105 protein-coding genes (2 of these 105 only partly in view) are annotated in these 113143 nt (G+C 64.1%); 64 read left to right on the forward strand and 41 right to left on the reverse strand.

Going from position 1 to position 113143, the window contains the following annotated elements; genetic code table 11:
- The 4 genes from ACWYRN_RS11645 to paaX form a co-directional block, all read right to left on the reverse strand.
- Window positions 1-512, reverse strand: partial view of an ATPase domain-containing protein gene (locus ACWYRN_RS11645; RefSeq protein ID WP_488692564.1) — the 5' end (the start) only. Its footprint begins 997 nt before the window's first position; only the first 512 of its 1509 coding nucleotides appear in the window; it begins with the start codon at window positions 510-512; its stop codon lies beyond the left edge, outside the window.
- A 128-nt stretch (window positions 513-640) separates the two neighbouring features.
- Window positions 641-871, reverse strand: coding sequence for a hypothetical protein (locus ACWYRN_RS11650; protein ID WP_488692565.1), 231 nt, complete (start codon window positions 869-871; stop codon window positions 641-643).
- A gap of 80 nt (window positions 872-951) precedes the next feature.
- A complete protein-coding gene (locus ACWYRN_RS11655) occupies window positions 952-2085 on the reverse strand; it encodes a M14 family metallopeptidase (protein ID WP_488692566.1) in 1134 nt (377 codons plus the stop codon).
- Window positions 2086-2294: 209 nt separating this feature from the next.
- Window positions 2295-3275, reverse strand: coding sequence for a phenylacetic acid degradation operon negative regulatory protein PaaX (gene paaX, locus ACWYRN_RS11660; RefSeq protein ID WP_488692567.1), 981 nt, complete (start codon window positions 3273-3275; stop codon window positions 2295-2297).
- A gap of 54 nt (window positions 3276-3329) precedes the next feature.
- On the opposite strand from paaX, the gene paaA reads away from it, so the two are divergent.
- From paaA to ACWYRN_RS11725, 13 genes are all read left to right on the forward strand, one after another.
- Window positions 3330-4319: a 1,2-phenylacetyl-CoA epoxidase subunit PaaA gene (paaA, locus tag ACWYRN_RS11665; RefSeq protein WP_488692568.1), complete on the forward strand. Its 990-nt coding sequence runs from the start codon at window positions 3330-3332 to the stop codon at window positions 4317-4319.
- Window positions 4320-4472: 153 nt separating this feature from the next.
- A complete protein-coding gene (gene paaB / locus ACWYRN_RS11670) occupies window positions 4473-4757 on the forward strand; it encodes a 1,2-phenylacetyl-CoA epoxidase subunit PaaB (protein ID WP_020651929.1) in 285 nt (94 codons plus the stop codon).
- 8 nt (window positions 4758-4765) lie between these two features.
- Complete coding sequence (gene paaC, locus ACWYRN_RS11675) at window positions 4766-5518, forward strand: 1,2-phenylacetyl-CoA epoxidase subunit PaaC (RefSeq protein ID WP_488692569.1); 753 nt, start codon at window positions 4766-4768, stop codon at window positions 5516-5518.
- Window positions 5519-6037 carry a 1,2-phenylacetyl-CoA epoxidase subunit PaaD gene (paaD, locus tag ACWYRN_RS11680; RefSeq protein ID WP_488692570.1) on the forward strand — a complete coding sequence of 173 codons (519 nt, stop codon included), beginning with the start codon at window positions 5519-5521 and terminating at the stop codon, window positions 6035-6037.
- 24 nt (window positions 6038-6061) lie between these two features.
- Window positions 6062-7138 carry a 1,2-phenylacetyl-CoA epoxidase subunit PaaE gene (gene paaE / locus ACWYRN_RS11685; protein ID WP_488692571.1) on the forward strand — a complete coding sequence of 359 codons (1077 nt, stop codon included), beginning with the start codon at window positions 6062-6064 and terminating at the stop codon, window positions 7136-7138.
- Window positions 7139-7161: 23 nt separating this feature from the next.
- Window positions 7162-7953 (forward strand): 2-(1,2-epoxy-1,2-dihydrophenyl)acetyl-CoA isomerase PaaG, encoded by a 792-nt coding sequence (gene paaG, locus ACWYRN_RS11690; RefSeq protein ID WP_488692572.1) that lies wholly within the window; start codon window positions 7162-7164, stop codon window positions 7951-7953.
- A complete protein-coding gene (paaH, locus tag ACWYRN_RS11695; RefSeq protein ID WP_488692806.1) occupies window positions 7953-9515 on the forward strand; it encodes a 3-hydroxyacyl-CoA dehydrogenase PaaH in 1563 nt (520 codons plus the stop codon). Before paaG ends, paaH begins: the two co-directional genes overlap by 1 nt.
- Window positions 9508-9954 (forward strand): hydroxyphenylacetyl-CoA thioesterase PaaI, encoded by a 447-nt coding sequence (gene paaI, locus ACWYRN_RS11700; protein ID WP_488692573.1) that lies wholly within the window; start codon window positions 9508-9510, stop codon window positions 9952-9954. The genes paaH and paaI overlap by 8 nt, the downstream gene beginning before the upstream one ends.
- A 33-nt stretch (window positions 9955-9987) precedes the next feature.
- Complete coding sequence (paaK, locus tag ACWYRN_RS11705; RefSeq protein WP_488692574.1) at window positions 9988-11304, forward strand: phenylacetate--CoA ligase PaaK; 1317 nt, start codon at window positions 9988-9990, stop codon at window positions 11302-11304.
- A gap of 19 nt (window positions 11305-11323) precedes the next feature.
- Window positions 11324-12529, forward strand: coding sequence for a 3-oxoadipyl-CoA thiolase (gene pcaF / locus ACWYRN_RS11710; protein ID WP_488692575.1), 1206 nt, complete (start codon window positions 11324-11326; stop codon window positions 12527-12529).
- Window positions 12530-12532: 3 nt separating this feature from the next.
- Entirely contained in the window at window positions 12533-13132 is a 600-nt protein-coding gene (locus ACWYRN_RS11715) for a phenylacetic acid degradation protein PaaY (protein ID WP_488692576.1), read from the forward strand.
- 97 nt (window positions 13133-13229) lie between these two features.
- A complete protein-coding gene (gene paaZ, locus ACWYRN_RS11720) occupies window positions 13230-15281 on the forward strand; it encodes a phenylacetic acid degradation bifunctional protein PaaZ (protein WP_488692577.1) in 2052 nt (683 codons plus the stop codon).
- A gap of 51 nt (window positions 15282-15332) precedes the next feature.
- Window positions 15333-15881: a cupin domain-containing protein gene (locus tag ACWYRN_RS11725; RefSeq protein ID WP_488692578.1), complete on the forward strand. Its 549-nt coding sequence runs from the start codon at window positions 15333-15335 to the stop codon at window positions 15879-15881.
- A 35-nt stretch (window positions 15882-15916) separates the two neighbouring features.
- On the opposite strand, the gene ACWYRN_RS11730 is transcribed toward ACWYRN_RS11725, so the two are convergent.
- The 4 genes from ACWYRN_RS11730 to ACWYRN_RS11745 all read right to left on the reverse strand — a co-directional run bounded on the left by ACWYRN_RS11730 (window position 15917) and on the right by ACWYRN_RS11745 (window position 20666).
- Window positions 15917-18151, reverse strand: a complete 2235-nt coding sequence (locus ACWYRN_RS11730; protein WP_488692579.1) for a putative bifunctional diguanylate cyclase/phosphodiesterase — start codon at window positions 18149-18151, stop codon at window positions 15917-15919.
- Window positions 18152-18433: 282 nt separating this feature from the next.
- Window positions 18434-18982 (reverse strand): hypothetical protein, encoded by a 549-nt coding sequence (locus tag ACWYRN_RS11735; RefSeq protein ID WP_488692580.1) that lies wholly within the window; start codon window positions 18980-18982, stop codon window positions 18434-18436.
- A 68-nt stretch (window positions 18983-19050) separates the two neighbouring features.
- Entirely contained in the window at window positions 19051-19809 is a 759-nt protein-coding gene (locus ACWYRN_RS11740; protein WP_488692581.1) for a hypothetical protein, read from the reverse strand.
- A gap of 155 nt (window positions 19810-19964) precedes the next feature.
- A complete protein-coding gene (locus ACWYRN_RS11745; protein WP_488692582.1) occupies window positions 19965-20666 on the reverse strand; it encodes an alpha/beta fold hydrolase in 702 nt (233 codons plus the stop codon).
- Window positions 20667-20934: 268 nt separating this feature from the next.
- Here ACWYRN_RS11745 and ACWYRN_RS11750 point away from each other — a divergent pair, with 268 nt between their 5' ends.
- The 5 genes from ACWYRN_RS11750 (at window position 20935) to ACWYRN_RS11770 (ending at window position 25197) form a co-directional block, all read left to right on the forward strand.
- Window positions 20935-21198, forward strand: coding sequence for a XapX domain-containing protein (locus tag ACWYRN_RS11750; RefSeq protein ID WP_488692583.1), 264 nt, complete (start codon window positions 20935-20937; stop codon window positions 21196-21198).
- A 59-nt stretch (window positions 21199-21257) separates the two neighbouring features.
- Window positions 21258-21947 carry a hydrolase gene (locus ACWYRN_RS11755; protein ID WP_488692584.1) on the forward strand — a complete coding sequence of 230 codons (690 nt, stop codon included), beginning with the start codon at window positions 21258-21260 and terminating at the stop codon, window positions 21945-21947.
- A 90-nt stretch (window positions 21948-22037) separates the two neighbouring features.
- The gene (locus ACWYRN_RS11760; RefSeq protein WP_488692585.1) at window positions 22038-23918 is read left to right on the forward strand and encodes an amidohydrolase; all 1881 of its coding nucleotides are present in this window, start codon (window positions 22038-22040) and stop codon (window positions 23916-23918) included.
- 2 nt (window positions 23919-23920) lie between these two features.
- Window positions 23921-24613, forward strand: a complete 693-nt coding sequence (locus ACWYRN_RS11765) for a YoaK family protein (protein WP_488692586.1) — start codon at window positions 23921-23923, stop codon at window positions 24611-24613.
- A complete protein-coding gene (locus ACWYRN_RS11770) occupies window positions 24610-25197 on the forward strand; it encodes a TMEM175 family protein (protein WP_488692587.1) in 588 nt (195 codons plus the stop codon). Before ACWYRN_RS11765 ends, ACWYRN_RS11770 begins: the two co-directional genes overlap by 4 nt.
- Here ACWYRN_RS11770 and ACWYRN_RS11775 read toward each other — a convergent pair whose 3' ends face one another.
- The 4 genes from ACWYRN_RS11775 to argH all read right to left on the reverse strand — a co-directional run bounded on the left by ACWYRN_RS11775 (window position 25198) and on the right by argH (window position 28731).
- The gene (locus ACWYRN_RS11775; protein WP_488692588.1) at window positions 25198-25869 is read right to left on the reverse strand and encodes an HAD-IA family hydrolase; all 672 of its coding nucleotides are present in this window, start codon (window positions 25867-25869) and stop codon (window positions 25198-25200) included.
- A 10-nt stretch (window positions 25870-25879) separates the two neighbouring features.
- A complete protein-coding gene (locus tag ACWYRN_RS11780) occupies window positions 25880-26107 on the reverse strand; it encodes a hypothetical protein (protein WP_229437377.1) in 228 nt (75 codons plus the stop codon).
- A 74-nt stretch (window positions 26108-26181) separates the two neighbouring features.
- Window positions 26182-26985, reverse strand: a complete 804-nt coding sequence (locus ACWYRN_RS11785; RefSeq protein WP_229437376.1) for a lipid II flippase Amj family protein — start codon at window positions 26983-26985, stop codon at window positions 26182-26184.
- Window positions 26986-27330: 345 nt separating this feature from the next.
- Complete coding sequence (gene argH / locus ACWYRN_RS11790; protein ID WP_488692589.1) at window positions 27331-28731, reverse strand: argininosuccinate lyase; 1401 nt, start codon at window positions 28729-28731, stop codon at window positions 27331-27333.
- 130 nt (window positions 28732-28861) lie between these two features.
- Here argH and ACWYRN_RS11795 point away from each other — a divergent pair, with 130 nt between their 5' ends.
- From ACWYRN_RS11795 to ACWYRN_RS11840, 10 genes are all read left to right on the forward strand, one after another.
- Window positions 28862-29470 carry a hypothetical protein gene (locus tag ACWYRN_RS11795; protein WP_488692590.1) on the forward strand — a complete coding sequence of 203 codons (609 nt, stop codon included), beginning with the start codon at window positions 28862-28864 and terminating at the stop codon, window positions 29468-29470.
- A gap of 72 nt (window positions 29471-29542) precedes the next feature.
- The gene (locus ACWYRN_RS11800) at window positions 29543-29980 is read left to right on the forward strand and encodes a GNAT family N-acetyltransferase (RefSeq protein ID WP_488692591.1); all 438 of its coding nucleotides are present in this window, start codon (window positions 29543-29545) and stop codon (window positions 29978-29980) included.
- A gap of 69 nt (window positions 29981-30049) precedes the next feature.
- On the forward strand, window positions 30050-31261 hold the full coding sequence (locus ACWYRN_RS11805) for a cyanophycinase (RefSeq protein ID WP_488692592.1): 1212 nt from the start codon (window positions 30050-30052) through the stop codon (window positions 31259-31261).
- A 207-nt stretch (window positions 31262-31468) separates the two neighbouring features.
- Entirely contained in the window at window positions 31469-34210 is a 2742-nt protein-coding gene (locus ACWYRN_RS11810) for a type VI secretion system Vgr family protein (RefSeq protein WP_488692593.1), read from the forward strand.
- Window positions 34211-34221: 11 nt separating this feature from the next.
- Window positions 34222-35970: a T6SS effector phospholipase Tle3 domain-containing protein gene (locus tag ACWYRN_RS11815; RefSeq protein WP_488692594.1), complete on the forward strand. Its 1749-nt coding sequence runs from the start codon at window positions 34222-34224 to the stop codon at window positions 35968-35970.
- A complete protein-coding gene (locus tag ACWYRN_RS11820) occupies window positions 35918-36532 on the forward strand; it encodes an effector protein Tle3 domain-containing protein (protein WP_488692595.1) in 615 nt (204 codons plus the stop codon). The genes ACWYRN_RS11815 and ACWYRN_RS11820 overlap by 53 nt, the downstream gene beginning before the upstream one ends.
- Window positions 36529-38310 carry a type VI lipase adapter Tla3 domain-containing protein gene (locus ACWYRN_RS11825; RefSeq protein WP_488692596.1) on the forward strand — a complete coding sequence of 594 codons (1782 nt, stop codon included), beginning with the start codon at window positions 36529-36531 and terminating at the stop codon, window positions 38308-38310. The genes ACWYRN_RS11820 and ACWYRN_RS11825 overlap by 4 nt, the downstream gene beginning before the upstream one ends.
- Before the next feature lie 12 nt (window positions 38311-38322).
- Entirely contained in the window at window positions 38323-38583 is a 261-nt protein-coding gene (locus tag ACWYRN_RS11830; RefSeq protein WP_488692597.1) for a PAAR domain-containing protein, read from the forward strand.
- 85 nt (window positions 38584-38668) lie between these two features.
- Window positions 38669-40072: an IgA Peptidase M64 gene (locus tag ACWYRN_RS11835; RefSeq protein WP_488692598.1), complete on the forward strand. Its 1404-nt coding sequence runs from the start codon at window positions 38669-38671 to the stop codon at window positions 40070-40072.
- 154 nt (window positions 40073-40226) lie between these two features.
- Entirely contained in the window at window positions 40227-40715 is a 489-nt protein-coding gene (locus ACWYRN_RS11840; RefSeq protein WP_488692599.1) for a hypothetical protein, read from the forward strand.
- Window positions 40716-40804: 89 nt separating this feature from the next.
- On the opposite strand, the gene ACWYRN_RS11845 is transcribed toward ACWYRN_RS11840, so the two are convergent.
- The 5 genes from ACWYRN_RS11845 to ACWYRN_RS11865 form a co-directional block, all read right to left on the reverse strand.
- The gene (locus tag ACWYRN_RS11845) at window positions 40805-41578 is read right to left on the reverse strand and encodes a class I SAM-dependent methyltransferase (RefSeq protein ID WP_488692600.1); all 774 of its coding nucleotides are present in this window, start codon (window positions 41576-41578) and stop codon (window positions 40805-40807) included.
- Between the two features lie 230 nt (window positions 41579-41808).
- Entirely contained in the window at window positions 41809-44136 is a 2328-nt protein-coding gene (gene parC / locus ACWYRN_RS11850) for a DNA topoisomerase IV subunit A (protein WP_488692601.1), read from the reverse strand.
- A gap of 5 nt (window positions 44137-44141) precedes the next feature.
- Window positions 44142-46052 carry a hypothetical protein gene (locus ACWYRN_RS11855; RefSeq protein WP_488692602.1) on the reverse strand — a complete coding sequence of 637 codons (1911 nt, stop codon included), beginning with the start codon at window positions 46050-46052 and terminating at the stop codon, window positions 44142-44144.
- Entirely contained in the window at window positions 46049-47758 is a 1710-nt protein-coding gene (locus ACWYRN_RS11860) for a molecular chaperone HscC (RefSeq protein ID WP_488692603.1), read from the reverse strand. The genes ACWYRN_RS11855 and ACWYRN_RS11860 overlap by 4 nt, the downstream gene beginning before the upstream one ends.
- A gap of 2 nt (window positions 47759-47760) precedes the next feature.
- A complete protein-coding gene (locus ACWYRN_RS11865) occupies window positions 47761-49758 on the reverse strand; it encodes a DNA topoisomerase IV subunit B (protein WP_488692604.1) in 1998 nt (665 codons plus the stop codon).
- A 276-nt stretch (window positions 49759-50034) separates the two neighbouring features.
- On the opposite strand from ACWYRN_RS11865, the gene ACWYRN_RS11870 reads away from it, so the two are divergent.
- The 3 genes from ACWYRN_RS11870 to ACWYRN_RS11880 all read left to right on the forward strand — a co-directional run bounded on the left by ACWYRN_RS11870 (window position 50035) and on the right by ACWYRN_RS11880 (window position 52522).
- On the forward strand, window positions 50035-50850 hold the full coding sequence (locus tag ACWYRN_RS11870) for a response regulator (RefSeq protein WP_488692605.1): 816 nt from the start codon (window positions 50035-50037) through the stop codon (window positions 50848-50850).
- A 78-nt stretch (window positions 50851-50928) separates the two neighbouring features.
- A complete protein-coding gene (locus ACWYRN_RS11875) occupies window positions 50929-51915 on the forward strand; it encodes a gamma-glutamyl-gamma-aminobutyrate hydrolase family protein (RefSeq protein WP_229437364.1) in 987 nt (328 codons plus the stop codon).
- Between the two features lie 271 nt (window positions 51916-52186).
- Window positions 52187-52522 (forward strand): hypothetical protein, encoded by a 336-nt coding sequence (locus tag ACWYRN_RS11880; RefSeq protein WP_229437363.1) that lies wholly within the window; start codon window positions 52187-52189, stop codon window positions 52520-52522.
- Window positions 52523-52667: 145 nt separating this feature from the next.
- Here the strand turns inward: ACWYRN_RS11880 and ACWYRN_RS11885 are convergent, their stop codons facing one another.
- Both ACWYRN_RS11885 and ACWYRN_RS11890 read right to left on the reverse strand, forming a co-directional pair.
- The gene (locus ACWYRN_RS11885) at window positions 52668-53804 is read right to left on the reverse strand and encodes a YbdK family carboxylate-amine ligase (protein WP_488692606.1); all 1137 of its coding nucleotides are present in this window, start codon (window positions 53802-53804) and stop codon (window positions 52668-52670) included.
- Window positions 53794-55008, reverse strand: coding sequence for a cation:proton antiporter (locus ACWYRN_RS11890; protein WP_488692607.1), 1215 nt, complete (start codon window positions 55006-55008; stop codon window positions 53794-53796). Before ACWYRN_RS11890 ends, ACWYRN_RS11885 begins: the two co-directional genes overlap by 11 nt.
- A 289-nt stretch (window positions 55009-55297) precedes the next feature.
- Here ACWYRN_RS11890 and ACWYRN_RS11895 point away from each other — a divergent pair, with 289 nt between their 5' ends.
- Window positions 55298-55894, forward strand: coding sequence for a CPBP family intramembrane glutamic endopeptidase (locus ACWYRN_RS11895; protein WP_488692608.1), 597 nt, complete (start codon window positions 55298-55300; stop codon window positions 55892-55894).
- Between the two features lie 235 nt (window positions 55895-56129).
- Here ACWYRN_RS11895 and ACWYRN_RS11900 read toward each other — a convergent pair whose 3' ends face one another.
- Genes ACWYRN_RS11900 through ACWYRN_RS11910 form a run of 3 tightly spaced genes read right to left on the reverse strand, consistent with a single transcriptional unit; the run spans window position 56130 to window position 58755 of the window.
- Entirely contained in the window at window positions 56130-57302 is a 1173-nt protein-coding gene (locus ACWYRN_RS11900) for a vWA domain-containing protein (RefSeq protein WP_488692609.1), read from the reverse strand.
- Complete coding sequence (locus tag ACWYRN_RS11905) at window positions 57296-57904, reverse strand: GNAT family N-acetyltransferase (protein WP_229437358.1); 609 nt, start codon at window positions 57902-57904, stop codon at window positions 57296-57298. The genes ACWYRN_RS11900 and ACWYRN_RS11905 overlap by 7 nt, the downstream gene beginning before the upstream one ends.
- Window positions 57901-58755: an AAA family ATPase gene (locus ACWYRN_RS11910; RefSeq protein WP_488692610.1), complete on the reverse strand. Its 855-nt coding sequence runs from the start codon at window positions 58753-58755 to the stop codon at window positions 57901-57903. The genes ACWYRN_RS11905 and ACWYRN_RS11910 overlap by 4 nt, the downstream gene beginning before the upstream one ends.
- 220 nt (window positions 58756-58975) lie before the next feature.
- On the opposite strand from ACWYRN_RS11910, the gene ACWYRN_RS11915 reads away from it, so the two are divergent.
- The 3 genes from ACWYRN_RS11915 (at window position 58976) to ACWYRN_RS11925 (ending at window position 61565) form a co-directional block, all read left to right on the forward strand.
- Complete coding sequence (locus ACWYRN_RS11915) at window positions 58976-59311, forward strand: c-type cytochrome (RefSeq protein ID WP_488692611.1); 336 nt, start codon at window positions 58976-58978, stop codon at window positions 59309-59311.
- A gap of 11 nt (window positions 59312-59322) precedes the next feature.
- A complete protein-coding gene (locus ACWYRN_RS11920) occupies window positions 59323-59664 on the forward strand; it encodes a c-type cytochrome (RefSeq protein ID WP_229437355.1) in 342 nt (113 codons plus the stop codon).
- Window positions 59665-60059: 395 nt separating this feature from the next.
- Window positions 60060-61565 carry a SulP family inorganic anion transporter gene (locus ACWYRN_RS11925; RefSeq protein ID WP_488692612.1) on the forward strand — a complete coding sequence of 502 codons (1506 nt, stop codon included), beginning with the start codon at window positions 60060-60062 and terminating at the stop codon, window positions 61563-61565.
- 61 nt (window positions 61566-61626) lie between these two features.
- On the opposite strand, the gene ACWYRN_RS11930 is transcribed toward ACWYRN_RS11925, so the two are convergent.
- From ACWYRN_RS11930 to ACWYRN_RS11950, 5 genes are all read right to left on the reverse strand, one after another.
- Window positions 61627-62055 carry a DUF1841 family protein gene (locus tag ACWYRN_RS11930; RefSeq protein WP_229437353.1) on the reverse strand — a complete coding sequence of 143 codons (429 nt, stop codon included), beginning with the start codon at window positions 62053-62055 and terminating at the stop codon, window positions 61627-61629.
- Between the two features lie 349 nt (window positions 62056-62404).
- Window positions 62405-62761 carry a hypothetical protein gene (locus tag ACWYRN_RS11935; RefSeq protein WP_488692613.1) on the reverse strand — a complete coding sequence of 119 codons (357 nt, stop codon included), beginning with the start codon at window positions 62759-62761 and terminating at the stop codon, window positions 62405-62407.
- The gene (locus tag ACWYRN_RS11940; RefSeq protein WP_488692614.1) at window positions 62758-63687 is read right to left on the reverse strand and encodes a retroviral-like aspartic protease family protein; all 930 of its coding nucleotides are present in this window, start codon (window positions 63685-63687) and stop codon (window positions 62758-62760) included. Before ACWYRN_RS11940 ends, ACWYRN_RS11935 begins: the two co-directional genes overlap by 4 nt.
- A 5-nt stretch (window positions 63688-63692) precedes the next feature.
- A complete protein-coding gene (locus ACWYRN_RS11945; RefSeq protein WP_488692615.1) occupies window positions 63693-64292 on the reverse strand; it encodes a retropepsin-like aspartic protease in 600 nt (199 codons plus the stop codon).
- A gap of 122 nt (window positions 64293-64414) precedes the next feature.
- Window positions 64415-65050 (reverse strand): RNA pyrophosphohydrolase, encoded by a 636-nt coding sequence (locus tag ACWYRN_RS11950; protein WP_488692616.1) that lies wholly within the window; start codon window positions 65048-65050, stop codon window positions 64415-64417.
- Between the two features lie 204 nt (window positions 65051-65254).
- Here ACWYRN_RS11950 and ACWYRN_RS11955 point away from each other — a divergent pair, with 204 nt between their 5' ends.
- The 4 genes from ACWYRN_RS11955 (at window position 65255) to ACWYRN_RS11970 (ending at window position 70792) form a co-directional block, all read left to right on the forward strand.
- Window positions 65255-66985 carry a proline--tRNA ligase gene (locus ACWYRN_RS11955; RefSeq protein WP_488692617.1) on the forward strand — a complete coding sequence of 577 codons (1731 nt, stop codon included), beginning with the start codon at window positions 65255-65257 and terminating at the stop codon, window positions 66983-66985.
- A complete protein-coding gene (locus ACWYRN_RS11960) occupies window positions 66985-67629 on the forward strand; it encodes a lytic transglycosylase domain-containing protein (protein WP_488692618.1) in 645 nt (214 codons plus the stop codon). Before ACWYRN_RS11955 ends, ACWYRN_RS11960 begins: the two co-directional genes overlap by 1 nt.
- Before the next feature lie 317 nt (window positions 67630-67946).
- On the forward strand, window positions 67947-69389 hold the full coding sequence (locus ACWYRN_RS11965; protein ID WP_488692619.1) for an alkaline phosphatase: 1443 nt from the start codon (window positions 67947-67949) through the stop codon (window positions 69387-69389).
- 5 nt (window positions 69390-69394) lie between these two features.
- Window positions 69395-70792: an alkaline phosphatase gene (locus ACWYRN_RS11970; RefSeq protein WP_488692620.1), complete on the forward strand. Its 1398-nt coding sequence runs from the start codon at window positions 69395-69397 to the stop codon at window positions 70790-70792.
- Between the two features lie 403 nt (window positions 70793-71195).
- Here ACWYRN_RS11970 and ACWYRN_RS11975 read toward each other — a convergent pair whose 3' ends face one another.
- Entirely contained in the window at window positions 71196-71591 is a 396-nt protein-coding gene (locus ACWYRN_RS11975; protein WP_229437346.1) for an SWIB/MDM2 domain-containing protein, read from the reverse strand.
- Between the two features lie 253 nt (window positions 71592-71844).
- Complete coding sequence (gene ffh, locus ACWYRN_RS11980) at window positions 71845-73212, reverse strand: signal recognition particle protein (protein WP_290422124.1); 1368 nt, start codon at window positions 73210-73212, stop codon at window positions 71845-71847.
- 266 nt (window positions 73213-73478) lie between these two features.
- Here ffh and ACWYRN_RS11985 point away from each other — a divergent pair, with 266 nt between their 5' ends.
- The 10 genes from ACWYRN_RS11985 to ACWYRN_RS12030 all read left to right on the forward strand — a co-directional run bounded on the left by ACWYRN_RS11985 (window position 73479) and on the right by ACWYRN_RS12030 (window position 85714).
- Window positions 73479-74456 carry an ABC transporter substrate-binding protein gene (locus ACWYRN_RS11985; protein WP_488692621.1) on the forward strand — a complete coding sequence of 326 codons (978 nt, stop codon included), beginning with the start codon at window positions 73479-73481 and terminating at the stop codon, window positions 74454-74456.
- A gap of 25 nt (window positions 74457-74481) precedes the next feature.
- Complete coding sequence (locus ACWYRN_RS11990; protein ID WP_488692622.1) at window positions 74482-75327, forward strand: ABC transporter permease; 846 nt, start codon at window positions 74482-74484, stop codon at window positions 75325-75327.
- The gene (locus ACWYRN_RS11995) at window positions 75328-76122 is read left to right on the forward strand and encodes an ABC transporter ATP-binding protein (RefSeq protein ID WP_488692623.1); all 795 of its coding nucleotides are present in this window, start codon (window positions 75328-75330) and stop codon (window positions 76120-76122) included.
- Window positions 76123-76485: 363 nt separating this feature from the next.
- The gene (locus tag ACWYRN_RS12000) at window positions 76486-77298 is read left to right on the forward strand and encodes a cytochrome C assembly family protein (protein ID WP_488692624.1); all 813 of its coding nucleotides are present in this window, start codon (window positions 76486-76488) and stop codon (window positions 77296-77298) included.
- The gene (locus ACWYRN_RS12005; protein WP_488692625.1) at window positions 77295-77570 is read left to right on the forward strand and encodes a PP0621 family protein; all 276 of its coding nucleotides are present in this window, start codon (window positions 77295-77297) and stop codon (window positions 77568-77570) included. The genes ACWYRN_RS12000 and ACWYRN_RS12005 overlap by 4 nt, the downstream gene beginning before the upstream one ends.
- Window positions 77571-77574: 4 nt before the next feature.
- Complete coding sequence (locus ACWYRN_RS12010; RefSeq protein WP_488692626.1) at window positions 77575-79302, forward strand: sensor histidine kinase; 1728 nt, start codon at window positions 77575-77577, stop codon at window positions 79300-79302.
- Between the two features lie 10 nt (window positions 79303-79312).
- The gene (locus ACWYRN_RS12015; protein ID WP_488692627.1) at window positions 79313-80797 is read left to right on the forward strand and encodes a sigma-54-dependent transcriptional regulator; all 1485 of its coding nucleotides are present in this window, start codon (window positions 79313-79315) and stop codon (window positions 80795-80797) included.
- Between the two features lies 1 nt (window position 80798).
- Window positions 80799-80963, forward strand: coding sequence for a hypothetical protein (locus ACWYRN_RS12020; RefSeq protein WP_488692628.1), 165 nt, complete (start codon window positions 80799-80801; stop codon window positions 80961-80963).
- 638 nt (window positions 80964-81601) lie between these two features.
- Complete coding sequence (locus ACWYRN_RS12025; RefSeq protein ID WP_488692629.1) at window positions 81602-84520, forward strand: ribonucleoside-diphosphate reductase subunit alpha; 2919 nt, start codon at window positions 81602-81604, stop codon at window positions 84518-84520.
- 84 nt (window positions 84521-84604) lie between these two features.
- Window positions 84605-85714: a ribonucleotide-diphosphate reductase subunit beta gene (locus tag ACWYRN_RS12030; RefSeq protein WP_229437335.1), complete on the forward strand. Its 1110-nt coding sequence runs from the start codon at window positions 84605-84607 to the stop codon at window positions 85712-85714.
- A 507-nt stretch (window positions 85715-86221) separates the two neighbouring features.
- Here ACWYRN_RS12030 and ACWYRN_RS12035 read toward each other — a convergent pair.
- Window positions 86222-87235 carry a hypothetical protein gene (locus tag ACWYRN_RS12035; RefSeq protein ID WP_488692630.1) on the reverse strand — a complete coding sequence of 338 codons (1014 nt, stop codon included), beginning with the start codon at window positions 87233-87235 and terminating at the stop codon, window positions 86222-86224.
- A gap of 55 nt (window positions 87236-87290) precedes the next feature.
- On the opposite strand from ACWYRN_RS12035, the gene ACWYRN_RS12040 reads away from it, so the two are divergent.
- Window positions 87291-88115 (forward strand): hypothetical protein, encoded by an 825-nt coding sequence (locus ACWYRN_RS12040; protein ID WP_488692631.1) that lies wholly within the window; start codon window positions 87291-87293, stop codon window positions 88113-88115.
- Window positions 88116-88197: 82 nt separating this feature from the next.
- Complete coding sequence (locus ACWYRN_RS12045) at window positions 88198-88731, forward strand: YggT family protein (RefSeq protein ID WP_229437328.1); 534 nt, start codon at window positions 88198-88200, stop codon at window positions 88729-88731.
- A gap of 233 nt (window positions 88732-88964) precedes the next feature.
- On the opposite strand, the gene ACWYRN_RS12050 is transcribed toward ACWYRN_RS12045, so the two are convergent.
- The 8 genes from ACWYRN_RS12050 to ACWYRN_RS12085 form a co-directional block, all read right to left on the reverse strand.
- On the reverse strand, window positions 88965-89906 hold the full coding sequence (locus tag ACWYRN_RS12050) for a carbohydrate kinase family protein (RefSeq protein ID WP_488692632.1): 942 nt from the start codon (window positions 89904-89906) through the stop codon (window positions 88965-88967).
- A gap of 6 nt (window positions 89907-89912) precedes the next feature.
- Window positions 89913-91535 (reverse strand): zinc-ribbon and DUF3426 domain-containing protein, encoded by a 1623-nt coding sequence (locus ACWYRN_RS12055; protein ID WP_488692633.1) that lies wholly within the window; start codon window positions 91533-91535, stop codon window positions 89913-89915.
- Between the two features lie 13 nt (window positions 91536-91548).
- Window positions 91549-92502 (reverse strand): 50S ribosomal protein L11 methyltransferase, encoded by a 954-nt coding sequence (gene prmA / locus ACWYRN_RS12060; RefSeq protein ID WP_488692634.1) that lies wholly within the window; start codon window positions 92500-92502, stop codon window positions 91549-91551.
- Window positions 92499-93887, reverse strand: coding sequence for an acetyl-CoA carboxylase biotin carboxylase subunit (gene accC / locus ACWYRN_RS12065; protein WP_229437324.1), 1389 nt, complete (start codon window positions 93885-93887; stop codon window positions 92499-92501). The genes prmA and accC overlap by 4 nt, the downstream gene beginning before the upstream one ends.
- 100 nt (window positions 93888-93987) lie before the next feature.
- Complete coding sequence (gene accB, locus ACWYRN_RS12070; protein ID WP_229437323.1) at window positions 93988-94455, reverse strand: acetyl-CoA carboxylase biotin carboxyl carrier protein; 468 nt, start codon at window positions 94453-94455, stop codon at window positions 93988-93990.
- Between the two features lie 97 nt (window positions 94456-94552).
- Window positions 94553-94984 carry a type II 3-dehydroquinate dehydratase gene (gene aroQ, locus ACWYRN_RS12075; RefSeq protein ID WP_229437322.1) on the reverse strand — a complete coding sequence of 144 codons (432 nt, stop codon included), beginning with the start codon at window positions 94982-94984 and terminating at the stop codon, window positions 94553-94555.
- Window positions 94985-95126: 142 nt separating this feature from the next.
- Window positions 95127-95699: a TlpA disulfide reductase family protein gene (locus ACWYRN_RS12080; RefSeq protein WP_229437321.1), complete on the reverse strand. Its 573-nt coding sequence runs from the start codon at window positions 95697-95699 to the stop codon at window positions 95127-95129.
- Window positions 95696-96328, reverse strand: a complete 633-nt coding sequence (locus ACWYRN_RS12085; RefSeq protein ID WP_488692635.1) for a hypothetical protein — start codon at window positions 96326-96328, stop codon at window positions 95696-95698. Before ACWYRN_RS12085 ends, ACWYRN_RS12080 begins: the two co-directional genes overlap by 4 nt.
- A 76-nt stretch (window positions 96329-96404) precedes the next feature.
- Here ACWYRN_RS12085 and mpl point away from each other — a divergent pair, with 76 nt between their 5' ends.
- The 9 genes from mpl to corA all read left to right on the forward strand — a co-directional run bounded on the left by mpl (window position 96405) and on the right by corA (window position 105180).
- The gene (gene mpl / locus ACWYRN_RS12090) at window positions 96405-97775 is read left to right on the forward strand and encodes a UDP-N-acetylmuramate:L-alanyl-gamma-D-glutamyl-meso-diaminopimelate ligase (RefSeq protein ID WP_488692636.1); all 1371 of its coding nucleotides are present in this window, start codon (window positions 96405-96407) and stop codon (window positions 97773-97775) included.
- Entirely contained in the window at window positions 97772-98368 is a 597-nt protein-coding gene (locus tag ACWYRN_RS12095; protein ID WP_488692637.1) for a YqiA/YcfP family alpha/beta fold hydrolase, read from the forward strand. The genes mpl and ACWYRN_RS12095 overlap by 4 nt, the downstream gene beginning before the upstream one ends.
- Before the next feature lie 68 nt (window positions 98369-98436).
- Window positions 98437-98952 carry a chorismate--pyruvate lyase family protein gene (locus ACWYRN_RS12100; protein WP_488692638.1) on the forward strand — a complete coding sequence of 172 codons (516 nt, stop codon included), beginning with the start codon at window positions 98437-98439 and terminating at the stop codon, window positions 98950-98952.
- Window positions 98949-101000, forward strand: coding sequence for a ribonuclease catalytic domain-containing protein (locus ACWYRN_RS12105; RefSeq protein ID WP_488692639.1), 2052 nt, complete (start codon window positions 98949-98951; stop codon window positions 100998-101000). Before ACWYRN_RS12100 ends, ACWYRN_RS12105 begins: the two co-directional genes overlap by 4 nt.
- 27 nt (window positions 101001-101027) lie before the next feature.
- A complete protein-coding gene (locus ACWYRN_RS12110; protein WP_488692640.1) occupies window positions 101028-101297 on the forward strand; it encodes a hypothetical protein in 270 nt (89 codons plus the stop codon).
- A gap of 376 nt (window positions 101298-101673) precedes the next feature.
- Complete coding sequence (locus ACWYRN_RS12115) at window positions 101674-102525, forward strand: energy transducer TonB family protein (protein ID WP_488692807.1); 852 nt, start codon at window positions 101674-101676, stop codon at window positions 102523-102525.
- Window positions 102525-103343: a shikimate dehydrogenase gene (gene aroE / locus ACWYRN_RS12120; protein ID WP_488692808.1), complete on the forward strand. Its 819-nt coding sequence runs from the start codon at window positions 102525-102527 to the stop codon at window positions 103341-103343. Before ACWYRN_RS12115 ends, aroE begins: the two co-directional genes overlap by 1 nt.
- An 8-nt stretch (window positions 103344-103351) precedes the next feature.
- Window positions 103352-104083, forward strand: coding sequence for a monofunctional biosynthetic peptidoglycan transglycosylase (mtgA, locus tag ACWYRN_RS12125; protein WP_488692641.1), 732 nt, complete (start codon window positions 103352-103354; stop codon window positions 104081-104083).
- 122 nt (window positions 104084-104205) lie between these two features.
- Window positions 104206-105180, forward strand: coding sequence for a magnesium/cobalt transporter CorA (gene corA, locus ACWYRN_RS12130; protein WP_229437314.1), 975 nt, complete (start codon window positions 104206-104208; stop codon window positions 105178-105180).
- Between the two features lie 15 nt (window positions 105181-105195).
- Here corA and ACWYRN_RS12135 read toward each other — a convergent pair whose 3' ends face one another.
- Window positions 105196-105867 carry a methyltransferase domain-containing protein gene (locus ACWYRN_RS12135; RefSeq protein ID WP_488692642.1) on the reverse strand — a complete coding sequence of 224 codons (672 nt, stop codon included), beginning with the start codon at window positions 105865-105867 and terminating at the stop codon, window positions 105196-105198.
- A gap of 99 nt (window positions 105868-105966) precedes the next feature.
- On the opposite strand from ACWYRN_RS12135, the gene ACWYRN_RS12140 reads away from it, so the two are divergent.
- From ACWYRN_RS12140 to ACWYRN_RS12150, 3 genes are all read left to right on the forward strand, one after another.
- Entirely contained in the window at window positions 105967-106506 is a 540-nt protein-coding gene (locus ACWYRN_RS12140) for a hypothetical protein (protein ID WP_488692643.1), read from the forward strand.
- A 93-nt stretch (window positions 106507-106599) separates the two neighbouring features.
- Window positions 106600-107400 carry a DUF4349 domain-containing protein gene (locus ACWYRN_RS12145; protein ID WP_488692644.1) on the forward strand — a complete coding sequence of 267 codons (801 nt, stop codon included), beginning with the start codon at window positions 106600-106602 and terminating at the stop codon, window positions 107398-107400.
- A 173-nt stretch (window positions 107401-107573) separates the two neighbouring features.
- Window positions 107574-110000, forward strand: coding sequence for a TonB-dependent receptor domain-containing protein (locus ACWYRN_RS12150; protein WP_488692645.1), 2427 nt, complete (start codon window positions 107574-107576; stop codon window positions 109998-110000).
- Between the two features lie 139 nt (window positions 110001-110139).
- Here the strand turns inward: ACWYRN_RS12150 and ACWYRN_RS12155 are convergent, their stop codons facing one another.
- Entirely contained in the window at window positions 110140-110646 is a 507-nt protein-coding gene (locus ACWYRN_RS12155; RefSeq protein ID WP_488692646.1) for a hypothetical protein, read from the reverse strand.
- A complete protein-coding gene (locus ACWYRN_RS12160) occupies window positions 110615-111355 on the reverse strand; it encodes a glycoside hydrolase family 19 protein (RefSeq protein WP_488692647.1) in 741 nt (246 codons plus the stop codon). The genes ACWYRN_RS12155 and ACWYRN_RS12160 overlap by 32 nt, the downstream gene beginning before the upstream one ends.
- A 350-nt stretch (window positions 111356-111705) precedes the next feature.
- On the opposite strand from ACWYRN_RS12160, the gene ACWYRN_RS12165 reads away from it, so the two are divergent.
- Window positions 111706-113143 carry the 5' portion of a TonB-dependent siderophore receptor gene (locus ACWYRN_RS12165; protein WP_488692648.1) on the forward strand. It continues 770 nt past the right edge of the window, so the window shows 1438 of its 2208 coding nt (coding positions 1-1438); its start codon is at window positions 111706-111708; its stop codon lies beyond the right edge, outside the window.

Here is a 113143-nt window from a genome sequence, read left to right on the forward strand (position 1 = left end):
GTGCAGTTACGGGCCGAGAAGAACTGCTTCAGCGCCAGGATCTGGCGCCGGTAGCGCAGCGGGTTCTGGGCCAGCAGGCGCATTTCCGACATGCTGTCGAAGACCACGCGTACCGGTTTCAACCCGTCGACTTCGTCCATCACCTTGCGCGTGGTTTCGCCGAGCTCCACTTCGGACGGGTGGAATACCGACTGCTGCGAATCGAGGTCGAGCGCTTCGTCGCCGGCCAGTTCGTGGATGGCCAGGGCGTCGAGCGACCAGCCGTGGCTGGCGGCCACCGCCTTCAGCTCGTCCGCGGTTTCCGACAGGGTGATGTACAGGCCGCTCTCGCCGCGTGCCACGCCGTCGAGCAGGAATTGCAGGCCCAGCGTGGTCTTGCCGGTGCCCGGCGTGCCTTCGACCAGGTAGACCCGTTGCGGGGTCAGGCCGCCGCCGAGAATATCGTCGAGGCCCGGGATGCCGGTGGACATACGCGGGGCGGTGGTCAAGGTGCTGGAGGATGCGGAATTCATGAAGCGGCCTATGCTATGACGGGAGGAAGGGCTGGGTGGTACGGCGGTCTTTCCAGCAAAGCATTATAGAGTGCTTTGCAAGCCGCATCCGGGGTCAAGCGTTGCCTAACGGCCACGCCTGATGACCATCAGCCTTCGATGCGGCTCAGGCGCTGGCCGAAGATGCCCCAGCGGGTCGGCGCGCCGTCGACGGTGGCGCACAAAGCCCAGCCGGTGCCGATCTTCTCGACGGTCACTTCGGTTTCGAGTTCCCTGGCTACTTTATCGGCCCAGCCCTGGGCGGCGCCGCGGCCCTTGAAGAGTTCCTGGCCTTCGTAGACCACGGTGGCATCGAAGACGGGAGCAGAAAATACGGACATAAGTGTTCGGTTCGGATGTGGTTGAAAAAATGCCCCGGCGGGCGGGGCATCTTTGGTTTTCGCATGAATCTTACTGCAATTTACTTGAGTGCGCGGATCGCCTGCAGCACCGGCTGCAGCACGGCGGCACCCAGGCGGGCGCTGCGCGCGCCATCCCAGCCCACTTGCGGGTCCGGGTCGTTGGCGTTGTCCTTGAACGGCAGCTCCAGGGTCAGCGACAGGCAGCCGAAGGCGTGGGTGATGTGCGGCGAACCCATGGTCAGGGTCTCTTCGGTGTACGGCGTTGCGCCGTAGCCGTGCACGTCCTGGAAGTCCGGGCTGGCGATCATGAAGTTGTCGCTGAAGCGCTTCTGGGCGGCGGCCTGCTCGGGCGTGAAGTTCGGCAGCGATTCGCTACCGGCCACGAAGACGTAAGGCAGGCCTTCGTCGCCGTGCACGTCGAGGCAGAGGTCGATGCCGGTCTCGTGCATCTTCTGCTTGACCAGGAAGACTTCCGGGCTGCGCTCCATGGTCGGGTTCAGCCACTCGCGGTTCAGGTTGGCGCCGGCGGCATTCGTGCGCAGGTTGCCGCGGACAGAACCGTCCGGATTCATGTTCGGGACCACGTAGAACACGGTTTCCTTCAGCAGCTGGCGGCCGAACGGGTGGGCCGGGTCGAGCAGGGCGTCGAGCATGCCCTCGACGAACCACTCGGCCATGGTTTCGCCCGGGTGCTGGCGGGCGATGACCCAGACCTTCTTCTTGCCTTCGGCGGGTTCGCCGATGACGAGCATGTTCAGGTCGCGGCCGTCGACGGTGGAACCCAGGTCGAGCATGCGCACGTTCTCGCTCATCTGGGCGCGGTCGAGCAGCTCGAGGTGGCGTTCCCACGAATACGGTTCGAAGTAGGCGTAGTAGACGCTGTCCATGCCCGGGGTGTGCTCGATGGTCATCACCTGGCCGTCGTACGAGGTCGGCACGCGGAACCAGTTGATGCGGTCGTAGCTGGCCATCGCGTTGTAGTCTTCCCAGCCGGCCGGATAGGCGGCCTGGCCGGCGTTCAGCAGGCGGATCGTGCACGGTTCGCCCTGCGCGCCCTGCAGGCGGAAGTAGAACCATTGCGTGATGTCGGCGTGCGAATCCTTGCGGATGTTCAGGTCGATGGCGTTCGCGCTCGTGGCGTTCACGACCTCGATGGCGCCAGCGTCGAACTGGCTGCTGATCTTGATAGACATGGTGTGTCCTGGTTGATGGCGTAAAGCCGAGATCATACTCGGTTTCGTTTGTGGTGAGAGGCGCCGATGATCATGCGATGAGACAGCGTGGGCACAGGTGCCCACCCTACAGAAACCCGGATATGCGAATCGCAACAATCATGATCGAAGGGCGTAGGGTGGACCGGGCCGCGCAAGGCACCTGTGTCCACGCGGTATGGTACGGATGCTCAACCCCGCAACCCGCCAAACCGCTGGTAAAACGCTTCATCCGCGCTTGGCGCCGCCTCATCCTCGCGCCGCAACACCGCATTCACATGCACCTCGGCCTGCATTGCAACGCGCACATAAATCGCCCGTGCCACCTCGTACGCGTCCGACCCCGGCCACGGCTGCGGCAACAACTCGACCGGCAACAGCGGATCGTGCAGCTGCAGGCGCCGGTACGCGTGGATCAGCAGCGAGCGCATCGCAAACGCTGCCTCCGGCGCCACCTCGGCCCCATCCTTCAACAACGCCAGGAGCGGCGAAAACTGTGCGATGAAATCCCGGTAACCCTGCGCCACCGCCGTCAGGTTCCACCCTTCATTCACCAATTCCTGCAAGGGCCGCGACCCCACGCCAGGCAGCTCGGTCGCGCTCAGGGCAAACACCTTGCCCGCCGCGCCCGTACGTTCCAAGGCATCGGCCAGCCCTTCGACATCCCCGGCCGGATGCGCCAGCAAGCCCGGCCCCAGTATCGCGAAGCCTTCCCACTGCAGTTCCTTGCGTACCGCCGTGCGCAAATCCCCATCAATGCTGCCGTTCGGCGCCAGCAATAAGGTCCAGCGCCCATCCCAATGCAAACCCGGCGGCGCATAGATGCGGCGGTCGGCGCGCTGGAAGCGGGGCAGGGACTTCGGATCGAACCCATACCGGCTGCGCCGTCCCTCGCGGCCGGCCGTCAGCCAGCCCTCCTGCACCAGGCGAAACACACTGGTGCGCACCAGGCGGTCGGTCACGCCCAGCGGGCCCAGCAGCTCGATCAAACTGCCCAGCCAGGCCGCGCCGCCATGGGGCGCAATCGCGTCGCCCATGACGGTCATGACCAGGGATTTCGAGCGTGGCGGATCGATGGCGAGGAAGTGGGCGATCCACTCGGGGCTGGTCATTTGCTTCATGGAATCGGAAAAACCTTGCTTCTCAATATGATTCAAAATTTTGGTGTACATCTCGTTTTCTGTATCGTATTATGGCTTCACGATGTTTGCAATGGGAGACAGACCATGTACGCACAGATGGTAGAAACGGGCCTGAAAAAGGTCCAGACAGAACAAGACATGAGCGCGGAAGAGCAGGCGTTCCAGGCCCGTATCGACGAAGGCATCAAGATCGAAGCCAAGGACTGGATGCCCGAAGCCTACCGCAAGACCCTGATCCGCCAGATCTCCCAGCACGCGCACTCCGAGATCGTCGGCCAGCTGCCGGAAGGTAACTGGGTCACGCGCGCCCCGACGCTGAAGCGCAAGTCGGTGCTGCTGGCGAAGATCCAGGACGAAGCCGGCCACGGCTTGTACCTGTACAGCGCCGCCGAAACCCTGGGCGTGTCGCGCGACGAACTGCTGGCCGCCCTGCATTCGGGCAAAGCCAAGTATTCGAGCATCTTCAATTATCCCACCCTGAGCTGGGCCGACATGGGCGCGATCGGCTGGCTGGTCGACGGCTCGGCCATCATCAACCAGATTCCGCTCTGCCGCTGCTCGTACGGCCCGTACGCCCGCGCCATGATCCGCGTCTGCAAGGAAGAATCCTTCCACGCACGCCAGGGCTACGACATCATGATGAGCCTCGCCAAGGGCACGCCGGAACAAAAGGCGATGGCCCAGGATGCGCTGAACCGCTGGTGGTGGCCTTCCTTGATGATGTTCGGTCCTTCGGACGCCGAATCGGTGAACAGCGCGCAGTCGAGCAAATGGCGCATCAAATTGTTCTCGAACGACGAACTGCGCCAGCGCATGGTCGACCAGACCGTGCCGCAAGCCGAATACCTGGGCCTGACGATTCCCGACCCCGACCTGAAGTTCAACGAAGAGACGGGTCACTACGAATTCGGCGAGATCGACTGGAGCGAATTCCACAACGTCCTGAAGGGCAACGGCCCCTGCAACCGCGAGCGCCTGCGCACCCGCGTAACGGCCTGGGAAGACGGCGAATGGTTCCGCGACGCCCTCGTCGCCCACGCCGACAAGAAAGCCGCCAAGAAGGCAGCCGCGTAAAAACTGGACGCGGCCCAAAACCGGGCTCGCGGCCTTGACCGTAGGGTGGGCACTCCGTGCCCACGCGGTACGCACGCATCCGGTAATCGATAACGGTGACTCGTCGCCCGCCGGCTTCGAGAGCACCAATAACACAGCATCACGGAGACAACCATGAGCAAAGAATGGCCCCTGTGGGAAGTATTCATCCGCAGCCAGCACGGTCTCGCCCACAAGCACGTCGGCAGCCTGCACGCCCCTGACGCCGAAATGGCAATCAACAACGCGCGCGACGTCTACACGCGCCGCAACGAAGGCGTCTCGATCTGGGTCGTGCGCGCCGCCGACATCGTGGCCAGCAGCCCATCCGACAAGGAAGCCCTGTTCGAGCCCGCCAACAGCAAGGTCTATCGCCACCCCACTTTCTTCCCGATGCCGGAAGAAGTGAAGAACCTGTGAGCCCGGCCATGGACGCCAAGTTCGAATATGTGCTGCGCCAGGGCGACAACGCCCTGATCCTCTCGCAGCAGCTCTCCCAGCTGTGCGGCAAAGGCCCGGCCCTGGAAGAAGACATGGCCCTGACCAACGTCGCCCTCGACCTGCTCGGCCAGACCCGCATGTGGCTCACCTATGCCGGCGAACTCGAAGGCCAAGGCCGCGACGAAGACAAGCTCGCCTTCCACCGCGACGCCCACCAGTACCGCAACGTCCTCCTCGTCGAGCAGCCGAACGCCAGCTACGCCGAAACGATGATGCGCCAGTTCTTCTTCGACACCTGGCACTACTTCCTGATGCAAGGCCTGCTGAAGTCGACCGACAGCCGCATCGCCGAAATCGCCGAAAAGTCGCTGAAGGAAGTGACTTACCACCTGCGCCGCAGCGGCGACCTGGTCGTGCGCCTGGGCGACGGCGCCGACGTTAGCCACGCCAAGATGCAGGCCGCCGCCGAAGAACTGTGGATGTACACCGGCGAAGTGTTCCTCTACGACGACATCGATAACGCCATGGTGGAGCAGGGCATCGCCCCGCCGGTCGAAGGCCTGCGCGCCGCCTTCCTCGAGCACGTGAGCGAAATCTTCGCCGAAGCCACGCTCACCATGCCATCGCCGGAAGCCTACATGCAGCGCGGCGGCAAGCAGGGCCGCCACAGCGAGCGCCTCGGCTACATCCTGGCCGAGATGCAGTTCCTGCAGCGCGCCTATCCCGGAGCGGAGTGGTAAATGCACGCGCAGAGCGTCACGCTGGACCAGGTATGGTCCTGGCTCGGCGAGGTCCCTGATCCCGAGATCCCCGTGATCTCGGTGGTTGACCTCGGCATCGTGCGCAACGTGGAATTCGACGGCGACGAATGCGTCGTCACGATCACGCCCACCTACTCGGGCTGCCCAGCGATGCAGGTGATCTCCGACGCCGTGGGCGAAGCCCTGCGCGCACGGGGTCTCGACAAGCTGCGAATCGTCACCCAGCTCTCGCCCGCCTGGACCACCGACTGGATGAGCGAGACCGGCAAGGCCGCACTCAAGGGCTACGGCATCGCTCCGCCGGTCGAACAAGCCATCGACATCAGCGGCCTGCGCGGCGGCGTGAAACGCGGCGCCTTCAAGGAGCCCGAGGTGGCCTGCCCCAACTGCGGCTCGAGCCACACCCAGCTGACCAGCCAGTTCGGCTCGACGCCATGCAAGGCTTTATACAGATGCCTGGACTGCCGCGAGCCTTTCGATTACTTCAAGTGCCACTAAGCGAATAAAGCGAACAACAGCACCATGAGCAAATTCTATCCACTGACTGTCGCCAAGGTGAAGCACGAAACGCGCGACGCCATCGCCGTCACCTTTGCCGTCCCGCCCGAACTCAAATCTACTTTCGCCTACCAGCAGGGCCAGCACCTGACCCTGCGCGCCATGATCGACGGCGAAGACGTGCGCCGCTCCTATTCGATCTGCTCGGCCGTGCAGGACGAGACCCTGCGCGTGGCCATCAAGCGCACCCCGGGCGGCCTGTTCTCAAGCTGGGCCAACGAGCAGCTGCAAGCTGGCGCCACGCTCGACGTGATGCCGCCGATGGGCCACTTCAACGTGCCGCTCGACGCCGAGAGCGAACGCCACTACCTGGCCTTTGCCGCCGGCAGCGGCATCACGCCCATCCTGTCGATCATCAAGACCACCCTGCTGGCCGAGCCGAAGAGCCGCTTCACCCTCGTCTATGGCAACCGCGCTTCGTCTTCCGTCATCTTCCGCGACGAACTGACCGACCTGAAGGACGTCTACATGGGCCGCCTGAAGCTCGTGTACGTGATGAGCCGCGAGCAGCAGGACATCGAACTGTTCAATGGCCGCATCACCGGCGAGAAGTGCAGCGCCTTCCTCCAGCACTGGATCGACATCGGGGACATCGACGTCGCCTTTGTCTGCGGCCCGGAAGACATGATGCACGGCGTCTCGAAGTCGCTGCAGGATGCCGGCCTGCCGAAGGAACGCATCCGCATCGAGCTGTTCGCCGCCAGCATCCCGAAGCACGAGCACAAGCCGCGTCCTGTGGTGGAAGGAGCACGCCACCAGACCGAAGTCACCGTGATCATGGACGGCAGCGCCGCCAGCTTCACGATGGACAAGGACAAGGAATCGATCCTCGACGCCGGCCTGCGCGCCGGCATCGACATGCGCTACTCGTGCAAGGGCGGTGTCTGCTCGACCTGCCGCTGCAAGGTCGTCGAGGGCAATGTCGAGATGGACGTGAACTACGCTCTCGAGGACTACGAAGTCGCCCGCGGCTTCGTGCTGAGCTGCCAGGCCTTCCCGATCACCGACAAGCTGATCGTCGATTTCGACCAGCACGAATAAAAAATAACTGGAGGAGACACCCCATGAGCTACGAATCGATCCTGTACATGGTGGAAAACGGCGTCGCGGTCCTGACCCTGAACCGCCCCGACCGCCTGAACAGCTTCACGCAAGCGATGCACCTCGAAGTGCGCGACGCCCTCGATAAGCTGCAAGCCGACAAGTCGGTACGCGTGCTGGTGCTGACCGGCGCCGGCCGCGGCTTCTGCGCCGGGCAAGACCTGGCCGACCGTGCGGTGGCTCCCGGCGCGCCTGGCGTCGACCTGGGCGAATCGGTGGAAAAATTCTACGCGCCGTTGGTCATGACCCTGCGTTCGCTGCCGATGCCGGTGATCTGCGCCGTGAACGGCGTGGCGGCCGGCGCCGGCGCCAACCTGGCCCTGGCCTGCGACATCGTCCTGGCCGCCAAATCCGCCAGCTTCATCGAAGCCTTCTGCAAACTCGGCCTGATCCCGGACACCGGCGGCACCTGGCATTTGCCGCGCCTGATCGGCCACGCGCGCGCTACCGGCCTGGCCATGCTGGGCGAAAAGCTCAGCGCCGAAAAGGCAGAAGAGTGGGGCCTGATCTGGCGCTGCGTGCCCGACGAAGCGCTGATGGACGAAGCCCTGGCCATGGCCGACCACTTTGCCAGCGCACCGACCAAGGGCCTGGCGTTCACCAAGAAAGCGCTGCAAGCCAGCTACGCCAACACCCTGCCCGAACAGCTGAAGCTCGAAGGCGAGATGATGCGCGAACTCGGCTACAGCCACGACTACCGCGAAGGCGTTGCCGCCTTTATCGCCAAGCGCCCGGCCCAGTTCAAGGGCGAATGATGGAAGCGCTGGCAAAGGAAAGCGTCGTTGCCGTCATCGGCAGCGGCGCCATGGGTGCGGGCATCGCCCAGATCGCCGCCATCGCCGGCCACCAGGTGCGCCTGTTCGATACGCGTCCGGGCGCCGCAGCCAAGGCCGTTGCCGACATCGGCAAGGTCTTCGACAAGCTGGTCGACAAGGGCCGCATGGGCGCGGCCGAGGCGGATCTGGCGCGCGAACGCCTGCACACCGTGGATGCGCTCGCGCAGGTGAGCGACGCCGCCATCGTCATCGAAGCCATCGTCGAGAACCTTGACGCCAAGCGCACCCTGTTCACCGAGCTGGAAGGCATCGTCAGCGAGCGCTGCATCCTCGCCACGAATACTTCCTCGATTTCGGTAACGGCGATTGCCGCACCGCTGCGCCACCCCGAGCGCCTGGTCGGCATGCACTTCTTTAACCCGGTGCCGCTGATGGCGCTGGTCGAAGTGATCAGCGGTCTCGCAACAGACAGGGCAGTGGCCAAGACCGTCTACGCCACCGCCCAGGCCTGGGGCAAGGACTCGGTGCACGCCAAGTCCACGCCCGGCTTCATCGTCAACCGCGTCGCCCGCCCTTACTACGCCGAAGCCTTGCGCCTGCTGCAGGAAGGCGCCGCCGACCCGGCCACGCTGGACGCCGTGCTGCGCGACTGCGGCGGCTTCCGCATGGGCCCCTTCGAGCTGATGGACCTGATCGGCCACGACGTCAACTTCTCGGTCACGCAATCGGTGCACGCTGCCTATTTCGGCGACCCGCGCTATACGCCATCGGTGGTGCAGCAGGAACTGGTGAACGCCGGTTTCCTCGGCCGCAAATCCGGCCGCGGCTTCTACCGCTATGGCGAGAACGCGGCCAAGCCAATGCCGAAGATCGAAGCCCCCCAGCCGCGCCCGAGCACGGTCGGCATCAGCGTGCGCCGCGAAGTGGTCAACAGCATCCTCAGCCCGATGGAAGCGCGCCTGATCAATGCCGGCTTCACGGTCGGCCACCGCGAACCGCTGCACGGCGCCGAGAAGCACGAGGCGCCGGCCTTCCACTGCAACGGCGCCGCCATCTTCCTGAGCGACGGCCGCAGCGCCACCGAGCGCGCCGCCGCCAATAACCACGCCAACACCGTGGTCTACGACCTGCTGCTCGACCACGCCACCGCCAAGCGCATCGCCCTGGCGCGCGCCGACCAGTGCAGCGACGAAGCCTACTATTCAGTGGTCGGCATGTTCCAGGCCGCCGGCCTCGAAGTCTGCAAACTCGACGACGTGCCGGGCATGGCCGTGATGCGCACCGTCGCCATGCTCGCCAACGAAGCGGCCGACGCCGTCAACCAGGGCGTGTGCAGCGCCAGTGCCGTCGACATCGCCATGCAGAAGGGCGTGAACTACCCGCGCGGTCCGCTGGCCTGGGCCGATGCCGTCGGCATCCATCACATCGTGACCGTGCTGGCGAACCTCGCCGCCACCTATGGCGAAGACCGCTACCGCGTCTCGCCGCTCTTGCGCCGCAAGCTTGCGGCCAACCCGAACGGAGCCCGTTTCCATGCTTGATGATGTCACCAAGGATGCACAAGCCCTGGCCGAACTGGCCGGCAAGACCATGTACGAGCGCGACCCGGCCAGCAAGGGCCTGGGCATGACGCTCGACGAAATCCGCCCCGGCTATGCGCGCATGAGCATGCGCGTGCGCCCCGACATGCTCAACGGCCACGCCAGCTGCCACGGCGGCTTCATCTTCACGCTGGCCGACAGCGCCTTTGCCTTTGCCTGCAATTCGCACAACTTCAACACCGTCGGCGCCGGCTGCACCATCGACTACCTGGCGCCGGGGCGTGAAGGCGATGTGCTCACCGCCGAAGCGCAGGAGCAGGCGCTGGCTGGCAAGACCGGCGTCTACGACGTCACCGTGACGAATGGCGAAGGGAAGACGATCGCGCTTTTCCGCGGCAAGTCGCACCGCGTGAGCGGCACGGTGGTCAACGCCGACTGATACAGAACCACGAGAACGGAAGGAGACAACATCATGGTCCAACGCACCCCTGAACCTGGCGACCTGGAGCCGATCGAACGCGCCAGCCGCGACGAACTGCAGGCCTTGCAACTCGAACGCCTGAAATGGTCGCTGCAGCACGCCTACGACAACGTGCCGCACTACCGCAAGGCCTTCGACGAAGCCGGCGTGCACCCGGGCGACCTGAAGTCGCTGGCCGACCTGGCCAAGTTCCCCTTCACCGACAAGAAGACCCTGCGCGACAACTACCCCTTCGGCATGTTCGCCGTGCCGCGCGACCAGGTGGTGCGCGTGCACGCTTCGTCGGGCACCACCGGCCGCCCGACCGTGGTCGGCTACACGCAAAAGGACATCGACACCTGGGCCGACGTGGTCGCGCGTTCGATCCGCGCCGCCGGTGGGCGTCGTGGCGACATGGTGCACGTGGCCTACGGCTACGGCCTGTTCACCGGCGGCCTGGGCGCCCACTACGGCGCCGAGCGCCTGGGCTGCACCGTGGTGCCGATGTCGGGTGGGCAAACCGAGAAGCAGGTGCAGCTGATCTGCGACTTCCAGCCCTCGATCATCATGGTCACGCCGAGCTACATGCTGAACATCGTCGAGGAATTCAAGCGCCAGGGCCTGGACCCGGCCAAGTCTTCGCTGAAGGTCGGTATCTTCGGGGCCGAACCCTGGACCAATGCGATGCGCGCCACCATCGAGCAGGAAGCCGGCATCGACGCGGTCGACATCTACGGCCTGTCCGAAGTGATGGGGCCGGGGGTGGCCAGCGAATGCATCGAGAGCAAGGACGGCCCGGTGATCTGGGAAGACCATTTCTACCCCGAGATCATCGACCCCGACACCGGCGAAGTACTGCCCGACGGCGAAGAGGGCGAACTGGTGTTCACTTCGCTGAGCAAGGAAGCGCTGCCCATCATCCGCTACCGCACGCGCGACCTCACGCGTTTGCTGCCGCCGACTTCGCGTTCCATGCGCCGCATGGGCCGCATCACCGGCCGCTCGGACGACATGCTGATCATCCGCGGCGTGAACGTGTTCCCGAGCCAGATCGAGGAACTCGTGCTCAAGATGCCGGCGCTGGCGCCGCAATACCAGCTGGTGGTGGCGCGCGACGGCCACCTGGATACGCTGGAAGTCTTCGGCGAACTGCGCGAAGGCGATCATTCGGCCGACAGCGTCGAGGCGCTGTGCAAGGAACTGCAGCACTGCATCAAGACCTATGTGGGCGTCAGCACCAAGGTGACCCTGACGCCGCCGATGGGCATCGAACGCACGCTGACCGGCAAGGCCCGCCGCGTGGTCGACAAGCGCCCGAAGAATACCTAAAAAATACAGGAGACCTGACATGATCGACGCTTACATCTGCGACGCAGTGCGCACCCCCTTCGGCCGCTACGGCGGCGCGCTCGCCTCGGTGCGCGCCGACGACCTGGCCGCGCTGCCGATTGCCGCCCTCATCGAACGTAACAAGAACGTCGACTGGGCCAGCGTCGACGATTTGTACTGGGGCTGCGCCAACCAGGCCGGCGAAGACAACCGCAACGTCGGCCACATGGCCGGTTTGCTGGCCGGCCTGCCGGTCGAGGTGCCGGGCAACACCATCAACCGCCTGTGCGGCTCCAGCCTGGACGCCATCGGCATCGGCGCCCGCGCCATCATCTCGGGCCAGGCCAACCTGATCATCGCCGGCGGCTCGGAGAGCATGACGCGTGCGCCTTTCGTGATGGGCAAGGCCGACAGCGCTTTCTCGCGCGCGGCCAAGATCGAAGACACCACCATCGGCTGGCGCTTCGTCAATCCGCTGATGAAAGCGAAATACGGCATCGACTCGATGCCGGAAACCGCCGAGAACGTGGCCAAGGAATTCAACATCAACCGCGCCGACCAGGACGCCTTTGCCATCCGCAGCCAGCAGCGCTGGGCGCGCGCGAACGCGGCCGGCGTGTTCAAGGACGAAATCGTCCATGTGACCCTGCATTCGAAGAAGGGCGAGTCGCGCGTGTTCGACACCGACGAGCATCCGCGTCCGGACACGACCATCGAAGCGCTGGCCAAGCTGAAAGGTGTGGTTACGCCGGACGGCACCGTCACCGCCGGTAACGCCTCGGGTGTGAACGACGGCGCTTGCGCCGTGCTGATTGCCTCCGCCAGCGCCGCTGAAAAATTTGGCCTGACCCCGCGCGCCCGCATCATCGGCATGGCCACCGCCGGCCTGGCGCCGCGCATCATGGGCTTCGGCCCATCGCCGGCCACGAAGAAGGTGCTGGCCCAGACTGGATTGACCATCGAGCAGATGGACGTGATCGAACTGAACGAAGCATTCGCCTCCCAGGGCCTGGCCGTGCTGCGCGACCTGGGCGTGGCCGACGATGCCGAGCACGTGAACCCGAACGGCGGCGCGATTGCGCTGGGTCATCCGTTGGGCGCATCGGGCGCACGCCTGGTCACGGCCGCTGTCTATCAATTGCAGCGCACCGGCGGCCGCTACGCGCTGTGCACGATGTGCATCGGCGTCGGCCAGGGCATCGCCCTCATCATCGAACGGGTATAAGAAATGGTGAAAGTCTACGAAATCGACGGCGTCCGTCCGGTGGTTCACCCCACGGCCTACGTGCATCCGACGGCGGTGCTGATCGGCGACGTAATCGTCGGCCCGCGCTGCTACATCGGCCCGCTGGCCTCGCTGCGCGGCGACTTCGGCCGCCTGATCCTGGAAGAGGGCGCCAACGTGCAGGACAGCTGCGTGATGCACGGCTTCGAGGACGGCGAAACCGTCATCGAAGTCGACGGCCACATCGGCCACGGCGCCGTGCTGCACGGCTGCCGCGTGGGCCGCAACGCCATGGTCGGCATGAACGCCGTCGTCATGGATGGCGCGGTGGTCGGCGAAGAATCCATCGTCGCCGCGATGAGCTTCGTGAAAGCGAAAATGGTGATCCCGCCGCGCAGCATGGTGATGGGCACCCCGGCCCGCGTGATGCGCGAACTGAAGCCCGAAGAAATCGCCTGGAAAAGCTTCGGCACCCGCCAGTACCACCAGCTGACCGACCGCTCGCGCAACACCATGCGCGAAGTCGAGGCCTACACCGAAATCAAACCTAACCGCCCCGTCTTCGATTTCAGTAATAACGGCGGCCACACCCCCAAAGAATAACCGGCTGCGGGCTGTCCGTAGGGTGGGCTCTCGAGCCCACGCGGATTCCGGCCGATGACCAGCCCGAACGCCTGAAAGAAATCCGAGGAGACATCAAATGCACACCCCAACCACCCTGCAAAGCTGGATCGCCGGCCGCTGGATCGGCAACGAAGCCGCCACCCCCCTGCACAGCGCCCTCGACGGCCAGCTGGTCTACCACACCCACGCCGAAAAGCTCGATTTCGACGAGGCCGTGACCTACGCCCGCAAGCAAGGCGTCCCCGCCCTGATGAAGCTCGACTTCCAGACCCGCGCCCAGCGCCTGAAAGCCCTTGCCCTCTACCTGATGGAGCGGAAAGAAGAGCTGTACGAGATCTCCCACCTGACCGGCGCCACCCGCCCCGACAGCTGGGTCGACGTCGAAGGCGGCATCGGCACCCTGTTCGCCTACGCCAGCATGGGCTCGCGCGAGCTGCCGTCCTCGAACGTCCTGCACGAAGGCCCGGCCCTGAACCTGGGCAAGCGCGGCGGCTTTGCCGGCACCCATATCCTGGTCCCAAAAGGCGGCCTGGCCGTGCACATCAACGCCTTCAACTTCCCGATCTGGGGCCTGCTCGAGAAATTCGCGCCGAGCTTCCTGGCCGCCATGCCCTGCATCGGCAAGCCGGCGACTGCCACCAGCTACCTGACCCACGCGGTCGTGAAAATGATCCACGAATCCGGCCTGCTGCCCGAAGGCGCGCTGCAGTTGGTGATCGGCTCGACCGGCGATTTGCTGGACCGCCTGACGGGTTTTGATGCCGTTACCTTCACCGGCTCAGCCGACACCGCCGCCAAGCTGAAAGCCAACGCCAACCTGATCCGCGAATCGGTCCCGTTCACGGCCGAAGCCGACTCGCTGAACGCCGCCATCCTGGCGCCGGACGTGACGCCGGACGACCCCGAGTTCGACCTCTTCGTAAAAGAAGTCGCACGCGAGATGACCGGCAAGGCCGGCCAGAAGTGCACGGCGATCCGCCGCATCATCGTGCCCGAACAGCATGTGGACGCGTTGGGCGAGCGCCTGCGCGCGCGCCTGGAAAAGACCGTGGTCGGCAATCCGAAGATGGAAGGCGTGCGCATGGGGGCGCTCGCCTCGATGGACCAGCACCGCGACGTCAGCGAACGCGTGGAGATGCTCGCGCGCGGCAACGAAGTCATCTTCGGCGCCCACCATGGCTTCAATCCGGTCGGCGAGAACGCGGCGAATGGCGCCTTTTTCGCGCCGACCCTGCTCCTGTGCCGCAACGCGTCGATCAACACGGCCGTGCACGACATCGAAGCCTTCGGCCCGGTGTCCACCATGATGACCTACCGCGACATCGACGAAGCCCTGCACCTGGCCGCACTGGGCCGCGGCAGCCTGGTGACCACGCTGGCGACCAAGGACCCGATGATCGCCGCGCATGCGGTGCCGATTGCCGCCGCCTCGCACGGCCGCGTGCACATCCTCGACCGTGAATCGGCGGTGGATTCCACCGGCCACGGCTCGCCGCTGCCGCAGCTGAAGCACGGCGGCCCGGGCCGCGCCGGTGGCGGCGAAGAACTGGGCGGCATCCGCGCGGTAAAACACTTCCTGCAGCGCGCGGCGGTGCAGGGTTCGCCGACCATGCTCACCGCCGTCACCGGAGAGTATGTGCGCGGCGGCGCGGTGAAGGAATCGGAGATCCACCCGTTCCGCCGCTGGTTCGAAGACCTGGAGATCGGCCATTCGCTGCTGACCCACCGCCGCACCGTGAGCGAAGCCGACATCGTCAATTTCGGCGGTATCTCGGGCGACTACTTCTACATGCACTTCGACGAGATCGCGGCCAAGGACACGCAGTTCGGCAAGCGCATCGCGCACGGCTACTTCGTGCTGTCGGCGGCGGCCGGGCTGTTCGTCTCGCCGGCGCCGGGCCCGGTGCTGGCCAACTACGGCCTGGATAACCTGCGCTTCGTGGCGCCGGTGGCGATCGGCGACACCATCCGCGCCCGCCTGACCTGCAAGCGCAAGGTCGACCGCAACCGTCTTGATGAGCAGGGACGCGGGCAGGGCGTGGTGGCCTGGGATGTGCAGGTGACTAACCAGAACGACGAACTGGTGGCAAGTTACGATATCCTGACGCTGGTGCAGAAACGCGGCTGATACGCACCTACCGGTCACAGCCGCGGCCCACTCATTCCATAAGGAGCAAGCATGTCGCGGCTAGACCTGAGCAGTATCCCCGTGTTGACCGGCACCGGTTATCCCGAACCCTTCGCCGAGATCGTCAACGGCCGCAGCCGCCAGGCGCTGGGCGAGGCCGGCGGCCTGACCCAGTTCGGCGTCAACCTGGTTGAACTGAAGCCTGGCGCGGCCTCGTCGCAGCGCCACTGGCATACGCATGAAGACGAATTCGTGATGGTGGTGTCGGGCGAACTCACCCTCATCACCGACGAAGGCGAGACCCTGATGCGCGCGGGCGATTGCGCGGCCTTCCCGGCGGGGAAACCGAATGGGCATCATTTGGTGAACCGCAGCTGGGGCAATGCCCTGTTCGTGGCCGTGGGCCCGAGCATTCCGGCGGACCGGGCGAATTATCCGGACATCGACCTGGTGTACGACGGCACCACCGACAGCTATACGCACAGGGATGGCACGCCGTATCCGAAGCGCGACGCTGTGGCGCCGGCCGCTGCAGTGGCTGCGGATACGCCGGCGCTGGAAGAGCAGACCCTCGATCAGCGCGTGTACCGGCACGAGTGAGCAACTCTCAATAAGCGCCTCTCAATGCGCGCCTGTCATGCGGCTTCGGCGGTAGTTTGCAGGCGCGCGATCACGTCGCCAAGCGGCATCGGACGGTGATAGTGGTAGCCCTGCATACAAGCTGACCCATGCTGCCCGAGGTAGCACGCCTGTGCCGCGGTTTCCACGCCTTCCGCCACCACGCGCAGGTCAAGGTGGTTGGCCATCGCCAGGATGGACTGGACGATCGCCGTGCTGTTGTGGTCCTGCGGCGTATCGCGCATGAAGCTCTTGTCGATCTTCAGCTCGTATAGCGGCATTTTCTTCAGGTAGGCCAGGTTCGAGTAGCCGGTCCCGAAATCGTCGACCGAGAAGCGGATGCCCAGGCTGGCCAGTTGGTGCATGCGCGTGATCGTCTGGTCGATGTCCTCGATCAGCAGTCCTTCCGTGACTTCGAAGATGAACTGCTGCGGCGGCACGCCCATCTCGGTGAAGATCCTGTGCACCTGCTCGACGAAGTCCGGCTGGCGGAACTGGAGGGGACTGACGTTGAGCGACAGGGGCAGGGGGCAGCCGGCCCGGTCGAGCGCCAGCCAGGCAGCGCAGGCCTGGCGCAGGGCCCAGTGGCCGAGCGGCACGATCAGGCCGCTCGATTCGGCCACGGGAATGAAGATGTCGGGCCGCTCCATGCTGCCGTCGGCACGGCGCCAGCGCATCAGCAGTTCGGCGCCGACCGGCAGGCCGCGCCCGTCGACCTGCAACTGCAAGTGCATGGCCAGTTCGCCGTTCTCGAGCGCCGCAGCCAGGTCGCGTTCCAGCATGAGTGCGTGCTGCGCGTCCGCCAGCATGGCGTCCTCGAACACCCTCACGCCGTCGCGGCCGGCGGCCTTGGCGTGGTACATGGCAGTGTCGGCTTCGCGCAGCAGGTCGTGCGCACCCGGCCCGCCGGGCCTGGCCAGCGCGATGCCGATGCTGGCCGCGATGTGGTAGGGCTTGCCCTTGAGGTCGAGCGGCGCCGCCAGGGTGTCGCGCACCTGGGCGGCGGCCTCCAGGGCAAGACGTGCGGCGGTATCCGGATGCGGATCGCGGCTGTCGAGCAGGACGACGAATTCGTCGCCGCCGATGCGGGCGACCAGGCCGCTTCCGCATACGGCCTGTTGCAAGCGCGCGGCGGCATGTTCGAGCAGGAGGTCGCCGGTTGCATGACCGCGTTCGTCATTGACGTTCTTGAACTTGTCGATGTCCAGGTACAGCAGCGCGCTGACGGTGTGTTCGGCCTGGCTGCGCGTCACCACGGTGCCCAGGCGATCCATCAGCAGGCGCCGGTTCGGCAGCCCGGTCAGCACATCGTAGAACGCCAGGCGGTGGATGGCGTCCGCCGCCTGGCGGCGTTCCGTGATGTCGCGGCTGACCACGACCCAGTGGCTCGCGCATTCCTCGTCGCGGGTAAACGGCATGACCTCGATTTCCAGCCAAAACGCCGCGCCAGCTTTTGTATGGGCCATGAGCTCGGCCTTGGCCGAACGGTTTTCCTCCATCGCCCCGAACATGCCGGCAAAGGCGGTGTCGTCGGTGTCCGGTCCACGCAGGAGATGCAAGCCCTTGCCGAGGACCTCGTCGCGGACATAGCCCATCCTGTGCAGGAAGGCATCGTTGACGAAAATGATAGGCTGGTCCGGGCCAGGGATGTCGGCAGCCTCGAGGATCAGGACCATGTCGTTCAGGCGCGCCACGGCTGCGGAAGTGAGTTCGAGCTCCTTGAGCGAGCGCGCCAGGCCCTGCAGGAGGGTGCCACAGGTCAGTGACAGCATGACGCCCACCGTGCTGTAGTTAATGGCGGCAACGACCGACGACTTCAGCGGCGCATCGCTCATGCCCGGCACGCCCAATTCGATATGGCCTGTCGCACCGGCCAGAATGAGGGCGGCGACGCCAAGGGCGGTGGCGATCATGGCCGAGCGCAGGTTCAGCAGGATGGCGGCGATCAGGGGCGGGCCGAGCAGGTAGCTCAGGCTGGCGGAACCGACCGACAGCATCAGGACGATGGCCAGCACGTATACCACCGCCAGGAAGTTCAGGACACGGGTGGCATACGAGAGCCGCTTGAGGCGCCAGATGCCGAACATCCAGGCCAACGCCAACCCATCGGCAAGCGCAACCTGCCACATGCCGTTCTGGATCAGGAAGGGAATGACGACGGCGGTGGAAATGACGCCCACAACCAGTACAACTGTCAGCAAAGAGGCAAAGATGCGCTCCCGCCAGCCGGCGATATTGTTGAGGTTGCTCATTGGAGAGGCAGGCACGGGCGTGCAGCCGAAGTGTGGTAAAGGCCCATCATCTTAAATTGCGCTACGGCAACTGTCACGCAATTTCGTCAAATTTTGCAACGGATGTTGCATATTGATGAGATTCGCTGCGTGGATGGCGCGCATGCAGGCGCGTTGGAACCGATCAGCAAGCTTGCTTCGGGTTCGATACCTCGTCTGGATTTCAAGAATGGTATGCCAGTAGAAAAATACGCACCCGCCTGCCGAACATGATCCCTGCACTGCCGGGCGGGCAGTCCGGCATCATCGTTCCACGTGCAATGCTTCGATTGCCCGAATCGATGACTGGAGCAGGGGATTGGGGAGGTCCATCTGGCCAAATGTATGAAGGCAGTACGATTCCTTGCCAAGTACAAGCATGTACATGGTTCCGGTTGTAGGTAGGCCATGGAAATTACCGGTCCATGTTGCGCGAACTGCCGCGTATTGTCCGAGTCGCAGCTTGTCGATCGGTGAGCGTTTCCACTCTTGGACGTTTTGGCTGAAGGTTTGCAGGAAGCCGGTCAGGAAATGTGCTGCTGCTTCCTGTTTTGTCTTTTCATCGACCTCCAGTGGGGCAGCGGGAATCAATACCTGCGTCAGTTGAAGCAGTGTCGGCGGCGACTCCTTTTGCGAATAAAAAACAAGTAGCTCGGTTCCCTTATTTGGGAACAAACGATCCGGGCCATTCAGTCCAGCGGGAATCTTTATTGCGATACGGCCCAGCTGTGAGTTGACCGGCACTCGATCGCGTGCAATCGCCATATTCTGCATCAGCAGGAAAAAGCAGAGTAGTAGCGTTCGAAGGATCATGTGGTATCCAGGTGCTCAGGATAAGCAAAGTGTGTTGGACATGGCGCAGGCTTGCACGGGATATGGTCCTAGTCTGTGATGGACAAATCCACGTCAACAAACTCTTCGTAGACATAGCCTTCAGCGGCATTGCGCAATATCACTCTTACGCGTTTCACCGAGCATGGCTCGCCTACCGCAAAGCCCATCTGAACCGTGCCTTGACCTGTCAGGGGTTCCAACAGGCCGGTAGACGTCACGCTACAGCTTGTGTCAGCAACGGCGCCCGCGAAAAGACCTTCGGTGGTGTTGATGGAATAATCCAGCAAGACCGGGATAAAGGTGCCTTTTTTTACGGTGGCGCGTTTACCGTTCGGGAGTCCCACCTTGGTGATCGTCGAGCCGATGCCGACCTTCTTGAGCGTATCGAGTGAAGGGTCGGCCACAAAGGTATAGTCGACTGGGATATCCTGCCGAAAAATCTCGGTCGATTGGTGATTTTTGAATACCACCGTGAGCCGATCCAGCTTGCCGGGTTCTGTCAGGTAAGCACCACGTGTGATCACGTGTGTTCCAGGCCGCAGGCGTTCCGGCGTGCCGATGTATTGGGATGCAAACGTGTTGTCAAAGATTCTTACCCAGACACCGACGTCGGTAGCGGGTTGGGTAAAGCGGAATTTGATGGTTGCAAGGATGGGCGTTTGTTCAGGCAAGGTACTGCCATCGGCAGGATCGAGTTGGATGGATTCGATCACGATATCGGCAGGCGCTTGCGCTGCCGATTGCGCTGACCGCGCCGACACGAAAAAGATAGCAAAAACACCGATGAGTACTGCTGCGGCTATCATGACGAGCTTCAAGGTAGCGGTCTGGTCCTTGTAAATAAGACAGCAGTGTTAGTCCTTGTTATGTGTTTACGCTACTGCAATATTTATCGATGCTTAATACGACGAGCCGAGAGGCCAGGGTAAATGCTGTCGCTTTTCACTTCGTCGTCCTGGAATCAGCAAGCATTTTCTAACAGACCAAACCAGTTTTTAATCGCAGCGGTGAATGCTGCCGGCTGCTCCAAAGGCACCATGTGCCCGGATTGTTCAATCACTTGCAGTAGTGCTCCGGGAATTGCCCTAGCCAGTTCCTCGGTCTCACGTGCACTGCGCAATGCATCCTGCCCCGCTCCAATCACCAGCGTCGGACACCGCAATTCCGCTGCCGCAATCCCATCGCGCCGCAATCCCGATTGCACCACCATCGCCTCATAACCGAGCCGCCGTCCCATCTCCCTGATCCGCGCGACCAGTTCCCGGTCCCCGCGCCGGTCCGGATGCAGCGACTGCGCAATCGCTCCCATGCTCAAGCCACGGAAAGTGGAGGGATCGAGCGCCCTGATCGCATCCTGCTTCGCCTTGGCCCGCTCCGGTGTATCGGACTCGAGCGAGCTGGCAACCAGCACCAGCGCCGCCACCCGCTCCGGAAACAACTCCGCCACCTTGCGCGCGATATAGCCGCCTAGCGAAAAGCCCACTAGCACAAACCGCTCCGGCGCCGCCCGCGCCACGCTGCGCGCAATCTCGTCCGTCGTCGTGCCCGGCCCCAGCGGCAAACGGTGCACCGGCGCCTTCCACTGCAACAGTGGAACGACCTCATCCCACAGGGTCTCGTCCAGCATGAACCCAGGCAGCAGGACAAGCGGACAGGAAGTCATCGGAATCTTCATCTCATCAACACGGTCAAAGTCTTTTCACTGGCAGCAGCCCAAGCCCGGCCGCCACCCCAAAAACAATCATCGAAAAATTTGATTTTACAACGGCATTTTTCCCGTTTTTCGTTTTCATTTTAGCCACGCATAATGAACTCCATCGCAGCACACACAGGGCGATGCAGCAAAGAAGCAGGCACTACGGGCAGCCGAAGCGTTCGACGATATAACCGAACGTATCGGCATCATCAACGCAGTACAACGAGGAGCGAACATGGTCTACCTGATCTCTTTCGGCGCCGGCATCCTGGCTGGCGTGCTTTACGGTGTGATCAACGTGCGCTCCCCGGCGCCGCCCGCCATCGCCCTGATCGGCTTGCTGGGCATGCTGGCCGGCGAGCAGATCGTGCCGGTGGCCAAGCGTGTGATCGAGGGCATCCCGCTCACCCGCGCCTGGTTCGCCAGCGAATGCCAGACCAAGATTACCGGCGTGCCAGTCAACGCCAGCACCGAAGCCGAAGACACCCGTCAAGGCTGATCGATTTCCAAACCCGCCGCGGCCAGGCCCGGCAAACCACAATACCAAAGGAGCACACCATGAACAACGCCAAACTCGAAGTCCTGACCCCGGAAAACTCGCAGCTGATCATCATCGACCACCAGCCGCAGATGGCCTTCGGCGTGCAGTCGATCGACCGCCAGACCCTGAAGAACAACGTGGTCGGCCTGGCCAAGGCAGCAAAAGCCTTCGGTATCCCGACCACCATCACCACGGTGGAAACCGATTCCTTCTCAGGCAAGACCTACCCGGAAATCCTGGACGTCTTCCCTGGCCAGCCGATCCTGGAGCGCACCTCGATGAATTCCTGGGACGACCAGAAGGTGCGCGACGCGCTGAAGGCTAACGGCCGCAAGAAGGTCATCGTGGCCGGTCTCTGGACCGAAGTCTGTAACACCACCTTCGCCCTGTGCGCCATGCTCGAAGGCGACTACGAAATCTACATGGTGGCCGATGCCTCCGGCGGCACCACGAAGGAAGCCCACGACTTCGCCATGCAGCGCATGGTGCAGGCCGGCGTGGTGCCGGTCACCTGGCAGCAGGTGCTGCTCGAATGGCAGCGCGACTGGGCCCACCGCGACACCTACAACGCCGTGATGGACATCGTGCGCGAGCACTCCGGCGCCTACGGCATGGGTGTCGATTACGCCTACACGATGGTGCACAAGGCCGCGGCCCGCAACCAGGGGCAGAACGAAGTGCTGGCCCCGGTGCCGGCCACCCACTAAGCCTTACCGCAAGCCGACCACAGGTCCGCCGCCAGGACGGACCTTATCCCCACCATCGTGCCGGCCAGCGCCCGGCGACAGGAGCAGCACATGCAAGCACAGTCCAACCGCAGCGCCGCGGCGCCCCTCATCCTCATCAACGGCCGTTTCGCCACCCTCGACCGCGAGCAGCCGCAAGCCACTGCGGTCGCCATGCAGGATGGCCGCTTCCTCGCCGTCGGCGACGTCGAGCACGTGATGCGCTTCCGGCAAGCGGGCAGCCAGGTGCTCGACCTGAACGGCCGCACCGTGGTCCCCGGCCTGAACGATTCGCACCTGCACCTGATCCGCGGTGGACTGAACTACAACCTCGAGCTGCGCTGGGAAGGCGTGCCATCCCTTGGCGACGCGCTGCGCATGCTGAAAGACCAGGCCGACCGCACCCCGCATCCGCAGTGGGTGCGCGTGGTCGGCGGCTGGAGCGAGTTCCAGTTTGCCGAGCGCCGCCTGCCGACCCTGGACGAGATCAACGCCGCCGCACCCGACACGCCGGTCTTCATCCTGCACCTGTACGACCGCGCACTGCTGAACCGCGCCGCCTTGCGCGCCGTCGGCTATACCAAGGACACGCCGAACCCGCCAGGCGGGGAGATCCAGCGCGATGCGGCCGGCAACCCCACCGGCATGCTGATCGCCCGCCCGAACGCGATGATCCTGTACGCCACCCTGGCCAAGGGCCCGACGCTACCGTTCGATTTGCAAGTGAACTCCACGCGCCAGTTCATGCGCGAACTGAACCGCCTCGGCATTACCAGCGCCATCGACGCCGGCGGCGGCTTCCAGAACTTCCCGAACGATTACGCCGTCGTCGAGCAGCTCGACCGAGAGGAACAGCTGACCATCCGCATCGCCTACAACCTGTTCACCCAGAACAAGGGCGGCGAGTTGGAAGACTTCCAGCGCTGGACCGACATGGTGACGCCGGGGCAGGGCAGCGATTACTACCGCCACAACGGCGCCGGCGAGATGCTGGTGTTTTCGGCAGCCGACTTCGAGGACTTTTTGGAGCCGCGCCCGGAACTGGCGGCCGGCATGGAAGACGAACTGGAAAAGGTGGTGCGCCACCTGGTAGCGAGTCGCTGGCCCTTCCGCCTGCATGCGACGTACGAGGAGTCGATCACGCGCATGCTCGACGTCTTCGAAAAGGTGAACCGCGAGATTCCCTTCGACGGCCTGCACTGGATGTTCGACCATTGCGAGACCATCAGCGAACGCAGCATAGAACGCGTACGCGCACTGGGCGGCGGCATCGCCATCCAGCACCGCATGGCCTTCCAGGGCGAATATTTCGTCGACCGCTATGGCAAGGACGCCGCGCGCGCCACGCCGCCGATCAAGCAGATGCTGCAAAGCGGCGTGCCGGTCGGCGCCGGCACCGACGCCACCCGCGTGGCCAGCTACAACCCGTGGACGGCACTGTACTGGCTGGTTACCGGGCGCACTGTCGGCGGCCTGGCCCTGTACGGAGACAATGGCTACCTGCCGCGCGAGACGGCCCTCGAACTCTGGACCGCGGGCAGCGCCTGGTTCTCCAACGAGCAGGGCCGCAAGGGACGCATCCAGGAAGGCATGCTGGCCGACCTCGCGGTGCTGTCGAACGACTTCTTCACCGTGCCGGAAGAGGACATCAAGGCCATCGAGTCGGTGCTGACGGTCGTCGGCGGCAAGGTGGTGTATGGCGCGGCCGAGTTCACGGGCCACGGGCCAGCACCGATTCCGGTGCTGCCGGAATGGTCGCCGGTGCAGAAGGTGCCGGGCCACTGGCGCCGCGCCGCGCCACAGTCACAGGCGAAGATCGCCATGCCGCACCAGTGCAGCGGTCCTTGCGGCGTGCATGCCCACTCGCACGACCGGGCGCGCAAGGCGAACGTGCCGGTGTCGGACTTCGGCGGCTTCTGGGGTGCCTTCGGTTGCAGCTGCTTCGCGTTCTGATCATGACGACCCCACAATTCCAGCGCCTGCAAGGCGCCAGCATGGGCTTCCTGGCCGGCTACGTCGACACCTTCGGCTTCATCGCCCTGTTCGGGCTGTTCACGGCCCACGTGACCGGCAACTTCGTGTTGATCGCGGTGTCGCTGGCCGACCCCACGCAAACGCCGTCGCTGCTGAAACTGCTCGCCTTCCCGGCATTCATTCTCGGCGTGGCGGCCTGCCGGCTGCTGGTGGCAAGTTGCGAGCGGCGCGGCACCGCTGCCACGCGGCCGGTCTATTTGCTGCAGCTGGTGCTGCTGCTCGGCTTCATGGTGTGCGGCATGCTGGCCGAGCCGGTGGGTAAAAGCGTCGGCGCGCTGGCGATGGCGGCGGGGCTGCTCGGCACCGCCGCGATGGGTGCGCACAGCGCGGCCAGCAAGCTGCTGCTGAGCCACCTGGCGCCAACCTCGATGATGACCGGGAACGTGACCCAGCTCGTCATCGACACCGTCGACCGCCTGCGCGGTGCGGCCGATGCCGCCACCGCCGCGCGCTGCGCCAAGTTCTTCTGGCCGGTGCTGGCTTTTGCCCTGGGCTGCGCCGCCGCGGCGTTTGCCTACCTGGCGCTGGGCTTCGTGATGCTGGCGCTGCCGGTGGCGATCCTGACCTTCCACGTATGGCGCCCGGAACCGGCCGGGCAGCTGGTGGCGCCATGAGCACCGTCGTCACAAACACGTCGCGCCGCACCATGAGCAAGGGCCGGCTCGAAGCCTTCAGCGACGGCGTCATCGCCATCATCATCACGATCATGGTGCTGGAGCTGAAGCCGCCGCACGGCACCGAGGTGGCCGACCTGGCCCACGTGCTGCCTGGCTGGCTGCGCTATGCGCTCAGCTTCGTCTACGTGGGCATCTACTGGGTGAATCACCACGCACTGTTCGACCGGATTCAGAAGGTGGACGGCGGCATCCTGTGGGCCAACCTGCACCTGCTGTTCTGGATGTCGCTGATCCCGTATGTGACCGCCTGGGCCGGCGAGAACCCGATGGCGCCGCTGCCGGTGGCGCTGTATGGCGCGGTGCTGCTGCTTTGCTCGATCTCCTTCATGCTGCTGGCCTGGCGGCTCGATGTCAGCGCGGGCGGCCATGCGATGGCCTGGGGCAGCCGCAAGAACCGCGTGTCGATCGGGCTGTACGCTGCGGCGATCCTGGTGTCGCTGTGGTACGCGCCGCTCGGCGCCGTGATCCACGTGGTGCTGGCGGCGTTCTGGCTGATGCCGGCGCCGCAGCAGGAAGGTTGATCAGGCGGCCTTGCGCAGCACGCGCAGCCCGCCGTCGGCATCAAGCTGCGCCTGCAGGTCGGCGTAGTCGAGGATGGCGGGCACGGTGGTTTCCATCGGATGTGCGTGGGTCAGCGTGACGACGATGGCGTCCATGCCCGCCGCTTCGGCCGAGCGCAGGCCGGTTTGCGTGTCTTCGAACACCAGGCAGTCGGCCGGGGCGGCATCGAGCTTGCGTGCGCCGAGCAGGAAAGGGTCGGGCGCGGGCTTGCCGTGCTCGACATCCTCGGCCGCCACCAGCAGGCGGTGCGAGGGCAGGCCGGCCGCGGCCAGGCGTGCCTCGGCCAGCTTGCGCGGCGCCGAGGTGACGATCCCCCAGCGTTCGGGCGGCAGGCTGGAGAGGAAAGCGGCAGCGCCGGTGATGGCTTCGATGTCGGCCACGTCTTCGATCTCAGCGGCCGTGATCCAGGCGGCTTCGGCGATCGGGTCGACGCCGGGCAGTTTCAGTTGGCTGATGGTGTCGTGGGTGCGCTTGCCGTGCAGGGTCGGCAGGAATTTCTCGACGTCGAGCTTGTGGCGCGTGGCCCAGGCGGTCCAGACGCGTTCGGCGGAGCGGATCGAGGTGAGCAGGGTGCCGTCCATGTCGAACAGGAAAACGGCATAGCTGCGGTCGGGCAGGGTGCTGAGTTTCATGGTTACCAATTCAATTCAATTTCTGCGCATAGCGCTCGCGCACGATCTGGCTGATGTAGGTCGAGAGGCCGCTGCCGAGCGTGGCCAGGCGCTGCATTTCGGTGATGTTGTCGGCGCCGGCGCTGTCGTCGGTGTAGAGGTAGCGCTCGCCGCTGCGGAATTCCACGGTGATCGAACGGCGGCCGATGTCGTAGGCGACGACACCGGATTCGCCGCTGATGTTTTTATAGCGATGCATGTGATTCCCCTGCAATATGGCTTGAAAGAGATTCTAGCCAGATGCCGGGGAAGCGTGCGCGGCCTTGCCTTCCTTCAAATGATCCGCGCCACGTAGACGATGACCATGGCGGACGGCACCAGCAGCGCTTGCGCCAGCAAGGTGCCGGCCAGCCGGCTGCCCACCAGCCACACGATACCCTGGCGGAACTCCGCCTCATCGAGCTTGCCTTCCACCACGTCGTCGGTCATGCCGGACAGATGCGGGTCGATGAAGACGGCCATCATGATGGTCGCGCCGCCATTGATGATCGAGGACAGGGTGCTGGAGGTGACGCGCACCGCCGGATCGAGCGCGCCGGCGTACAGGGCGGCGAACACGCCCACGGTCCAGAGCGCGGCGGCGCCGACGTTCAGCAGCAGGATCGACCACGACACGGCGCCGGTCCTGGTCGGCTTGCTCACCTGCGGCGCGGATGGTAGCGTTGCCGAATGCCGGATGTACGACAGCCCGCCCTTGAAGAAGCCGTGCAGGATCAGCTTCGGCACCGAGCGGTGCACCTGGAAGTGCTCGACGGCGCGGCAGAACACGCGCTGGAAGGTCGGGATCAACAGGGCGCCGGCAATCGTCGCCAGCGAGGCGGAGACCAGCAGCCATCGGAAGTCCGACAGCAGGTGCGTGGCCATGGTGCCGGCCAGGTTCGATTCGACCCGCTTGGCGAGGAAGGGGCCGAGGAAGGAATTCGAGGTGCGCGAGACCAGCACCAGGATGCTGAACAGGGCGAACGAGACCGCGATGCGGCGCGTTCGCACGCCGGCGATGCGTACCGAATAGGCCAGGGTGCCGATCAGGTGGATGACGAAGGTGAGGAAACAGATCAGCCAGAGCTGGGCATCCATGCGTGTTCAATATTGTTGGCAAGCATGCATGCTGACATTGAATGGCCGGTGCAGCAACTGGAGATTGCTCATCGTAACGGGGGAGTCGTGCGCATAAGCAAATACGGCTACGGAGCCGTCGAGTCCGTAGGGTGGGCACTCCGTGCCCACGCGGTACGTGCGTTTCCCGTGGACACGTGTCGTGACTGGTCGCTCGCGGTGTGTCCGCTAGTTGCGATCCGATTGGGCGGCGATTGGATCGCGGCACGGTGACGCGATGCGAGCGACATTCGCACGCACGAGTCCGGGAGAGACGCACGTAACCGCGTGGGCACGGAGTGCCCACCCTACGGGATAGGCCGTTGGTCAGTTATCCTTCAGCTGCCCGCGCACGCGTTCAATCGCCTTTTTCACCTGGTTCGGTGCCGTCCCACCCACGTGGTCGCGCGCCGCGACCGAGCCTTCCAGCGTCAGCACTGCGAACACGTCGTCCCCGATCAGTGGCGAGAAGCCCTGCAGCGTCTCCAGCGGCATCTCCGAGAGATCGACGCCGGCCGCATCGCAGGCACGCACCGCATGCGCCACGGCTTCGTGCGCATCGCGGAACGGCAAGCCCTTCTTGACCAGATAATCGGCCAGGTCGGTCGCCGTGGCATAGCCCTGCAGCGCGGCGGCGCGCATGTTCTCGGCCTTCACGGTGATGCCGCCGGCCATGTCGGTGAAGATGCGCAGGGTGTCGAGCACGGTGTCGACGGTGTCGAACAGCGGTTCCTTGTCTTCCTGGTTGTCCTTGTTATAGGCCAGCGGCTGGCCTTTCATCAGGGTCAGCAGCGAGGCCAGGTGGCCATACACGCGGCCGGTCTTGCCGCGCGCCAGTTCCGGCACGTCCGGATTCTTCTTTTGCGGCATGATCGACGAGCCGGTGCAGAAGCGGTCGGCGATGTCGATGAAGCCGATGCGCGGGCTCATCCACATGACCAGCTCTTCCGACATGCGCGACACGTGCATCATGATCAAGGAAGCCGCTGCCGTGAATTCGATCGCGAAGTCGCGGTCGGACACCGCGTCGAGCGAGTTGTGGCACACATCCTCGAAGCCGAGATTGTGCGCCACGCGCAGGCGGTCGATCGGGAAGGTGGTGCCGGCCAGGGCCGCGGCGCCCAGCGGCAGGCGGTTCACGCGGCGGCGCGCATCCTGCATGCGCTCGGCGTCGCGCCCGAACATCTCCACATAGGCCAGCATGTGGTGTCCAAAGGTGATGGGTTGGGCCACCTGCAAGTGGGTAAAGCCCGGCATGATGGTGTCGAAGTGGCGTTCCGCCAGGTCCGTCAGCGCGGTGCGCAGGCCATTCAGCAGGGCCAGCACGTCGTCGATGGCGGCGCGCACGTACAGGCGGATGTCGGTCGCCACCTGGTCGTTGCGCGAGCGGCCGGTGTGCAGGCGCTTGCCGGCGTCGCCGACCAGTTCGGTCAGGCGCTTCTCGATGTTCAGGTGTACATCCTCCAGGTCGAGCAGCCACTCGAAGCTGCCGGCCTCGATCTCGCCGCGGATCTGGGCCATGCCGCGCTCGATCTCGGCACGGTCTTCCTGGCTGATGATGCCTTGGGCGGCCAGCATCTCGGCGTGGGCGAGCGAACCCTGGATATCGAACAGGGCCAGGCGCTTGTCGAAGAACACGGACGCGGTGTAGCGCTTGACGAGGTCGGAGACGGGTTCGGAGAAGCGCGCCGACCAGGCCTCGGCTTTCTTGGAGAATTGTGAAGTCATGGGGAAGGTTCCGGTTGATTTACCGGATTATAAACCGCCACGCAGGGCCGCAGTCCGCGCAAGGCTGGATGACAAGGCGGCAAAAATCCCCGATGATGCGCATGTTAAGTCTGACGCAATGGAGAACAAGATGATGCAACGATGGATCCCTGCTGCCGCGGCGGCCATGCTGGCCGGCGCCGCTGCCCACGCCCAGCCGCAAGCGCAAACGCCGCAGGCACCGGCACAACCGCCGGCCCAGGTCCATACCGCCCCGGCCCAGCCGGTCACCGCCCGGGAAGCCGACGGCGCCTCGGTCGACTCCACCGTCGCCGCCTTGTACGAAGTCATTTCCGGCCCGGCCGGCGCACCGCGCAACTGGAACCGCATGCGCGCGCTGTTCGTGCCCGACGCCAAACTGTCGATGATCGTCCCGCAGAATCACGGCGCGTTTGCCCTGCGCCCGATGACGGTCGAGGACTACATCAGCCGCAACATGAGTACCTTCAGCGCCAACGGTTTCTATGAACGCGAGATCGCGCGCCGCACCGAAACCTTCGGCCAGCTGGTGCACGTGTTCAGCACCTATGAACTGCTGCGCGCGCCGCACGACACCAAGCCCTTCCTGCGCGGCATCAACAGCATCCAGCTGGTGCACGATGGCAAGCGCTGGTGGATTGCCAACCTGATCTGGCGCGCGGAAGATGCCAACCTGACCCTGCCGGAACGCTACCTGCCGAACGAGGAAGACGCGCGCTGAGTTCAGGCACGATCGAAACTGATCGTTTCGGCAAACAGCGCTAGAATTGGTTTTTTGGCAGGCGGCTCCAGGATGACTACCAACGATTCCAGTTTCCAGGTCAGTACGGACCAGTCGCTGCTCGACATCCCGATGATCTACCGCTTCCTTAGCGAGCAGTCGAGCTGGGCAGTGGGAATTCCGCGCTCCGTCGTCGAGCGCGCCATCGAGAATTCGCTGTGCTTCGGCGGCTACCTGGACGGGCGGCAAATCGCCTTTGCCCGCGTGATCACCGACTTTGCCACTTTCGCCAACCTGGTCGACGTCTTCGTGGTGCCGGAATACCGCGGCAACGGCTATGGCAAGCAGCTGGTCGCGGCCGTGCTGCGCCATCCCAGCCTGCAGCGCCTGCGCCGCTTCACCCTCGCTACTAGCGACGCCCACGGCCTGTACGAACGCTTCGGTTTCAGCGCGCCCAGCAAGCCGGAAACGTTGATGGAACGCTATTTCCCCAATATATACGTCTCCTGAGCGGACGCAACATGGCGACGTCTTTCTGGAATCAGGCTTACGCTTTGACTGTTCGAGAAGGAGCGCATCATGGTCCGGTTCGCTGTCTTTGTCGCCTTCATCATGGCCTGCCTGGCGGGCCAGCCCGGGGCCGCGGCGGAAAGCCCGCCGAAGGGCTCGCTGGTCATCATCGGCGGGGCGCTGCGTCCGGATAACGCCGCCGTCTGGGAGCGCATCGTCGAACTGGCCGGCGGCAAGGGCGCGCGCATTGCCGTCTTCGCTTCCGCTTCCGCCAATCCCGAGAAATCCGGCGCCTTCCTCGTCGAGCGCCTGAACCGCTACGGCGCGAATGCCTTTTTCGTCCCGGTGGCCGTGCGCCTCACCGGCACCGACTACCAGGCTGCCGCCGACAATCCCGCACTGGCCGAAGCCGTCCGCACCGCCGGCGGAGCGTACTTTGCCGGCGGCGACCAGGCCCGCATCACGCGCGCGCTGCGCCGTCCCGACGGTGCCAATAGCCTGGTGCTCGACGCCCTGTGGAGCATGTACCGGCGCGGCGGCGTGATCGCCGGCACCAGCGCCGGCGCGGCCATCATGAGTTCTTCCATGTTCGGCCACCCGAAGCCGGTGCTGGCCACCCTCAAGCTCGGCCTCACCGATGGCCAGGAAATCACGCCCGGACTTGGTTTCATCGGCGACGACGTGTTCGTCGACCAGCACCTGCTGGTGCGCGGCCGCTTTGCGCGTATGCTGCCGGCCATGCTGCAAAAAGGCTACAAGCTGGGCCTGGGCATCGACGAGAACACGGCGATGGTGGTGGGGCCGCAACGCGACGTCGAAGTAATCGGCTACAAGGGCGCGCTGGTGGTCGATCTGTCGGCGGCGAATGCGCAGGAGGGCGCCTTTAACGTCAGCAACGTGCGCCTGAGCTACCTCGACAACGGCGACCGCTTCAACATCGCCAGCCATTCGTTCACGCCGGCGCCGGACAAGGCCGACGGGCGGCTCGACCCGGCCCGGCCCTACTACCGCGAGCCGCTGTTCTCGGCCGATATCCTCGGCAACAGTACCGTGGTCGATTTGATGGGCAAGCTGATCGACAGCGACCAGCCGGAAGCCATCGGCCTCACGCTCGACAGCGCCAATTCGGTGCAGCCGGACCTTGGCTTCGAATTCAAGTTCTCGCGCACGGGGGACAGCGTGGGCTACATGTCGGCGGCGACCGAGGCCTACTCGATCTATAACGTGCGGCTGGATATCCGGCCGATCATCGTGAAGCGGCCGCTGTATCAGTACAAATAGCCTAAGGGTTTGCCCATCAGAGCTATGACAGGTTTGCCACATGTAAACCTGCGGCATTGATCCAGGTTAATAGTTCCTCTTCGCACTCCTGCACCATTCCATTGGTTAACGTACTTGCTCTGTCAGTGCTATTGCACTGGCAGACGGGTATCTCGTCCAGCCTTCGCCAGCCTCAAGGCGCGTCCCATTTCTGCCAATGGACTCTTTATGCATGCACAGCAGATTCAATTCTTAAACCAGGAACTCACCGATTCAAACCGGCCCATTCGCTTGCGTCTTTCGGGCGAACAGGGGGCACCTACCGACCGCTTGTTGGTCAAACACGTAAAAGGCCAGGCCGATATCTGTGGCGGATTCGAATACCGCTTGCTCTGTGTCGCAGGCCGCGCGGGCCTGCCGCTCAAGACCTTCATCGCAATGGCAGCAGAACTGCAATTCGTAACCGACCGGGGCGAGCTGTATTCGATCTGCGGCATCGTGGCGCAGGCCGCCGAAGGCGAGAGCGATGGCGGACTCGCAACCTATCAACTGGTTATTCAGGATGCGCTTTCGCTGATGGAAACGCGCATCAATACCCGCGTTTTCCGTCAGACCAGCGAGATCGACATCACACGGACCTTGCTGGGCGAATGGCTGCACAAGAATCCGATCCTGGCACGGGCCTTCGATTTCAAGTTGCTGACAGCAGCGTCATATCCGATTCGGGAATTCACCATGCAATACAATGAATCGGACGCCGCATTCCTGCGTCGCTTATGGAAGCGGCGCGGGCTGGCCTGGTTCTTCGAAGCGGGCGAACCGACGGGGCGCGATGCGGTCCGAGGACATCGGCTGGTCCTGTTCGACAATTCACATACGCTCGCGCAAAGCACGGCCGGGACGGTGCGTTACCACCGCGACGATGGCACCGAAGCGCGCGACGGCATTACAGCCTGGCACGCATCGCGCTCGCTGACCGCTGGACACGTCACGCGTCACTCCTGGGACTACAAGCAGTCGTCGGGTTCCGAGGTAACGATTCCGAGTCAACATAACCAAGGGGCTTTTGGAGACAGGTTTGCATCAAATATTGATGAGTATCTGGTCGACACGCCGCATGCAGGAGACAGCAGCGCGGACTTCCGCACCCTAACGACCTTGCGCATGCAGCGGCATGAGTATGAATCGAAATATTTCGAGGCGGAGAGCGGAGTGCGCGACCTGGGCGTCGGACAGTGGATCGTCATCAAGGGCCACGCTGAAATCGATACACACCGCGCCGAAGATCGCGAATTCGTGATTACCGGATTGCGTATCGATGCGGAAAACAACCTCCCGAGAGCACTGAGTGACCGGATCACCCGCCTATTTGCGTTGAACAAATGGCGCGCACCCGACGATGGGCTCGAGCGCGCAAGCACCGAGCGTGGGGCGCGTTATTCGAACCGGTTCAGCTGCGTGCGGCGCGGCATTCCTATCGTGCCCGCGTTTGATCCACGTGTCGACGTACCGACCGCACAGATGCAAAGCGTGATCGTCGTCACGCCTGGCGAAGAAGAAGTCCATTGCGACAGGCATGGCCGGGTGAAGGTCCGTTTTCCTGCGTGCCGCTCTAGCGACCACGAGCATGCCCAGGGAGTTGGGGCGTCGGACAGCGACACCGATTCGGCCTGGCTGCGCGTCGCCAGTTCCTGGGCGGGGGACCACACCGGCGCTATCTCGCTGCCGCGTGACGGGGACGAATGCCTGGTGACTTTCCTTGGCGGCGATCCGGATAAGCCCGTGATCACGGGCCGCGTCCATGGCGGACGGACGCCGCCACCCGATTTCAGCCATTCCGGCAAGCTGCCGGGCAACCGTTTTCTTTCCGGAATCAAGAGCCGCGAAATAAAAGGCCAGCGGTACAACCAACTGCGCATGGACGATACGCCGGGCCAGATCAGTGCCCAGCTGGCGAGCGAACATGGGCACAGTCAGCTCAACCTCGGGCACTTGCGCCATCCGCGCCGGGATGGCGAAGCCGAACCTCGTGGTGAAGGCGCGGAATTGCGCAGCGATGAACATGTTGCGGTACGGGCTGCGAAAGGCTTGCTGCTGACGGCATGGAAGCGCCTGAATGCAGTCGATAACCAACTGGCCCGCGCCGAATTCCTGGCGTTGATGGAGCAATGTCTTGAACAATGCCAAAGCCTGGGGAGCTATGCGGCAGAGCACCAGGCGCTGCCGCTCGATGGCAAGCCACTCGCCGAACTCAAGTCGCAGTTAAGTCAATGGGAAGACGGCAGCAATACCGCACCAGAAGGGCAGGCCGCTGCTAGTGCGATGATCGCTGCCAGCTCACCCGACGGGATCAGCTTTGCTACGGCAAAGGCACTGGCCAGTTTTGCCGGGTCGAATGTCGACACGGTGGCGCAACAGCATATTCAGCTGACTGCTGGCCAGCATTTCAACCTGAATGCGGGACAAGGCATCTCCCTATTCTCGCACCATAACGGTATCAAGGCGATTGCGCACCACGGCAAGTTCCTGCTGCAGAGCCAGCACGATGATACGGAAGTCAATTCCGCCAAAAACGTCAGGGTCACGGCCACTGACGGCAAGGTGGTGCTGATGGCGAAGGAGATTCATATCGTTGCCGAAGATGGTTCCTTCATCAAGGTTGGTGGCGGTATTTCGCTCGGCACCAAAGGCGACATCAAGCTGCATGCGGCGAATTTCCCTCTCGACGGGCCGGCAACGATGGCAGCTGAGCTGCCATCGTTCGAGAGCGGCACTCCCGACCAGAAATTCATCCTGAAGTATGGCGCCCATGACGAGGATGCCGTACCTGCCGCGAATCGCCGCTTCGAGATCGAGATGAGCGATGGCAGCACGCTCAAGGGCATCAGCGATGCCGCAGGCAAGACGGAGCTGCTCGAGCGCGACGCGATGCATATCGCGAACATCCGAATTCTGACTGACGAACAGTAAGGAGATGCCGCATGCTGTATCCACGGGAACCCTATTGCATCGGGCAGGACGCGAGCGTCCTGCAATGCGAACGAAAGTCCGACAAGAAGGTGGATGTCAAACCGGATTTGCCGTGCAACGTCATCGTGATTCACGGCGTGAACGATGTCGGTACTGGTTTTGGCTCGGTAGAGGAGGGGCTTTGTGCCGGCCTCGATATGCGCCTGCACGGAAAACCAGGGCGTTTTGTGCCTGGCAGTTACCGCATGCCGACTGCCAAGGACAAGGATGTAATCGAGGAAGATCCTGACGCCGTCTTCTTCAAGCGGACGATTGCAAACGGGACGAATAGTCCGGTCATCCCATTCTATTGGGGATACCGCGAGGTATTCAACCAGGCCGGGACAAAAAACGGACAACGTACCGACCGTTTCGGTAACCGGCTGGACAAGGATTTATCGAAAGGCGGCGGACCGTTCGCCAACGCGACGAGCACGCTGCCGGATATGTGGAATCGGGGAGTATGCTTTCCAGCGGATCTAGGCGGTGACCCGGTACGGCCGGTGTTGAGCGCGCCAGGGCGCATGTATATGGTCCTGGCTGCGAAGCGGCTTGCGGCCCTGGTTGAGATGATCCGCGACTACGACGCGAATGAAACCGTCAACATTGTGGCGCACAGCCAGGGCTGCCTGATCAGTCTGCTGGCACAGGCTTTCCTGCTTCAGGACGGCAAACGGCCGGCCGATACGCTGATCCTGACCCATCCGCCATACAGCCTCGAAGAAGACGCCGGTGTCCTGGTCGACACGTCGGAAACATTCAAGAGCGGGACGGATGCTGCGATGGAGGGGCGTTACGGGGTCTTGAAGTCACGCCAGACCTTCGATGCAAGGCTGACTACGCTGGTCAATATCGTGCAAGGCGTCGCTGCCAAGAAACACACGGCGCCAGCACTAGCGGCATTATCGGACCACGGGCAATTCCATGGCATCGTCGGGGCAAAATGGAGCGCAGGTGCAGACCGGGATAATCGCGGCAAGGTCTACCTCTATTTCTGCCCCGAAGACATGACTGTGGCGTTGGACAATATGAAAGGCATTGGCTGGCAAGGCGTGCCGGATTTCATGGATGGGACGACCCTTTCTTCCATACCACGAGGGGATATGCGCGCCATGTTGGGCACCGCATCCTCAGCCGGCTATCGTACGGAAAAGCAAAGCCGCAAGCCTCTTACCGAATTAGGACGCGGCTTCTATCAGCGGGTATTCACCAGCAAGCAGCGTCTCGACCCTGCGAAGAAGGCTGTCGGTCCGGTACTGGTCGGGCAAGCGCCACATGATTTTGCCTTGCGCCTGAAGGGCGAAGACGACCATGCGCACGTGGCCGATGCGAATCGCTTTCTTCGCGAGAATCACAAGGAAATCACTTGGCCAAGAAAGCCAGGCATGCTGGGCTTCATGGATTCCGAGGCCGATAAACGCGAGGGGCTGCGCAGCATCAATGGCGAGGCGCTGCGCATACCAGCGCTGGCGGACTTGCGCGGCACTGGACAGATCGATCCGCAAAACATCCCTGCCGATTCGATCCAGGCGCGTGTCGCCCGGGAGGATCAGGGGCCTGTCGAAGAAGTCGATCCGATCGACGGCGATTGCCATCACCAGTGGCAAGGGACTGAATGTCCAGAAAGTGGAATGCGCCGATCCATCACAAACTGGGCACCGACCAGGAATGGTGCAGACATTGTCGAAAGTCGAGTGTTTGCAGATCGAGGCGCGTCATAACAAGGACAACAAGCTCGACCAGTTGCCTCCGGAAGGACAGCGTAAGGTCTTGAAAGCGATGCGCTATCCGAACGGGAAAGTCTTTGCGCTGATCCAGGAAAGTCCGGACGAAGCACGCAAGCGCTGGCAGCACGAGGTCAGTCCCAAGTCCTTCCACGGCTCTATTTTCGGCAGCGCGAAGAATCATCGCAATGTGACGGCGTATGACCTTTCCATTGGTGGCGGGCTGGCGTCGAGCGATCCAAAGTTCTATAGGTATTTGTGTGCGGTGGCGGATTGGCGCTTGCAGACAAAGTCGACTGCAGAGAGGCCATCCATTCTGCAATGGAAATTTTTTGTTAAAGATTACGCAGCGTATTGGAACGTTGAGCGTGCGGAACGGAAGGAACTCATCGAGGGGAATGCCGTGTACTACAGCAAAGGTGAGCTGCCAGCCTGCGTTCCAGCGCTGCACGTAGGTTTGCCGAACCTCGTCGTATGCGAAACGATGTCAGGAGACCGAGTCGTCGTATCGCCGCCGGTGCCCGTCAAAGCAAACAACGGAGCCAAAGGAACGCGATGAACAACCAAGCCAATACGACATGGATGCGCCCAGCAAAATATGCCATCGGCGCTTTCCTCACCCTTGTCATTCTCATTCCGGTGTGGGCGGCATTTGTGATGACAATCATCGAACCAGAAAGCTTAACCATACAGGAGCAGACAATGGGCAATCGCATATTGTGGTGGGTTATTAGTCCGACAATTCTCGTCGCAGCACTGTTTGGAGCGCATTGGGTCAAAGCGTCGAAGAGCAACGTTGAAAAACAGCAGGACCCGGTTTCTCATCAAACGCAGGTAGCGCAAACCGAGCAGCAAAAACGTGAATATGTACTTGAAGTGATCGGGCTGGGCGTCACCTTGGATAAGTACCGCCAAGGAAAGCTATGGGAGGCGTTGCAGGCCGGTAATCATGCTGCAACGATCCGCGAGCAAGATCCGAAAAAATATGATTGGACCGCACGCGATAAAAGCGGTACGGGCGGAGGGCGTGGCGGTGATTCGCTTGAAAATGGCGCGCAGTTTACACCAATGTATTATGGGGTACCGGTGTTCAATGCCGAATCGCCTAACTTCGATCCGGAGTGGAGCGACAAACCAGAAATGCCGCGGGCAGGACTCGCTGCTGGAGCGGTCGCTTCCGGGATGGCATGGCATCTGTTTGTCGTAGGCCCGCGCCGTTTCGAGGAGCAGCCTGACCGCATTATCGAAGACGTCTTTGCCTTTTTCGATGCCAATCCGGATGTGCCCTATGTTGTTCTGAATTCCGAAGACAGTATGGGAACCCGCGATGGCAACCGTCCCCCCGGCACGCCCGCATTGCTGAGAGACGGACACTACATCCCAGAAATGCCCGATGCGTCGGCGCTGTTCGTGCTTGCCCGCCGCGAGCGGGTCGATCCGGTTCGGCCATTTGTCTGGGACGATCCTGATAACGAATTCCTGCAAAAAGAATTCCGCTGGATGTACGGCAACCTGATGACTGCAGTTCCAAGTTGGGAGCGCAAAAATGCTCTGCAGACGCCGACGCAGGTCGGCGCAGACATGACGCGTCAAGAACTGCGTGCAGTCGGCGAGCGCCAACCTGTCATCAGCGAATGGCTCGAAGCAACAGCCGCCTTTGCCCAGCGCCCCGACGTGCGCGGCACTGGCGTCCCCGGCGTACTGGGCACGCTCAATCCCTTCGCCCACTATCCGCCAAAGGAATGGAAACCCACTCCCTGGTTCCCGATCCCCTGGAACCGCGAGCAATTAAAAACGTTCGACCGCCTGCCCACCCTCGGCTATATCCATCGTCCAACTTTCGTGCGCTTCACCGACGAACAGGGCAAACCGGTCACCCGTCGTGCCGACCGCCAGAAACTGCTACAAGCCGGCTGGCAAGCCGCACTGCAGACCCTGCCCGAAGCCCAGCGTGCCACCTCTCCCGCTCGCGTGATTGCCGCCACGAACAACAATACCGATCAGCTGATTGCCCTGCACGGCGTACTGGACGCACAAGCGGCGGCAGGTGGCCCCGAGATCGACAGCGCCAAGTCGAGCCAGTTCATCGACACCGACAAGCGCCTTGGCAATACCGGCGCGGCAACCTTGTTCGTGCAGATGGGTATCGGTGTCATGGGCAGTTACCGCGACGGCGGTGTCAGCGCGGCAATCAACATGCGCAGCCCGGACGAGGCCTCGATCATCCTCATCAGCCCACCTTCCGACGAGCAGCGTAAAAACCAGAAACATCCGAACGGAGGCGATGTCTTTGCGCACCGGGGCACCCCGGCCGTCGATCCTGGCGCTTATCAGTAACAGGGAGCACGCATGCCAAAAATTATCCGCTTGAACGATCCCACCAGCCATGGCGGGAAGGTCGTGAGCGTCGCTGCCACGCACTTTACGATAGGCGGCATTGCGGTCGCTTGCATCGGCGACAAAACGACTTGTCCTGTTCACGGTCCAGGCACCATCGTGGAAGGAGACGCGCGCCATACAGTCAGCAGCGTGCCAGTAGCTTATGAGGGCCACAAGACAAGTTGCGGCGCAACCCTGTTGCCTGGCGATCCTCACATGACGCTCAATTAGTCTGCATATTGCATGGCGAGCGGAAGGCTCCGCTCGTCATGTACAGGATTACAATGCATGCTTTTCCCATCTCACAGGAAACCGCATGCTCCGCTTCCTTGCCGCCGTCCTGGCGCTCGTCTCCAGCGCCGCCTTCGCTGCCCAGCCTGCCACCATCCGCCTCGACTACACCCACAGCGGCAACGCGTTAAGCGACAGCTACGCCATCGAACGCGTACTGATCGAGCCGCTGCCCTGGCCGGGCGATATGTCGCGCAACTTCGATGAAACCAACCGCGGCCAGAACCGTGTCGAGGTGGTCAATGCAAAGACCGGCGATCTGCTGTATTCGCGCGGCTTCTCGACCGTGTTCGGCGAGTGGCGCACGACCGAGGAAGCGAATAAGCTCAGCCGCAGCTTCAGCGAGTCGGTGCGCTTTCCGCAGTTCGACAAGCCGGTGCGCGTGCGCATCCTGAAGCGCGACGAGCGCAATGCCTTCTCGGTGGCCTGGAGCGTGGAGGTCGATCCGACAGCGCCGGACGTGGTGAAGCAGCAGCCTCCCGCGCCAGCGAAACCGATTCCGATCCACGTCAGCGGTCCGTCGCCGCAGAAGGTCGATCTGCTGATCCTGGGCGACGGCTACACGGCTGCCGACATGAAGAAGTTCGAAGCCGATGCGCGCCGCCTGTCGCAGCACCTGTTCACGGTGTCGCCGTTCAAGGAACGTGCGAACGACTTCAACGTCTGGGCGCTGGCGGTGCCGACCACGGAGTCGGGCATCTCGCGGCCCTCGACCGGCGTGCACCGCGCTTCGCCGCTGGGCACGCGTTACGATATCTTCGGCAGCGAGCGCTACGTGCTGACGCTCGACAACCGCGCCTTGCGCGACATTGCCCAGCACGCGCCCTACGAATTCATCGAAATTTTGGTGAATAACGAGACCTATGGCGGCGGCGGCATCTTCGGCCAGTTCAGCACGGCGGCGGCGGGCAACGCCTGGGCCAACTATTTGTTCGTGCACGAGTTCGGCCACCACTTCGCCGGCCTGGCCGACGAGTATTACACCTCGCCGGTCGCCTACCAGGCGAGCGACGTGCGCACCGAACCGTGGGAGCCGAACGTGACCGCCTTGCGCGATCCGGCCGCGCTCAAATGGAAACAACATGTAACAGCGAACACGCCCTTGCCGACGCCCTGGCCGAAAAAAGCGTACGAAAACGCCTCGCGCGCCTACCAGAAAAAGCGTGCCCAGCTGCGTGAAAACGATCGTCCGGAAAGCGAGATGAACGCGCTGTTCCGCGAAGACCTGGCAGCGACCAAAGCCTTGTTCGAGAAGCAGCCGCACCGCCACGCCATAGGGGCATTCGAGGGGGCAAACTACGAAGCGAGCGGGTATTACCGGCCGGCGATGCAGTGCATCATGTTCGACCGCAGCGAGCAGTTCTGCCCGGTTTGCCAGGACGGGATCGTCGACATCATCGACCTGTATGCGGGGCCGGCGCGGCGCTGAAACACCTTGTTTCAACTCAGCAGTAGTGTGTGTGGTGGCGAACAGACCCTGTTGTGCCCGAGGCCTATTCTGGACTCGTGCTTAACAGGAACACAACGAAGAACACAACGCAGGCACAGACCTGCACCTCACCATACAACCGAAAGGACATACCATGAACAAGCTGCTCGCAACCCTGATCGCCGGCGTTTTCGCTACTTCCGCTTACGCCCAGACCACCGTCAATTCGGCCAACACCGAAGCCGTGGTGAAAGCCGAAGCCAAGGCCGAAGCCGATGTCGCCAAGGCAGAAGCGAAAGAAGCCAAGGCTGCTGCCAAAGCCGACGAAAAAGCCACCAAGGCTGTCGCCGATGCCCAGGAAAAGAAAGCCAAGGCCCACGCCAAGGTCGTGAAGGCCCACGCCGACGCAGCCGAGAAAGTCACCAAGGCTGATCCGGAAGACCGCGCCAAGGCCGTGGCCAAGGCCGAGGAAAAAGTCTCGGAAGCGAACCTGAAGGCCGAGAAGACCATGATCAAGGCCGACGAAAAGTCGCTGAAGCAGCAGGTTGATGCCGCTGCCGACCGCGCGACCGCTGCCGCCAAGACCGAACAGGCACGCGCCGAAGCGATGGCCGACGTGCACAAGGCTGCTGCCAAGAAGTAATCCGCGTGTCGAACGCATGAGGAATGCCGGCGTGATGCCGGCATTTTTCGTTGAGGCAGCGTCGATAGCAACGGCAAGAAAATCTGCGCTCAGGGCTTGCGGAACACGATTGCATGCTGGATCGGCAGCGACCCGATGCTGCGCTCCCACTTCAGGCCATGCGCCGTGGCTTCACGCCGTATCTGCGACTCGCTCATCTTGTGCAGCGGCTTGATCGCGACTGCGGGATCCTCGGCCCGGTATTCGACGAAGACCACGCGCCCGCCCGGCTTCAGGGCTGCGACGATGCTGTCGAGGACTTCCGAGGGATAGGCGAGCTCGTGATAGACATCGACCATGATTGCCAGGTCGACGCTGGCCGGCGGCAATTTAACACTGGTTTCGCTGCCCAGCACCGAGACCACGTTGCGCACGCCGCGCTTTGCCATCTGGCTGTCGAGCATGGCGATCATTTCCGGCTGCACGTCGACCGCATACACACGCCCGCCGGGCCCGACCTGTTTCGCCAGCTGCCAGGTGTAGTAGCCGGTGCCGGCGCCAATGTCGGCCACCGTCATGCCGGGCGCCAGCGCCAGTTCCCGCAGGAGCAGTTCCGGCCGCTCCTCGCGTGCGCGGCTGTCGCGCTCGAGCCATTGCGCGCCTTCCCATCCCATCACGCCAGCAATCTCGCGGCCCATGTAGCGCTTGCCGATGCCATCCGGGCTGGGTGCGACGCGTTCATAGCGCGTATCGGCGGCGGCCTGTGCCGCGGCATCGGTGCTGGCGGATGAAAGCAGCGTCAGCGCCGACAGGCAGGCCAGCAGGATGGGGAGCGTACGGCGAGTATGGGCGGTACGGCAATGGCGTGAGCGGGTGCGCTGCATGATCGGTTTCCGTAAGTAGTCGCCGCCTGCAGTGGCGCCGGCAGGCTTGCTGTGAATGGAAGCGATCAGTGTAGCGCCGTTGGCTGCCCGGCGTGCGCTGGCTACGTCGGGATGTCCTCGCCATGCCGCGTTGACTGTCATCGCACCGCCTGCCAAGAACCCGCAACCGGTGCCGCAAACAACAAAGCCGGCTTTCGCCGGCTTTGCCCATTCACGCTGCGGTCAAGCGATTACTCGCCCGTCGCGCGCATTGCCAGATCCGTCGCCTTCAGCTTCGCCGACAGCGGCTTGCCCTTCTTCGCGCGCTTGCCGAAGTGCGGCTCCAGTCCCGACGCATACAGCTCCACCACGCGCGGCTTCGATCCCGCCCAGGTGCCGATCACGTTCACGCCTTTCTGGCTGATCGGCTGCACGGCGAGCAGCGTTTCCTTCGGCTCCAGCTCCATCAGGATCACGCCACGCCCGCCATTGGTCAGCACCTTCATCTCGTCGATGCCGAACACCAGCACGCGACCCTTTTCCGACAAACAGGCCACCGCACCGGCGGCATCCGAAATCACGCGCGGTGCCAGCGGCACGGCCTTGTCGTCGAGCGTGATGAAGGACTTGCCGCCCTTCAGGCGGCTGATCATGTCGCCCGCCTTGGTGATGAAGCCGAAGCCGTTCGAGGTCGAGATCAGGAGACGCGTCTCACCGGAACCTGCGAAGTAATGCAGGATGCGCACGCCGCCCGACAGATCGACCAGCGTGGTGATCGGCACGCCGTCCCCACGCGCCCCAGGCAGGGCCGCCACCGGCACCGAATACACCTTGCCGTTGTCGCCAATGCCGAGCAGGGTGTCGACGGTGCGGCACTCAAAGGCGCTGCCCAGCGAGTCGCCTGGCTTGAAGGTGAACTGCGCATGATCGTGCCCGATGCCGGTACGCGCGCGCACCCAGCCTTTCTCGGAAATGATCACGGTCACCGGCTCGTCGATGACCTTCTGCTCGGCCACGGCGCGCTGCGCTTCCTCGATCACGGTACGGCGCGCATCGCCGAACTGTTTTGCATCCGCTTCGATCTCGCGGATGATGGTGCGCTTCATGGTCGACGGATTGGCCAGGATGTCTTCCAGCTTGTCCTTTTCGCCGCGCAGCTGGGCCAGCTCCTGCTCGATCTTGATCGCTTCCAGGCGCGCCAGCTGGCGCAGGCGGATTTCCAGGATGTCCTCGGCCTGGCGTTCCGACAAGTTGAAACGCTCGATCAGCGCCGCCTTCGGATCGTCCGAATTGCGGATGATGGCGATCACCTCGTCGATGTTCAGCAGGACGATCTCGCGGCCTTCCAGGATGTGGATGCGGTCGTTGACCTTGCCCAGCCTGAACTCGGTCCGGCGGCGTACGGTAACGAAGCGGAAGTCGATCCACTCCTGGAGGATGTCGTTCAGGCCTTTCTGGCGCGGACGGCCGTCGCCGCCGATCATCACCAGGTTGATCGCACTCGAGGTTTCCAGCGAGGTGTGCGCCAGCAGCAGCAGCATGAACTCGTTCTGGTCCTGGTTCTTCGACTTCGGCTCGAACACCAGGCGCACCGGCGCTTCGCGGCCGGATTCGTCGCGCATGGTGTCGAGCGAATTCAGGATGGTCTGCTTCAGTGCGATCTGTTCCGGCGTCAGCGTCTTCTTGCCCAGCTTGACCTTCGGGTTGGTCAGCTCTTCGATCTCCTGCTGCACCTTGGCGGCCGAGGTGCCCGGCGGCAGTTCGGTGACCACCGCCTGCCACTGGCCACGGGCCAGCTCTTCGATCTTCCAGCGCGCGCGCACCTTCATCGAGCCGCGGCCGGTGGCGTACATGTCGGCGATCTGCGATGCCGGGGTGATGATCTGGCCGCCACCCGGGAAGTCCGGGCCCGGGATGATGGTCATCAGCTCGGCGTTCGAGATCTTCGGGTTGCGGATCATGGCCACTGCCGCATCGGCCACTTCGCGCAGGTTGTGCGACGGGATCTCGGTGGCCAGGCCCACGGCGATACCAGATGCGCCATTCAGCAGCACCATCGGCAGGCGCGCCGGCAGGGCGCGCGGCTCGTTCGTCGTGCCGTCGTAGTTCGGCTGGAAGTCGACCGTGCCCATGTCGATTTCATCCAGCAGCAGGCGCGAGATCGGCGTTAAACGGGCTTCGGTGTAGCGCATCGCCGCGGCGCCGTCGCCGTCGCGCGAGCCGAAGTTGCCCTGGCCGTCGATGAGGGGATAGCGCAGCGAGAAGTCCTGGGCCATGCGCACCAGTGCGTCGTACACCGACTGGTCGCCGTGCGGGTGCAGTTTACCGAGCACGTCGCCGACCACGGCCGCGCACTTGCGCGGCTTGGCGGTGGCGCCCAGGCCCAGTTCGTTCATCGCGTACAGGATGCGGCGCTGGACCGGCTTCTGGCCGTCGGACACGTCGGGCAGGGCGCGGCCCTTGACCACCGAGACGGCGTAGTCGAGGTAGGCGCGCTCGGCGAAGGTGGACAGGGTCAGCGATTCGACGTCGTCGAGCGCTTCGCTGGCTTGTTCGAACAGATTTGCTTGATTAGACATGGTACTTACGAAAATGGATGTTGGTTCTTTTTAGTGCGGATCATATTCACGAACATGAACATCGCGACACCGAAGAGCGGCGAAATGAGCATCGACAGCGGCGAGCTGCGCAGCATGGACATCTCCGGCCGCAGCGTCATGATCACGAAGACCAGGACCAGCCCGCCCGCCACCGCGGCGAAGGGATTGATGGTCGGATTCGACAGCAGCATGCCGCCCAGCGCCCACAGCCAGATCACGGCGGCGTGCAACTGCAGCGGCAGCGGCGAGACATCGGCGCCCGCCACCAGGGCGACCGCCCCGGCCAGCCACACGCAGCGCAGCGGCAGCAGCAGATGGGCCTTGTCCGGCATGCGGTTCCATAGGTCGGCGCCGCCACGGTAGAGCAGTTGCAGGGCGCAGTAGGCCCCGGCCGCGCAGGTGACGTAGCCGTAGCCGGGGTAGCCCTTGTCGGCCATCGAATGGCCGACCATGACCGCGCAGATGGCGCCGACGATGTAGTGCGCCTTGTCGAACAGGACCGAGTTGGCGAAGCAGGCCACCAGCGTACAGGCGACCATCGCCGTGCCCAGCAGCCAGGCAAAGGCCGGCGCCGGCTCCGGGATGAACAGCAGCGTCGACAGCAGCGCAAAGGCGGGAATCCAGCCCAGCTGCACGGCGGGGCGGAAGCGCAGGTCGAACAGCAGCCAGACGCGCCACGGCGTATCGCGCAGGCGCGCCAGCGGGTCGTAGTGGGCCCAGGCCAGGCCGGCAGCCAGCGCCAGCGGCAGGAACAGCAGCAGGAGGAACGGATCAAAGCTCAGGCCGGCAGCCTCGCCGAAGGTATTCGCAACCAGGTAGGGTGCGATGCCGGCCGCGGCAGACAGCAGGGCGGTCTCGATGAAGTAGCGCCGTCCTTCGACGCGTTGTGCCCATTCCTCGACCACATCGGGGTTCAACTTGAAGTACAGCAGCTCGCGGTGGTAGTCGCGGATCAGCGCGATCTGCTCGCGCATCTGGCGCGTGAAGCCGGAACTGATGGTGCGGCCGAAACGGCGTCCGGCGCTGTCGGCGAGCAGGGCGGCGATCGCCGGTTCGCTGCTGGCGCGCTGTTGCAGCTGCAGGTAGTCGCGCCCGACGCGCAGGCGCGCCATGGCTTCGCCGGTGGCGTCGGGCAGGCGGCGCTCGATGAAGGAGGCGTCTTCTTCCCAGCCGAAGACGGTGAAGATGGCTTCGCGCAGCTCGTCGCTGCAGGCGGCGCCCGCGCAGTACTGGATGGCGAACAGTTCGAAATGCTCGCGCACTTCGAGCAGCATCATGTCCTCGCCCTCGATGATCAGCTTGAGCTGGTACTTGGGCGAGATGGCCGATTTTTCCAGGAACTGCCGCCACAGCAGGCCGGCGATCTCGAAGGCGGCTGCGCTTGCTGCCTCGGCGGCAGCGCGCGCCTGCTCGCGTTCGATGCGGCGCGCCTGTTCCTGGGCCTGGCGCAGCGTTGCCTCGTCGTGGACTTCGCGCAGCAGCGGCAGCGGGCGTTCCCAGGCTTCTTCGCGGAAGGCCGCGACCGGGCGCGCCCAGGCGGGTTCTTCTGCTTCCTGCGCTTCGACTTCGGGTTTGGGATCGGGTTCCGGCATGGGCTCGGCTTCAGCCTGCAGCCTGGCGTGCGCCGGCGCCGGGTTGAGCGCGAGCGCCTGGTGCGCGGATTCCTGTACGAATCCCTGCGCGCAGGCCGGCTGCGCTTGCTGCGCCGGCTCCTCCGCCTCGCCGCCGTCGACGAACGGCGCCATCTGCAGCGCCGCCTGGTAGGCGTCGTTCAGTTCCTGGAAGCCTTCGGCATCGTCTTCCGGCCGCGTGACTTTCAGCTTGCGCGCATAGGCACGCTTGATCGCACGCACATCCGGCGTGGGATCGATGCCGAGGACGGCCCAGGCGCTCATTCGAGGCCGCCGCGGCCGAAGTCCGCCAGCACCTTCTGCAGCGTGGTGCGCGCCCGCGCCGCCGAATGGTGGTCCTGCTGCTCCAGCACCGACTGGAAAGCGGCGATGTGCTGGGCCAGGTATTCGCGCGCATCGCCCAGCAGTTCCTGGTACAGGCGGTCGGCCTCGGCCACCACGGTGCGGTTCTCGATCTGGTCGCGCGGGTGGATCTTCAGTTCGGCCAGTTCAGCCAGGCGCTGCTCGACCTGCTCGGGCGTCATCACGCCGGCATTCTCGGTGATCACCAGCTTGTGCTTTTCCTCGGTCGGATGGACCGTGATCTCGGCTTCCAGCACACCGCTGATGTCGTACGTGAAACGCACGTCGGCGCTGATCTCGCCGGCCTTTTTCGGCGGGATCGGGAAGTCGATCGCGCCGAGATACACGTTGTCCTTCACCAGGCGCGCCTCGCCCTGGTAGACCAGCACACGCAGCTCGCGCTGGCCATCGCGTACGGTGGTGATGTTCTGCACGCGCGACACCGGCACCGTGGCATTGCGCTCGATGATCGGCAGGTAGTGGCCGCTTTCGAAATTGTTCGGCCCGATCTGGCGCGAGATGTTGATGCCGAGCGAGTAGGGCGCAACGTCGGTCATTACCACCTCTTCGAGCGCGGCGTCGCGCATCTTGAGGCCGGCCTGCACCGCCGCGCCGAGGGCGATGGCATGGTCCGGGTCGAGGTGCACCGACGGGAAGCGGCCGAACATGCGCGACACGAGTTTACGCACGATCGGCATGCGGGTGGCGCCGCCGGCTAGCACCACGGCATCGAGTTCGCTGGCCTTGATGGTGGAGTCGCGTAGCGCCCGGTCGACCGGCTTGCGCAGGCGCTGCAGCAGCGGCTCGCACAATTGAGCGAGGGTGTCTTCGTCGAGGCGCCAGGTGAATTCGCGGCCCTCGTGCTGGAAGCGCATTTCGGTGCTGGCGGACTCCGACAGCGCGCGCTTGGCGCGTTCGGCTTCGTCGCGCAGGCGCTGGGTCTGCGCGCGGCTGAGCACCGCGGTGCCGAGCGCGTTGCGCAGGCTGCTGCGTTCGTAGAAGGTCTTGACCAGCACCTCGACGAAGTCTTCGCCGCCCAGGAAATTGTCGCCGGCCGAGGCGCGCACTTCCATCACGCCCTCGAACAAATCGAGGATGGAAACGTCAAAGGTGCCGCCGCCGAGGTCGAAGACGAGGAACTTGGTTTCCTGCTGGCTGTCCTGGATGCCGTAGGCCAGGGCGGCAGCGGTCGGTTCGTTCAGCAGGCGCTCGACCTTCAAACCGGCCAGCTGGCCCGCCGCGCGCGTGGCTTTTCTCTGGGCGTCGCTGAAGTAGGCCGGCACCGTGATGATGGCCTCGTCCACCTTTTCGCCGAGCCAGGCTTCGGCGTCTTCCTTCAGTGCACGCAGCACCAGCGACGACAGCTCTTCCGGACGGAATCGCTGCTTGCCGAGTTGCGTCACGCGCTCGCTGCCCATGTAGCGCTTGAACAGCGCCGTGGAGAGGTCGGGATGGGTCTGGAGACGCGCCCGCGCGGCCGCGCCGACGAGCACGGTGCCGTCGTCGTCGAGGCCGACGCAGGACGGCGTCAGGTATTCGCCAAGCGCATTGGGAATGATCTGCGCACGCCCGTCACGCCAGGCGGCTACCAAGCTGTTTGTGGTGCCCAAATCAATACCAATGATCATGATCAGATGTCCGCTTCGGTTTCGTTACCGTGTTCTTCGATCCAGGCGCGCCGTGCGGCGGCCTCCCCTTTGCCCATCAACATGTTGAAACGCGCGCTCGATTCGCTGTGGTCGAAGTCGCCCAGCGACACCGGCAGCAGGCGGCGGGTGTCCGGGTTCATCGTGGTTTCCCACAGCTGCTCGGCGTTCATCTCGCCCAGGCCCTTGAAGCGCGAAATGCTCCACGAACCTTCCTTCAGGCCTTCCTTTTTCAGCTTGTCTTCGATGGCCAGCAGTTCGCCGTCGTCGAGCGCGTACAGCTTTTGCAGCGGCTTCTTGCCGCGCGCCGGTACGTCGACGCGGTACAGCGGCGGACGCGCCACGCAGATATGGCCGTGGCGGAACAGGGCGGGGAAGTGCTTGAAGAACAGCGTCAGCAGCAAGACCTGGATGTGCGAACCGTCGACGTCCGCATCCGACAGGATGCAGATCTTGCCGTAGCGCAGACCGGAGAGGTCCGGCGAATCGCCGTGCGCATGCGGGTCGACGCCGATCGCCACCGAGATGTCGTGGATCTCGTTGTTCGCGAACAGGCGGTCGCGGTCGGTTTCCCAGGTGTTCAGCACCTTGCCGCGCAGCGGCAAAATCGCCTGGTATTCCTTGTCGCGGCCCATTTTTGCGGAACCGCCGGCCGAATCGCCCTCGACCAGGAACAGTTCGTTGCGGGTCAGGTCGGTCGATTCGCAATCGGTCAGCTTACCCGGCAACACGGCCACGCCCGAGGACTTCTTCTTCTCGACCTTTTGCAGCGAACGCATGCGCGATTGCGCCTGCTTGATGACCAGGTCGGCCAGTTTCTTGCCGTATTCGACGTGTTGGTTCAGCCAGAGTTCGAGCGGCGGCTTGGTGAAGGTGGAGACCAGTTTCACCGCATCGCGCGAGTTCAGGCGTTCCTTGGTCTGGCCCTGGAATTGCGGGTCCAGCACCTTGGCCGAGAGCACGAACGAGACGCGCGCGAACACGTCTTCCGGCAGCAGTTTCACGCCTTTCGGCAGCAGGCCGTGCAGTTCCACGAAACCCTTCACGGCGCCGAACAGGCCGTCGCGCAGGCCGGACTCGTGCGAGCCGCCGCTTGGCGTCGGGATCAGGTTGACGTAGGACTCGCGCACCACGCTGCCTTCCTCGTTCCAGGCCACGACCCAGGCCGCGCCTTCGCCTTCGGCAAAGCTTTCGTCGCCAGCCGGAGCATATTGCGCGCCTTCGAACAGCGGGATCAGGGTCTGGCCGCTGGAACCCTGCGCCAGCGCTTCGGTCAGGTAGCCGCGCAGGCCTTCGTCGTAGCGCCAGGTCTGGACGTCGCCGGTCTTGGCGTTGGTGAGGGTGACGGTGACGCCCGGCAGCAACACCGCCTTAGAGCGCAGCAGGCGCACCAGTTCGGCCATCGGGATGTTCGGCGAATCGAAGTATTTCGGGTCGGGCCAGGCGGTGACGCGGGTGCCGTTCTTCTTGCCGCCGCGCTCGAACGGCGCGGAGCTGAGGGGCTCGACCACGTCGCCGTTTTCGAAGACCAGGCGGTGCACGCCGTTGCCATCATCGGTCTTGCGCCAGACGTTGATTTCCAGGCGCGTGGAAAGCGCATTCGTGACCGAGACGCCAACGCCGTGCAGGCCGCCCGAGAAGGCATAGGCGCCGCCCGAGCCCTTGTCGAACTTGCCGCCGGCGTGCAGGCGCGTGAAGACGATCTCGACCGTGGAGACGCCTTCTTCCGGGTGGATGCCGACCGGGATGCCGCGGCCGTCGTCTTCGACCGTGACGGAACCATCGACGTTCAGGGTAACGCCGATGTTGTTGCAGTAACCGCCCAGCGCCTCGTCCGAGGCGTTGTCGATCACCTCCTGGATGATGTGCAGCGGGTTCTCGGTCCGGGTGTACATGCCCGGACGCTGCTTCACGGGTTCGAGCCCCTTCAGGACGCGGATGGATGATTCGCTGTAATCGGGTGCGGGTTTCTTGGTTGCCATGCTGATGTGTGTTTTTTGAAATTCCTGCGCATTCTATCTTGTCGGCAGGCAAAAATAGGAGCCGTGCGGCCGAATCTCCTTGTCAACGTTGTGGAACGTGACTAGATTGATACGCAAGCCTGCCAGCATATAGGGGCTTCGAGAAATCGTGGAAAGGAAAGCGCTGGTCAAGACCGATACTGTACATGCATACAGTATTATAGTGCAAGGGGCGGGGGAGAGGCCGACCGCACCGCAGCGCACAACAGGCATTGTCTGCGGTGCCGGATGATCATCATGCAAGCAAAGAAAACCCCGACCGCCGTGCGCCTGCTCGGCTTTGCACCGGCGGATGCCTCCGCCATCACCTCCTTGCTGGCCGAAGCGCCGCCTTGCGGGCCGAACTATGCCTGCCTGCACGAGGACAGCCTGCAGGAACCCGATGTCTACCTGGCCGACGGCGACAACGCCTGCGCCATGCTGCGCCTGGCCGGCATGCGCAGCACGCCGCTGGCCCTGCAGGTCGGCGGCGCCGAGCGCGGCAATGGCTGGACGCGGGTCGAGCGTCCGCTCGAGGCGGCGTCCCTGCATGCGATGCTGGCGCGGCTGGTGGCCGAGCGCCGCCGCGTCCTCGAAAGCCAGTGCGCCTGCGGCGAAGCACCCCTGCCGGAACGGCGCCGGCGCCAGCGCGGCATCGACGGCCTGGCCATCGACGGCGAAGCCCTGCGCCAACCGCCGCACGACGGCAAGGTCTTGATCGTCGACGGCGGCGGCGCCTTCCGCGACCATCTGGCCCAACTGGTCGGCGCGCAGCGCCTGGCCGTGGCCTGGACCGACAGCGCCCCGGCCGCCGTGCGCCTGTGCGACGAAACGCCGGTGTCGCTGGCGATGATCAACACGGCGACGCCCGGTATCGACCCGTATGCACTGTGCGCGGCGATCAAGGCGCAGGAAGGGGCGGGGCGCACGGCGGTGGTGTTCCTGGTGGGCCGCGCCTTTTGCTACGACACGGTGCGCGCCCATTCGGCCGGCGTGCGCGGCCTGCTCGACCAGCCGGTGGGCGACCGCAGCCTGGTGGCGATGCTGATGCGCCTGACTTCCATGTGTCCCTGAGCGATCGGCTAAGCTCATCCGTGTGACTTTGTTACAACTTCAAATCGTGCGCGGCCGTAGCGGGGCTATATTGAAGCCATGGCAGACGATCATCCAAATGGGCTGGAGGAGGCGCCCGGCCCGCCGCTCGAAACCCGCCCCGACGCACCCGAACGCGTTCCCGACCGCCGCTCGGCCGATGGCCCGCCGCGCTACCAGCGGCCCGGCGACACACCGTTCGCGCTGGCCGGCCGCGTCTTGTCTTCGCGCTGGCGCGCCATGCGCGACCGCTTCAGCCGCGACTTCATGCGCCGCACCCTGCGCATCGGCGTCTCGGCCCGCATCTTCCATCCCGAACCGGGCTCCACCGGCCTGCGCAGCAAGAACCTGCAGTACCTGGAAGAGTCGATCGCCCAGTGGGTGATGTCGCGCGACGTGCTGGTGTTCATGATCCCGACGGTGAATACCAACGGGCTGCTCCACCCGAGCAACATCACCTTGCGCCACTACGCGCGCCACCTCGACGGGCTGGTGCTGCAGGGCGGGGCCGACGTGTCGCCGCAAACCTATTCCGAAAGCCCGACCCGGCCCGAGTGGAGCGGCGACCGCGCGCGCGATTTGTACGAACTCGAACTCCTGCACGAATTCGTCGAGGCCGGCAAGCCGGTGCTCGGCGTGTGCCGCGGCTGCCAGCTGATCAACGTGGCGTTCGGCGGCTCGCTGTACCAGGACGTGGCGACCAATGTTCCCGAGGCGCTGGCCCACGTGCACACCGACTACGACGCGCACCGCCATGCGATCGAGTTCCCGCCGGGCTCGTCGTTGCGCAAGATGTTCCCGAAGGCCACGCGGCCGGTCGTGAATTCGATCCACCACCAGGCAGTGAAGGAGCTGGGGCGCGACGTGCGGATCGAGGCGGTGTCGTATCCGGACGGGATCGTCGAAGCGATCCGCTACGACAAGGCGGACTTCGTGATGGGACTGCAGTGGCATCCGGAATTCCACCGGGCCGGAGGGACGGATCTGCTCGATTGCACGCCGGTGCTGGATGAGTTTTTGCGGGCGGCAAGGGAGACCAGGTTGTAATTGGTTTGCCAGTGATCGGTCGTTGTAACCGCGTGGGCTCAAGAGCCCACCCTACGGAAAACCGGTTTTGTAGGGTGGGCTCTTGAGCCCACGCGGTCGCATCATATGCAGCTCGCCACCGCATCCGCCGCACCCATTCCGAAACACATCAAACACCCCCGCACACGCTTGCGAAATCGCTTGCCTCTCATCCGCCCCTCCATTACCATTGAATGAGAATGATTCTCATTCAGTGACCAAGACATACCGTCCATCCGAACAAGGGGCTGTCATGAAAGACCAAGCAAACGAGCCATCCATGCTGCCGGCGCCAGACATGCGCCACCGCGACGCGGTGATGATCGCGTCGCTGCTGCACCTGATGTCGCACTACACCGCGCGCGACGAGAACGACCGTCCCTGCGTGCGCCTGGCCTCGGTGATCGAGCGCCACCTGTGCGCCCTCGCACGCCTGCCCGAGCTCGACCCGGTGCTGCGCGCCACCTGCGAACAATTGTGCGAAAAATGGGCCGGCCTGGTCGACGACGGCATGCCGCGTCCGGCAGCCAAGCCAACGTTCATGGAACGCATCATGCGCGGCAGCCGCCTCGGGCCAAGCGCGGCGTAGGGTGGTCGGCTCCACCCGGGCCGACGATCATTGATGGCGTTTGCGCCGCCCACGCGTTGATCGTTGGCGGCTTCGTGATCGTGCGGGATGATCTTGATCTTAACTATCAACGCGTGGACGGGAACCCGTCCACCCTACGCCCCCCTCACCGCCGCCAGAACCGCCGCTCGCCCCGGAAGGTATTGATCGCCGAATGCACGATCGCCTCGACACTGCCTTCGCGCTCGTACTGTTGCCTGAGCAGCGCCGCATCGCTCCCGCCGGCGGCCGCATCCGCCAGGTGGCGCAAGCCATCCAGGCTGCCCAGCGCCTCGGCATGCGGCTCCATCTTGCGCAGCGTCGTCAGGATATCCTCGCGCAGCGATACCGTTTCGTAGGTCTTCGGATGCGTGATCGACCCATCCAGCCCGAAGCGGCAAGCCTGGAAGCGGTTGTAGTTGTAGACGAGGTAATCGTCCTCGACCGGCGGCTCTTCCGTCCGCTGCAGCAGGTAGCTGCACAGCGCCTGCAGGTAGGCCGCCAGCGCCGCCGCCCGCTGCACCGTCAGCGGCGTATCGCACACGCGCAGCTCGATGGTGCCGTACTCGGGCTTGGGCCTCAGGTCCCAGTAAAAATCCTTCATGCTCTTGATGATGCCGGTGCGCTCCATCTTCGCGTAATACGCGTTCTCGAAATCGCTCCAGCTGAGCGTGAACGGCGCGCGCCCGCTCATCGGAAAGGCAAACACCGAGTTCAATCGTGCCGAATCGAACAAGCTGTCGTGCCCCTGCACGAAGGGCGACGAGGCCGACAAGGCAATGAAGTGCGGAATGTAGCGGTTCAGCGCGTGCAGCAAATACATGGCGTTGTCGCCATTCCCGCAGCCGATGTGCACGTGCTGGCCGAACACCGTGAATTGCTTGGCCAGGTAACCGTAGAGCGAAGACAGATGCTCGAAGCGCGGCTTGGCGAAAATCTTTTGCTCGGACCAGTGCTGGAAAGGATGGGTACCGCCGCCCGCGATGCCGATGTTCAGCGTATCGCCGGCCGTCACCAGCGTATCGCGGATGTCCACCAGCTCGGCCAGCAGCGCCTGGTAATCCGAATGCACGCTCGAATTAATCTCGATCATGCTCTCGGTGATCTCCGGCGTCACGTTGCCGGGGAAGGGTTTGCGCGACAGCAGGTGCAGCAGATCGGGGCTGGCAGCCGTCAGGTCGAAGTCGGACAAGCTGACCAGCTGCAGTTCGAGCTCGACCCCGAAGGTCAGCGGCTGGGATTGGGCAAAGGCTTCAAGCGGCATGGTGGTTCTCCGAGCGGGCTTCCGGCCGCATTTCCGTGGTCTCGCGGGCCCACATCAGGGCGCGCTGGATGATGATGGGGCCGAATATCTCAAGCAGCATGGTCACCGCCGCCACCGAACGCAGTTCCTCGACCACCACCACGCCCGCCAGGCGCGCATGCTCCAGCAGCAGGATCACGAATACGGACAAAGGCGCCAGCGCCACCCCGGCCAGGAAGCCCTTGCGCCAGGACACGCCGGACAGATGGGCAAAGGCGGTCACGCCGGCGGTCTTGGTCAGCAGGCGTGCAAGCACGACGGCGACGGCCAGCCAGATCCCGGCCGCAACCTTTTCCCAGTCGAGCGTTGAAGCCGCGAACACGAACAGCAAAATGGTGAGCAGTTCGCCCAGCGCGCCGAAATTGCGCTGGGCCTGGCTGAAGGCCACGCGGCGATGGCGCGCCACCAGCCCAAAGGCGAGCGAGGCCACCACCGGCGACAGCCCGCCGGCGTAAGAAATGGCCACCAGCAGGATCACGGCAATCGCAAAGGCGACCGTGGCATCGTGGCGCGGGTTGCCGATCGCGCGCAGCAGGGCCGGCACCACCAGCCCGAACACCGCGCCGGTCAGGGCCGAGACCGCCAGCAGCACCAGGCTGTTCCAGAGCGCGTCGCCCAGGTCTTCGAAGGTGCGGAAAATCCAGAAGCCGATCACGGCATTGAAGGCGAACACGGCCAGCACGCAGTTCTGCGCCGACAAATGCAGCACGCGCTCGGTGACCTGCCCCGAACTGCGCTGCTCGTTGATCACGCGCACCACGGTGGCGGGGGAGGTGGCCATCGACAGCGAGGCCAGCATCAGCGAGGTGAGCTGGGGCGTGCCGAAGGCCACCGCGATGAAGTAGACGGCGATGAAGGTGGCGATCGATTCGACCAGGCCGCTCACGCCTATCCACGGGTTGTTGCGCAGCCAGCGCAAATTGATGCGGTAGCCGAGCTCGAACAGGATCAGGCCAAAGGCGACGTCGGCCAGCATGGGGATGGCGCCGGCATCGGGCACCGGCAGCACGCCAAGCTGCGGCGCGCCGAGGGCGAAGCCGACCAGGCCATAAAAGCTGATGCGCGGGAGGTTGGTGTAGCGCTGGCCGAATTCCCCGGCGATCCAGGCAATGGCAATCGCCACGGGCCACGCAAGGTTGTTCAGGATCGGCAGCAGCTCGGTCATGCAATCTCCAGGAAATGAGGCGAAAGGGTTCGTCAATACGGTCCGCTTGATACTACAGGCCGGCGCAAGGCGCACGATTGCGGGCGGTTTGGCGCAGGTCTTGCGTCAATATCGCGTTTTGCGGCAAGGCCGTCCGTGCTCGCACTAACAAAGTGCGGCTCCACCGCTTGATCGTTTGCGCGGGGCGTTGTCAGCGGGCAGGCCGCTGGCTAGAATGGCGGCCATTCCGCATTCGCCGGCCTGGCCGGCTCCGATTCCTCATCCGTCAACCGCGTTGGCGTTGCTCTTCATGTCCGTTCAATCATCCATCCCGCCGCAAACCCGTCCGCCGATCCGCCTGACCGCGCAGCTGCTCACCTGTCTCGTGTTTCTCGTCATTGCCGCGGCGATCATTCTCGTGGCGTATGCCGAGCCGCTGTCGGTGTTCGTGGGGCCGATGAACGTGGGGAACCAACTGCTGTTCGGGCTGGGCTTGTCGGCACTGGCGGCGGCCGGGTCGTATGTGAGTTTCCGGCTGACGGCGTCATCCGAATCGACGCGCAAGACCATCGCGGCCTATGCGCGCCTGGATTTGTCGGGATTCAATCCGGTGTGGATCAGCCTGGCGGCGGGGATTGGCGAAGAGGTACTGTTCCGCGCGGCGCTGCAGCCGCTGCTGGGCGTATGGATCACCTCGGTGATCTTTTTGCTGACGCATACGCCGGTGTACCAGTTCCGCAAGCTGGACAAGGCGACGCTGGTGCAGGCGGCAGGGGTGTTCGGGGTCAGCGTGGTGCTGGGGTTCATCTACCAGTACGTGGGCTTGCTGGCGGCGGTGCTGGTGCACGTGGCGATCGATGTGGTGGGCTTGTATGTGGTGCGCAATGCGTTGCGCGCGCGGAGCTGACCGTACGGTGGGCACGCCGTGCCCACGCGAATGCTCGCGTATTGTTGGCGGATAAGCGCGGCTGATATGTGAGTGATTCGGTCAGACGTTCGCGGAGTATCCGGGAGGCTGCCGCGAGTCCGCAACGGGTCGGGTTGGAACGGCGCCAACACGGCGCATCATTCCGCGTGGGCACAGCGTGCCCACCGTACGGTCGCCGCCATCGCCATTCAAACCACAGCGATCCTTGCTGGCGCTATTTGCTCAGCAAGCGCATCGCCCGCTCCAGCCCTTCCAGCGTGATCGGGAACATGCGGTTGTTCATCAGCTGCCGGATGATCGCAATTGACTGCCGGTACTGCCACAGATTTTCCGGCTCGGGATTGAGCCACGCGAACTTCGGGAAGGCCTTGCAGAAGCGCGCCAGCCATTCCGCCCCGGCTTCCTCGTTGTTGTACTCGACCGACCCGCCCGGCGCCAGCACCTCGTAGGGGCTCATGGTCGCGTCGCCGACGAAGATCACCCGCGTATCGGCCGGGAACTTGCGCAGCACGTCCCAGGTCTCGAACCGTTCCGCATGGCGACGTCGGTTGCTCTTCCACAGGTAATCGTAGACGCAGTTGTGGAAGTAGTAGAACTCCATGTTCTTGAATTCGGTCTTCGCCGCCGAGAACAGTTCTTCGGTGCGCTCGATGTGGTCGTCCATGCTGCCGCCCACGTCCAGCAGCATCACCACCTTGATGCGGTTCTTGCGCTCGGGCTGCATCTTGATGTCGAGGTAGCCGGCGTTGCTGGCCGTGGCGCGGATGGTGTCGTCGAGGGCCAGTTCATCGGGCGCGCCGTGGCGGGCGAAGCGGCGCAGGCGGCGCAGGGCCACCTTGATGTTGCGTGTGCCGAGTTCGCGCTCGTCGTCGTAGTCCTTGTACGTGCGCTGGTCCCAGACCTTGACTGCCGTGCGGTTGCGGCCCTGGCCGCCGATGCGGATGCCTTCGGGATTCGTGCCGCCGTGCCCGAACGGCGAGGTGCCGCCGGTGCCGATCCATTTGTTGCCGCCTTCGTGGCGTTCCTTTTGCTCCTTCAGCAGTTCGTTCAGGCGGTCCATCAGCTTGTCGTAGCCGAATTTTTCCAGCGCCGCCTTCTGCTCGGGCGTCAGCTCGCGCTCCATGCGCTTGATCAGCCAGTCGAGCGGGATCTCGCCCTTGCTCGTGTCGAACACCGCTTCGATGCCCTTGAAGTACATGCCGAAGGCACGGTCGAACTTGTCGAAGTGGGCTTCGTCCTTCACCAGCGTCAGGCGCGCCAGATAGTAGAAGTCGTCGAGCGAAGGCGCGATGACGCTCTTTTCCAGGGCTTCGAGCAGGGTCAGGAATTCCTTGATCGAGACCGGGACCTTGGCGTTGCGCAGCGCAAAAAAGAAGTCGATCAGCATGGTGCGTGTCCGTGGCGTTGCAGCCGGTAGTGCAGTTGTGCTTTTATTTCTGGCCACTCGCCGCGCACGATGCTGTACATGACGGTATCGCGCACGGTGCCGTCGCGGCGCAGGCCATGGTGGCGGATCACGCCATCCTTTTTGGCGCCGAGGCGTTCGATGGCCGCCTGCGAGGCGAAGTTGAAATTATCGGTACGCAGGCCAACCACCGCGCAGCCGAGGGTGTCGAAGGCATGTGACAGCAGCAGCAATTTGCAGCTGGTGTTCACGTGCGAGCGCTGCACGCTTTGCGCATACCAGGTGTAGCCGATTTCCACGCGCTCGAGCTCGGGCACGATATCGTGGTAGCTGGTCGAGCCGAGCACGCGGTTCGATTCGGCCTCGACCACGGCAAAGGCCACGCGGTTCTGCATCTCGAGCGCGGCGTGCACGTAGGCCTGGGTGCGGTGCGGCTCGGGCACCGAGGTCACGCGGATGTTCCACAGCTGGCCGTCGGCCGCGGCAGCGCGCAGGCCATCGACGTGGTCGAGCGACAGCGGTTCCAGCCGCACGCCGTTGAAGTCCAGCGTGACCGGCTCGACCGCAACTCTCCCTACCGTCATCGATTCGTCCTCGACATGTAGACCAGGCGCTCGAACAGGTGCACATCCTGCTCGTTCTTCAGCAGGGCGCCGTGCAGCGGCGGGACGATGGCCTTGGCGTCCTTGCTGCGCAGGGCTTCGGCCGGGATATCCTCGGCCATCAGGAGCTTCAGCCAGTCGAGGAATTCCGAGGTCGAGGGCTTTTTCTTGATGCCGGCAACGTCGCGTACTTCGTAGAAGCTCTGCAGGGCGGCGGCCAGCAGCTCCTGCTTCAGGCGCGGGAAGTGGACCTTGACGATGTCGGCCATCGTCTCGCGGTCCGGGAATTTGATGTAGTGGAAGAAGCAGCGGCGCAGGAAAGCGTCCGGCAGTTCCTTTTCGTTGTTCGAGGTGATGATCACCAGCGGACGGTGCTTGGCCACCACCATTTCGCGCGTCTCGTACACATAGAATTCCATGCGGTCGAGTTCGCGCAGCAGGTCGTTCGGGAATTCGATATCGGCCTTGTCGATCTCGTCGATTAGCAGCACCACCGGTTCCGGCGCCGTGAAGGCCTGCCACAGCACGCCCTTGACGATGTAGTTATGGATGTCGCGCACGCGTTCGTCGCCCAGCTGGGAATCGCGCAGGCGCGACACGGCGTCGTATTCGTACAGGCCCTGCTGGGCCTTGGTGGTGGACTTCACGTGCCACTGCAGCAGCGGCATGTTCAGCGCGGCGGCCACTTCCTCGGCCAGCATGGTCTTGCCGGTGCCCGGTTCGCCCTTGATCAGGAGCGGGCGCGCCAGCGTGAGGGCGGCATTCACGGCCAGTTTCAGGTCGTCGGTGGCGACGTAGTTGTCGGATCCTTCGAAGCGGGCTTGGGCTTGCATGGGCGTCTATGGTGAGAGAGGAAATCCTGAGTATATGCCAGAAGCCGGGCCGGGGCCGAATGCGCTTGCGGGCGCGGCCATCCGGGTGCGCGACGTTGGTAGACTGCAATCTTTTGTTGGGCTAGAATCGGACGCTTGTTAGATGATTTGCTAACTTTATCGGCTTCATCCAGTTTCGTGCGGTAGCGGTATTCGATCAAATTCTTTTGCGATTCCCACCATGAAAAAACTTTTCGCTGTACTCGTTCTGGGCGCCTGCGCCGGCGCCGCGTCTGCCGCAGACGTCGTCGGCAACCCGAAGGCGGCACCGGCCAAGATCGAGATGTGCATCGGCTGCCATGGCATCCCCGGCTACAAATCCGCTTTCCCCGAGGTCTACCAGGTGCCGATGATCGGTGGTCAATCGGCCAAGTACATCGAAGCAGCGCTGCACGCCTATAAAAAGGGCGACCGCAAGCACCCGTCGATGCGCGGCATCGCCGCCAGCCTGTCCGACCAGGACATCGCCGACGTCGCCGCCTACTACGCGCAGCAGACCGCCCAGAACCGCAAATGAGGACCGCCGCCATGCAAAAACTGATCATTGCGCTGGTGCTCGGCGCCGTTTCCCTTGGCGCCTCCGCTGCCGATGTTAAACGCGGCGAGGAACTGGTCAAGAAGTACAACTGCGCGTCCTGCCATGGCGCGGACTACAACAAGCCGATCGACCCGAGCTATCCGAAGCTGGCGGGACAGCATGCCGACTACATCGCGCATGCGCTGATGGCCTATAAGCGCGGCGGCGACAAGGCGAACGGGCGCAGCAATCCGATCATGGCGGGGTTTGCCAAGCCGCTGACCAACCAGGATATGCAGGATATCGGGGCGTATTTGTCGAGTTTGCCGTCGCAGCTGGTGGTGAGTAAATAAGCGGCGCGGTTCCCTGACGCGGCCGGAACCGTACGGTGGGCACGCCGTGCCCACGCGGAACCCTGCATGGTGATGGCTTCTTTCGCATCGAAACGCGTGCATCGACACGGCTTCGGCAAATGAGCAGCTGATCATTTTATTCTGGAGCGTTCATGCTGCCAGCGCGGTACGGGCGCCTGCCAACACCGTTCATATGTCCGCGTGGGCACGGAGTGCCTTGCGCGGCCCGGCCCACCGTACGGTCCTCGCTGGCAATGTTGATGACACCTGCGGCAGGAATCGTTCGGCAACTCCGACTATAATAGCGGCACCATTTGATCCCCCGAAGCGGTCTCCACGCCGCTCCGGGGGATTTCGTTTTTTCAGGCGCTAGCGCCTTTTGTTGGAGTGTCATCTTGCAGTCCGTCTCCCCCGCTTATCTGAAAACCAACCTGCTCAGCGGCCTCACCGTGGCCCTGGCGCTGGTTCCCGAGGCGATCGCCTTTGCCCTGGTCGCCCATGTCTCTCCGCTCACCGGCCTGTACGCCGCGGTGCTGGTCTCCTTCATCACCTCGGCCTTCGGCGGCCGGCCCGGCATGATCTCGGGCGCGGCCGGTGCGCTGGCCGTGGTCATGGTCGCCCTGGTGGTCGAGCATGGCGTGCAGTACCTGTTCGCGGCCATCGTCCTGATGGGCATCCTGCAGATGCTGTTCGCTGCCGCGCGCCTCGGTAAATTCATCCGCATGGTGCCGTACCCGGTCATGCTCGGCTTCGTGAACGGCCTGGCGCTGGTGATCTTCATTGCCCAGTTCGGGCACTTCAAGGTGAATGGCGAATGGATGGCGGGCGCCCAGCTCTTCACCATGCTCGGCCTGGTGGCCGCGACGATGGCCGTCATCTACATCACGCCGCGCATCACCAAGGCCGTGCCGGCAACGCTGGTCGGCATCCTGGTGGTCACCGTTGGCGCCGCGCTGCTCGGCATCGAATCGAAGACCGTGGGCGAGCTGGGTTCGATTGCCGGCGGCCTGCCGGCCTTTGCGATTCCCGACGTGCCCTTCAACTGGGAGACCTTCCGGATCGTCTTTCCGTACTCGCTGGTGCTGGCCGGCGTCGGCCTGATCGAGTCGCTGCTCACGCTCACCCTGGTCGACGAGATCACCGAAACCCGCGGCCAGCCGAACCGCGAATGCATGGCGCAGGGCGCTGCGAACGTGGTCACCGCCTTCTTCGGCGGCATGGGCGGCTGCGCCATGATCGGCCAGAGCATGATCAACGTGAACAACGGCGCCTATGGCCGCCTGTCGGGCATCGCAGCCTCGCTGTTCCTGCTGTCGTTCATCCTGTTCGGATCCAGCTGGATCGAGCAGATTCCGCTGGCGGCGCTGATCGGCGTGATGTTCGTGGTCTGCGAAAAGACCTTCGAGTGGGGCACCTTCCGCATGGTCGGCAAGGTGCCGCGTGCCGATACGCTGGTGGTGGTGCTGGTGGCGGCGATTACCCTGGTCTTCGACCTGGCGATTGCGGTGCTGGTGGGTGTGATCGTGTCGGCGCTGGTGTTCGCCTGGCAGCATGCGAAGCAGATCGCGGTGACCACCTCGCAGGATGCGCAAGGCTGGAAGGTGTATGAGCTGCAGGGCACGCTGTTCTTTGCCTCGGTGGCCAACTTCAACGAGCTGTTCGCACCGAAAGAAGACCCGCAGGACGTGGTGGTCGAGTTCCGCAATGCGCGCGTGGTCGACCATTCGGCGATCCAGGCCATCGATGCGCTGGCCGACAAGTACCGCGCGCTCGGCAAGCGCCTGCACCTGCGCCACCTGAGCCCGGACTGCCGCGAACTGCTCGGCAAGGCGCAGGACATGATCGAGGTGAATGTGCTGGAAGATCCGCGCTACCGCGTGGCGGACGACAAGCTGGGTTAACAGTACCCAGCAATAAAAAACAAAAGGCGACCGAGGTCGCCTTTTGTTTGGCTCATACGGTTCAGCGCATCGCGCGGCTGCGCACGCACTCGATGTAGGCCTCGGTATCCGGCGGCACGCCGTTGCGCTGCGACTTCCAGATCATCTCGCCCAGGCATTCCATGATCTCGTGGTGGGCGTCGTGCTCGCCGATCTTGCGCACCAATAGATCGTGCGCAGCCTTGATGCCGCGCGGCTGGTCGATCGACACCTGTTCGGCAATCGACAAATGCATCGACAAATGCAGGAAGGGATTCGGCTTGCCGCCCTCGACCGAATAGTCGCGCGCGACGGCTTCCTCGGCGTCCATCATGGCCTCGTGGTATTCGGGATGCTGGACGATCCAGTCGGCGGCGATGGCGTCCATCGGCGTGAGGACTTCGCCGGCGCGTTGCTTGCGGAAGGCTTCACAGAAAAAGCGGCGCACGTCGTGCGAGGACGGGGTGAACATGGCGGGATCTGAAAGGCGGTGGGGAAGGGCGCTATTCTAGCGCGATAGCGCGCACTGCGCTGCCGGCCGCCGTCCTTGTCAGTCTGCGTCGGCGTCGTCCTGGGCGCCGCTGCAATGCTGCTTGCGCGGCGCCGCCATGGCCTGCACGCCGCCACTGTCGCCCTGCGCCTCGTGCAGCTCGGTCATCAATCCGATGGCGGTGCAGCGGCGCTTCCACCCAGGATTCGAGCTTGCGGCGCTGTTCGAAAGGCTGGCCGCCGACATACGAAAAGTAGATCTTGCGCTGGCTTAGACGCGGGTCTGGTAGAGCGACGAGAAGCCGCCGACACCCTGCGCCACCCGGCCCAGGTTACTCTAGCTTCATGCCGCGCCTTTCCGTGCCGGTGCGGGTAAGGAAGGTATCGTAAGCGCCGGTATCGCCCAGCATGGTTGCCGGCGTGCCATTGATGACGCCTTCGGTCGTGACCTGCAGGCTGGGTCCGGTGTACTGCAGGGGCAATTTCCCGACCGTGACATAACGGCAGCGCGGGGCTTCGGCCGCCTGGCCAGGCGGAACGGAGAGAGCCAGCGCCAGCGCGGCCAGGGTAGAAGACAAGGGCTTCATGCCAAAGATTCTATGTGGAAAATTTACATAAAAGTAATCGAAAAAACTGCTTTGTGGTAAGCGAGTGCGCGTGGGCATGACGCCACGCGCGCCAGCCTTCATGCGGGTTCTTCCTGCGCCTGCGCGGTTGCCGGATCTGTTGGCTTGACGGCGCACTCCGCCTTGTAGCGTGCTGCCAGCGGACGCTCCTGTTCCTTTTCGCCGCGTGCGCCGTGCCACTCGCCCATCGCAGCGATGGCCTGGCAGGTCCGTGCCCGTGCGGTGGTCTTGTCGTCGGCGGCTTCCTCGAGCAGGGCCGCGGCGCTGAGTTTGCCCAGGTAAAAGTCGGCCACCGGCCGTGGCCACTCGTCGTCGTAACGTGCAACCGAAGCCTGCAGCTCGCTGGCCGCCAGTTCCGGCTGGCCCAGGCGCAGGCGTGCAATATGCAGCCAGAGGGCGGCCTGGTGATGCGAGGGCAGGCGGTCGAGGCCGGTGCGCAGATGGGCGGCGCCTTCGGCCAGCTGGCCATGCGTCATCTTCCAGCGTCCGGTGCGGATATTCGCCTGCGGATTGCCGCCGCTGGCGGCCTTGGCGAGCCAGCTGTCGGCCAGGGCCGTGTCCTTCGTCACGATCTTGCCTTTTGCGTAGATGTCGGCAAGCGCCATCTGGGCATCGGCATTGCCAGCCTCGGCTTCGGCGACAATCCAGGGCGCGAGCTTGCCGTATTCGTCGAGGGGTACGCCGCCGATGTAGGAGAAGTAGAGCTTGCGCTGGCTCATCGCGAACAGGACGCGGTGCGAGCGCAGGAAATCCGCACCGAGGATGACGTCGGTCGGGACGTCGCTGTCGATGACGTTGACTTCGGCGTTGCGTATGGTCTCGTCGCCAACCTGGAGGGTGGCGAAGCGGGTGCGCCAGCGTGCCCGCTTGCGCGTGCCGACGCCGACGGCATCGCTGAGGCGGCTGACGCCCGGCGCATCGAGCTGCAGGCCGGTCCGCTTGGCCGCGTCCAGGGTGATCGAGGTGGTGCCGGCGCCGGTGTCGATCATCGCGATCAGCTCGCGGCCGTTGACCGAGACGGTAAGAGTGGGTTGCTGCCTTCGCGCGAGTCGCGGTGGAAGGGCAGTTCGACCGCTTTCGGGTCCCAGTAGGCAAGGAATTCGTCGCGGCAGTCGAGTGGCCGGAAGAATTTCAGTTCCTTGGCGGCGAGGGAGATCTCGAGGTCGGCCTGCAACAGGAAAGGGGCGCCGACGATCGCGTCGTACGAGGACACGTAGCCGAAGTCGGTCAACACCGTCATCACGCCCTTGCTGGCGCGCGAAGGGCCGGTGACGAACTCGTTGACCCGTGTCTCGTAGAGACGGGCGATGCCGCCGACGCCATACGCATGGTGTCCGGTATTGCGCAGCCGCAGGCCGAGACGCTCGGTGCCGGTGCGTGTCAGCAGGGTACGCCAGGCGCCGGTGTCGAGCAGCATGACCGACGGTGTGCCGTTGATGCTGCCGGTCGTCGTGATTTCCAGGCTGGGGCCGGTGTAGTTGAGCGGCAGCTTGGCGATCTCGACGTACTTGCAGGACGCCGGCGCCGGCGCGGCGGAAGCGGTGAGAGGCAGGGCCAGGCCCATCGCCAGTGCGGCAAGGAATGAACGATTCATCCGGTGATTCTAGGATGAAAGTTTTCTATTTTGCAATGATTTTGCAGAAAAAAAGCAGGCAAACGCCATGTGCGTGGCGTGCCTGCTTCGGATGGCGTGTAACTGCTGAGTTACAGGCGCAACTATTTTTCCGGTGTCAGCACCAGCTGCGGCTCGGCCGCGGCATCGCGTGGCGGCCTCGGCCCGGTTTTGCCGCCGTTGGCGCTGCCCGAGCCGTTGCCCTGGCCGCGCGGCTGGCGCAGGTAGCGCGCGCTGTGGCGGCGCTCGCCGTGCCCGCCGTTGGCTGGCCAGCTGATGAAGCGCGACAGTTCCTGCAAGGCGCGCTGGTAGACATCGCGCTTGAACTCGATGACCACGTCCAGCGGCACCCAGTAGTCGTGCCAGCGCCAGGCGTCGAACTCGGGATGGTCGGTCAGGCGCAGGTTCACGTCGTTGTCGCGCGCGACCATGCGCAACAGGAACCAGATCTGCTTCTGGCCACGGTAATGGCCGCGGATCTCGCGCTTGATGAAGTGATCCGGCACCTCGTAGCGCAGCCAGTCGCGGGTACGGCCCACGATCTTGACGTGCTCCTGGCGCAGCCCGATTTCTTCCTCCAGCTCGCGGTACATCGCCTGTTCCGGCGTCTCGCCGTATTTGATACCCCCTTGCGGAAATTGCCATGAGTGCTCGCGCACCCGCTTGCCCCACCACACCTCGTTATTGGCGTTCAGCAGGATGATGCCGACGTTGGGGCGGAACCCTTCACGATCGAGCATAAGTGCACCTCGAAACTTTCTGCCGGCTTCTGGTCCCTTGCGTTTTTACCTACAAATCCCTGCGTCAGCCATGCCTTTCGATCACGAAAACGGCGGCGGCTGCGTGTTCCGGACCCATTTGTACAAAGTTTGGACGCATCAGCCAGCTAATCCTTTAAAATTAGGTCGATTATAACCCTCTCTTTTTAAAAAGAATTCATCGATATGCGTGCCTCACGATTTTTTATTTCAACTCTTAAAGAAGCGCCATCCGATGCCGAGATCGTCAGCCACAAGCTAATGATGCGGGCGGGGATGATCAAGCGCCTCGGCTCGGGCATCTACACCTACATGCCGACCGGCTTGCGCGTCATTCGCAAGGTCGAAGCGATCATTCGCGAAGAGATGAACAAGTCGGGCGCGCTCGAACTGCTGATGCCGGTCGTGCAGCCGGCCGAACTGTGGCAAGAGACGGGCCGCTGGGACAAGATGGGTCCGGAACTGATGCGCGTCAAGGACCGCCACGGCCGCGACTACGCCATCCAGCCGACCTCGGAAGAAGTCGTCACCGACGTCGTGCGCAGCGAGATCAAGTCCTACCGCCAGCTGCCGTTGAACTTCTATCACATCCAGACCAAGTTCCGCGATGAACGCCGTCCGCGCTTCGGCCTGATGCGCGGCCGCGAGTTCACGATGAAGGATGCCTATTCCTTCGACCGCGACCTGGAAGGCATGCAGAAGTCCTACCAGATCATGTTCGATGCCTACGTGCGCATCTTCAACCGCTTCGGTCTGAAATTCCGCGCGGTGGCGGCCGACAACGGCGCCATCGGCGGCACCGGCTCGCACGAATTCCACGTGATCGCCTCGACCGGCGAAGACGCGCTGGTCTACTGCCCAAGCTCGGATTACGCGGCCAACATGGAAGCGGCCGAGGCGCTGGCCATCGGCGAGCGCGGCGCGGCCACGCAAGCCATGACCAAGGTGCCGACCCCAGGTAGAACGAAGTGCGAGATGGTGGCCGAGCAGCTGGGCCTGCCGCTGTCGCAAACGGTGAAAACGATTGCGCTCACGGTGGAAAGCGAAGTCGCCGACAAGGCGACGAAGCAATATTTCATGCTGCTGCTGCGCGGCGACCATGAGCTGAACGAAGTCAAGGTCAACAAGGTCCCTGGCCTGGGCACCTACCGCTTCTCGACCGAAGCCGAAATCCAGGAAGTGTATGGCACCGTGCCGGGCTACCTCGGTCCTGTCGCGCCGAAGCAGCCTGTCACCATTGTTGCCGACCGCACCGTGGCCAACATGGCCGATTTCGTCTGCGGCGCGAACGAAGTGGATGCCCACCTCGCCGGCGTAAACTGGGGCCGCGACCTGCCGGAACCGGTGGTAGCCGACCTGCGCAACGTGGTCGAAGGCGACGCGTCGCCGGACGGCAAGGGCGTTCTCGCCATCGAGCGCGGCATCGAAGTGGGCCACGTGTTCCAGCTCGGCACCGCTTATTCGCAAGCCATGGAAGCGACCTACCTCGACGAAAACGGCAAGCCGGCGCCGCTGCAGATGGGCTGCTACGGTATCGGCGTGACCCGTATCCTGGGCGCGGCGATCGAGCAGAACTACGACGACAAGGGCATCGTCTGGCCGGACGCGCTGGCGCCGTTCCAGATCGTGCTGTGCCCGATGGGCCTGGACCGCAGTGAAATGGTCAAGGAACAGACCGAGAAGCTGTACGCCGAGCTGCAAGCGGCGGGCGTGGACGTGATCGTCGACGACCGCGGCCTGCGCCCGGGCGCGATGTTCGCCGACTGGGAACTGATCGGCGTGCCGCACCGCGTGGTGATCGGCGAGCGCGGCCTCAAGGAAGGCAAGCTGGAATACCAGGGCCGCCGCGATACCGAAGCCACGGCCGTGTCGGTCGACGAGATGGTCGGCTTCATCAAGGCCAAATTCGCGCAGTGATGCGGATGGCGGGACAGGGCAGGGCGCGCAAACTGTTACGTGGCGCGCTGCTCGTGGCGGCGCTTGCTTCCACGAGCGCCCACGCGGGCAACCAGAAGGAAGAGGCGCTCGCCGATTCCGTGCGCCTGGCGCTGTCGAACGCCATCAACGACGCGCGTCCGCCCAAGCCCGTGTTCCGCGACGAGGCGGGGCGGCTGCGCTACCAGCAGTGGTTCAACGAGATGTCGGGGCGGCTGAAAAAGCGCATCCCCGACGAGTTCTCGCGCACGGAATTCCTGGAGGCGGCCTGGTACGAAGCGACCCGCGCCGGGCTCGATCCGGGGCTGGTGCTGGGGCTGATCCAGGTCGAGTCGGCGTATCGCAAGTATGCGGTGTCGATCGCCGGCGCGCGCGGCTACATGCAGGTAATGCCGTTCTGGACCAAGGTGATCGGCGACAGCGACCGGCGCAAGCTGTTCCATATGCAGACCAATTTGCGCTACGGCTGCTCGATTTTGCGCATGTACATCGACATGGAGCGCGGCAATTTGTACTTGGCGCTCGGCCGCTACAACGGCAGCCGGGGCAAGCCGCAGTATCCGAACGCGGTGCTGTCGGCGTGGAAGAAGTGGGAGTTTACGCCGGCGGCAGTGGCGTCCCGCTAGTCTCGTTTTATCGAATCCTCTACCGTAAGGTGGGCACCCCGTGCCCACGCGGTTACGTGCGCATCCTTTCAACGCTGGCCGCGATATCCCGCCCGCAAACGTCTCCGCTAGTTACAAGCTCCAAATCGCCTTTCAACCGTCCACGGTATCGTCATGCACCACGAGCGACGATTCGCCGCAGCGGGCCAACAGCACACGCACGTAACCGCGTGGGCACAGAGTGCCCACCGTACGGGTAAGGCCGCTGGCTACATATCAATCACACCATATAAGCAGTTACCGGTGTAGACTGCCCGCTTTCCACCCCAGGATCCACCATGCGATTGACCACTCTCGCCGGCGCAAGCCTGTTGCTGCTGGCCGGCTGCGCGTCCACCGTCCCGTCGCCCACCGTCGCCACGCACACCTCATCAAGCGCCGACACCCGCGCGAAAAACATCATCTTCTTCCTCGGCGACGGCATGGGCATCAACACCCTCACCGCCGCGCGCATCTACGCGGTCGGCGAAGACGGCGAGCTGACCATCGACACGCTGCCCGAATCCGCCTTCGTCAAAACCTTCTCGAACGACGCCCAGGTTACCGACAGCGCCGCCTCGATGTCGGCCTACATGACCGGCGTGAAGCAGAACAACGGCGTGATCTCGATGTCCTCGGACACCCGCTCGATCTCCCCGGCCGCCGACGCCAACGGCAACAAGCAGGTCAGCCGTTGCGAGAACGGCCGCCCGATGCCAACCCTGGCCGAACTGGCCAAGGCACGCGGCATGGCAGCCGGCGTGGTCACCACCACCAGCGTCACCGATGCCACGCCCGCCGCCACCTACGCCCACGCCTGCCACCGCAAGATCGAATCCGACATCGCCGCCGCGCTGGTGCCGGGCGGCGCCGGCTATAACGCGGCCCTCGGCGCAAACGGCCTGGACCTGGTCTTCGGCGGCGGCGCGCAGTTCTTCGCGCCGGTAGCACAGGGCGGCAAGCGCGCCGACGGCCGCAACCTGGTCGCGGAGCTGCAAGCCAGGGGCTGGCGCTACGCCGCCGACACCGCGCAACTGCAGGCCTTGGCGCCGAACGCGCAGCCGGCCCTCGGCCTGTTCGCGCAAAACCACTTCACCTACGAAGCCGCGCGCGACGCCGCCAAACAGCCGGCCCTGGCCGACATGACGGCGAAAGCCATCGACATCCTCTCGCGCAACCCGAACGGCTTCTTCCTGATGGTGGAGGGCGGCCTGATCGACCACGCGCTGCACGCCACCCTGGCCAAGCGCGCGCTGCAGGAAACCGTGAGCTACAACGCGGCCCTGAAAACCGCCATCGACAAGATGAACGCCATCGACCCGGGCCTGAAGAACACCCTGATCGTGGCCACCGCCGACCACGACCACACGCTGCTGATCAATGGTTATTCGCCGCGCACCGGCAAGACCACGCCGACCAATCCGGGCGTGCTGGGCCTGGTGCGCAGCCTGCCGGACAATAAAATCCGCCTCGACAAGGACGGCGCGCCTTTCACGATCCTGGGCTTCGGCACCGGCGAACACCGCATCCAGGGCAGCCGCAAGGACGTCAAGCTCACCGACGAGATCGCGGCCGCCGACGACTACCACCAGGAAGCCGTGGTGCGCACCCGCCTTGGGGCCGAGACCCACGGCGGCGCCGACGTCTACCTGGGCGCCATCGGCGCGAATGCGGAACTGTTCCGCGGGACCATCGACAACACCCGTGTCTTCAACCTGATCAAGACGGCGGGGGACCTGTGAGCACCATGAACCAACACACGACGACCCGACTCGCCGCGCTGCTGCTGGCAGCCTCCTGCACCTTGCCAGTCCAGGCGCAAACCGCGCCAGCCACCAAGTCCCAGGCCAAGAACATCATCTTCTTCCTTGGCGACGGCATGGGCCCGACCACGATCACCGCCGCGCGCATCTTCAAGCATGGCGAAGACGGCCTGCTGAACTTCGAGCGCCTGGACCGCACCGCGCGCATCAAGACCTATTCCGCCGACGCCCAGGTCACCGACAGCGCCCCATCGATGGGCGCCTACATGACCGGCGTGAAGATCAACAACGACGTGATCTCGATGAAGGACGCCAAGCCCGTGGCGCCGGCCAAGGATGCCAACGGCAACGCCAGCATCGATCGCTGCGGCGCCGGCAACGGCACGTCGCCGATGACGATCCTGGAACTGGCGAAAGCCAACGGCAAGGCGGTCGGCGCGGTGACCACCACCGAACTGACCCACGCCACCCCGGCCTCGACCTTCTCGCACGTGTGCGACCGCGACATGGGCTATACCATCGCCGAGCAGATCGTGCCGGGCGGTGCGGGCTACAACGCACGCCTGCAGGATGGCGTCGACGTGCTGATGGGCGGCGGGCGCATGCACTTCACGCCGTTCGACAAGGCGCGCAATCCGAAGGGCCGCGGCGACGGACGCGACCTGCTGGCCGAATTCGCGGCGCGCGGCTACTTCGTGGCCAACACCCGGGCCGACATGCAGTCGGCCCTCCCGAACCGCAAGTTCGTCGGCATCTACGCCGACAGCCATCTCGACTACGCGTCGAAACGCCGCCCCGAGCAGCCGACGCTGGCCGAGATGACGGCCAAGTCGATCGAACTGCTCTCGAAGAATCCGAAGGGCTTCTTCCTGATGGTCGAAGGCGGCAAGATCGACCACGCGCTGCACGACACGAATGCGCGCAATGCGATGACGGAAACGGTGGCCTTCGACGAGGCGATCCAGACGGCGGTGGAGCGCATGCGGGCGCTCGATCCCGGGCTGGAGAACACGCTGATCGTGGTCACCGCCGACCATGACCACACGATGGTCCTGAACGGGTATCCGAAGCGCGGCAATCCGGTGCTGGACATCGTGCGCGGCTATGCGAACGGCGAGCCGACCAAGGATGCCGACGGCAAGACGTTTACGACGCTGGTGTTCGGGAATGGGCCGAACCGGCCGGAGGTGCGTGCCGACGTGCGCAGCGAGCAGGCGCTGGCCGAGGATTATCACCAGGAGGCGGGCATCCGCTGGTCGAGCGAGTCGCATGGCGGCGGCGACGTGAAGCTGTATGCGGCCGGGGCGGGCTCGGCGCCGTTCAAGGGCACGATCGAAAACACGCGCGTGTTCGATTTGATGAAGGCGGCGTTCGGGTTCTAGAAAAATGTTGGCTGGGACCGTACGGTGGGGTCATTGATGCCGGGGGCATCAATGACGTGCCCACGCGGATGCGTGCCGCGTGTTGGCGCATAAACGCGGCGATAAAAATCGCTTCCTGATGCGCCTGTTCGCGGAATAGCCGCGACGTTTGCCGGAGCCTGCCGGCGTTCGCGATGATCATTTGGACGCGCCGTCACAGCGCATCCGAGGCGTCCAGAACGGCGTCACCTCGACGCAGGCTTCCGCGTGGGCACGGAGTGCCCACCATACGGGACGCGCCACCATCGATCCACCATCACGCTTCGAATCGCGCCAACGATAAGCGCACGTCCCAAAACAAAAAGCCCCGATCACACGACCGGGGCTTTTCAACGTTCAGGCTAATGGGGCAGCCGGCGTCTTATTATTTCAGGTGATTCGAGATCAGCTTGGTCATCTCGAACATCGAGACTTGTTCCTTGCCACCGAAGACGGCTTTCAGCTTGTCATCAGCGTTGATCATCTGGCGGTTGTCTGCAGCTTGCAGGTCTGCTTTCTTGATGTATTCCCAGACTTTCTTGGTCACTTCCGTGCGTGGCAGCGGCTTGTTGCCGACCACTGCAGCCAGCTCGGCCGACGGCGTCAGCTCTTTCATGAAAGCGGCGTTCGGCTTGCGTGCTGCAGCCGGTTTCTTCGCTGCTGCGGCCTTCGGTGCTGCTTCCTTTGCCGGAGCGGCGGCCTTCTTCGCCGCAGGCTTGGCTGCCGGCTTGGCGGCTGCCTTCTTTGCGGGCGCTGCTGGGGATTTCTTGGCTGTTGCCATCTTCGAGCCTCCTAAACGAGCATATGTAAAAGTTGCGCAATATCGCACGGCTTATATTGGTGGCGTTTTAGCGTTCCTGCAAGTCTTTTTCTTCATTTTTTCACTCTATGCAGCCCAAAAACAGGGGTTTGCGCGTCAGGCGTGACCGCAGAGTGAAAATCCACACGAAATTCGGCATAAAAACGCCGCGCAGGGCATGGAGCCGGGCGCGGCGTTTTGTCGCTCCAGCGAGCGTCAAGGAAGGCAAAAACGCTTAGCGCATGCCCGGCATCATGCCCTTCATCCCGCGCATCATCTTCATCAGGCCGCCGCCCTTGAGCTTCTTCATCATGGTCTGCATCTGGTCATATTGCGTCAGCATGCGGTTCACTTCCTGCACCTGCACGCCGGCGCCGGCGGCGATGCGGCGCTTGCGGTTGGCCTTGATCAGTTCCGGCTTGGCGCGTTCCTGCGGCGTCATCGAGTCGATGATGCCGACCATGCGCCGCACCTGCTTCTCGGCCTGGTCCATGTTGGCGCCGGCCGCAGCCTGCTGGAACTGCGCCGGCAGTTTATCCAGCAAGCCCGACATGCCGCCCATCTTCTTCATCTGGGTCAGCTGGGCCTTGAAGTCGTTCATGTCGAAGCGGCCGCCCGCCTTGATCTTGTTGGCCATGTCGGCCGCGGCCTTTTCGTCGACGCCCTTGCGCGCTTCTTCCACCAGCGCCAGGATGTCGCCCATGCCCAGCACGCGGCTGGCCATGCGGGTTGGATCAAAGGCTTCCAGGCCGTCCAGTTTTTCCGACACGCCGGCAAACTTGATTGGTTTACCGGTCACATGGCGCACGGACAGCGCCGCACCGCCGCGCGAATCGCCATCGAGCTTGGTCAGCACGATGCCGGTCAGGGGCAGGGCGTCGTTAAAGGCCTTGGCGGTGTTGATCGCATCCTGGCCCAGCATGGCGTCGACCACGAACAGGGTCTCGATCGGCTTCACGGCGCCGTGGACGGCGGCGATTTCCTGCATCATCGCTTCGTCGATACCGAGACGGCCGGCAGTGTCGATGATCAGGACGTCGTGGTAGTGCTTCTTCGCCCAGTCCAGCGCGGCCAGGGCGATGTCGACTGGCTTATCGGTGGAGGTGGACGGGAAGAAGTCGGCGCCGACCTGCTTGGTCACCGACTCCAGCTGCGCGATAGCGGCAGGGCGGTAGACGTCGGCGGAAACGGTCAGGACCTTTTTCTTCTTCTGTTCCTTCAGGTACTTGGCGAGCTTACCGGTGGTGGTCGTTTTACCGACACCCTGCAAACCGGCCATCAGGATGATCGCCGGCGGCTGCTGGGCGAACGACAGCTGGGTCGCTTCAGGGCCGAGGTCGGCGCCCATCAGGGCGGCCAGCTCGCGCTGCACCACGCCGACCAGGGCCTGGCCCGGGCTGAGGGAAGCGATGACTTCTTCGCCCAGCGCTTTTTCCTTCACTTTGGCGATGAATTCGCGCACCGCCGGCAGCGCCACGTCGGCCTCGAGCAGCGCCAGGCGCACTTCGCGCAGCATCTCGGCGGTGTTCGCTTCGGTCAGACGCGCCTCGCCGCGCATCGTCTTGACGACCTTGGCTAGGCGTTGGGTAAGGTTATCTAGCATGTTCTACCTGACTGTATATATAAGACGGCATTCGGAAAGCGGTCATTTTACCTTGCGCAAGAACGGCTTGCCCGTCTACATCGCGCCGATTACGCCTTTTTCGAGTGCACGTGGTGATGGATGTCACAACTGTGCATTGCCACGTTTGACACATCTTGCATTCCCATATAGCCTTTTCCCGCCGGCATCATGTATGCACGGCAGCGTCACGGCACCACCGCAGCAGCCCCCACCGATTTTGACGAAGCGCATAACGGAGACATGGCATGACTAAAGTGTTCGGCAAGACCCTGATCGCAATGACCCTGCTGGCAGCCGCCGGCGCCCAGGCGCAGTCCGTTGAGACTGTGCGCCTCGGGAACCTGAAGTTCGCGCACTACGGCGCCGTCTCGTATATCAAGGAAATCGCGCCCAAGTGCGGCATCAAGGTCGACGAGAAGATCTTCCCGAAAGGCCTGGACGTCATGCAGGCGATCATCGCCGGTGAACTCGATGTCGGCACCACGGCATCGGAAGCGGCGATCTCCGGCCGCGCCGGCGGCGCCCCGATCTACGTGGTGGCCGGCTTCGCCAAGGGCGGCGCGCGCCTCGTCGCCCGTCCCGATTTGAAGATCACCAGCGTGCCGCAACTGAAGGGCAAGCGCGTCGGCGTCACCCGCGGCGGCATCCAGGAAGTGCTCTTGATGGCGGAACTGGCCAAGCACAACATGAAGGCCGATCCGGCGCCGGGCAAGGACGTGCAACTGGTGTTCCTGCCTTATGCCGATTTGAACCAGGCCCTGCTCGGCAAGCAGATCGACGCCATGATGCAGTCCGAGCCGCAATCTTCGCAGGCGATCAACAAGGGTTTTGGCGCGGAAGTGCTGAAGCCTTACGACACGCCGATCGGCGAGCCGATCCGCACCATGGTCATGACCGAGAAGTTCTACAAGGAGCGGCGTCCGGTGGCGGAGAAATTCATGCGCTGCTTCGTGCAGGCGACCAAGACCTTCATCGACAACAAGTCCTTGGCCGAGAAGTACGTGCGCGAAGTCGTGTTCAAGAACCAGATCACGACCGACGACTTCAACGATGCGATCGGCAACTCCGAGTATTCGTACGACATCACGCCGCAGCATATCCAGGTCACCACCGACACCATGGTCAAGACCGGCGTCGGGCGCATGGCCAAGCCGCCGGTGGCCGCCGACTGGGTCAAGACCGATCTGCTGGACGCGGCCAAGAAAAGCCTGAATATCAAGTAAGCCAGCCACAACCCCGGGGGGCGGCATGAGCACGAGCATCGGCAGGAACAAGCAGCGCAATTGGCGCGAGATCGGCGTCGGCATGGTGGTGCCGGTGCTGGCGATCGCCATCTGGCAAGCGGTGGCGAGCATGGGCTGGGTCAATCCCCAGGTACTGCCGTCGCCGCTGGCGGTGTGGGAGCGGTGGGTGGCTTACCTGCTGCCGCTCACGCCCTACGAAAGCTACACCGACGGCGGCTGGTGGCACTGGGCGTTTTCCGGTGAGCTGATCGTCGATACGCTCACCAGCTTGTACCGGGTGGTGGTCGGCTTCCTGATCGGCGGCGGCCTGGCCCTGCCGCTCGGCCTGGCCATGGGCGCCAGCAACACGGTGTACGCCTGGATGAACCCGCTGGTACAGATCCTGCGTCCGATTCCGCCGATCGCCTACATCCCGCTGGCCATCCTCTGGTTCGGGCTGGGCAATCCGCCGGCCGTGTTCCTGATTGCGCTGGGCGCCTTCTTCCCGGTCTTGATGAACACCATCGCCGGCGTGCGCCACGTGGACGGCATTTATTTGCGCGCGGCGCGCAACCTGGGCGCGGGCGGCGCGACCATGTTCCTGCGCGTGATCCTGCCGGCGGCCGTGCCCTACATTTTGTCGGGCGTGCGCATCGGCATCGGCACCGCCTTCATCGTCGTCATCGTGTCCGAGATGATCGCGGTGAACAACGGCCTCGGCTACCGCATCCTGGAGGCGCGCGAGTACTTCTGGTCCGACAAGATCATCGCCGGCATGATCACCATCGGCATGCTCGGTCTGGCCATCGATATCGGCATGAACCGCCTGAACAACTATCTGCTGCGCTGGCACCGCGGCCTGGAGCACTGAATGGACGCGCATATTGCAGTGAATGGGGTGAGCAAGGTGTTCGCCAGCGACGAGCGCCAGGTGGTGGCGCTGCAGGACATCCACTTGAGCATCCCGCGCGGGCAGTTCACCTGCCTGCTCGGGCCTTCCGGCTGCGGCAAGTCGACGCTGCTGAACGCCGTGGCCGGGTTCTCGCCGCCGACCAGCGGTTCTATCCTGGTCGACGGGCAGCCGGTGGCCGCGCCGGGGCCGGACCGCGGCATGGTGTTCCAGGAGTATGCGCTGTTCCCGTGGATGACGGTCGAGCAGAACGTCGGCTTCGGGCTGGAAATCAAGGGCACGCCCAAGGCCGAGATCCGGCGCACGGTGGACGCGCTGCTCGGCATGCTGTCGCTGACCGACTTCCGGGCGCGCTATCCCAAGGATTTGTCGGGCGGGATGCGCCAGCGGGTGGCGATCGCGCGTGTGCTGGCGCTGGATTCGCCGATCATGCTGATGGATGAGCCGTTTGGTGCGTTGGATGCGCTTACCCGGCGCAACCTGCAGGATGAATTGCTGCGCATCTGGGCCGAGCTGAAGAAGACGATCCTGTTTGTTACCCACAGTATCGAGGAAGCGATTTACCTGGCTGACCGGATCGTAGTGATGACTTACCGGCCGGGGACGGTGAAGCGCGACATCCTGGTTGATTTGCCGAGGATGCGCGATCCGGCGGCGCCAGAGTTCAATGCGCTCAAGCGCGAGCTGGGGCAACTGGTGATGGAGGAACAACAACGTCACCATAGCGACGAATTGCGGATGGCCGCCGTCGATTGATTCGTGCGGTGGAGCGGGGCGGGGAGGCTTCCGTACGGTGGGCACTCCGTGCCCACGCGGATACGTGCATAACCTTGCACCTGCGGCCGTGACGATTCGCTCCGGAACGCATGCGATGAATGAGGCGCAAACGAGACGCTCTTGGAAGCGCCGTGTAGGCGCGACGGATTCGACGGAACAACGCCAACAATGATCGCCGTTCCGCGTGGGCACTTTGTGTTTGAGGCCCCCAGCCTCAAACACCCCACCGTACGGTTGGCGCATCGTGCCCATCGATGAGTGGGTGGGCTGGCAGATAGTTAAGCCGCCCCAACAGCAGGGCAGCCCCGCCACCGCCATTTGCCGATGGTGTAGACTGCCGGTATGCAGAACACCCTCTTTTTTGCCGCGGCCTTTCTGTACGCGGCCTGCGCCCTGCTGCCGTCGCGCCGGGGCGCTGTCATTTCCGGCGTCACCGCGCTGGCCTGGCTCGCGCACGGCGTGGCGCTGTGGGGCGCGGCCTTTGCGCCCGGCGCGCTGCGCATCGGCTTTGCCATCATGCTCTCGGCCGCCCTATGGGTTTCGGTGGCCGCCTACTGGTTCGAGAACCGCAATTTCGCATTGGATGGGCTGCGGCGCCTGGTGATGCCCTGCGCCTTTGGCGCGGCGCTGCTGCCGGTGCTGTTCCCCGGAGCGGTGATGGCCATCGAGAACCGCTCCAGCGCCTTCGGCTGGCACGTGGCCGTGGCCGTGCTGGCCTACAGCACGCTGACGATTGCCGCCTTCCACGCGGTGCTGATGGCGCTGCAGGAAACCCGGCTGCACGCGCGCACCGCGCCCAGCAGCGGCAGCGGCTGGATCGGCGGCACGCTCGACCAGCTGCCGGCCCTGCTGACCATGGAAAAGCTGCTGTTCCGCCTGATCGGCATCGGCTTCGTGCTGCTCAGCCTGACCGTACTGTCGGGCGTGGTGTTTTCCGAGCAGCTGTTCGGCCAGGCGATGCGCTGGGACCACAAGAACGTGTTCGCGATGCTGTCCTGGATTTTGTTCGGCGCGCTGCTGGCGGGGCGCCACTGGCGCGGCTGGCGCGGCAAGACGGCGCTGCGCTTTACCCTGGCCGGGTTTGCCACGCTGGCGCTGGCCTATGTCGGCAGCCGTTTCGTGCTCGAAGTCGTGCTGCACAGGGGAATCGCATGAGCCGCCTGCTGTTCTGGGTCATCCTGATCATCGTGATCGGCTTTGCCGTGCGCGCCAAGCTGCGCGCCGCCATCCGCAAGAGCCAGCTGCAGCAGGAAGAGCAGTGGCGCCGGCAGCAATATCAGCAGCAGGGACGCCAGGCCGAGCCGGTGTCCATCGAAAACATGACCAGCTGCGCCCACTGCGGCCTGCATTTCCCGGCGTCGGAGGCGGTGCGCGCCGATGGCCTCGACTATTGCAGCCCGGCCCACGTGCGCCTGCCGCCGCGGTAAGCCCTTGAAGATCCGCTGGCCGGCGCTGTCCACGCAGTCGCGCACGACCTTCTGGCGCTCGCTGCAGGCGCTGAACGTCACGCGCATCGTCATCTGCATCGTCCTGCTGCTGTACATGGCCTTCGACGTACGCGATGGCCGTGCCGGCGCCGACCCGGCCTATGCCCGCACCTGCTTCTTCTACCTGGGCGCGGCGCTGTGCTTCGGCCTGGTTTCCACCTTCTGGAAGCGGCGCTTCCCGCTGCAGCTGGCGGTCCAGATCGCGGTCGACCTGTTCGCCATCTCGCTGCTGTACCAGGCCGCCGGCGGCGTGCGCAGCGGCCTCGGCGTTCTCTACCTGTTCCCGCTGGCCGGCGCCGCGATCCTGGCGCCGCTGCTGCTGGCGCTGTTCGCGGCGGCAGTGGCCTCGATCATCGTGCTGCTGCAGGCGTCCTGGCAGCTGTTCACGCGCGATGGCGAACCGCCGCTGGCCCAGGCCGGGATGTACGGCATCGCCTTCTTTGCCGTGGTCTGGCTGGTGAACCGGCTGGCGGCGCGCCTGATCGGCCAGGAGGAACTGGCGGCCCAGCGCGGCGTCGACCTGGAAGTGCAGCAGTCGATCAACGAGATCGTGATCGCCGACGTGGGCGACGGCGTGCTGGTGCTGGGCGCCGACGGCGTCATCCACACCGCCAATCCGGCGGCGCGGCGCATGCTCGGCGTCGATGCCCCGGGCGGCCTGCGCCTGGACGCGGTGCACGGGCTGGAGCCGGTGGCCGGCGCCTTTGCGCGCTGGGTCGGCGCAGCTGCCACGCCGGCCCTGGCTGCGGTCGAGCCGGTGCAGGGCGAAGCCGGGCCCGACGAAGCCTGGGTCATCCTGAAACCCTTCCAGGAGCCGGGCGCGCCGGACGCCAACGGCAGCGCGCGGCGCGACCAGCCGGCGCACCTCAAATTGCGCTTCGCGCGGGTGGAAGCGGCCGGTGGCAAGCCGGGGCGCAGCGTGGTCTTCATGCAGGACGTGAGCGCCATCGAGAACCAGGCGCAGCAACTGAAACTGGCCTCGATGGGGCGCCTCACCGCCAGCATCGCGCACGAGGTACGCAATCCCTTGTCGGCCATCGGCCACGCCACCGCGCTGCTGGCCGAAGACCTGCACGGCAAGGCCGAGGTGCGGCTGTTGAAGATCATCGGCGACAACGTGGCGCGCGTGAACCGCATGGTCGAGGACATCCTGCAGCTCTCGCGCAAGGCCCAGCCCTACGCCGAGCCGCTGGTGCTGGCCACTTTCCTGGCCGAGCTGAAGGCCGAGTTCATCGAAACCCAGGGCCTGCCCGAGGAGATGCTGTGGCTGGGCGGCGCCGGTGCCATCGAGGTGCGCTTCGACGCCCTGCACCTGCGCGAAGTACTGGTGAACCTGCTCGGCAACGCGATCCGCTACGCCAGCCGGGCGCCGGCCAGCATCCGCATCTGGCCCGAGCTCGATGCCTTCGGCACGCTGGAACTGCACGTGCAGGACGATGGTCCCGGCATCACGCCGGACGTGCGCGCCCACCTGTTCGAGCCCTTCTATACTACGTCCAGCAAGGGTACGGGCCTTGGGCTCTACCTGGCGCGCGAGCTGTGCCTGAACAACGGCGCCAAGCTGGACTACGAATACCGCTTCGATCCGGCCGCGCCAGGCGCGCGCAAGGCCAGCGGCCGCTTTGTGATGACCTTCGCCCAGCCGGCGGCTGCCGGCGCGCACGCAGAATAAGGATTTGTCCATGAGTTCCCCCCGCATCCTGGTGGTCGACGACGAAGCCGACCTGCGCGACCTGCTCGAGATCACCCTGCTCAAGATGGGCCTGGACGTCGACTGCGCCGCCACCTTGCGCGAGGCGCGCAGGCTGGTCGACGACAACGCCTACAACCTGGTGCTGACCGACATGCGCCTGCCCGACGGGCTGGGGCTGGAACTGGTGCGCGAAGTCTCCAGCACGTCGAAGACGCCGATCGCCGTGATCACGGCCTTTGGCAGCGCCGAGAACGCGGTGGTGGCGCTGAAGGCCGGCGCTTTCGACTACGTGTCCAAACCTGTCGTGCTGGATGAACTGCGCGTGATGGTGCGCTCGGCCCTGAAGCTGTCGGAGGCGCCGGGCGCCGCGCTGGCGGAGGAGGGTGGCAATGGTGGCAACTCGCGTCTGATCGGCGGTTCGCAGGCGATGCAGGCGCTGCGCGCCCAGATCGGCCGCCTGGCGCGCTCGATGGCGCCGATCGCGATTACCGGCGAGTCCGGCGCCGGCAAGGAACTGGCCGCGCGCGAGATCCACGCCCAGAGTTCGCGCGCGGCGAAACCGTTCGTGGCCGTGAACTGCGGCGCGATTCCAGAAAATTTGATGGAAGCCGAGTTCTTCGGCTACCGCAAGGGCGCCTTTACCGGCGCCGGCGAGGAGCGCGACGGCTTTTTCCAGGCAGCCAACGGCGGCACCCTGATGCTGGACGAGGTGGCCGATTTACCGCTGGCGATGCAGGTCAAATTGCTGCGCGCGATCCAGGAGCGGCGCGTACGCAAGATCGGCGCCACCGCCGAGGAGCCGGTCGACGTGCGCATCATCAGCGCCACCCACAAGGACCTGGCGCGCTGCGTCGAGGCCGGCAGCTTCCGGCAGGATTTGTTCTACCGCCTGAACGTGATCGAGCTGTCGCTGCCGGCGCTGCGCGAGCGGCTCGACGACCTGCCGGTGCTGACGAACGCAATCCTGGCGCGCCTGGCCGGGCCGGGCGCCGCCGCGCTGGGGCCGGGCGTGCTCGACGCCTTGCGCGCCTATTCTTTCCCGGGGAATGTGCGCGAACTCGAGAACGTGCTGGAGCGGGCGCTGGCCTTTGCGGATGGCGGCGTGATCCAGGTCGAGGACTTGTCGCTGAAGGCGGCGCGGCCGAGCGAAGGGGCGCGCGTGCAGGAAGTCCAGGCGCCGGCGTCCGTCACGCCGTCTGCCACCCCGGCGCCGGCGCTGCCCGTGACGCACGAGGCGCCGCCCGTGCCGGCCGCGGCGCCGCTGCCTGAAGCCGGTGCGCCAGTAGCACTCGGTCCGGACAGTTTGCCGAGCAACCTGCCGGCCTACCTGGAGGGGGTGGAACGCGATATCATCCAGCGCGCGCTCCAGCAAACCCAATTCAACCGCACCAGGACCGCCAGCCTGCTCGGCATCAGCGTACGCCAGCTGCGCTACCAGATGCAGAAGCTCGATATCCAGGCACCGGAGAACTGACATGCCCAAGCTCTTGCGTTACGTCGCCCTGGCGATTGCCCTGATCGCCGCGCTGATGTGGATGCGGCACGAAGTGAACGTGGACAGCTGCCTGGATGCGGGCGGGCGCTGGGATAGCGGATTGGGCAACTGCATTCAGCCCTATACGCCAGGGGCGCCGGTGTAGTCGCAAGCGGCGGGTGATGGAAGGCGCTTCACCCTCCAGCTCATGCATAGCCGTAGGGTGGACGGCTTCGCCGTCCACCCTACGGTTATCAAATTGTGTTGTCTTTTCGCCAGTGCAAAACGGTGCACTCTGCACCGTTGTTGAGCAATGATTATTGCAGCTGTACAAGCTTTAGGCAGCGTGTTAGTGCTCACTAACCCGAAACGGCCCATCTGTCGGCTTAGACCCGATTGTCAAGAGGCGCGCACCCAAAAAACGCGCGAAATTGAGAATTTATTCACTTGCACGGCCGCGCGAGCAGGTACTACAATTAGTCCCATCTCAATACGCAACACTAGATATAGTGGTAGCGAGGTCAAGAGTAGCACCGGGTAGCCTGACCAGGCAGCCACGAACGGAGCACTTGACTGCAATACAACCCGGCAGTAGCGCATTTCGTCTTGCATCCGTTTTTTACTCCTGTTTTTTACTCGCTTCACACGCAATAAATAACTGTAGGCAATAATACTGCCCGGCTCGGCATTGCCCAGCCGGTAGGGAACCCTTTTTCGCTTTTTAATATACGTCGATTGCCCGCACGCGCGGGCATTCGGCACGGAACAACCGGCGGCAGCCCGACTGCCCATCCTGGAGGCTCAATGCAAACTTCTCAAGACATCTCAATCAAACCGCAAGCGGCTCCAGGAGCGGCAACCGGCGCCAAGGCAACCGACATCGCGGCCCACGGTGACTACCGCATCATCCGCCGCAACGGCGCCGTCGTGCCTTTCGAGCCGAACAAGATCTCGGTCGCCATGACCAAGGCCTTCCTGGCAGTCGCCGGCGGCCAGGGCGCCGCCTCGGCCCGCATCCGCGACCTGGTGGAAGAGCTGACCAACAACGTGGTCGCCGCCCTGGTGCGCCGCCAGCCGAACGGCGGCACCTTCCACATCGAAGACGTGCAGGACCAGGTCGAGCTGTCGCTGATGCGCTCGGGCGAGCATGACGTGGCACGTGCCTACGTGCTGTACCGCGCCAAGCAGATGGAAGAGCGCCGCGCCGCCAAGGAAGCCGCCGGCGGCACCGCCATCCAGGCGCCGCAGATCCACGTGGTCGACGGCGGCGAGCGTCGTCCGCTCGACGTCAACGATGTCCACGCGCTGGTGAACGCCGCCTGCGCCGGCCTGGAAAAGCATGTCGACGCCGACGCCATCGTCGCCGAGACCCTGCGCAACCTGTACGACGGCGTGCCGGTCGAAGAACTGCACAAGTCCGCCATCCTGGCCGCCCGCGCCCTGATGGAAACCGACCCGGCCTACAGCCAGGTCACCGCCCGCATCCTGCTGCACACGATCCGCAAGGAAGTCTTCGGCAAGGAAGTCGCGCAAGCCAAGGCTGCCGCCGAATACATCACCTACTTCCCGCAGTACATCGCCAAGGGCATCCAGAACGAACTGCTGGATGAACAGCTCGGCACCTACGACCTCGAGCGCCTGGCGAAAGCCATCGTCGCCGACCGCGACCTGCAATTCGGCTACATCGGCCTGCAGACCCTGTACGACCGCTACTTCCTGCACGTGCGCGAAACCCGCATCGAGATGCCGCAGGCCTTCTACATGCGCGTCGCCATGGGCCTGGCCCTGCGCGAAAGCGAGCGCGAAGAGCGCGCCATCGAGTTCTACAACCTGCTGTCGAGCTTTGATTTCATGAGCTCGACCCCGACCCTGTTCAACTCGGGCACCCGCCGCTCGCAGCTGTCGTCGTGCTACCTGACCACCGTCGGTGACGACCTGGAAGGCATCTACGACGCCATCAAGGAGAATGCACTGCTGTCGAAGTTCGCCGGCGGCCTGGGCAACGACTGGACCCCGGTGCGTGCGCTCGGTTCGCGCATCAAGGGCACCAACGGCAAGTCGCAAGGCGTGGTCCCGTTCCTGAAAGTGGTGAACGACACCGCCGTGGCGGTCAACCAGGGCGGCAAGCGCAAGGGCGCCGTCTGCGCCTACCTGGAAACCTGGCACATGGACATCGAGGAATTCCTCGACCTGCGCAAGAACACCGGCGACGACCGCCGCCGTACCCACGACATGAACACCGCGAACTGGATTCCCGACCTGTTCATGAAACGCGTGATGGAAAAGGGCGACTGGAGCCTGTTCTCGCCGAGCGAAACCCCTGACCTGCACGACCTGGTCGGCAAGGCCTTCGAAGACGCGTACACCGCCTACGAAGCCAAGGCGGCACGCGGCGAAATGACCGTGTACAAGAAAGTCGCTGCCCTCGATTTGTGGCGCAAGATGCTGTCGATGCTGTTCGAAACCGGCCACCCATGGATCACCTTCAAGGACCCATGCAACATCCGTTCGCCGCAGCAGCACATCGGTGTCGTGCACTCGTCGAACCTGTGCACCGAGATCACCCTGAACACCAGCGCCGACGAAATCGCCGTCTGCAACCTGGGCTCGGTGAACCTGCCGCAGCACATGAAGGGCGATGGCCTCGACCACGTCAAGCTGCAAAAGACCATCCGCACCGCGATGCGCATGCTGGATAACGTCATCGACATCAACTACTACGCCGTGGAAAAGGCGCGCAACTCGAACCTGCGCCACCGCCCGGTCGGCATGGGCATCATGGGTCACCAGGATTGCCTGCACATGATGCGCGTGCCGTTCGCCTCGGACAAGGCCGTTGAATTCGCCGACAAGTCGATGGAAGCCGTCTGCTACTACGCCTACCTGGCCTCGACCGAGCTGGCCGAAGAGCGCGGCCGCTACGACACCTACGCCGGTTCGCTGTGGGACCGCGGCATCCTGCCGCAGGACTCGATCAAGCTGCTGGCCGAAGAGCGCGGCGGTTACCTGGAGCAGGACACCAGCGAATCGATGGACTGGACCGTGGTGCGCGAGCGCATCAAGCAGTTCGGCATGCGTAACTCGAACTGCGTGGCGATCGCTCCGACCGCGACCATTTCGAACATCATCGGCGTGTCGGCCTGCATCGAGCCGACCTTCCAGAACCTGTACGTGAAGTCGAACCTGTCGGGCGAATTCACCGAGATCAATTCGTACCTGGTGCGCGACCTGAAGGCACGCGACCTGTGGGACGAAGTGATGATCGCCGACCTGAAGTATTTCGATGGTTCGCTCTCCAAGATCGACCGCGTGCCGCAAGACCTGCGCGACATCTACGCTACCGCCTTCGAAGTCGAGCCGAAGTGGCTGGTCGAGCAGGCATCGCGCCGCCAGAAGTGGATCGACCAGGCCCAGTCGCTGAACATCTACATGGCCGGCGCATCGGGCAAGAAGCTGGACGAGACGTACAAGCTGGCATGGCTGCGCGGCCTGAAGACCACCTACTACCTGCGCACCATCGCGGCGACGCACATGGAGAAGTCGACCACCCGTACCGGCGCGCTGAACGCGGTGCCTGTGTCGGGCGGCCTGACCGGTCACGCTGCGCCAGCGGCGGCACCTGCTGCTGCCCCAGCAGCGGCAGCCCCTGAAATCGTCGACGGCGCGGCTTGCTACCTGCGTCCGGGCGACGCCGGCTTCGACGAATGCGAAGCTTGCCAATAAGTGGTCAATAAGCGTTAATCAGTAAATTGCGCGCCCGGCTTCGCGCCGGGCGCTGCCACGTCAAGAATTCAAAGGAAACAAATCATGTTGTCATGGGACGATGAACCAACCAGCGCGCCAGCTTCGCGCGCACCGCTCGCCGGCAATACCGAAGGCGCACCTGCCGCCGAAGTCGCCAAGCGCGTGAACGCCGACGACAAGCGCATCATCAACGGCCAGACCGACGTCAACCAGCTGGTGCCGTTCAAGTACAAGTGGGCATGGGACAAGTACCTGGCCGGCTGCGCGAACCACTGGATGCCGCAGGAAGTGAACATGCAGCGCGACATCGAGCTGTGGAAGAACCCGAACGGCCTGTCCGAAGACGAGCGCCGCCTGGTCAAGCGTAACCTGGGCTTCTTCACCACCGCCGACTCGCTGGCCGCGAACAACATCGTGCTGGGCACCTACCGTCACATCACCGCGCCGGAATGCCGCCAGTACCTGCTGCGCCAGGCCTTCGAAGAGGCGATCCACACCCACGCCTACCAGTACATCGTCGAGTCGCTCGGCCTGGACGAGCAGGAGATCTTCAACGCCTACAACGAGATCGCGTCGATCCACGACAAGGACCAGTTCCTGATCCCGTTCATCAACGTGCTGACCGACCCGGAATTCAAGACCGGCACCCTGGAAGCGGACCAGCAGCTGCTGAAGTCGATCATCGTCTTCGCCTGCCTGATGGAAGGCCTGTTCTTCTACGTCGGCTTCACCCAGATCCTGGCGCTGGGCCGCCAGAACAAGATGACCGGCGCCGCCGAGCAGTACCAGTACATCCTGCGCGACGAGTCGATGCACGTGAACTTCGGCATCGACCTGATCAACACGATCAAGATGGAAAACCCGCAGCTGTGGACCCCGGCCTTCCGCGACGAGCTGAAAGCCCTGTTCCTGCAGGCTGTCGAACTCGAATACCGCTACGCCGAAGACACCATGCCGCGCGGCGTGCTGGGCCTGAACGCACCGATGTTCAAGGGTTACCTGCGCTTCATCGCGAACCGCCGCGCCGTGCAGATCGGCCTCGATGCGCTGTTCCCGAACGAAGAGAATCCGTTCCCGTGGATGAGCGAGATGATCGACCTGAAGAAAGAGCGTAACTTCTTCGAGACGCGCGTGACCGAGTACCAGACCGGCGGTGCGCTGAACTGGGATTGATCCGCTGTCGCATTTGACGCAAAGCCCGAAAGCCCGACGAGAAATCGCCGGGCTTTTTTTATCTTTTCTGCGTTTGCGCAATTCAATCGTGCGCGGGTCGGGCGAAAACTGTTTTGCGAGATTTGCCGATGAAATAAGGCGCCGTTTGAAGCTCGATGCGTTGCGGCGCGGTCCAATAGAGTGAAATGTCTGTGCGCGGGTTGCGCACTGACAAGGTTTTCGTGTACTTTACGTGATTGAATTTGTCAAAACGTGAACATGGATTTTTTTGCATGCTCGCTGGCAAACAAAACCGATCGAATATTGGGACGCTGATACGTTCAGTATGCACTTAAGCTTAGCGAAAAGAACAAGCCGCACTGCCTGATCGACATCAGGCATGGCGGCTTTTTCTTTTCGCGCCCGCAGGGGTTGCGATGTGGAAGTACTGGAAATGTGGGTGTTCCAACGTCGTTGGCTGAAGCGCTGCAATTGTGAGGAGTTGCAGCAGTTCAGCTGGTGCCGTATTCATTGGCAGTAACCGATTGGTTTGTGCCGATGAATAATTCGCCCGATGCAGCAGGCGGTCGGACGGATTTCAACCTTGTAGCGTATTTTCTCATCGCAGAGAAGGAGAACAAAAATGGCAACAGCCACTAAGAAACCAGCAGCAAAACCGGCAGGCAAGACTGCCGCCAAGCCGGCCGCAAAAGCTGCCGCAGCAGAGAAACCAGCAGCAAAGGCAGCGGCCAAGCCGGCTGCAAAAGCTGCGGCCAAACCGGCAGCGAAGCCAGCTGCGAAGCCAGCGGCCAAAGCTGCGGCGAAACCAGCTGCCAAGCCGGCAGCAAAGAAAGCTGCTGCGAAGCCAGCCGCGAAACCGGCTGCAAAAGCTGCGGCGAAACCGGCCGCCAAGCCAGCAGCGAAGAAGGCTGCAACTCCGGCGAAGACCGCCACCAAGACTGCAGCAAAGTCGCCAGCCAAGGCAGCGGCCAAGACCGCAACCAAGGCGCCGGCTAAAGCAGCAGCGACCAAGACCGCAACCAAGTCGCCGGCTAAAGCAGCAGCGACCAAGACCGCAGCCAAGGCGCCGGCTAAAGCAGCAGCAACCAAGACCGCTACCAAGGCTCCGGCTAAGGCAGCGACCAAGACCGCAGCTAAAGCGCCAGCGAAGGCAGCGACCAAGACTGCAGCCAAGTCGTCGGCCAAGACTGTAGCCAAGTCGTCGGCCAAGACCGCTACCAAGGCTCCGGCCAAGGCAGCGACCAAGACCGCAGCTAAAGCGCCAGCCAAGGCGGCGACCAAAACCGCAGCCAAGTCGTCGGCCAAGACCGCCACCAAGGCTCCGGCCAAGGCAGCGACCAAGACCGCAGCCAAAGCGCCAGCCAAGGCAGCGACCAAGACCGCAGCCAAGTCGTCGGCCAAGACCGCAGCTAAAGCGCCAGCGAAGGCCGCGACCAAAACTGCAGCCAAGTCGTCGGCCAAGACCGCAGCTAAAGCGCCAGCAAAGGCCGCGACCAAAACTGCAGCCAAGTCGTCGGCCAAGACCGCGACCAAAGCTCCGGCCAAGGCAGCGACCAAGACCGCAGCAAAGGCTCCAGTGAAAGCCGCAGCGACCAAGACTGCAGCCAAGGCTCCGGCCAAAGCCGCAGCGACCAAGACCGCAGCGAAAGCCGCTCCGGTGAAGGCCGCCGCCACCAAGACCGCAGCCAAGGCTCCGGCCAAAGCCGCAGCGACCAAGACCGCAGCGAAAGCCGCTCCGGTGAAAGCCGCCGCCACCAAGACCGCAGCCAAGGCTCCGGCCAAAGCCGCAGCGACCAAGACTGCAGCGCAAGCCGCTCCGGTGAAAGCCGCCGCCACCAAGACCGCAGCGCAAGCCGCTCCGGTGAAAGCCGCCGCTACCAAGACCGCAGCAAAAGCGCCGAAGGCCGCCGCCACCAAGCCAGCAGCCAAGCCGGCAGCGCGTTCGACGGTAAAAGCCGAAGACTCGCCTGCAGCACCGGCCAAGTCGGAAGCGACCCTGGCTGCAAACCCGGCAGTCAAGCGTGCAGTCGGTACGAAGTCGGCCGAAGCCAAGCCGGCAGCGAAGGCCGAAGCGAAGCCAGCCGCACCGGCAGCCAAGGCTGAAGCCCAGCCGGAAGCCAAAGCCGAAGCCACGCCTGAAGTGAAGGCCGAAGCCAAGCCGGAAGCGAAAGCCGAAGCCAAGCCAGCTGTGAAAGCGGAAGCCAAGCCAGCGGCCAAGAAGCCAGCTGCGAAGAAAGCAGCCGCCAAGGCCGCCGACACCAAGTCGGAAGCGCAGCCAGCCGCCAAGCAAGCTTCGAAAGAAGCAGGTGGCGAGAACAAGCCGGCCGCACCGGCTCCTGCCGCGAAGACCACGCTGGCGCCGGCAGCGGCATGGCCGTTCCCGACCAGCAGCCGTCCGTAACGACAGCCCACGCCCGCTTGGGGCAAAATACCGCTGTGTGATATGTTCGCACAGCGGTATTTTTTTATTTTAAGGAGTCCATGTGCTGCCCATTCTTCAGTTGATCGTCGACACCGCTGCCACCGTGCTGGGCGCGGTCCTGCTCCTGCGTTTCTGGATGCAGGCCATCCGGGTCCGTCCACCTGCATCCGTGGCGCAGTTCACGTTCACGCTGAGCGACTGGCTGGTCAAGCCCCTGCGCCGCGTGGTGCCGGGGGCGGGCGGCTACGATTGGGCGAGCCTGATCGGCGCCTTCATCGTGGTGCTGCTGGCGACCTCGATCTACTTCCTGGCAGGAGCTGGCGGCGAGCAGGTCTTCCTGTGGGCGCTGGCGCGCTTCGTGAAGTGGATCATCTACGGCTTCGTGGCGCTGTTGATCATCGAGGCGATCTTCAGCTGGGTGAATCCCCATGCGCCGCTGGCGCCGTTCGTGCATGCGCTGAACGATCCGCTGCTGCGGCCGATCCGGCGCGTGGTGCCGCCGATTGGGGGGCTGGATTTGTCGGTGCTGGTGGCGGTGCTGCTGTTGCAGATTGCCTTGTATTTGTTGAGGATGGTGTTGCCGGGGCCGTATTGAGGCGCGGGCGTTGGATGTGAAAATGGGCAGCCTGGAGCTGCCCATTTTTTTGTTGTTCGTGGCCTGGCTTGAGGGTGGGGGCCATGCCTCCACGAACGTGGCCGTCATCGGAGCACGTAACCGCGTGGGCACGGGGTGCCCACCTTACGGGGCGAGCCGCAGGCCATACCATAAGCCAGAGGCCGATCCGGGTCGCAGCCGTATCGCGGGCCGCGCGTGCGGCCAGCGCGCCTTTACTTGAAGCGGTAGCCGAAGGCGGCTTCGAACTTGTCGGCGATTTCGCTTGGGGTGAATTTGTGGTTCTGGCCGCCCTGGTGGCCGATCTTGATCGAGCCGAGCAGGCTGGCGAGGCGGCCGGTGGTTTTCCAGTCATAGCCTTGCGCGATGCCATACAGGAGGCCGGCGCGGTAGGCGTCGCCGCAACCGGTCGGGTCGACGATGCTGGCGGCCGGGACCACCGGAATGTCGTAGCGCTCGCCGCCGGCGTAGATTTCGGAACCCTTTTCGCCGCGGGTGATGACCAGGGCGTCCAGGCGCGAGGCGATCTGTTCCAGCGTCAGGCCGGTGCGGTCGACGATCATCTCGAACTCGTAGTCGTTGGCCGCCAGGTAGGTGGCCTGGTCGATGAAGGTCAGCAGTTCTTCGCCGCTGAACATCGGCAGCTGCTGGCCCGGGTCGAACATGAAGGGGATGCCCTGGGCGGCGCAGTCGCGCGCGTGTTTCAGCATGCCGTCGCGGCCGTCCGGGGCGATGATCGCCACGCGCAGCGGGCCGCAGTCGGCCACGTTGTTCTCGTGCGAGAACTGCATGGCGCCCGGGTGGAAGGCGTTGATCTGGTTGTTGTCCTGGTCGGCAGTGACGAAGCACTGCGCGGTGTAGGCGTCGCCGATGGTCTTGATGGCGCGCGTCTTGATGCCGAAGTTACGCAGGCGCTCGAGGTAGTCGGCGCCGTCCTGGCCGATGGTGGCCATGATCAGCGGGTCGCCGCCCAGCATGTTCAGGTTGTAGGCGATGTTCGCCGAGCAGCCGCCGTATTCGGTGCGCAGGGTCGGCACCAGGAACGACACGTTCACGCGGTGCAGCTGGTCGGCCAGCAGGGTGTCGCCGAAGCGGCCGTGGTACTGCATGATCTTGTCGAATGCCAGCGATCCGCAGATCAGGGTAGGGTGGGTCATGTTCGCTCAGGGATAAAAAACGGCGATGTGGTAGCCGGAAGGTTGAAGGTCGTCCACGCGGAAGTGGAGCGTGATCGCTTGCTCGACGCGCGGGGCCAGGCCGTTCGCTGCCGGCGTGCCTGCCGCCAGGTAGTCGCGCGGCGCGAAGACGCGGCGCACCAGCGGCTTGTCGTTGGCGTCGGTCAGCGACAGCTCGAGGCTGGGCCAGGCCTGCGGCACGGCGCCCTGGTTGCGCAATTGGGTGGTGAACGCATAGGCGCCGCCGCCGAGGGTGGTCAGTTCGCCGGTGTCGATGACGAGGTTGTCGACCTGGGCCGGCAGCTCGACGCGGCAGCCGAGCAGGGCGCAGCCTGATTCCAACGCTGGTTTTGCGCCCGGGTAGCGCGCGGCCAGCGCATTGCGGAAGGTGAAGGCGCCCTGGGCAAGCAGGACCAGCAGCAGCACGATCGAGCCGGCCAGCATGGCGATCTTGCGCGTGCGCCCGCTTTGTTCCTGCTGGCGGCTGCGCCTCACGAATTCGGGTTCGTCGCTTTCCGGCACGCGGATTTTCGGCGGCGCGTCGATTTTCGTCGGGGTCAGGCGCGAGCGGCGGGCGGCGGCCTTTTCGGCGCGCTTTGCCGAGGGCGTACGGGCCACCGGCGGCGCGCTTGGGGCCGGCGCCGCACCGTGGACGATGGCGCCCGCCGCTTCGCGCAGCGGCAGCATCGCCGGCGCGTCGGCCGCACGCGCCGGCGATGCGTCCGATGCCGCCGCTGGTTCGTGCCTGTGCTCGTCCTCGTGGCCGGGCAGGGCGGTGGCGACGATTTCCTCGTCCACCGGCAGGCCAAAGGTCGGCTCGATGCGGCCCGAGGGCGGGAAGGCGATCTCGGTCGCCGGCGCAAAGGCCGGCGGCGTGAGCACCTGGGCGGTGTCGCCCGATGTAGTGTCGCTTGCTGCGGTGTCGCTCGCTGCGGTGCTGTCGAAATCGGCTTGCGTCACCGAATCGACGTCGGCTGGCGCAGGCGGTTCGACGACCGTCACCTTCGTTACCGGCGCGTCTGCCGACAAGGCCTTCGCTTCGGGTGTGACAGGGGTGTTCTCTTCCGGCGCAGCGACCTTGGGCAGGATGCCGAACGGGCCGAAGGTATGGCCGAAGTCGAGCGTGTAGACCGGCTGGTCGTCGAAGTTCGGTGCGGCGTCGCCTGCAGGCGCGGCAGGCGCTTCTGCGTCGACGACGGCGATGGAAACGGGATCGGCTGCGGTGTCCGCTGCCGGCTGCTCGGCCAGTTTGGGTTCCGGCATGGCCTCAGCCAGCACGTCGGCCGGAGCGTCAGGTGCGGCTTCTGCTTCAGCTAGTGCTTCAGAAGCGGCAGCGACCTTGGCCAAGGCTTCAGGTACAGCAGCGATGTGAGCGTCGGCAGGTGCTTCAGGTGCAGCGGAGATACCGGGCGCCGCAGGCGCTTCGGCCACGGCAGGCAACGTCGGCGCTGCCGGCGCACGCGGCAACGCATCGAGGTCGACCAGCGAGGCGCTGCCGTCGAAGATTTCCTGGCAGGCGCCGCAGCGCACGATGCCCCCACGTAGTTTGAGCTGGTCCGAGGCGACCCGGAACATGGTGCCGCAGTGGGGGCATTGTGTGGCGAGCGCCATGCCTGGGCTCTCCTTAGGCGGTGGCGGAACGCGCGGGCGGAACCGTGTCCTGGCCGAGCGTGCCGTGCAAGGCAACCCAGCCGTCCTGCTCGGCCCAGACGCCCAGCTTGATGAAAGGTGCGTAGGCGGCGGCCACTTCCTCGGCCTGGCGCGCCAGCACGCCCGACAGGATCAGCGAACCGCCGGGCGCCACGCGGCCCGACAGCATCGGCGCCATCAGCTTCAATGGGCTCGACAGGATGTTGGCGACCACGATGTCGAACTTGCCGCTGGCATGACGCGCGTTCGGCGCCAAGGCCAGTTCGTCCGGCACGTAGAAGTCGATCTCGCAGTTGTTGCGCTCGGCGTTGGCGCGCGCCGATTCGATCGCTTGCGGATCGATGTCGACGCCGGCCACGTCGCCGGAACCGAGCTTCTTGGCCACCATCGCCAGGATGCCCGAGCCGCAGCCGTAGTCCAGCACCGATTTGCCCGGCGCCGGGTGCGCTTCCAGCCACTCCATGCACAGGCGGGTGGTCGGATGGCTGCCGGTGCCGAAGGCCAGGCCCGGATCGAGTTCCAGGATCAGGGCGTCCGGGTTCGGCGCCTCGTGCCAGCTCGGCACGACCCAGATGTTCTTGCCGATGTGGATGGGTTCGAACTGCGATTGGGTCAGGCGCACCCAGTCGGCGTCCGCCACGTCGCGCGTGGTGAAGGCCGGCACGTCGGCCAGCTTGATCGCGGCAGCGGCTTCGGCCACGATGGCGGCCTGGTCCGCATCGGTGTCGGTCAGGGCGACCACGCGGCTGTGGTCCCAGGCGGTCTCGGTCGGTTCCATGCCCGGCTCGCCGAACAGGGGATTCTCCTGGTCGGTGCCTTCGTCGGCGTCTTCCACGGACACCGACAGGGCGCCCGCTTCCATCAGCGCGTCGGACAGGGCTTCGGCGTGCTCGCGTGCGATTTCGATGACGACTTCAGTCCAGCTCATGCGTCAGCCTTGTTCTCTGGGGCCACGACCACTTTCGTGTCGGGGCGGTTTGCCAGCTTTTGTTCCAGGTAATGGATGTTGGTGCCGCCTTCGATGAAGCGGGCGTCGACCATCAGTTCGCGGTGCAGCTGGATGTTGGTGAGGATACCCTCGACCACCATTTCGGAGAGCGCGATCTGCATGCGGCGGATGGCTTGCTCCCGGGTAGCACCGTAGGAAATTACCTTGCCGATCATCGAGTCGTAATGAGGTGGCACATAGTAGCCCGCATACGAGTGCGAATCGACACGGATGCCAGGACCGCCCGGCGGGTGCCAGCCGGTGATGCGGCCCGGCGACGGCGTGAATTTGAACGGGTCTTCGGCATTGATGCGGCATTCGATGGCGTGGCCGGCCAGCATGATGTCGCGCTGGCGGAAACGCAGTTTTTCGCCGCAGGCGATGCGGATCTGTTCCTGCACGATGTCGATGCCGGTGATCATTTCGGTGACCGGGTGTTCGACCTGCACGCGGGTATTCATCTCGATGAAGTAGAACTCGCCGTTTTCGTACAGGAATTCGAAGGTGCCGGCGCCGCGGTAGCCGATCTTGCGGCAGGCTTCGGCGCAGCGGTCGCCGATCTTTTCGATCAGCTTGCGCGGGATGCCCGGCGCCGGTGCTTCCTCGATCACCTTCTGGTGGCGGCGCTGCATCGAGCAGTCGCGTTCGCCCAGCCAGACGGCTTGCTTGTGCTCGTCGGCCAGCACCTGGATTTCCACGTGGCGCGGATTTTCCAGGTACTTCTCCATGTAGACTTCCGGATTGCCGAAGGCGGTGCCGGCTTCGGTCTTGGTCATCGCCACGGCGTTCAGCAGGGCCGCTTCGGTGTGGACGACGCGCATGCCGCGACCGCCACCGCCACCGGCCGCCTTGATGATGACCGGGTAACCGACCTTGCGCGCGGTCTGGATGATCTCTTTCGGGTCATCCGACAGGGCGCCGTCCGAGCCTGGCACGCAAGGCACGCCGGCGCGGATCATGGCCTGCTTGGCCGAGACCTTGTCGCCCATCAAGCGGATCGAATCGGAACGCGGGCCGATGAAGACGAAGCCCGATTTTTCCACGCGCTCGGCGAAGTCGGCGTTTTCCGACAGGAAGCCATAGCCGGGGTGGATTGCTTCGGCGTCGGTCACTTCGGCGGCGCTGATGATGGCCGGCATGTTCAGGTAGCTCAGCGACGATTGCGCCGGACCGATGCAGACGGACTCGTCGGCCAGCTTCACGTACTTGGCGTCCTTGTCCGCCTCGGAGTGAACGACCACCGTCTTGATGCCCATTTCGCGGCAGGCGCGCTGGATACGCAGCGCGATTTCACCACGGTTGGCGATGAGGATTTTTTCAAACATGGTTAGCTTGGGTAGATGAGAGAAGCCGGCGTCGGGCGCCGGCCTGGGTTCGGATCAAGAGGCCGCGTAGACATCACGGCCGGCGGGGCTCGGTTTGACCTTAGCCGATCACGAACAGCGGCTGGCCGAATTCGACCGGCTGGCCATTTTCCACCAGGATCTTGGTTACAACGCCCGACACGTCAGCGTCGATTTCGTTCAGCAGCTTCATCGCTTCGATGATGCAGAGGGTATCGCCTTCCTTGATGTTGGCGCCCACTTCCACGAAGGCCGGTGCACCTGGCGCCGACGAACGGTAGAACGTGCCGACCATCGGCGACTTGACCACGTGACCGGTTTCGGCAGCAACGGCAGGTGCTGCCGGAGCGGCCGGGGCAGGCGCTGCGGCAGGGGCAGCCGGCGCCGAGAACTGCTGCACGCCGGCGGACGGCATCATGACCATCTGGCCTTGGGGCATTGCGGACGACTTGACGATGCGGACCTTGCTTTCGCCTTCGGTCACTTCGAGTTCAGCGATGTCCGATTCGGCGACGAGGTCGATCAAAGTCTTGAGTTTACGAAGATCCATGTAGAACCCCTTGGAATTATTTGTGTTTTAAGAGTAAGCGAAGCGCCAAAAAGAGGGCGCATCCGCGCATGATGCATGAAGTTGGCGTAGATTAACGCTATTTAAGCGCAAAGTCGATGGCAAACCGATATCCGTCCACACCCAGGCCGCTGATCGTTCCGCGGGCGATCGCCGACAGGTACGAGAAATGACGGAATTCTTCACGCTGGTAAATATTTGAGATATGTACCTCAATAAACGGAATCGCCACCGCGGCCAGCGCATCGCGCAGGGCCACGCTCGTGTGGGTCAGTCCGCCAGGATTGATGACGATGGCCTCCACGCCCTCGGTACGGGCAGCGTGGATGCGGTCGATCAGCGCACCTTCGTGGTTGCTTTGAAAGCAGGAAAGCGATCCACCCGCGGCTTCGGCCTGGGCCGTTGCCGCGCTTTCGATGTCGGCCAGCGTTGCCGCGCCGTACACCGCAGGCTCCCGGGTCCCCAGTAGATTCAGGTTGGGACCGTTGAGCAGCAGTAGCTTTTTCGCCATGTTTTTGTAGAGTCTATGCTCGAAAGTGACGCATTTTGCCGCCAACAAGGGGTATTGGCAAGCAATAAAATTCTATGCGGATAAGGGCGACTTGGGCGGCGTTCGGAATAGAACGACCGTTCGCCAGCCCCGCGGTGCCGCCTTACAGGGCCGCCAGGTCCGCCTTCAGCTCGTCGAACTTGAGCTTGCCCAAGTAAGTCTTTTTCACCTGGCCGTCGGCGCCGATCAGCACCGTGAAGGGCAGGCCGCCCTGCGCATTGCCGAAACCGCGCGACAGTTCCGTGCCGCCCATGCCGCCCACGTACAGCGGATACTGAATCTTGTGCTTGGCGGCGAACTCGCTCATGGCCGAAGGCGAATCGATGCCGATGCCGATCACGTTATACCGTTTGCCGTTTTCTTCGTTCGCCAGTGCCGACAGTTCCGGCATTTCCTGCACGCAGGGGCCGCACCAGGTGGCCCAGAAGTTCACCAGTACCGGCTTGCCCTTCCATTTTTCCAGCGACTGCGGCTGGCCGTTCAGGTCGTTCAGCGATTGCGCATATAGATTAGTGGAGGCCGTGTGGGCCGCGCCGCCGGTCGGGGCCATGGCGGTCGTCATTGGTGACGATGCGGGCGCCGCCGGTTGCGGCTGGGTCTTGTACCCGAGGAAAGCGCCGAGCGCGCCAAAGACCACGGCCACGGCCGCGAGTGCTGCCAACTTCTTTTTATTCATTCGTCCTGTTCCAGAGATTGGTCGGTCGTCATCAAGGCGCGCAGGCCGGCCGCGTCGACACGCTGCAGGCGGCCATCGGCGCGCGGCTTGAGTGCGCCACGCAAGTCATGAAATTCATATAGCTCAGCGTGGACGGCTTCCTTATGCCACAGGAAGCTCACCGTTTCAACCGGATCGTGGCGTGCGCCCTTGAAGTGGGGCGTTTCCGAGATATCGATATTCACGTTGCGGCCCAGCAGGAAGATCTCGACTTCCTTGGCGCTGTCGGCAAACAATTGCAAATGGATGTCGTCGTGCTCGCCGGCGGTGCCGTTCAGCACCGCGCCGGTGAGATAGGGATTGAACGCGGCCAGCGCGTCCATGACCTGCAGGGCCGTCTGGCGCAGATGCAGCAGGCGCGCGGCCTGGGCGCTGCCGCCGAACAGGGCCTGGTACTTGCGCACCTCGTCCTCGATCTGCAAGTTGTCGGGCATCAGGTTCGGGGCCGGCTGGTCCACGCCCAGCACTTGCCGTGCGGCCTTGCGGCGGGCGGTGGCGTAATCGGCGCCGTCTTGGGCGATCATGCGCGCCGCTGTGGCGGCAATCTCCAGGCGCAGCTGGAATAGGTCATTGTTCTGGCTTGGCATCATGAGGACGATCATACTCTTGAACGAAAAATGGCATCGCGTCGGTTAGAATCCTGTATTCGCTTTCATACCCACGACCATGCACATTCATATCCTCGGCATTTGCGGCACCTTCATGGGTGGCCTGGCGGTGCTGGCCAAGGAGGCCGGCCACCGCGTTACCGGTTGCGACGCCAACGTCTATCCACCGATGAGCACCCAGCTCGAAGCCCAGGGCATCGAACTGATCCAGGGTTACGGGCCGGAGCAGGTGTCGCTGGAGCCAGACCTGTACGTGGTCGGCAACGTGATGACGCGCGGGAACCCACTGATCGAGGAAATCCTGAACCGCGGCCTGCCGTACATGTCTGGCCCGCAGTGGATTGGCGAACACATTTTGCGTAATAAATGGGTGCTGGCCGTGGCCGGTACCCACGGCAAGACCACGACCTCGTCGATGCTGGCCTGGATCCTGGAAGACGCGGGCTATTCGCCGGGCTTCCTGATCGGCGGCGTGCCGATGAACTTCGGCATTTCGGCACGCCTGTCGGGCGAAGCCGACAGCGACTTCTTCGTGATCGAGGCCGACGAATACGACACCGCCTTCTTCGACAAGCGTTCCAAGTTCGTGCACTACCACGCGAAAACCGCCGTGCTGAACAACCTGGAATTCGACCACGCCGACATCTTCCCCGACATCGGCGCCATCGAAACCCAGTTCCACCACCTGGTGCGCACCGTGCCGGGCATCGGCCGCCTGGTGGTGAACGGCGACGAAGCCTCGCTGGCGCGCGTGATCAAGCGCGGCTGCTGGAGCGACAAGGAAACCTTTGGCAGTTCCGATGGCGTGAACTGGGCCATGGTCGAGCATCCGGGCGGCGCCAGCTTCGACGTACTGTTCAATGGCGAGAACCAGGGCACGGTCCACTGGGAACTGACCGGCAAGCACAACCGCTCGAACGCGTTGGCCGCGATTGCCGCCGCCCGCCACGTGGGCGTGCCGGTGGCGCAGGCGGTCGATTCGCTGTCGCGCTTCCAGAGCGTCAAGCGCCGCATGGAAGTGCGCGGCGTGGTGAACGATGTCACCGTGTACGATGACTTTGCGCACCACCCAACCGCGATCGCCACCACCGTGGGCGGCCTGCGCCAGCGCATCGGGACCAATGGCCGCATCCTGGCCGTGCTGGAACCGCGCTCGAACACCATGAAACTGGGCGCCATGAAGGACGCATTGCCGGGCAGTTTGAAGGATGCCGACCTGGTGTTTGGCTTCGGCAGCCAGCAGGCGCTGGGCTGGTCGCTGGCCGACGCCCTGAAGCCGCTGGGCACGATTGCCCACAGCTTCGACCAGATCGACTACATGGTGCAAGCGATCATCCAGGCCGCCCAGCCGGGCGACCACATCCTGGTGATGAGCAACGGCGGCTTCGGCGGCGTGCACCAGAAGCTGCTCGAGGCGCTGGCGAAATGATCTTGTACTTGCACGGCTTTCGCTCCTCGCCGCGCTCGTTCAAGGCGCGCGTGGTGCAGGAGCGCATGACGGCGGCCGGCCGCGCGAACGACCTGATCTGCCCGCAGCTGCCGGCCTCGCCGAAAGCGGCGATGGAACTGGCCCTGCTGCTGGCCGAACGGCACGCGCCAGAGAACCTGGCGATTGTCGGCTCGTCGCTGGGCGGCTTCTACGCCACCTGGCTGGCCGAGCGCCTGGGCGTGCGCGCAGTGCTGTTAAATCCTGCCGTCGATCCGTTGAGGAACCTGGAAAAGCACGTCGGCGTGACCACCAACTGGCATTCAAGCGAGCCGTTCGAGTTTCGCCGCGAGTATATTGACGAGCTGGCCGAGCTGAAGGTCGCGCAGATTACTCGTCCGGAGCGCTATTTCCTGGTCGCGGCAACCGGCGACGAAGTACTGGATTACCGCGACATGGTGGCGCACTACGCCGGCGCGCGCCAGCACGTGATCGAGGGCAGCGACCACGCGATTTCGGCATTCCCGCAGTATGTGGACGAGGTATTGGCGTTCTGCCAGCCGGATGTCGACTGGAAGCAGGCAGGCAACAACTAGTGCGCGGCAACTCCTTGCGCCAGGCGAAATGGCATCGCCATGTTGGCGCCGTGCACGCGCCGCCTGCCATGCGCGACTGGCTGACGACGAAGGGTTCGCTGACCGCGCGCCTGGTGGGCAGTAGCGACAGCTTTCGCGTAAAACGCCTGCACCAGCACGCGGCGTTGTGCGCGCTGGAAGAGGCGGGGCCGATCGGCCTGGCGCGCCGCGAGCGGGTGTGGGAGCGCGAGGTCTTGCTGTGCTGCGACGGTGCGCCGGCGGTGTTCGGCCACACGGTGGTGCCGATGTCGGCCACGGCCACCGACTGGCCGCTGTTTTCGGCGCTGGGCGAACGCTCGCTCGGCACGACCCTGTTTTACGACCCGCGGGTACGACGCGGGGCACTGGAATTTGCACGGCTGCGCAGGGGCCACCCGCTAGTCGAGCGGCTGTGGTCCGCCCTCGGTGGCGATCTGCAAGGAAACGAATTTTATGCGCGGCGCTGTGTCTATCGCCGCCATCAAGGCCTGCTGATGGTCACCGAGGTATTCTTGCCGGCGGTACTCGATCTGGGCGCAACACCTATAACGCGAAACGAAACATGAATGTATTTTTTGAAGAATCGGGCGACTTCAAGGTCGGCTCGGTGTTGTCCCAGGCAGGCGAGGCATACCAGGTAGAACTGTCGAGCGGCAAACGATCAAAGGTGAAAGCCAAGGACGTGCTGCTCCAGTTCGAGAAACCCGACCCTGCTGCGCTGCTCGAGGCCGCCAAGGGCATCGCCGCCGATGTCGACCTGGAATTCCTGTGGGAAGTCGCTGGCCAGGAAGAGTTCGGCTTTGCCGAGCTCGGCGCCGAGTACTTCGGCCATGCGCCGCTGCCGGCCGAGGCCGCCGGCCTGGTGCTGGCCCTGCACAATGCGCCAATTTACTTCTATAAAAAAGGCCGTGGCCGCTACAAGGCGGCGCCCGAGCAATCGCTGCGCGCGGCCCAGGCCGGCATCGAAAAGAAAAAGCAGCAGGCCCTGATCCAGGCCGGCTACGTCGAGGAACTGAAGGCGGGCAAGCTGCCGGCCGCGCTGCAGCCCATGGTGCACCAGCTGCTGTTCAAGCCGGACCGCAACACCATCGAATACAAGGCCATGGAAACGGCCGCCAGCGAACTGCAGACCTCGGCCCCGCGCCTGATGCTGAAAGCCGGCGGCATCGCCTCGCCGAAAGAGCTGCACATGGGCCGCTTCCTGTTCGAGAACTTCCCGCGCGGCGCCGGTTTCCCGGCCGTGCCCGTGCCGAATGCGCCGGCAAACCTGCCGACGGCGAACGTGGCCGCCTTCTCGATCGACGACGTCACCACCACCGAGATCGACGATGCCTTCTCGGTCGAGCAGCTGGAAGACGGCAACGTGCGCGTCGGCATCCACATCGCCGCGCCTGGCCTGGCGATCAAGCCGGACGACGAGATCGACAAGATCGCGCGCAGCCGTATGTCCACCGTGTACATGCCGGGCGACAAGATCACCATGCTGCCGGACGAAGTGGTGAACGCCTTTACCCTGGCCGAGGGCACGACCTGCCCGGCATTGTCGCTGTACGCGACCCTGAACCCCGCCGACTGGTCGACAGTGTCAACAAGTACCCGCGCCGAGCTGGTGCCGATCAAGAACAACCTGCGCCACAACGACCTGGACGAGCTGGTCAACGAAGAAACGCTGGAAAGCGGCGCCGGCGAGTATCCGCACAAGGCGGAGCTGGCGCTGCTGTGGAAGTGGGCATTGAAACTGGAAGCGGGCCGCATGCTGAAACGCGAAGCATTTGGCCTGAAGCCGGAGCAGGCCAACCGCGTCGACTTCAATTTCTATGTCGAGGATGACGTCGTCTCGATCGTGCGCCGCAAGCGTGGCGCGCCGCTCGACAAGATCGTCGCCGAGCTGATGATCTTTGCCAACAGCACCTGGGGCAAGCTGCTGCACGACTCGGGCGTGCCGGGCATCTACCGTTCGCAGGGCGCCGGCAGCGGCGCCGGCTGGGCCGCCAAGATGCAGGTGCGCATGGTCACGCACGCCGCGCCGCACCAGGGCCTGGGCGTTGATCAATATGCCTGGAGCACCTCGCCGCTGCGCCGCTATACCGACCTGGTGAACCAGTGGCAGATCATCGCCTGCGCCGAGCATGGCGTAACCGCGCCGCTGGTCGCCCCGTTCAAGCCACGCGACGCGACCCTGTTCTCGATCGTCTCGGCCTTCGACGCCGCCTACTCGGCCTACAACGATTTCCAGCAGACCATGGAACGCTATTGGTGCCTGCGCTGGCTGGGCCAGGAGCAGGTCAAGCAGACCGAGGCGGTCGTGTTGAAGGAAGACGTGCTGCGCCTGACCGAGGTGCCGCTGGTGATCCGCCTGCCGGGCATGCCGCCGGTGGCGCGCGGCGCCCAAGTGAAACTCGACATCGTGCGCTGGGACGAAGTCGACCTCTCGCTGGAAGCACGCCTGCTCGAAGTGGCCCAGGCCGCGCCGAGCGAGGAGCTGGCCTTCGATGAGGAAGAGGGCGAGGTGGCCGATACCGGCGAAGCTGCCGTGGAAGAAGTGGTCGAAGCCGAAGGCGCGGTAGCGGCCGTCAGCACCGACGACGCTACGCCAGCAGCCGGCGCGCAATAATTCATCAGAGGCGGACACCATTCCATCATGAGCAGCAGGTCGATACGCACCATCGTCATCGTGACAGCCGTGATCGTGCTGGCCTATTGGGCCGTGTTCGCCTGGATGGTGTACCGCTCGCCGCTGGCATATGAGGCCATCGACTTCGATCACGATGGCTCGGTGAGCTTTAACGAGGCCGATTACGCGTCCTCGTTCGGGATGCGCACGATCTACCGCGATGGGGCGGAATGCGTCGAGTATTTTGCCGAGAAAGATGGCGTGGCGCTGAAGCTGGATTGCCCAAAGAAACCGTGATGCGGTCTTTCGTAGGGTGGGCACTCGTGCCCACGCGGTGATGAAGCGGCAACCACGCGGCCCCACATCATCTTGCGCCATATAAAAAATCGAGACCGCAAGAACAGATTATTCGAGCACGTCGAAACCCGAAGTAGCAGTGCCATCCTGCCCAAGTCACGTGTTGGAAAGCCGCAGCACGCAGCCAAAAGGACACGCCCGTAACCGCGTGGGCACGGAGTGCCCACCGTACGCTTGAGGTTCTGTGCACTCAACTGTTGCCCCGCGGCCACCAACCGCCCGCAGCGACTTCCTCCGCTGTAGAATGCTTGGATTCCCAGATTCAACTGCCGTCCGGCGCGCACGCGTGAAGTATTCCCGAGAAAACCGTCCCTTGATGATCGCCCTGGCCGCTTCGGTGGCCGCGCATGCGCTCTTGCTGGCGATCCGTTTTGCCGCGCCTGAAGTGTTCCGCATGCAGCCGGCCGATCCCGGCCTGGAAGTCATCCTCGTCAACGCCCGCCACGCCAATGCCCCGGCAAAAGCCGACGCCCTGGCCCAGGCCAACCTGGAAGGCGGCGGCACGGCCGACAGCGGCCGCGCCAGGTCGCCGCTGCCCGACCTGCGCCGCATCGACAACGGCGACAGCATCAAGGCCCTGCAGCGCCGCATCGCCGAGCTCGAACAGCTCCAGCAAAACGTGCTCACGCGCGTGAAAACGTCGGACTTCAACGCCGCCCCGGTGCGCGACAAGGACAAGCCCGATCCTACCCGCACCGGCCAGGACGAAATCGACACCACGCGCCAGATCGCGCGCATGACGGCCGAGATCACGCAGACCATCGAAGACCAGAACCGCCGTCCGAAGCGCACCCACATTTCGCCGAGCACGCGCCAGGTGGGCTACGCGCTGTATTACAAGGCGATGCAGAAGCGCGTGGAGGAAATCGGCACGCTGAACTTCCCCCAGCAGAACGGGCGCAAGCTGTACGGCGAGCTGGTGGTGTCGATTCCCGTCTACCAGGATGGCAGCCTGTACCAGAAGGAGGGCGGGCCGCGCGTCGAGCGCAGTTCCGGCGACCCGGCGCTGGACAAGGCGGCGCTCGAGATCGTGCGCCGCGCCGCGCCCTTCGGCAGCTTCCCCCAGAACATGCGCTCGGTCGGCAAGGATGACTTGTGGATCGTGATCACCCGCTTTACCTTCACCCGCGAGGAAAAAATGAAGGCCGAATTGCAGGAGCAGTCATGATGGACACCCCTTCCGATAAATATTGCGTGATCGGCAACCCGGTCGCGCACAGCAGGTCGCCGCAGATCCACGCCGCCTTTGCCGCGCAGACCGGGCAGCACATCGACTACGGCCGCCGCCTGGCGCCGCTCGACGCCTTTGTCGACGTCGTGCGCGACCTGATCGGCAAGGGCTACAAGGGCGCGAACGTCACCGTGCCCTTCAAGCTGGAAGCGGCAAGCCTGGCCACGCGCCTGGAAGAGCGGGCGCGCGCCGCCGGCGCCGTGAATACCCTCAGCTTCATCGACGGCGAGATCGTCGGCGACAACACCGACGGCCCCGGCCTGGTGGCCGACATCGTGCGCAATGCCGGCGTGGCGCTGGCGGGCAAGCGCATCCTGCTGCTGGGCGCGGGCGGCGCGGCGCGCGGCGTGATGCTGCCGTTCCTGCAACAGGGACCGGCCGCCATCGTGGTGGCCAACCGTACCCGGAAAACCGCCGACGCCCTGGTGGCCGACTTCCAGGACCAGGTCACGCAGGTCAAGGCCGTCGACTTCGGTGCAATCGAAGGCAGCTTCGATATCGTGGTGAACGCCACCTCGGCCAGCCTGGCGCAGGAAATGCCGCCGGTTCCGGCGTCGGCCTTTACGAAGGAGACGCTGGCGCTGGACATGATGTACGGCGACGCGCCAACGCCCTTCATGGTGTTTGCCGCGAAACAGGGCGCCACCACGCGCGACGGCTTCGGCATGCTGGTCGAGCAGGCCGCCGAAGCATTCACGATCTGGCGCGGCGTACGTCCGGACACCCGCGAACTCCTGACCACACTCAGAACATAATTAAAACGATGGCGAAAAAAGGCAATGCGGGCGGCGCGTCGGGCGCGTCGAATAAGCGCCGCTGGATCAAATGGATATTTCTCGGCCCGATCCTGGCTTTCATCCTGCTGCAACTGTATTTCTTCGTGCAAGTGTGCTGGTTTGTCTGGTTCAACCCAAGCTCGACCAGTTTCATGCGCCAGCAACTCTCGGAATTGCGCGAAAAGAATCCGAATGCGGAACTGAAACACCAATGGGTGCCCTACGACCGCATTTCGAATAACCTGAAGCGCGCGGTGGTGGCGTCCGAAGACGCGAATTTCGCCGATCATCCTGGCGTGGATTTCGAGGCGCTGGAAAAGGCGTATAACAAGAACAACCGCAAGCACAAGGTGGTCGGCGGCGGCTCGACGATTACCCAGCAACTGGCGAAAAACCTGTTCCTGTCGGGTTCGCGCAGCTATCTGCGCAAGGGCCAGGAAATGATCATCGCCTTCATGCTGGAGTCGGTGATGAGCAAGCGCCGCATCCTGGAAGTGTATTTGAACGTGGTCGAATTCGGCCGCGGCGTGTTCGGCGCCGAAGCGGCGGCGCGCTATTACTTCCGCACCCCGGCGGCCAATCTCGCCCCGGCCCAGGCCGCGCGCCTGGCCGTGATGCTGCCGAATCCCCGCTATTACGACCGCCACCGCAGCACCAATTACCTGGTCAAGAGGACCAGCCTGATCCAGCGTCGGATGGGTGCGGCAGAGTTGCCCTGAATCCAACATTTAATTCGTTGAAAAAACGCCGAAGACGGGGCAAAACCGTTGTTTCGGGGTGGCCGCGCACGGGGTGAACGAGTACACTTGCGTCAGTTTTGATTCCGGCCGAGAAAGCGCGCATGATCAACGTATTTGTCCTACAAAATGGCCGTCTGAACCAGGTCCCGATCGCGTCGCGCGCGGACCTGGAGAATGCCACGCCTGTCTGGGTCGATCTTACCGATCCGGACGACGACGAGCGTGCCTGGGTCAAGGCCATCTACGGCGTCTCGCTGCCGGGCGAAGACGAAGTGTCGGACATCGAGGCCTCGGCCCGTTATTACGAAGCCGAAAACGGCGATTTGCACCTGCGCACCGATTTCCTGCTCGAGGAAGAAGACGGCCCCTCGCGCGTGGTCACCGTCGCCTTTATCCTGTCGGGCAAGATGCTGTTCTCGATGCACTCCGACGATTTGCCGGTATTTCGCCTGGTGCGCATGCGCGCGCGTTCGCGTCCCGGTTCGATCGGCGACTATATGGACGTGCTGCTCGACTTGTACGCGACCGATGCCGAGTATTCGGCCGATGCGTTGGAGGGCATCTACGAAAGCCTGGAAGAAGTCAGCCAGCGCGTGCTGCAAAAGGAATTCACCGACCAGGACGCGGCTGCCGCGCTGAATGCCATCGCGCACGAGGAAGACTTGAATGGCCGCATCCGCCGCAACATGATGGATACGCGCCGCGCGGTGAGTTTCCTGATGCGCGGACGCCTGCTGAATGCCGAGCAATTCGACGATGCGCGCCAGATTTTGCGCGACATCGAATCGCTGGACGGCCACACGTCCTTCCTGTTCGACAAGGTGAACTTCCTGATGGACGCCACCGTCGGCTTCATCAACATTAACCAGAACAAGATCATCAAGATCTTCTCGGTGGCCTCGGTGGCTTTCCTGCCGCCGACCCTGATCGCCAGCATCTACGGGATGAACTTCCATAAATGGTTCCCGGAGCTGGACTGGACCTATGGCTATCCCTTTGCCATCGGCATGATGATCGCCAGCGCGATTGCGCCGCTGTGGTACTTCCGCCGGCGCGGCTGGCTGAAACTGGCCTGAAGTTTGTCGCCTGATTTATTCCGGCAGCTGGCCGACCAGGATCAGCGACGCCGGCTTGCCGCTCTGCGGGTGCAGCGGTTCGCGCATTTCGCGGATACGCAAGCCATTGTTTTCGAAGAGCGCGATCCAGTTTGAGAGGGTGCGGAAATACCAGGGCGGCGCATCCTGGAAACCGCTGTTAAAACCGGCCCAGCTGCCCTCGCGCCAGCCATCGGCATACGCCTGCTCGCCGCAGGCCAGCAGCGGATGCATGGTCTGCACCACCAGGTGCCCGCCGCGGCGCAGGTAGGAGGGCGCGGCGCGGAACAAGCCTTCCACCGCTTCTTTTCCGATCAGCGAAAAATTGCAGACCGCGAGATCGGCGCCCAGCTGCAGTTCGCCCTGCGCGATCCGTTCGTAGGACAGGCAGCGGAATTCCCCGCCGCCGGCCGCCCGCGCCGTCTCCACCAGGCCGGCAATCGCATCCACGCCGATCATCCTCACTTCCGGCAGCGCCCGCACCAGCCAGCCTTCGCCGCAGCCGAGATCGACGGCGGTCTGCGGCGCATGGGCACGCACCGTGTCGACGATGGCCGCATTCGTGACCAGGGTGCGGCTTTCGATTTCGCCATTGCGTACCGCCGCGACCCAGGGATCGGTATTCCGGTGCCAGGAGTCGATGACGCTGGTGTCGAGCTGGGCAGGCATGTGTCCTCCGCTTGGAAAAGGCCATTATGCGCCAGCCGCGGCCGGTAATGCCCGGCGGACTTGGCGATATACTCATCCGTTTCCACACCAGGAGTCGCGATGCCGGACCTGCCTTCAGCAACAGCCAATGAACACCCGCCGGCCGGCGACGCCGTGCTGCGCATCGTTTGTCCGACCCAGAAACGGCTGTTGCCGGTGCTGGTGGGCGCTTTCCTGCTGCTGTTCCTGCTGCCTGCCACGTTCAGGAACCTGCGCCGCGCGCCGGACGACGTGTCCTGGCTGCCGCTGGTGGTGCTGGCCGTGATGTGTTTGCTGGTGCTGGCCATGCTGTACCGCAGCTTCGTGTTCCGCGATGCGCTCTGCATCTACAAAGGAGGCGACGTTCCCGATGGCATGCTCGTGGTGGCGGCCGGGAGCATCCGCTCGGTGCGCGCGCTGCCCGCGCCGCAGGCCTGGTCGGCCGAGGGCAAATGGGATGCACTCGGCATGTATCCGGGGCCGATCGAAATCGGCACCGACAGCGGCGCCTTCCGCTTCGGTGCGGGACTGAGTGGCTACATGGTCGGGGAAACGGTCGACAGGATTGCCGCTTTTTGCGGCCTGGCGCCCGAGGGATGGCGTTCTCTTCAGCAGCAGTGAAGCACCGGCAGGGTGCTTGCTTGATGGAAAAGCGAGGTGCCCGTACACTGGACAGGCTCTGCAGCGACAGGGCGTGAACCATGTGAAGGAACGATGATGCGGCAATGGATCGTCTTGCTGGCCCTTGCGGCCTTGTTTGCCGGCTGCAAGGGCCAGCCCGGCAGTGCGGGAAATGCTGCGCCGGCAATGGCGCAAGTCAGCGTCGATCACAAGCGCGCGCCGCGCGTCGCCTATGAGCATGCGGTCGAGTTCGAGGTGCCGGTAGGCCACACGCGGCAGGTCTACGAGGCCGTGCAGCAGTCGTGCGCGGCCTTGCCGGAACAGGGCTGCACACTGCTGGAAGCGAGCATCCGCGCCGGCGCCGAACCGGGCGCGACCGTCCGCATGCGCATCGTTCCCGAGGGCGTCAATCGGGTACTGAAGTCGCTGGATGGGCGCGGCAAGGTGATCACGCAGTCGAGCATCGGCAAGGACCTGGCCGAGCCGATCCAGGACGCCGAGCGCAAGATGGGCATGCTGACCGCCTACCGCGACCAGCTGCAGACCCTGGCCCGCCAGCGCGCGCTCGATCCGGAAGCCCTGATCAAGCTGCACCGCGAGCTGGCCGAGGTGCAGAGCGAGATCGACAACGCGGCCACTTCCCAGGCACAACTGCGCAGGCAGGTGGACACCGAACTGCTGACGGTGGCCATGCACGAACACGCCCGGGCCGGCCAGGCCAGCAAGGTCGGCCAGGCGCTGGACGACTTCGGCGGCGACCTGCTGCAGGGCGTCGCCGCCCTGATCACCTTCGTTGCCTCGACGATTCCCTTTGTCCTGGCCGGCGCGGTCGTCTACCTGATATGGCGCCGGGTGCGCCGGAGCCGCCGCGGCGCCGCAACGGACAAGCGCTGACGCGGCATCGCTGCGCCCGGCAGCAGGCTGTTACATCCATTTACGCTTCTTTACGCCCCCGGACGGTGCAGGCGCGATGCGAGGTTTTACAATGGAGGCTTTCAGCCTGCCGAGCTCGCTTAATCGAGCGCGTGGCGAGCGATGCCACTTCAACGTCAATAAAGCATTCACCGATGGTCCAACGAAACCGTTCCAAGCAGGCCCGCATCCAGCCAGGCGCCGCCGGCGCCACGCCACGCAGGCAGGCCCTGTACCTCGCAGTTGTCCTGGCCGTGTGCGAATTCGGCGCGATACAGCCGGCGCTGGCGCAAAGCACCGCCGGCGCCCAGGCTGCGCCGGCGACGGCCGCGCCGGCTCCCACGTCCGCTACCGCGCCGGCGACCGCAGGCGCCGCGCCGCAAGCCGCCAGCACCACCGCCGCGCCCGCTGCCGCAGCGGAACCTGCACCCCAGACTATCCAGTCCGTCAACGTGGTCGGCGAGCGCCAGAACAACCGCATCGACCGCCAGGTCTACGACGTCAAATCCGACGTGAATGCCTCGAATGGCAGCGCCGCCGATGCGCTCGGCAACGTGCCTTCGGTGGCGGTCGATCCGGACGGCACCGTCTCGCTGCGCGGCAGCACCAACGTGCAGATCCTGGTCGACGGCAAGCCTTCGGCCATGCTGCAGGGCGAGAACCGCGGCTCGGCGCTGCAGGCCATGCCGGCCGAGGACATCGACTCGGTCGAGGTGATCAATAACCCGGGCGCGGAATTCGGCAACGAAGGCGGCGGCGGGCCGATCCTGAACCTGGTCATGAAGCGCAACCGCCGTCCGGGCGGCTTCGGCGCGGCGAATGCCAACGCGGGCACGGCCGGGCGCCATAATGCCGCGCTGAACGGCGCCTACAATTCCGGCCTGTGGGGCTTCCAGGGCGGCATCAACATGCGCAAGGACGGCCGCGATTCGACCTATGAAAGCGAGCGCGAGCGCATCGACCCGGTCACGGGAGCCAGCCAGCGCAACACGCAGGAGTCGACCAGCAATGGCCTGAACGACAGCGTCGGCTTGCGCGGCCAGGTGACCTATAACCTGAGCCAGGACGATACGCTGGAAGCCGGCCTCGGCCTCATGAAGCGCAACAACGACCAGCAGGGCCTGGACCACTACAGCGTGTTCGACGCGGCCGGCAACACGACCAGCGACTACGCGCGCAGCACGCGCCGCAACGGCGACAGCCGCAACAACATGGGCAGCCTGCGCTGGGACCACAAGGGCGAGAAGCTGGGCGAGCTGTTCAAGATGGACCTGCGCGTGTCGACCACCGACAACGACAGCGAAACCGACTACGCCAACACCTATACGGTCACGCCGCCGCGCGCGGCCGACAGCCGCAACCTGCAGGACGTCGACAATTCGACGCGCATCATCGACTACACCGGCGACTACGAGCTGCCGCTCGAGAGCGGCGCCATCGTGAAGGTCGGCTACAAGGTCGCCGACAACCAGAGCGAGTTCGATACCCGCTACTACGATTTCGACCTGGGCAGCAACGCGCAAAGCATCAACGACCGCCGCACGAATGCCTTCGAGATCGACGAACGAAACACGGCGCTGTACGGTTCCTACCAGTGGAAGGTGAACGAGCGCTGGGGCGCCCAGCTGGGCCTGCGCGCCGAGCACACCGACATGGACCTGAAGCAGGTGACCAGCCGCATCGATGCCAGCAACAGTTACCTGAACTGGATGCCGAGCGCCTTTGCCACCTATAAACTGGGCGAGAAGACGAATCTGCGCTTCTCATACGCGCACCGCATCCGCCGTCCGGGCGCGGGCGAGCTGAACCCCTTCGTGGTCTACCGCGACGAATTCAACGAGTCCAGCGGCAACCCCTACCTGAAGCCGGTGCAGACCGATTCCTTCGAGGTCGGCTACGAAACCAAGGCCGGCGTGCTGGACGCCAACGTGCGCGCCTATTACCGCAACGAGCGCGACACCATCCGCAGCCGCCAGGTGGCGGTGAGCGACACGGTGATCCTGACGACGCTGGAAAACGGCGGCAGCAACCGTTCCGGCGGCCTGGAATTCACGCTCAGCGGCAAGCTTACGCCGAAATTGTCGGTGAATACCAGCGGCAACGTCTTCCTGGCCGAGCAGCAGCAGATCGACTTGCTCGGCAACGAATCCAGGCGCAGCGCCACCTCGGTGAACGTGCGCGGCCGCCTGAACTACCAGCTGACGCCGCTCGACCAGCTGCAACTGATGTTCAATGCCCAGGGCAAGACCCTGACCGGCTATGGCTACCGCGAACCGAGCGCCACCGCCAACCTCAGCTACCGCCGCAACCTGAGCCAGAGCCTGACGCTGGTGCTGAACGCCAACGACATCTTCAGCTCGCAGAAACAGGAAACCGTGACCGATTCGGCCACGCTGAAGGAATACTCGGTGCGCCGCTTCGACGGCCCGGTGGTGTTCGTCGGCCTGTCCTACCGCTTCGGCGGCGTGCAGGCAAACCGCCGGCAAGACGGGCCGCCAGGCGAAGGTTGGCGCCCGCCCCCTGGCGGCATGCCCCCCGGCGGCTTCGGCGGCGGCCCCGGCGGTGGCGGTCCGGGGATGTAGGGTGGTCGGCTCCACCCGTCGGGCAGCGCACACGCGCCGTATGCGCCGCCCACGCGTCCAGCGCACTGCTCCCTGGCGCATCCCCAAAACGAAGGAAGGGCGTGAAATAAAATTTCACGAAGCCTAAGCTTATGAAATTTTATTTCACCAGCGACGAGGGCGGTTCCAGAAACCCAGCACCCCCATCCTCGCAGCGCGCATGCCTGAGCGTCTTGCCGCGCCGCTCGACGGTAAGCCCATCGTCGAACGCGGGCGTCACCCCATCCGGCCCGCGCCCGACCCGGCTGTAAACGGTATAGGTGTAGCCGCTGCGCTGGAAGGCAACCGAGGTAAGCCCGCCACCGATCAGCGGCTCATTGCGCACCTTGAACACCGGCTGCGCGCGCTGCCCGGGCGCCGGATATTCCAGCTCAAGACGATTCGGCAAGCCGAAGCGGTACTGCAAGCCGTTCCCGGGAAGGGGAGAGCGGCACAGCGACACCGTCTTTCCCTCCATGGCGCAGGCAAACACCACATGCTCGCCGGCGCTGCACAGCGACGCCGGCGCCTGCACCTGCACCTGCGCCTGCCCCCAGGCCGGCAACACCAGCCAGCAGCCCAGCGCCGCCACCCATTCAGATCCCCAAAGCTTTCTTGATGTTCGCAAGGCGCGCTCCCCGGTCGCTCAATCCGTTCAGGCCGCCGTTGACGGCGCGGGTGACCGCTTCCAGGTCGTCGGTGTCGGCCACTGCATTGACTTTACGCGCCTCCCAGTAGTGGAAGGCCGATTCGATGGCGTATTTGAGCTCGCTCACGAGCAGGTCGGGTTCCGCGACAAAATCGCGTGGGTCGTTCGCATCGCGCGCATTGTGGGCGGCCGTGAAGGCGGCGTAGTTGTCGCGCCCGGTCAGCTGGATCAGGCCGCGCCCGCGGTAGCGGTAGCCGTCGCCCGAGGCTTCGCTGCCGTTGCCGAGACGATCGGCATACACATAGCTGAGCAGATGCTCGGCATTACCCGCATAAAAATCGGCCTCGGTCCACAGCTTGGGGCGCAGGCGCGCCGGCTGGCCGTCCGGCCCGAGGCGGCATTCGTCGAGCGCGCGGTCGTACTGCGCCTGCCCGCCCTTGCAGCCGAACACCTGGCGCATGCGCACGGCGGCATAGCGGCCATTTTCCTCGGTCGCGCGGAAGCTGCTTTCGTGCCCGATCTGGGCCAGGAAGTGGGCGATGCGGAGCGGCGTGTCGACCCGGTAGCGGCGCGCGCTGTCGTTCAGGCCGTCGACGATGGCGGCGTAATAGTCTGCGGAATTGGTCGGCTCGGCTACCCGCAGCAGCGCCACGCCGACGGCGAACGGTGCGCCTTCGGGCTGCGGCAAGGTTTGCCCCGAGCGGGGCAGGCGGGAGCGGGAAGCTCCGCGGGAAGAGCGTCGAAGTCGCGCCATGGTCGGTGTCCAGCCGAAGTTGAGGCCATGATGGCACAGTGCCGGCCCGCCGCCGCATCGCCGCCGACCAAATGTTTGCGCTGACGTAAAGACCACGTTCACCAAAATTTACATTGGTCAAATCACCCATATTGCACTTTTCTCAGGTGCGTAGGTTGACTTTGTAATGAGAATCGTTATCATTCACATTCTCATTGCGGTATGCAATTGCTGCGTTTCCATGTGAATGGTCCTGCGCATGACCGCCTATCGTTCTTTTTTCTGCTACTAACCCGAGGTCTCTGATGGAAATGCATGTGCACGCACGTGGGCTTTATAAACTGAACCGGATCGCGCTGTCGGTCGCCCTGGCCCTGCCGCTGCTCGCGCATGCCGAAGCCGACGAGCCTTCACTCGACCAGGCCGGCCAGCCCATCCAGCAAGTGCAGATCCGTTCGCAAAAGGTCCCGACGGCCGGCTCCTATGGCACCCCGTCGCAGAACTCGGCCACGCCGCTCGACTTGTCGCTGCGCGAAACGCCGCAGTCGATCTCGGTGGTGACCCTGCAGCGCATCGAAGACCAGCTGATGACTTCGGTCACCGACATCGTCGACAACGTCACCGGCGTCTCGGTGAACGCCTACGAAACCAACCGCGCCGGCTTCACCTCGCGCGGCTTCGACATCGACAACCTGCAGATCGACGGCATCCCGACCACCTACGAGCAGGCCTGGAGCGCCGGCGAAGTCTCGAGCAGCCTGGCGACCTACGAGCGCGTGGACGTGGTGCGCGGCGCCACCGGCCTGATGACCGGCGCCGGCAACCCGTCGGCGGCGATCAACCTGGTGCGCAAGCACGCCGACAGCAAGGAAGTCACGGGCTGGGTGGAAGGCGGCATCGGCCGCTGGCACGAAAAACGCGTGCTGGGCGACGTCTCGACCCCGCTCAACGAAAGCGGCAGCGTGCGTGCGCGCTTCGTCGGCGAATACAGCGACGGCGAGAGCTGGATCGACTCCCTGAAGAACCGCAACCACACGCTCTACGCCACCATCTCGGCCGACCTGTCGCCGACAACCCTGCTGCAGGCCGGCTACAGCCACCAGGACCTGAACGCGCGCGGCCCGATGTGGGGCAGCCTGCCGTACTGGTACACCGACGGTACGCTCACCAACTGGTACCGCAGCAAGACCACCGCCGCCGACTGGACCGCGCTGCCGTCGACCTACGACAACGGCTTCCTCGACCTGACCCACACGTTCGAGAACGGCTGGAAGGTACGCGCCAACTACAACCACGGCGAGCGCCGCGGCGACTCCTACCTGCTCTACCTGTCGGGCATGTTGGACCGCGTTACCGGCGCCGGCATGAGCGACTTCTCGGGTTCGTATCACACCCGCACGAAGCAGAACGACATCGGCCTGCACGTCAGCGGCAGCTTCGACGTCGCCGGGCGCACCCACGAAGCCTCGTTCGGCTACATGCGCATGAAGCAGGAATTCACCTCGGACAACCGCGCGGCCGACTTCGGCGGCGTGAGCTCGACGGTCACCGACTTCAACAACTGGAACCCGGCCGCCTATCCGGAGCCGGCCTGGGGCGAGCTGACCTTCTACGAGCGTAGCAAGACCGAGCAGCAGGCGCTGTACGGCGTCACCCGCCTGAACCTGGCCGACCAGCTCAAGCTGATCATCGGCGCGCGCGTCACCGACTACGAAAAGAACGGCGTCGGCTTGTGGACGGCCG

This window comes from Massilia sp. BAP21, assembly GCF_057801335.1.

Bases quoted from the DNA above. Each gene is read 5' to 3' on its own strand.
- ACWYRN_RS11650 (WP_488692565.1), bottom strand. From the start codon at position 871: ATGTCCGTATTTTCTGCTCCCGTCTTCGATGCCACCGTGGTCTACGAA.
- ACWYRN_RS11655 (WP_488692566.1), bottom strand. From the start codon at position 2,085: ATGTCTATCAAGATCAGCAGCCAGTTCGACGCTGGCGCCATCGAGGTC.
- paaX (WP_488692567.1), bottom strand. From the start codon at position 3,275: ATGTACACCAAAATTTTGAATCATATTGAGAAGCAAGGTTTTTCCGAT.
- paaA (WP_488692568.1), top strand. From the start codon at position 3,330: ATGTACGCACAGATGGTAGAAACGGGCCTGAAAAAGGTCCAGACAGAA.
- paaB (WP_020651929.1), top strand. From the start codon at position 4,473: ATGAGCAAAGAATGGCCCCTGTGGGAAGTATTCATCCGCAGCCAGCAC.
- paaC (WP_488692569.1), top strand. From the start codon at position 4,766: ATGGACGCCAAGTTCGAATATGTGCTGCGCCAGGGCGACAACGCCCTG.
- paaD (WP_488692570.1), top strand. From the start codon at position 5,519: ATGCACGCGCAGAGCGTCACGCTGGACCAGGTATGGTCCTGGCTCGGC.
- paaE (WP_488692571.1), top strand. From the start codon at position 6,062: ATGAGCAAATTCTATCCACTGACTGTCGCCAAGGTGAAGCACGAAACG.
- paaG (WP_488692572.1), top strand. From the start codon at position 7,162: ATGAGCTACGAATCGATCCTGTACATGGTGGAAAACGGCGTCGCGGTC.
- paaH (WP_488692806.1), top strand. From the start codon at position 7,953: ATGGAAGCGCTGGCAAAGGAAAGCGTCGTTGCCGTCATCGGCAGCGGC.
- paaI (WP_488692573.1), top strand. From the start codon at position 9,508: ATGCTTGATGATGTCACCAAGGATGCACAAGCCCTGGCCGAACTGGCC.
- paaK (WP_488692574.1), top strand. From the start codon at position 9,988: ATGGTCCAACGCACCCCTGAACCTGGCGACCTGGAGCCGATCGAACGC.
- pcaF (WP_488692575.1), top strand. From the start codon at position 11,324: ATGATCGACGCTTACATCTGCGACGCAGTGCGCACCCCCTTCGGCCGC.
- ACWYRN_RS11715 (WP_488692576.1), top strand. From the start codon at position 12,533: ATGGTGAAAGTCTACGAAATCGACGGCGTCCGTCCGGTGGTTCACCCC.
- paaZ (WP_488692577.1), top strand. From the start codon at position 13,230: ATGCACACCCCAACCACCCTGCAAAGCTGGATCGCCGGCCGCTGGATC.
- ACWYRN_RS11725 (WP_488692578.1), top strand. From the start codon at position 15,333: ATGTCGCGGCTAGACCTGAGCAGTATCCCCGTGTTGACCGGCACCGGT.
- ACWYRN_RS11730 (WP_488692579.1), bottom strand. From the start codon at position 18,151: ATGAGCAACCTCAACAATATCGCCGGCTGGCGGGAGCGCATCTTTGCC.
- ACWYRN_RS11735 (WP_488692580.1), bottom strand. From the start codon at position 18,982: ATGATCCTTCGAACGCTACTACTCTGCTTTTTCCTGCTGATGCAGAAT.
- ACWYRN_RS11740 (WP_488692581.1), bottom strand. From the start codon at position 19,809: ATGATAGCCGCAGCAGTACTCATCGGTGTTTTTGCTATCTTTTTCGTG.
- ACWYRN_RS11745 (WP_488692582.1), bottom strand. From the start codon at position 20,666: ATGACTTCCTGTCCGCTTGTCCTGCTGCCTGGGTTCATGCTGGACGAG.
- ACWYRN_RS11750 (WP_488692583.1), top strand. From the start codon at position 20,935: ATGGTCTACCTGATCTCTTTCGGCGCCGGCATCCTGGCTGGCGTGCTT.
- ACWYRN_RS11755 (WP_488692584.1), top strand. From the start codon at position 21,258: ATGAACAACGCCAAACTCGAAGTCCTGACCCCGGAAAACTCGCAGCTG.
- ACWYRN_RS11760 (WP_488692585.1), top strand. From the start codon at position 22,038: ATGCAAGCACAGTCCAACCGCAGCGCCGCGGCGCCCCTCATCCTCATC.
- ACWYRN_RS11765 (WP_488692586.1), top strand. From the start codon at position 23,921: ATGACGACCCCACAATTCCAGCGCCTGCAAGGCGCCAGCATGGGCTTC.
- ACWYRN_RS11770 (WP_488692587.1), top strand. From the start codon at position 24,610: ATGAGCACCGTCGTCACAAACACGTCGCGCCGCACCATGAGCAAGGGC.
- ACWYRN_RS11775 (WP_488692588.1), bottom strand. From the start codon at position 25,869: ATGAAACTCAGCACCCTGCCCGACCGCAGCTATGCCGTTTTCCTGTTC.
- ACWYRN_RS11780 (WP_229437377.1), bottom strand. From the start codon at position 26,107: ATGCATCGCTATAAAAACATCAGCGGCGAATCCGGTGTCGTCGCCTAC.
- ACWYRN_RS11785 (WP_229437376.1), bottom strand. From the start codon at position 26,985: ATGGATGCCCAGCTCTGGCTGATCTGTTTCCTCACCTTCGTCATCCAC.
- argH (WP_488692589.1), bottom strand. From the start codon at position 28,731: ATGACTTCACAATTCTCCAAGAAAGCCGAGGCCTGGTCGGCGCGCTTC.
- ACWYRN_RS11795 (WP_488692590.1), top strand. From the start codon at position 28,862: ATGATGCAACGATGGATCCCTGCTGCCGCGGCGGCCATGCTGGCCGGC.
- ACWYRN_RS11800 (WP_488692591.1), top strand. From the start codon at position 29,543: ATGACTACCAACGATTCCAGTTTCCAGGTCAGTACGGACCAGTCGCTG.
- ACWYRN_RS11805 (WP_488692592.1), top strand. From the start codon at position 30,050: ATGGTCCGGTTCGCTGTCTTTGTCGCCTTCATCATGGCCTGCCTGGCG.
- ACWYRN_RS11810 (WP_488692593.1), top strand. From the start codon at position 31,469: ATGCATGCACAGCAGATTCAATTCTTAAACCAGGAACTCACCGATTCA.
- ACWYRN_RS11815 (WP_488692594.1), top strand. From the start codon at position 34,222: ATGCTGTATCCACGGGAACCCTATTGCATCGGGCAGGACGCGAGCGTC.
- ACWYRN_RS11820 (WP_488692595.1), top strand. From the start codon at position 35,918: ATGGTGCAGACATTGTCGAAAGTCGAGTGTTTGCAGATCGAGGCGCGT.
- ACWYRN_RS11825 (WP_488692596.1), top strand. From the start codon at position 36,529: ATGAACAACCAAGCCAATACGACATGGATGCGCCCAGCAAAATATGCC.
- ACWYRN_RS11830 (WP_488692597.1), top strand. From the start codon at position 38,323: ATGCCAAAAATTATCCGCTTGAACGATCCCACCAGCCATGGCGGGAAG.
- ACWYRN_RS11835 (WP_488692598.1), top strand. From the start codon at position 38,669: ATGCTCCGCTTCCTTGCCGCCGTCCTGGCGCTCGTCTCCAGCGCCGCC.
- ACWYRN_RS11840 (WP_488692599.1), top strand. From the start codon at position 40,227: ATGAACAAGCTGCTCGCAACCCTGATCGCCGGCGTTTTCGCTACTTCC.
- ACWYRN_RS11845 (WP_488692600.1), bottom strand. From the start codon at position 41,578: ATGCAGCGCACCCGCTCACGCCATTGCCGTACCGCCCATACTCGCCGT.
- parC (WP_488692601.1), bottom strand. From the start codon at position 44,136: ATGTCTAATCAAGCAAATCTGTTCGAACAAGCCAGCGAAGCGCTCGAC.
- ACWYRN_RS11855 (WP_488692602.1), bottom strand. From the start codon at position 46,052: ATGAGCGCCTGGGCCGTCCTCGGCATCGATCCCACGCCGGATGTGCGT.
- ACWYRN_RS11860 (WP_488692603.1), bottom strand. From the start codon at position 47,758: ATGATCATTGGTATTGATTTGGGCACCACAAACAGCTTGGTAGCCGCC.
- ACWYRN_RS11865 (WP_488692604.1), bottom strand. From the start codon at position 49,758: ATGGCAACCAAGAAACCCGCACCCGATTACAGCGAATCATCCATCCGC.
- ACWYRN_RS11870 (WP_488692605.1), top strand. From the start codon at position 50,035: ATGCAAGCAAAGAAAACCCCGACCGCCGTGCGCCTGCTCGGCTTTGCA.
- ACWYRN_RS11875 (WP_229437364.1), top strand. From the start codon at position 50,929: ATGGCAGACGATCATCCAAATGGGCTGGAGGAGGCGCCCGGCCCGCCG.
- ACWYRN_RS11880 (WP_229437363.1), top strand. From the start codon at position 52,187: ATGAAAGACCAAGCAAACGAGCCATCCATGCTGCCGGCGCCAGACATG.
- ACWYRN_RS11885 (WP_488692606.1), bottom strand. From the start codon at position 53,804: ATGCCGCTTGAAGCCTTTGCCCAATCCCAGCCGCTGACCTTCGGGGTC.
- ACWYRN_RS11890 (WP_488692607.1), bottom strand. From the start codon at position 55,008: ATGACCGAGCTGCTGCCGATCCTGAACAACCTTGCGTGGCCCGTGGCG.
- ACWYRN_RS11895 (WP_488692608.1), top strand. From the start codon at position 55,298: ATGTCCGTTCAATCATCCATCCCGCCGCAAACCCGTCCGCCGATCCGC.
- ACWYRN_RS11900 (WP_488692609.1), bottom strand. From the start codon at position 57,302: ATGCTGATCGACTTCTTTTTTGCGCTGCGCAACGCCAAGGTCCCGGTC.
- ACWYRN_RS11905 (WP_229437358.1), bottom strand. From the start codon at position 57,904: ATGACGGTAGGGAGAGTTGCGGTCGAGCCGGTCACGCTGGACTTCAAC.
- ACWYRN_RS11910 (WP_488692610.1), bottom strand. From the start codon at position 58,755: ATGCAAGCCCAAGCCCGCTTCGAAGGATCCGACAACTACGTCGCCACC.
- ACWYRN_RS11915 (WP_488692611.1), top strand. From the start codon at position 58,976: ATGAAAAAACTTTTCGCTGTACTCGTTCTGGGCGCCTGCGCCGGCGCC.
- ACWYRN_RS11920 (WP_229437355.1), top strand. From the start codon at position 59,323: ATGCAAAAACTGATCATTGCGCTGGTGCTCGGCGCCGTTTCCCTTGGC.
- ACWYRN_RS11930 (WP_229437353.1), bottom strand. From the start codon at position 62,055: ATGTTCACCCCGTCCTCGCACGACGTGCGCCGCTTTTTCTGTGAAGCC.
- ACWYRN_RS11935 (WP_488692613.1), bottom strand. From the start codon at position 62,761: ATGAAGGCTGGCGCGCGTGGCGTCATGCCCACGCGCACTCGCTTACCA.
- ACWYRN_RS11940 (WP_488692614.1), bottom strand. From the start codon at position 63,687: ATGATCGACACCGGCGCCGGCACCACCTCGATCACCCTGGACGCGGCC.
- ACWYRN_RS11945 (WP_488692615.1), bottom strand. From the start codon at position 64,292: ATGAATCGTTCATTCCTTGCCGCACTGGCGATGGGCCTGGCCCTGCCT.
- ACWYRN_RS11950 (WP_488692616.1), bottom strand. From the start codon at position 65,050: ATGCTCGATCGTGAAGGGTTCCGCCCCAACGTCGGCATCATCCTGCTG.
- ACWYRN_RS11955 (WP_488692617.1), top strand. From the start codon at position 65,255: ATGCGTGCCTCACGATTTTTTATTTCAACTCTTAAAGAAGCGCCATCC.
- ACWYRN_RS11960 (WP_488692618.1), top strand. From the start codon at position 66,985: ATGCGGATGGCGGGACAGGGCAGGGCGCGCAAACTGTTACGTGGCGCG.
- ACWYRN_RS11965 (WP_488692619.1), top strand. From the start codon at position 67,947: ATGCGATTGACCACTCTCGCCGGCGCAAGCCTGTTGCTGCTGGCCGGC.
- ACWYRN_RS11970 (WP_488692620.1), top strand. From the start codon at position 69,395: ATGAACCAACACACGACGACCCGACTCGCCGCGCTGCTGCTGGCAGCC.
- ACWYRN_RS11975 (WP_229437346.1), bottom strand. From the start codon at position 71,591: ATGGCAACAGCCAAGAAATCCCCAGCAGCGCCCGCAAAGAAGGCAGCC.
- ffh (WP_290422124.1), bottom strand. From the start codon at position 73,212: ATGCTAGATAACCTTACCCAACGCCTAGCCAAGGTCGTCAAGACGATG.
- ACWYRN_RS11985 (WP_488692621.1), top strand. From the start codon at position 73,479: ATGACTAAAGTGTTCGGCAAGACCCTGATCGCAATGACCCTGCTGGCA.
- ACWYRN_RS11990 (WP_488692622.1), top strand. From the start codon at position 74,482: ATGAGCACGAGCATCGGCAGGAACAAGCAGCGCAATTGGCGCGAGATC.
- ACWYRN_RS11995 (WP_488692623.1), top strand. From the start codon at position 75,328: ATGGACGCGCATATTGCAGTGAATGGGGTGAGCAAGGTGTTCGCCAGC.
- ACWYRN_RS12000 (WP_488692624.1), top strand. From the start codon at position 76,486: ATGCAGAACACCCTCTTTTTTGCCGCGGCCTTTCTGTACGCGGCCTGC.
- ACWYRN_RS12005 (WP_488692625.1), top strand. From the start codon at position 77,295: ATGAGCCGCCTGCTGTTCTGGGTCATCCTGATCATCGTGATCGGCTTT.
- ACWYRN_RS12015 (WP_488692627.1), top strand. From the start codon at position 79,313: ATGAGTTCCCCCCGCATCCTGGTGGTCGACGACGAAGCCGACCTGCGC.
- ACWYRN_RS12020 (WP_488692628.1), top strand. From the start codon at position 80,799: ATGCCCAAGCTCTTGCGTTACGTCGCCCTGGCGATTGCCCTGATCGCC.
- ACWYRN_RS12025 (WP_488692629.1), top strand. From the start codon at position 81,602: ATGCAAACTTCTCAAGACATCTCAATCAAACCGCAAGCGGCTCCAGGA.
- ACWYRN_RS12030 (WP_229437335.1), top strand. From the start codon at position 84,605: ATGTTGTCATGGGACGATGAACCAACCAGCGCGCCAGCTTCGCGCGCA.
- ACWYRN_RS12050 (WP_488692632.1), bottom strand. From the start codon at position 89,906: ATGACCCACCCTACCCTGATCTGCGGATCGCTGGCATTCGACAAGATC.
- ACWYRN_RS12055 (WP_488692633.1), bottom strand. From the start codon at position 91,535: ATGGCGCTCGCCACACAATGCCCCCACTGCGGCACCATGTTCCGGGTC.
- prmA (WP_488692634.1), bottom strand. From the start codon at position 92,502: ATGAGCTGGACTGAAGTCGTCATCGAAATCGCACGCGAGCACGCCGAA.
- accC (WP_229437324.1), bottom strand. From the start codon at position 93,887: ATGTTTGAAAAAATCCTCATCGCCAACCGTGGTGAAATCGCGCTGCGT.
- accB (WP_229437323.1), bottom strand. From the start codon at position 94,455: ATGGATCTTCGTAAACTCAAGACTTTGATCGACCTCGTCGCCGAATCG.
- aroQ (WP_229437322.1), bottom strand. From the start codon at position 94,984: ATGGCGAAAAAGCTACTGCTGCTCAACGGTCCCAACCTGAATCTACTG.
- ACWYRN_RS12080 (WP_229437321.1), bottom strand. From the start codon at position 95,699: ATGAATAAAAAGAAGTTGGCAGCACTCGCGGCCGTGGCCGTGGTCTTT.
- ACWYRN_RS12085 (WP_488692635.1), bottom strand. From the start codon at position 96,328: ATGATGCCAAGCCAGAACAATGACCTATTCCAGCTGCGCCTGGAGATT.
- mpl (WP_488692636.1), top strand. From the start codon at position 96,405: ATGCACATTCATATCCTCGGCATTTGCGGCACCTTCATGGGTGGCCTG.
- ACWYRN_RS12095 (WP_488692637.1), top strand. From the start codon at position 97,772: ATGATCTTGTACTTGCACGGCTTTCGCTCCTCGCCGCGCTCGTTCAAG.
- ACWYRN_RS12100 (WP_488692638.1), top strand. From the start codon at position 98,437: ATGCGCGACTGGCTGACGACGAAGGGTTCGCTGACCGCGCGCCTGGTG.
- ACWYRN_RS12105 (WP_488692639.1), top strand. From the start codon at position 98,949: ATGAATGTATTTTTTGAAGAATCGGGCGACTTCAAGGTCGGCTCGGTG.
- ACWYRN_RS12110 (WP_488692640.1), top strand. From the start codon at position 101,028: ATGAGCAGCAGGTCGATACGCACCATCGTCATCGTGACAGCCGTGATC.
- ACWYRN_RS12115 (WP_488692807.1), top strand. From the start codon at position 101,674: ATGATCGCCCTGGCCGCTTCGGTGGCCGCGCATGCGCTCTTGCTGGCG.
- aroE (WP_488692808.1), top strand. From the start codon at position 102,525: ATGGACACCCCTTCCGATAAATATTGCGTGATCGGCAACCCGGTCGCG.
- mtgA (WP_488692641.1), top strand. From the start codon at position 103,352: ATGGCGAAAAAAGGCAATGCGGGCGGCGCGTCGGGCGCGTCGAATAAG.
- corA (WP_229437314.1), top strand. From the start codon at position 104,206: ATGATCAACGTATTTGTCCTACAAAATGGCCGTCTGAACCAGGTCCCG.
- ACWYRN_RS12135 (WP_488692642.1), bottom strand. From the start codon at position 105,867: ATGCCTGCCCAGCTCGACACCAGCGTCATCGACTCCTGGCACCGGAAT.
- ACWYRN_RS12140 (WP_488692643.1), top strand. From the start codon at position 105,967: ATGCCGGACCTGCCTTCAGCAACAGCCAATGAACACCCGCCGGCCGGC.
- ACWYRN_RS12145 (WP_488692644.1), top strand. From the start codon at position 106,600: ATGATGCGGCAATGGATCGTCTTGCTGGCCCTTGCGGCCTTGTTTGCC.
- ACWYRN_RS12150 (WP_488692645.1), top strand. From the start codon at position 107,574: ATGGTCCAACGAAACCGTTCCAAGCAGGCCCGCATCCAGCCAGGCGCC.